This window comes from Tenacibaculum tangerinum (assembly GCF_029853675.1).
In the GTDB taxonomy this organism is placed as follows: Bacteria; Bacteroidota; Bacteroidia; order Flavobacteriales; family Flavobacteriaceae; genus Polaribacter; species Polaribacter tangerinum_A.
The window spans coordinates 2,101,030-2,216,372 of the sequence record NZ_CP122539.1 but is presented as its reverse complement, the minus strand read 5'-3'; the positions used below and the strand labels follow the sequence as shown (position 1 = coordinate 2,216,372).

Here is a 115,343-nt window from a genome sequence, read left to right as displayed (position 1 = left end):
TTATGGTGAATTTATCTGATATATATGCAATGAATGCCACTGCAACGCAAATTACCGTGTCAATAGCTGTTTCTAATCGTTTTCCGCTAGAAGCTATTGAAGAATTGTATGCAGGCATACAACTGGCGTGCGACACGTATCAAGTAGATTTAATCGGTGGAGATACTACGTCTTCAACCAAAGGAATGCTAATTTCTATCACAGCAATTGGTACTGCTAAAAAGGAAGATATTGTATATAGAAATGGAGCAAAACCAACCGATTTAATCGTCGTTTCTGGAGATTTAGGCGGAGCGTATTTAGGCTTGCAGGTATTAGAGCGTGAAAAGCAAGTTTTTCAAGTAAATCCTCAAAATCAACCAGATTTAGAGAAGTATACCTATATTATAGAACGTCAATTAAAACCAGAAGCGCGTAAAGATATTCCCGCTTTATTAAAAGAGTTAGAAGTTCAACCGACTTCTATGATTGATATTTCTGACGGGTTGTCTTCTGAAATCATGCACATTTGTACACAAAGTAAAGTAGGGTGTAAAATTTATGAAGATAAGTTGCCCTTAGACCCTCAGGTAATTTCTACTTCGGAAGAATTTAGTATGGATAGTACCATGATTGCTCTAAGTGGAGGAGAAGATTACGAGTTGTTATTTACCGTTTCTATAGGAGATTACGATAAAATTAAAGGGAATCCTAATTTAACAGTCATTGGTCATATTACCGAAAAAAATGAAGGAATGAATTTGGTAACTCGCGCAAATCAAGAAATTGAATTGAAGGCACAAGGTTGGAACTCTTTTACGAAAGAGTAGAGATACCAAAAAGTAAAAACCTTAAAAGCTCTTCCTAGTACTAACAAGCTTTTTTAAAAAAAACAATATTTTAAATCTTTTTAGAATAGAAATTCTAGTATAAAAATTGTATCTTAGTCAAATAGTAAAAACAGTATTAACAAAAAATCAAAAAGAAGAATGGGAATTTTTTCATTTATTAAAAACGCCGGAGCTAAAATTTTCGGTATCGGAAAAACAACAGAAGAAGAAGCTGCAGAAAAAGCATCAAAATTAGTAGATGCAGTACGTAAATTAGAATTACCTGTAGAAAATTTAGAAATTAGTGTCGATGACGACAAAGCCACGGTAACAGGAGAGGCTGCAGATTTAGCTACCAAAGAAAAGGTAGTTTTAGTAGTAGGTAATACCGATGGAATTGCTTCTGTAGAAGATAACATGACAGTTGCTGAGGTTGAAGAAATTGATGAATCAGCCATGGCACAATTCCACACGGTAGTTAAAGGAGATTCATTGAGTAAGATTGCTAAAGAATTTTATGGCGATCCGATGAAGTACCCTGTAATTTTCGAAGCAAACAAACCTATGTTAACGCATCCTGATAAAATTTATCCAGGGCAAGTATTAAGAATACCACCTTTAGTGGACTAATCAAAAGTTAATCAACCAACTAAAAGGCACTGCATTTGCAGTGCCTTTTTTAGTTATTGAAATCGCTGTTAAAAGATGAAATTTATCATCATCTTTGTCCTTGTTTTTAAAATTAGTAATATGAATCAAAGAGCGCTAGCACTTACTGCGGCATCTATTGCAACCCTTATTTACGGAGTTACGTTTACCATTGCAAAAGAAGTAATGCGACAGCATGTACAACCGTTTGGTTTTATATTGCTTCGAGTAGTTGGGGCTGCACTGGTTTTTTGGGTATTAGGCTTTTTTGTCAAAGCGCCTTCTATAGAAAAAGCAGATTATAAACGAGTAGCAATGGCAGCCTTTTTTGGAATTGCCTTTAACATGCTTACCTTTTTTAAAGGGTTAAGTTATACCACTCCGATCAATGCGTCAGTGATGATGGTAACAACGCCTATTTTAGTACTAATTTTTGCAAGTATTTTACTGAAAGAAAAACTCGTCTTACGAAAAATTGTAGGTGTGATTATAGGCTTAATAGGAGCCATAATCTTAATAGCCTACGGAAACACACTTCAAGGAGATGCAACCAATATCGTACTAGGAAACTTTTTAGTATTTGTCAATGCAGCGTCGTATGCAATGTATTTAGTGGTAGCAAAAAAACTAATAGCAAAATACAATCCAATTGTTTTTATAAAGTGGTTGTATCTTTTTGGTTTCTTAATGGTTTTACCTTTTGGATTTTCTGAATTAATGCAAGTACAATGGAAAACAATGCCAACATCAATATACTTAAAAGTAGGTTTTGTGGTGTTATTTACTACTTGCATTACCTACTTATTTAATTTGTTTGCATTGTCAAAACTAAAACCAACTACAGTAAGCGTTTTTATATACTTACAACCAGTCGTAGCAGCCATTTATGCATTAATTGTAGGAAGCGATCATTTAGATGTTGTAAAAGTAGGCGCAGCACTTTTAATATTTTTAGGAGTGTTTTTAGTAACAAAACGCCCAGCACAAACTCCCAATAAATAAACGTATCTTTGCAAATTATTAAATTGAAGTTATGATACAGTCTATGACGGGATACGGGAAATCTGTATTGCATTTGCCCTCTAAAAAAATAACCATCGAGGTTAAATCTTTAAATAGCAAAAATTTAGATTTGAACACAAGAATTCCTTCTTACTATAGAGAAAAGGAGTTAGATGTTCGAAAAAAACTAGCAAGTAGCTTAGTAAGAGGGAAAGTAGATTTTTCTATTTATGTAGAAATGACTGCCGACGAAACTTCAACTACGGTAAATACGGGTGTGGTACGAGAGTACATGCAACAATTAAGAAACGTAACACAAGTAGGAGCTTCTGACGATGTTGAGTTACTAAAAATGGCAGTTAGAATGCCCGATGCATTAAAAACTGAACGTGAAGAGTTAGATGAAGAAGAATGGAAGCATATCGATATTCATATAAACGAAGCACTGAAAGAAATTATTCAATACAGAATAGACGAAGCAAAATCGTTAGAAGAAGACTTTAAAACTAGAATACGAAATATTCAATCAGCTTTAGAAGAAATCAAAGAATTAGATGGCGATAGAATTGAGCATGTGAAAGAACGTTTACAAAAAGCTTTAACTGATTTAAAAGTTGAAGTTGATGAAAACCGTTTCGAACAAGAATTGATTTACTATTTAGAAAAATTAGATATTAACGAAGAAAAGGTACGTTTGGCAAATCACTTAGAATATTTCTTAGAGCAGCTAGCAAGCGAAGACTCGAATGGAAAAAAACTAGGGTTTATCGTACAAGAAATAGGAAGAGAGATTAACACCACAGGTTCGAAAGCTAATTTTGCTCCCATGCAAAAATTAGTCATTCAAATGAAAGACGAGTTAGAGAAAATAAAAGAGCAAATTTTAAACGTTTTATAAAATGGCTAAAGAAGAATTTAAAGGAAGGTTATTTGTGTTTTCAGCACCATCAGGTTCAGGAAAAACTACAATTGTACGCCATTTGTTGGCACAAAAACGTTTCAATTTGGCGTTTTCTATTTCTGCAACTAATAGAGATCCTAGAGGAGAAGAAAAAGACGGAATAGATTATTATTTTATCTCATTAAAAGACTTCAAACAAAAAATAAAAAACCAAGAGTTTTTAGAGTGGGAAGAAGTGTATCGCGATAACTTTTATGGAACATTAAAAACAGAAGTTGAACGTATTTGGGCACAGGGAAAACACGTGATTTTTGATATCGATGTTTCAGGAGGCTTACGTATCAAAAGAAAATTTCCTGAAGAAACCTTAGCTGTTTTTGTGAAGCCACCAAGTATCGATGAACTCAAGATTCGTTTAAAGAAAAGAAGTACCGAAAGCGAAGATAAAATAAACATGCGTATCGCAAAAGCCTCAGCCGAACTTGCCAATGCACCACAATTTGATAAAATTATTAAAAACTACGATTTAGAAATTGCACTGCAAGAAGCAGAAGATTTGGTAGATGATTTTTTAGGGTTAGTAAAAGTAACTTCAGAAGAAGAATAGTATTTTTAAAATCGTATGAAAAATATCGGATTATACTTCGGAACATTTAATCCAATTCATATTGGGCATTTAATTATTGCCAACCATTTGGTTGAAAACTCAGATTTAGATGAAATCTGGATGGTGGTAACCCCACACAACCCCTTTAAAAAGAAAAGCTCGTTATTAGATAATCACCATCGCTTAGAAATGGTGTATTTGGCGACCCAAGAATATGAAAAAATTAGGCCTTCAGATATCGAATTTAAACTACCACAACCTAATTATACCATCAATACTTTAGCTCATATTTCAGAAAAATATCCAGACTATAACTTTAGTCTAATCATGGGAGAAGATAATTTGAAGAGTTTGCACAAGTGGAAAAATTACGAGGCTATTTTAGAAGATTACAATATTTACGTATACCCCAGAATTTCAGAAGGAACTGCAGAAAATCAGTTTAAAAACCATCAAAAAATTCATAAAGTGGTGGCGCCTATCATACAAATATCTTCAACAATGATTCGCAAAGCAATTAAAGAAGAAAAAAACTGCAAACCATTATTGTCTTATCAAGTTTGGAAATATATTGATGAGATGAATTTTTACAAAAAATAAAAAAGCAATTAAACTTTTTTAAAATTTTAAGGTCAAAGTAATTGATTAACTTTAAAATTTATTGAATATCTGTGATACATAATATTTTATAAAAAAGTATTATAATGTAGTAAAAATTAACAGATGATTATTTTGTGTTTCACAGCGAATTTTGAAGATGAACAAGCTTTTATAGCTGATTTTAAATCAGAAAGAGATAAGCAAGGAGTTGTATGTAAATGTGGTCATACAGAGCATTATTTGATTAAAAGCAGGTTAAGATACGAGAGTAAGAAATGTCGAAAGCGTATAAACTTAAAGAGAGGTGCAATTATGCAAGACTCTAACCTTCCTTTTTTTTGTTTGGTATAAGACCATATTTTTACTCACAGCTACCAAAAAAAAGGGTTTTCTTCTAAAGAGATTCAAAAGCAATTAGTTTTAAAATGATATGAGCCTGTATGGGAAATGGTTGATAAGTTACAGAGATGTCCATGTTGCCAGTTTTCGGACATAAAAAATAAAAGCAAGTTTTAAAATGAAAACCTGCTTTTAAACTATTCAAAATAATATTCTTATTCAAAAACTGGAGTTAAAACATTACCTCCTCCACCTGTGCCGCCTCCTTCATAGACTACGTTAAACTGTCTAGTATACCAATTAGAGCATCCACATATGTTTTTTAATCGTAACCCAATATTAATATTTCCAGTATAGTATGGCTTTATATTAGCTATTCGTTTATTTTCAGCGTATCTTATTTCACTATTAGGTATACTCCAATCATAATCAAATGTATATAAATCTTTTTCATATTCAGGAATTAAAAACTGCCCAGAAGCTTCTAATCTAGACCATTGTTGCGAAAAAATTTGGGTATTTCCCACTAATCTAAAAGAGGCGAATTGCTCTAAAGGTTTTCCTACCCATATTCCTTTATCATCAATAACAGTATTTCCACCTTCTCTTTTAGCTGATATCCAGCCTAAGCCATTTGTAGAACTATCTATAGGAGTGACCGTTATACTCTTGTTAGTTTGAGAAGAAATAATTAAATTATTACTTACCGACCATTGGGTTGTACTTTGACATGAAGATATAGCGTCTATGGTAAATGTTTTATATTCAGAATAGCATATCGTATTTTCTCCTTGAATTGTAAAAGGTCTTATGTAAACTGGTGGATTTTGAGGGTTGCCCATAATTTCTTCAGTTAACCAGTTTACGTTTTCATTAGTAAGAAAAATATGCTCTTCATTATTTTGAGGAGCGAAATAGCCATCAAAAGGAGTTTCACCAGTACAAACTCTATTTTTATCTGCAAGATATTCATCTAATGTAGAACTACCTGTATAAGCTAATGCACTTTTAGTCGGAATGAAACTATGTGTTGGGTCAAATATAGTTGACCTTGTGGTTAACGTATGTACCCACCTGATACCCCAAGCAGACCAATAGGAATCACTATTTGATTCTTTTGCTAAAATTTTATGGGCTCCAAAGTGTCCACCAGGTGCAATATCATAACTGCCTTTTGAAGAAGGAGATGAGTATGTGTGTCTTCCCTTTATTATTGTAATTTTCCAAAAAAGAAAACTTATATAGAAACCATCATTACTAAAAGTAAGAAACTTTTGGCTTCCACTTTTAATATTTGTACTATGGTAGAAATCTGAGTGTAATAAATTAAAGTGAAATAGTCCAAATAGTATCGGTATTTTAGTGTCGATATCCAGATAATTGCCTGATGAAACTCCATTTAGTTGCCCATATATACTTCCATTAAGTAAGGCTACTTTCCTTAAATTTTGTGGCATTCCTATGTTATCTAAAGCATTTTGAAAGCGGTTTCTAAAATTTGGAGCTCCAACAGGTAAACTAGTATTATTCGTATAGTGGTTTACAAGCATTTGTTTAGGAGCAGGTTTGTTTAGCTCTTCATTTATAAACTCTTTAGCTCCTTCGTTGTCTAGTACTTCTGCAAAATATTGTATGCCTTTTTGTACACCAATAGGTATATTAGCCCCTTGGTGTGGACTGTCAAAACTTACCCATAAGCGAGTGTTATGATTCCATTTTGTATTATCTCCAGTTTCAGCTAATTTCTTTTCCATAAAAGCTAATGCATAGCGAGAAATTAATCCGCCCATACTTGGACCAATAACTACAGCCTTCTCATTACCTTGTTGAATACTTTTTATATGACGTATTAAACTTATAAAAGTATAAGCATTACGCTCAATATAATCACTACCTCCATCAATAGTTTTATTACCTCTATTGTATACTGGGTGATTTACAATTATTACATCAAAACCTTTATGATTTAAAGAATCTATCAAATTGATATTGTTTCCATACTTCATTAAATCTATAATGCTTTTATCTTCATTAGGATTAAAGTTAATATAATCTTGTGCATCGATTTTTCTAGAATCATTAGGGTCATAACCATCAATAATATATAAAGGTTTATTAACTACTTCATCATTATTTTGTGTATCATAATAAATTCGATACTCATTTAGACCTCTGTATACTTGATTTTCATCATATCCTTGGAACAGTAAATCGTCATCTGAATCAATAGTTAATAAATTAGAAGAACTGTCTCTCTGAGCGTAAGTAACAGGTTTTATTATATTTACAGTGCCATAAGTCGTTTTTGATGTATTATCACTATATGTAACCACAAAACGAAGTGTCTGTAAACCAGTGTTTTGATACGTTGTTGAAAAATTTGTAGTTCTTAAATTATAGTTGCTTATCAATGAAAACGAAGAGTTATTTGTGTATAAAATTAAATTTTTTATAGGTTTTCCCTGTTTGTATAATTTAAACAAATTATCAGTAGTAAATGTAATAGAGTGCCCTGATGCTTTAGTCACCAGTGGAGCTATAATAGTGGTCTGTTTTTTTATAAAAGGAATTTTACCTGCAATATTACTAAACAACCCAGTACTAGAATTATAACTTACTGTAGCGTTTTGTTCTGTTGTGCCAAAATTACATTCATGAAACGCTGTATTTATTATTCCGATTGGTACAACATTAGAAGTATATTTCTTAGCCTTCAGTTGATTTTTAAATATGTCAACTGATGGGAAATTTTTAGTATAAGACGCTCTATATAATTCACTCCAAGCTTGTTTAAAATGAGATACATTAGAAGTGTCTTTTCTTAAATTTTGGTTAAAGGTTTGGATTTCAGCCATTGAAAAAACTCTATCTATTAATATATTTGATGTAATAGTAGTTTTGTTAAGATTTTTAAACCTTTCGTCTATTTCTGTTGTGAAATTTCCATTGGTTAATTGCGCTTGTGCTATCAACGAAATTAAAAATATAAATAAAAAAAGTATGTTTTTTTTCATAACTTTGTATGTGTTAAATTTTAATAAAGTGTTTTAGAGTTTAATATTATAGACGGTTGTTAGAGGCAACTGTCTTTTTTTATAATTCAATCCAATTTACATCGAAACGTCCTTCTGTTATTTCGATAACGTCATTAGTATCATTTTCATTAGCAACAGTTAATTGAAATGTTCCCGCTACTATATGGTTATTAGCATCAAAATATGTAACAGTAATAGATCCAGAATTTAAATTGGAAAAATATCTTTTACTACCATTTGCATTATCAAAAGTTCTTACCCAGCAATGAGGGAAGTCAGGTTCGAAAGTAGAAGTGCCTTGACCATTACTCACTCCAAAAGAATAAGTCCCTGTAGATGTTAAGTTGTTTACATATAAGTAAATACGATCTCTATTACTATCTTTTAAATTAGCTGCATCTATTACAAAATTATTATTCTGAAAATAGTAAACATTAATTCCTTTTGGTTGAGGTACACCTATACCATCTTTTGGAATAATTACTTTACCGTTAACAACACACCCAAAAGTATTAGCTCCAGTTTGTGTTATCGGAGGTAATTGGTCTTGTTCAATGGAATCATCATTATTTGAGCAATTAAAAAATATAATTACTGCAAATAATAAAACTGTTTTTAAAATGTTTGTTTTCATATGGTTTCGGTTTTTAATTATTTACTGTATTTAAATTAAAATCGAATCTACCATTAGTTAAAGTAATTGATTCATTAGTATTGTCTTTGTTTACTATGTTTAGGTTATCAAAATTACCAGACACTATGTTATTTACTGAATCAAATCGACTGATATTAATACTTCCAGTTGTAGTTTTTGATAAGTATATTTTATCTATATCATTATTATTTTCACGAACCCATAAATAAGAATAGTTTGGAGTGAAGTTATTTGCTGTATATTCAGCATTGTTAAGTTCAAAGCTTCCAGTACTATTAATACCATTTATATATATGTATACACGATTACCATTATCATCTGCTAAATTTCCAGCATCTATAGTCAAGATGTTATTTTGATAGTATACTTTTAAACCTCTTGGTATAGGACCTGGGGGGTAATTTATAGCATCTTTAGGTACTAAAACCTCTCCATTTATAACACACCCAAAAGTGTTAGCTCCAGTTTGTGTTATCGGAGGTAATTGGTCTTGTTCAATAGAATCATCATTATTTGAGCAATTAAAAAATATAATTACTGCAAATAATAAAACTGTTTTTAAAATTTTTATTTTCATATGGTTTCGGTTTTTAATTATTTACTGTATTTAAATTAAAATCGAATCTACCATTAGTTACTTCTATAGTTTCTCTGGGGTTATTTTCATCAAAAGCAGTTAATTGAAATGTACCTGAAATTATGTTATTTACAGAGTCAAATTTAGTAATAGTCACTATCCCAGAATTTGTATTGCTTAGGTATTTTTGTCCATTTACTGCTATGCTAAAAGGTTTAATCCAACAGTGAGGATAGGTAGGTTCAAAAGTTGAAATACTTTCACCATTACTTAATCCAAATGAATATGTTCCTGTGGAAGTTAGATTATTTATATATATATAAATATTTGGTTTATTTTCTCCTCTAAAATTACCAGCATAAATGACAAAATTATTATTTGAGTGATAATTAACACTCAATCCTCTTCTTGCAGAACTTTGTGGTCCGCCTAAACTTGGTAATGCATCTTTTGGAATAAGTACTTTACCGTTAACAACACACCCAAAAGTGTTAGCTCCAGTTTGTGTTATCGGAGGTAATTGGTCTTGTTCAATGGAATCATCATTATTTGAGCAATTAAAAAATAGAATTACTGCAAATAATAAAACTGTTTTCAAAATTTTTATTTTCATGTTTTTGGGTTTTTAAGTTATTTTATTTTTTAGATAAAATTAATCATTAAACAATTGTAATAATTTATCTCTTTCTTTTTTCCTTTTTTTAGAAGAAGTCCAAAAAGGTATAGAAATTCCACCATAAACAGCTCCACCAACCATAAATGTAGCTCCAAAAACTTCTGATAATCCATCATCTTGGCTGTATAAAGCACCACCTAGCAATATTCCGCTAACAGCAATTGAACTTAATACTATTGCTACTGTTTTGTTTGTTTTTCGTTTTTTTTCAAGAATTAATATTTCATTTAAATCTTTTTGAATATTGAGATTATTTAAATTAAGTTCATTAGTTTTTACATTTAAAGCATTTAGTTTATAAATTTGCCTTTTAGATAAACTTTGAGAGTTAATAGAATAACTAAATAAGAGTAAAATACATGTTATTACCGTTTTCATTGTAATGAGAATAAATTATTTATTGCTAAATAACTAAAGAAAAAGGTGCTGTACAATTACTGTATTTTGCTATTTATAAATTACTGCTTGATATTTATAAATATCAAGTGTATATTAAAAACTTATTAGATTAAATAAAGCGCTGACATTTATAATGTTGTTGCTTTTATTCATATTAGTAATATAAAATAGCTACTTTTACTTTTTTTAGTATTAAAAATGACCTTTAAAAATTGAGTGTAGAAGATTTTTTTAATTTATTCTTGCTAATTAGTGCAATACATGGCTTTGTTTTTTGTTTTGCCTTGTACTTTTCAAGAGGAGGTAGGAATAAAGTATTAATTTTTATTAATTTGTTAGCTTTAGCTATATCATTAAATAATTTCCAATCTTGGGTGGTGGTTAAAGATTTTTTTAGAGGTAATGTTTTTATACAGTATTTTCAAGTTCCTTGGCATTTTTGGATTGCTCCTTTTTTTTACTTGTTTCTTAATCAATATTTAAATGTAGCAAAAAAGAGTTTTAATATTTTGAAAATCATTTTATTTACTTTTTGTGCTTTTTTAGTAATACGATTTGGATTTTATATTTATAGCGAAAAAATTAATAGTGATGTTATATATTTTTTTAGAAAGTATGTCGTTATTGAGGAAATTATTAGTAGTGTATTTTCACTAACTATTTTTATTTATTCTTATAAGATATATAAAGAATCAAATACATTATCAAATATTACCACGTATGATAATTTGAATTGGATTCGTATATTTTTCAGATTAGGTCTATTGTCTTATGTGTTTTGGTTTGTACCTTTACTTATAACTCTTTATTTAGGATTTGAGGTATTTATGCCTTCTTATTACCCTTTAAGAGTTTTTACAACTATTCTCATATATTGGTTAGGTTATCAATCAATTCTACAACTAAAAATATTAAAAGAAAGAGAATATTTACGAAAATATAATGCTTTATATGTTAATCAAAAAACCACATCTTATAATCAAAATAATATTGATAAAAAAGTAATCAATATTCCTAATGATGTTGTGGACAATATTTTACGAAGCCTAGAAAAATTTGAAAAAGAGAAACAGTACTCTTCTCAAAATGTTACTTTAAATAACTTAGCTAATCAATTAAATACCAATACAGCTTATTTGTCAAAAGTAATTAATCACTATAAAGAATTGTCTTTTAATAATTACATTAATAATTTGAGAATAAATAATATAACAGAACAATTAGAAACAAATTCAATTATTAGAAAGTTTACAATTAAAGCTATTGCTTTAGAGGCTGGTTACAAAAGTGCTGATTCTTTTTCTAAAGCGTTCTTCAAATTAAAAGGTGTTAATCCTTCTGATTTCATAAAGAAAATGGAAAAGTTAAAAACTGATTAAAATTTATTGAATCCCCATAATACGTCATACTTTACAAGAAAGTAGTATCATCTAGTAAGAATCAACAGATGACTATTTTCAGTTTCATAGCGAATTTTAGAAGATTACAATATTTACGTATATCCCAGGATTTCAGAAGGAACTGTAGAAAATCAGTTTAAAAACCATCAAAAAATTCACAAAGTGGCGGCGCCTATCATACAAATATCTTCAACGATGATTCGCAAGGCAATTAAAGAAGAAAAAAACTGCAAACCATTATTGTCTTATCAAGTTTGGAAGTATATTGATGAGATGAATTTTTACAAAAAATAAAAAAGCAATTAAACTTTTTTAAAATTTTAAGGTCAAAGTAATTGATTAACTTTAAAATTAAAAATCATGACTTTAAAATTTGTAAAAGAAAGCATCTATATTCTTTCACTTCTAAGTTTTTTGGTAGTAACATCTTGTCAATCTGATGAAACAGAAAAAGTATCTAACTCTGAATTGACAACTGAAGAAGCATTAGAAGCTGTATTAGAAAATGATATTTCATCAGGCATTGAAAGTGTTATTGAAGACGATGTTGTACTAGAGGAGCTTTCTGTAAAAGGAACTGTCGCAAAAAACAACCACCCTGAATGTTTAACTAGAACTATTGAAGAAACAGCAGGAAGTAAAAAAGTGACGTTAGATTTTGGTACTGCTTGTACTGGAAAGAAAGGACATGTTTTTGCTGGTAAAATTAGTATTGAATATACCAGAGTAGAAGGAGGATTTTTAAAAACAGTTACCTTTGAAAATTTTTCAGTAGATGGAAACGCTGTAGTAGGTACCATCGTAGTATCTAAGGTGAGAGAGAATATAGACGGACACCCAGAAAGAACCTATTCAATAGATCTTTCAATAACGTTAAAAACAGGAGAAACGATTACTAAAAAAGGAGAGAAAATTAAAGAAATGATTGAAGGTTATGATACACACGATAGAGGAGATGATGTGTTTTTAATCTCAGGTTTTTGGAAATCAGTAAACAAAGCAGGCAAAGAAGTGAACGTAACGATAACTACCGATTTAAGAAGAGAATATGCCTGCAAATACATAGTAAGCGGAGTAGTTGAAGTAACTAGAGGAGAGCGTAGTTATACGATTGATTTTGGAGATGGTTCTTGTGATAGCAACGCAACAATAACCGATGCTGCTGGCAACACTAAAGAAATAATACTAAAAGATAGATACTAAATATACAGAAGAATTCATAACAATAAAAAAGCCAGTAATTAGCTGGTTTTTTTTATTGTTATGTTTTGTAAGTGAACTTTTAAGCTTTTCTTAAGAAAAGAATTGAAACTTTTTCGTTGTATATTTGAAACCCAAACAAGTATAAAACGTGGCAAACAATAACAAAAGGCGAAAGCTCAAACAAAAACTTACCGATAAATATCGCTTGGTAATTATAAATGAAGATACCTTTCAAGAGCGGTTTTCTTTAAAGTTATCACGACTCAATGTTTTTGTATTTGGTGGAGTGTTTTCGATACTTCTCATTGTGCTTACTACATTGCTCATAGCATTTACAGGAATTCGAGAATACATACCAGGATATTCTTCAACAGCATTAAAAAAGAAAGCAACACGACTTACCTACGAATCAGACTCTTTAAAAAATCGTTTAGCTATTATCGAAAACTATACAAAAGCGTTAAAACCCGTTTTAACAGGAGAGATAGAACCAGAAAAAATCGACTCTATTACCAGTGAAATGAAAACCATTGCTTTTGATGAACAAAAGTTACAAGCATCAAAAGAAGATTCATTATTCAGAGAAAAAATTGAGAGCAAAGACCTTTTCCCCTTATATGAAGGAGGAAAAAATAACATTAAAAACGTGTTTTTTTCACCATTAACAGGAACCATTTCTCAACCATTTGATGCAGACGATAAACATTATGCGATTGATATTGTGGCAAAAACAGGAACACCAGTAAAAACAGTCGCAGACGGAACCGTAATTTTAGCCGAATGGACAGCAGAAACAGGATATGTAATAATGATACAACACCCTAACAAATTCTTATCAGTTTATAAGCACAATGGTACGCTACTAAAACAACAAGGAGATGTTGTAAAATCAGGAGAAGCAATAGCAAGTGTAGGCTCTACAGGAGAATTAACTACCGGGCCACATTTACACTTTGAGCTGTGGAATAACGGATTTCCAGTAAACCCAACAAACTATATAGATTTTCAGTAAACAGGTAAAAAGAACATGAGTGTAAAATCAATACTAGCCATTCCATTTGCGAAAATTGTTCGTAAACAAGTATACAAATGGGCAAACAACCCACACAAAACTCAAGAAAAAGTATTTCAATATTTGGTTGCTGAAGGATGTAAAACAGTGTTTGGAAAAGAACACGATTTTATATCGATTAATAATTACGAAGACTTTAAAAATCGAGTTCCAATAAACGATTACGAAGGGTTGCGCCCGTATATTGATAGAGTGGTAGCAGGAGAAGAAAATGTGTTGTGGAAAGGAAAACCCTTGTATTTTGCCAAAACCTCAGGAACCACCTCAGGAGCAAAATACATCCCTATCAGTAAAGAATCGATGCCAACACATATCAAAGCAGCCCGCAATGCATTGTTGTTTTATATTACCGAAACCAACGATGCCAGCTTTGTTGATGGAAAGATGATTTTTTTACAAGGAAGTCCTGTTTTAGAAGATAAAAACGGCATGAAATTAGGACGTTTAAGCGGTATTGCCGCCCACTATGTTCCAAATTACCTATTAAAAAATCGTTTGCCTAGCTGGGAAACCAATTGTATTGAAGATTGGGATACGAAAGTAGATAAGATAGTTGAAGAAACCTTACCAGAAAATATGACGGTAATTAGTGGAATACCGTCTTGGGTACAAATGTATTTTGAACGACTCATAGAAAAAACAGGAAAAACCGTTTCTGAACTCTTTCCTAACTTCAACTTTTTTGTTTACGGAGGCGTAAACTTCGAGCCCTACAAAAACAAGTTTGAAGCATTGATAGGAAAAAAAATAGACTACGTAGAGTTGTATCCAGCATCTGAAGGATTCATAGCCTATCAAGACTCACAAACCGAAAAAGGAATGTTGCTGCAATTAAACTCAGGAATGTTTTATGAATTCATTCCAGCCAACGAGTTTTTTGAAGATAATCCTACACGAATCTCCTTAAAAGATGTTCAGTTAGGTGTAAACTATGTAATTATTTTAAATACTTCCGCAGGTTTATGGGGCTATAATATAGGCGATACGGTAGAGTTTACCTCTTTACAACCTTATAGAATAAAAGTAACAGGACGCATCAAGCACTTTATTTCTGCTTTTGGAGAGCATGTAATCGGGAAAGAAGTTGAAAAAGCATTGAATGATGCTATTAAAGGAACAGATATTCGTGTGAGTGAGTTTACTGTAGCGCCACAAGTAAATCCAGAAAGCGGATTGCCGTATCACGAGTGGTTTATTGAGTTTGAAAACGAACCTGAAAATACAGAAGAACTTGCGACTAAAATTGATGCCTCTATGCAAACGCAAAACATATATTACTTCGATTTAATTGAAGGAAAAATTTTGCGCCCACTCATCATCAGAAAAGTAAAAAAAGGAGGCTTCCATGAGTATATGAAATCCATCGGTAAGTTTGGAGGACAAAATAAAATTCCGCAACTATCAGACAATCGAAAAATAGCGGAGGTATTGCAAGGTTTTTTGATTAAGTAATAATTAAATGAAAATTGTTTAGGTTTCCAAAAAAATATAAAACAATTATTAGTAAGTTATTTATTGTTGATAATTATAGAAGTTTTACCTACTCTTATTTCCATAATTGAAGCCATTTTAATATAGTATATAACAGGAGAAACATATCATGAAGGTAATTGTGGAACGGCTGCATTTTTTTGATGTTTATTTTTTTCAATACCATTTTCTCATTGCTCTATGTTACTAATTAACGTGAGTTATGTTTATAAAAAAATAGTTTGAATTAGTTTTAAAGAATTCAAAGTAGCTAATAATTATTAAAATATTCATTTAGAAGAAATTGTTTTATAAAATAATTATCTTTGCGAGAAAAACAACTAATGAAAAACTACTTATATCTTTTAGCTTTTTTAGTATTTCTTGTATCATGTTCAAATCACGATTCTCCAGTTCCTACGAATCCATCACCACCTAATGTTTCTATTAAACTAAATAAAAGCTTAATTCAAAAAGGGCCATATATTCAAGGGTCAACAATTTCATTGCAAGAGTTGAATGATGATTTAACACTTAGTGGTTACGTTTATAATACAGAAACAATAGATGATTTCGGGTCTTTTGACGTAAACGCTGAGGTACAAAGCGATAAAATAGATATTTCAGCAACTGGATTTTATTTTAATGAAGTTACAGGAAAGTTATCAGAAGCCCAATTAACCCTTCGAACTTTTGTTGTTTTAGACAATGATGAAAAAATAAATATAAATATACTTTCTACTTTGGCTCGTCAACGTATAAAATACTTAATGATTAATGAAGATAAATCATTTTCAGAAGCTAAGGAACAAGGAGAAAAAGAAGTTTTGTTAGCTTTAAATATACCAGAGCCTTTTCACAAAGATATAGATTTTAATAAGTTAGATATTAGCCAAGCAGGAGATGGAAATGCGATACTTTTAGCTATTTCAGTAATTATTCAAGGAGATAACTCAGTTGCAAAATTAGGAGAATTTGTGTCGAAATTAGCTCAAGATTTAGAAACTGATGGCACGTTAGATAATGAATCTTTAATTGATGAAATAAAAACGAATAGTGTAAATTTAAACTTAGAGGAGGTAGCAAAGAATATTACAAAAAGATTTGATGAGTTAAAAATAGATTATTCACTACCTCCTTTCGAAAGGTTTATAGATTCTGATGGAGATGGTTCATTAAATGCTTATGATGTGATGGTAATCAGTCCTAAAGAAGAGATTATAGAGACTAAACCTGAGTTTATATGGACTGCTAGTGAAGTTGATGGCACAAAATATCATTTTCAGTTATCTAACAAAGAAGATTTTTCAAATTTGTTAATGGATGTAAATGACTTAACTACTACAAAGATTGTTTCCTCTGTAGTATTGTTAGACGATACAAAGTATTATTGGCGAGTTAGGTATTTAGATGAAAACAATCAACAAAGTGAATGGAATATAGCAACTTTTAACATTAATTTAGAAAATATAAATGTAGTTGCTCCTATTGTCGGAGAAGTAGTAATTAAATCTCCTCAATTAGAGTGGACGACTCCTTCGACCTCAAATCATGTTGAGTATGAAGTGCAAGTGTCAGATAATTCAGGCTTTAATAATATACTTTTTGAAAAAAGTGGTCATACTCATGCAACAATTACACCTTCAATAAACTACTTAAATAATACCACTTATTATTGGAGAGTTCGTCCTGTAGATGTTAATAATGTAGTTGGTAATTGGGTTGAGGGTTCATATCTTTTTAAATTAGAAGATGTAAGCTTAGCTTTTCCATCTAACGGAGAAGAGGTAGTAAAGATTCCTACGTTGGAATGGGAAGCTCCTAAGGTTATGAAAAATGTGAAATATTATATTGAGGTGGCAATTGATTCATCTTTTAATACAATTTTATTTACCCAAGAAAATTATACTGATTTTTCAATTACTCCAATATTTAATGTAACTAATAATACTATATATTATTGGAGAGTAAAAATTTTTAATGAAGAAGGAGTTGAAGGAGAATGGTTTAGTGCTTCATTTCAATATAAATTAAATGTTCCAGTGTTCTTAGAAACAAAATATAATGACTCTGTATTATACGGATTTGTATTAGATTATGATAAATCACATAACTCTAACTATGAAGCAGATGGAGTAAAGCTTCAAATTCAAATTTCAGATAACACGAGCTTTAATACTATAATTAAAGACCTAGATAATTTAGATTTACAAGAAGAATATAATGTTTGGAATGCTGTAAATGATGGTTATGGTTCCTATCATGTTAGAGTAAGGCATATTTCTCAAGAAGGAATAACATCTGAATGGAGTAATTATTTCCATTTGTTTAGTGTTACTGAAGTTAAAATTATTTTAACTGAAAATAATACCTCTTTAAAACCAACAGTAAAATGGTCACATGAAGGAAATGCCCCAGCTAGTTTTAAATATAAAATTCAATTTTTTAGTGATGTAGGGTTAACGAATTTAGTAGAAGAGGCTGAGCAAGATGTTGCTGTAGATACTGCAACTTCTTTTCCAGAGTATAGGACAACCAATATATTAGACTATACCATAACAAATTATTATAAAATATCTTTAGTAGACACATCGGACAATATTATTACTTCTGAAAGTTCAAGTATTAATGTTGAACCTCCTCATGTTTTAACATGGTCGTATTCTAGTAATACTTTTACTGTTGAATATACTAATTTATATAATAGCCCATATAAATATGATTTACAGTTAGCTTCGGACAATACATTTACAGATATTTTGTTTGAAAGCTCTGGAGAATTAGATAGTAGTAATAATGCCTTTTTTAATGTAACACATACTAATAATTTAACCCCAGGAAGAACTTACTATTGGAGAGTAAGACTCTATGAATTTGATATTTCTGGTGGTTGGGGATATAAAGGTACTTCAGAGTATTTCGAATTTATTTATTAAAACATGAAAATAGTAGCGACGAATATCGGAGAAAGAAAGAAAATCGATTGGAAAGGTAAAACGATTACCACGGGTATTTTTAAATTTCCTGTCGAAAATCCTATTTTTTTAGATTTAGAAAAAGTAAAAGAAGATACTATTTGCGATAGAAAACACCATGGAGGAACAGACCAAGCGGTATATGGTTATTCGGCAAAACACTATGCGTATTGGAAAGAATTATATCCAGATTTAGATTGGCAGTTCGGAATGTTTGGCGAAAATTTAACTGTTGACGATTTAGATGAACGTCAATTGCATGTAGGGGATACCTTTAAAATAGGCGAAGTTATTATTGAGGTAACCAAACCACGCGAACCCTGCAGAACATTGGGCGTGCGCTTTAACGATATGAAAATCGTAAAACAATTTTGGCAACAAAATTATCCGGGAGTGTATTTTAAAGTACTACAAACAGGGTTGGTAAAAGCAGGAGATGCATTAGAACAACTAAAAAGCTGTCCGCAAAATCCAACCATTGTTAAGGTATATCAAGAAAAAAGAGTTCAACAAGAGAAGTAGCTTTTACTTAGCTTCTAACTCAAACACTTTTTGTAGCATTTTATCGTCTTTTTGATCTACTTTATACAAGCCTTCATCACTAAAAAGTTCACGAGCAATAAGTATCTTTAAATTGTTTCGAAGTTGATTTTTTGTTTTTTCAGCAAGTCTATACTCTTTTAACTCAGCTAAAAATTGATTAGAAACCTCCTTATTTTTATCAAAGTTATTCATGAAATCTTCAATAGTTAAAGCAGCTAGCTTTTTACGATTGTCATCTACATACGAAAAAGCAAAATCATTTAAAGGGCGGAAGAAAATTGTAGGAATGTATGCTGTGGTATCTACGGCGACAAAATAATCAGGAATAATTCCACCACCACCATATACTATTTTGCCTTTTGGGGTTGTATATTTAAGGCTGTCAACAATTTTAATACTATCTTTTGTAAATAATTCACCATTTTCTAATCGAGTCTCAAAATCGTGATTGTATTCTTCGGCATCAGCTTCTTTTTTGTAAGGTTTTTGAATAGAACGCCCTGTAGGGGTATAATATCTGGCAGTGGTTAATCGTACTGCCGAGCCATCTCCTAAATCCATTTCTTGCTGTACCAACCCTTTACCAAAAGAACGGCGACCGATGATAATTCCTTTATCGTTGTCTTGCAAAGCACCCGCTACAATTTCAGAAGCAGAAGCAGAGTTTTCATCAATTAAAACATACAAACCACCGTGTTCAAAATCTCCTTTTTCGGTAGCGAAAGACTCTACGATTTCTCCTTTGTTATTTTTAGTAAAAACGATGAGCTTGTCATCTTCTAAAAATTCATCTACAATACTATTGGCAATATCAATATAGCCACCACCATTTCCACGAAGATCCAACACCAAATCGGTCATTCCTTTGGTAAGTAGCTTCTGTAAAGAAGATTTGAATTCAACGTAGGTATTGCGTGCAAAACGATCTAATTTTATATAGCCGATGCTATCATTCAGCATATAGGCAACATCTACACTTTTAATATTTACCTTGCCTCGGTTAATGGTAATATCAAAAATACTATCGTTAGTTTTTCTGTAAACTTGTAAATCAACTTTCGTGTTGGGTCTTCCTTTTAAAGCTTTCATTATTTGAGAAGTTTGCAACTTCTTTCCGTACAGAGTATCTTTATCTGCAAGTAAAATTCTGTCACCTGCTTTAATACCCGCTTCAATACTTGGTCCACCTTTAATAGGTTGTATGACGGTAATGGTGTCGCCAATCATACGAAACTGAACCCCAATACCTACAAAATTACCCTGCATATTTTCGGTAACCAATTGTAGGTTTTCTTTCGGAATGTATACAGAGTGCGGATCTAACTTATCGAGCATCTCGGCAATAGCACCATCTAATAATTCATCGGTATTTACATCATCAACATAATCACTTTGAATATAGTCGATTAAGCGTTTTATTTTTCGTTCACTTGCCGAATTTTTTCCAATAAGATTGTTTGAGTTTCCATTGCTAAAAAAGGTTCCGATAAGAATACCGAAAATTACGGCAATCGCTAAATATATAGGTAAATTATTCTTGTTCATAAGGTAAATACGTCAATTCAACACCTGCTTTTTCTAAAAAATCTAACCCAGAACGGTCTTTGTATGCGTTGGCGTATACCACCCGTTTAATACCTGCTTGGTGTATGAGTTTACTACATTGTTGGCAAGGAGAAAGGGTTATGTATAAGGTAGCACCTTTACACGCTTGTGTTGAAGAAGCTACTTTTAAAATGGCATTCGCTTCGGCATGCAATACATACCATTTGGTATATCCCTCTTCATCTTCACAATAATTTTCAAAGCCAGAGGGTGTGCCGTTATAACCATCAGAAATAATCATGCGATCTTTAACAATTAAAGCACCTACTTTTTTACGAATACAGTGTGAAAGTTGCGCCCATTCATTTGCCATTTTTAAATAAGCAACGTCATATTTTAATTGTTTTTTTTTCAAAATTTTTAATGTGGTTTTTTCTAGACAGGCTAAGGTAATTAGATTTCGTTTAGTTAGTTGTTAATTTTTACCAAAAAACACGGTCAATCATCATTTGTAAAGAAAAACCTATTACGATAGACGACATGATTAAAATCCAATCACGACGATTTACGTTAAAAATTGATTGTACCAAGGCACCGAGTAACAAAATACCTAGCACAATAATAATTTGTGCTGCTTCTACACCCAACGCAAACTCAACCAAAGGTAAAAACTTATCAGAAGTTTTTCCAATCATCATTTTAAAGTAGTTCGAAAAACCCAATCCGTGAATTAATCCGAAGAAAAGCGCAAAAAATAAATTCTGATTTTCTTTTCCTACCGATGCTTTTTTAGCGGTTAACACATTCATTAATCCCGTAATAAAAATGGTTAGCGGGATTAAAAACTCGATTAAATCTGCCCGTACATTTAAAATCCCGTAGGCAGAAAGCGCTAGGGTTATCGAATGTCCAATAGTAAATAAGGTAATGAGCCATAAAACTTTTGTCCACTGTTTAAATTGGTATACAACGGTTAGTACAATTAAGAATAAAATATGGTCGTAGGCTTTAAAATCTAGCACATGAAACAAGCCCATTTTAAAGTAGAAGATAAAATCGTTCATTCGGGGTTTTAAATTTTAATTTGTCGATCTATTTGCTGGTCTAAAGATATAAAAGTTTCGGTTCTTGAAACTCCTTTTATGGTTTGAATATCTCTATTTAACAAATGCATTAAGTCTTCGTTGTTTTTACATAAAATTTTAATAAAAATAGCATAGTTACCTGTGGTGTAATGACTTTCTACAATCTCAGGAATTTCTTTTAACCGTTTAATTGCAGAAGAATATAGGCTTGAAGAATCTAAAAAGACCCCAACAAAAGCGGTGGTAGTATATCCTAAAGCTTTCGGGTTTAAAATCATTTTATACCCATCAATTAAATCCGATTCATCCAATTTTCGCAATCGTTGATGAATGGCAGCTCCAGATATTCCCACTTCTCTAGCAATACTTAAAATGGGTGTACGAGCATCTTTTACAAGGCGTTTGATAATAATTTTATCAATTCCGTCAATTTTTAACTTTCTAACCATAACACAAAAATAAGCAAAGTTCGCTAGAGTTCATTTTTCAATATTCTGTACCTTTACCGTATGTATGCGTTGGTAGATTGTAATAACTTTTATGTTTCTTGCGAGCGGGTTTTTAATCCGAATTTGCAAGGAAAACCTGTGGCTATTTTAAGCAATAACGATGGGTGTGTTATTTCAATGAGCGATGAGGCAAAAGCATTACAGCTTCCGTTTGCCGCCCCTATTTTTAAATGGAATCAGTTTTGTAAAAACAATAACATTTCAGTGCTATCCTCTAATTATCCGCTGTATGGAGACATGAGTGCACGCGTAATGAAAATTTTAGAACAATTTTCTCCAGATGTTGAGGTGTATTCTATTGATGAAGCTTTTCTGCAATTCAAAGGTTTTGATGAGTATGATTTTAATTCCTACGGAACAGCAATTAGGAGTAGAATTTTACAGTGGACGGGGATTCCTACCTGTGTAGGAATTGCGCCCACCAAAGCGTTGAGTAAAGTGGCTAATAAAATAGCTCGAAAATTTTTAAAGGAAACAGGAGGTGTGTATGTAATTGATTCTGAAGAAAAAAGAAGTAAGGCGTTAAAATGGATTCCTATAGAAAGCGTTTGGGGAATTGGTAGAGGAATGCAAAAAAGATTGTTAGCGAAAGGCTGTAAAAAGGCATACGATTTTACGCAATTAAACGACGATTGGGTATTGAAAAATCTTTCGATAACCGGGTGGAAATTGAAAAAAGATTTAGAAGGAGAATCTAAAATACTATTGGATGAGCCTACGAACAAAAAAGCCATCGCAACAACCCGAAGTTTTGAATATACATTTTCTGACTTAGACAATATTAAAGAAAGAATTTCAACGTTTGCTGTGAGTTGTGCAGAAAAACTACGGAAGCAAAACTCATGTTGTCACATGGTAATCGTTATACTACGTAGCGACTATCATAAAAAGGACACAGAACAACATCGGGCAAGTAAAACAGTAGTGTTTCCGTATCCAACAAATTCTACATTAACCATTAGTAAAAGTGCAGTACAGGCAGTAACCACTATTTTTAAAGAAGGAATACAGTACAAAAGAGCAGGGGTAATTGTAACAGGGTTAGTACCTTCAGACAACTATCAGTTAGATATGTTTGCAAGCGAAAATCCGAAACACACTTCTTTAATGAGTGCGATTGATAAGATAAATCAAACCTATAAGGCTGATAAAATTAAATTAGCCAATCAAGATTTGCAACGTACTTGGAAGATGCGTCAAGAACGATTATCGCCAAAATACACCACGAATATTAACGATATTATTAAGGCAAAGTAAGTTTAGTTAAATAAAAAAACACAAGATGTTACGAAAATTAAAGCAAGTAAAAGCATCAGAAACATTGACTTTTTTCTTACCAAAAGAGTTCAGTGAAAGCGAAGGAGCCATTTTTATAGATACAGGTATTTCTGCCGGATTCCCTTCACCTGCCGATGATTTTAGAGAAACACGTATTTCGTTAGACGAAGAGCTTATTAAAAATAAAGAAGCTACTTTTTTTGCACGAGTAAGTGGGCAATCGATGATTGGTGCAGGATTAGATGATAACGATTTGTTGGTTATCGATAGAAGTATTCCGCCAACCAATAACAAAATAGCGGTATGTTTTTTAGACGGAGAGTTTACAGTAAAGCGCTTACGAGTTGAAGGAGATGAGGTTTGGTTGCAACCCGAAAATCCAAACTATCCAATTATAAAAATTACCGAAGAAAATAATTTTATCATTTGGGGAGTTGTCACCAATGTGATTAAAAAAGTGTAAAGGAGAATCAAGACAGCTTCGCTGCTAGACAGAAGAATCAAGACTTCTAGGTCAAAGATTCATTTCGGGCTTTGTAAGAGGAACCTTAAACTCAAAAATCCAGCAAATTGCTGGATTTTTAGGTCTTTGTTTTTTAATCTAAAAGTCTTGTGTCTAAAAAAGATTAACAAAACTCATCGTAAGCAGCCACTAAATTTTGTGCAATTGCTTGTGCAGAACGTCCTTCGATATGATGACGCTCTAACATGTGTACTAAATTTCCATCTTTAAATAACGCAATTGCAGGAGATGATGGAGGAAAAGGAATCATATATTCTCTTGCCTTCGCTGTAGATTCTTTTTCAACACCTGCAAAAACAGTGGTTAAATGGGTAGGAGTTTTATCTGCCCCTAAAGAAGCAATAGCTCCTGGTCTTGCAGTACCTGCAGCACATCCACAAACAGAGTTTACCATTACTAACGTAGTTCCTTCTTTGGCTAAAGCATTATCAACATCTTCAGCAGTATATAAAGCTTCAAAACCAGCGTCGATTAATTGATCGCGCATTGGTTTTACTAATTCTTCTGGATACATATTCTTGAATTAAAATTTCATGCAAAGATACTTCTTTTCATAGCAACAATCAACCCAAAATAGCTAATGCATATAGTTCGGTAATGTTTTATCTTTGTAGCTTATAAAAAAATACAATGGGAAAATTTGCAAAATGGCTTGGAGCAGGAGCAGGCTTTACTTTAGGAGGACCAATAGGAGCCATCATAGGGTTTGTTGTGGGAAGTTTTATAGATGGAGTTTCAATTGAAGATTTTGTACAAGAGCAACGAGAGTATCAAAAAAGAACAGAAGGACAACCCAGAAGAGGAAGAGCTACTTCGGGCGATTTTGAGATAAGTCTATTAATATTGGCATCGGTAGTAATAAAATCTGACGGAAAAATAGATCGACGAGAGTTAGACTACGTTCGTATGTATTTTGTAAAAATGTATGGAAAAGAACGAGCAAATCATGCCTTTAAATTATTTAATGGTATTATAAAAAAGAAAATATCGACAAGGCAAGTTTGCTTACAAATACGTCAGTATATGTCGCATGCTACACGCTTGCAGTTACTGCATTTTTTATTTGGAATAGCACAAGCAGACGGTCAAGTAACCAGTGTTGAAGAGGAAGAAATTAGAAAAATAGCAAGCTATTTGTATATCAACGAATACGATTATTCGTCGATAAAAGCGATGTTTTATGACGATTCTGATACAGCGTATACAATTCTCGAAATAACAAAGCAAGCGAGCAATGAAGAAGTAAAAAAGGCCTATCGCAGAATGGCTAAAAAATACCATCCAGATAAATTGCAAAATTTAGGAGATGAACATAAAAAAGGAGCTAAAGAAAAATTTCAAAAAATTCAATTAGCATACGAACAAATAAAAAAAGAAAGAGGGCTGAGTTAATTTACCTGCAATAAATCAACAGCTAGCTGCTTTATGGCAGCTTTTTCAGGCGTTTTTTTATATCTCAAATTCAACAATTACAAGAAAATACGTAATTTCGCAGCTTCAATTAATATACCGACAAAATGAGTAAGCAATTTACGGAATACAAAGGATTGGATTTACCAAAAGTAGCCGAAGAAATATTAAACTATTGGTCAGCAAACAACATCTTTGAAAAAAGTATTACTACACGTGAAGGAAACGAACCATTTGTGTTTTTTGAAGGACCACCTTCAGCAAACGGGTTGCCAGGAATTCACCATGTAATGGCACGCGCCATAAAAGATATTTTTTGTCGTTATAAAACTCAAAAAGGATACCAAGTTAAACGAAAAGCAGGTTGGGATACTCACGGACTACCTGTAGAATTGGGCGTTGAAAAAGAACTAGGAATCACCAAAGAAGATATCGGAACTAAAATTACGGTTGAAGAATATAACGAAGCCTGTAAAAAAGCAGTAATGCGTTACACCGATATTTGGAACGATCTTACCCAAAAAATGGGCTATTGGGTAGATATGGAAGACCCATACATTACCTACAAACCAAAGTATATGGAATCGGTTTGGTGGTTGCTAAAGCAAATTTATGATAAAGAGTTGCTGTATAAAGGATATACCATTCAACCCTATTCGCCAAAAGCAGGAACAGGATTAAGCTCGCACGAGTTGAACCAACCAGGAACCTATCAAGACGTTACCGATACTACCGTAGTAGCTCAGTTTAAAACCATCAAAGAAACCTTACCAGACTTTTTACAGGTTGAAGGAGAGGTGCACTTTTTAGCATGGACTACCACTCCTTGGACGCTTCCATCGAACACCGCATTAACAGTGGGTCCTAAGATTGACTATGTTTTAGTAAAAACATTCAATCAATATACCTTTGAACCCATTCAAGTAGTATTGGCAAAAAATTTAGTATCTAAACAATTTGCAGGAAAGAAGTTTACCCAAGTTGAAGATACAGCCGAACTAGCAAACTATACCAAAGGCGATAAGCAAATTCCATATACGATTGTAAAGGAGTTTATAGGAAAAGACTTAGTAGGTATTAAATACGAACAATTATTACCATTTGCGGTACCATACCAAAACTCAGAAAATGCCTTTAGAGTCATTTCAGGAGATTTTGTTACTACCGAAGATGGTACAGGTATCGTACATACCGCACCTACTTTTGGTGCCGACGATGCGTTGGTAGCCAAACAAGCAACACCAGAAGTACCGCCTATGTTGGTGTTAGATGAAAACGAGAATCCTGTCTCCGTTAGTAGACCTACAAGGGAAGTTTCGTCCAGAAATGGGAGAATTTGCAGGAAAGTATGTAAAAAACGAGTACTATACTGATGGCGAAGCACCAGAAAAATCGGTAGACGTAGAACTAGCGATTCGATTAAAAGAAGAAAATAAAGCCTTCAAAGTTGAAAAATACGTACACAGTTATCCGAACTGCTGGCGTACCGACAAACCTATTTTATACTACCCATTAGACTCTTGGTTTATCAAAGTAACCGATGTAAAAGATAAAATGTTCGATTTGAACGAAACCATTAACTGGAAACCAAAATCGACAGGAGAAGGACGCTTTGGAAACTGGTTAAAAAATGCCAATGACTGGAACTTATCGCGTTCTCGTTTTTGGGGAATTCCATTACCCATCTGGCGTACCGAAGACGGAACAGAACAAATCTGTATTGGTTCTGTAGCAGAATTGAAATCAGAAATGGCAAAAGCTGTAGAAGCAGGTGTGATGTCTGAAGATATTTTTGCTGATTTTGAAGTAGGAAACATGTCTGAAGAAAACTATGATACAATTGACTTACACAAAAATGTAGTCGATAAAATTATCTTAGTTTCAGCTTCAGGAAAACCCATGAAACGTGAAAGCGACTTGATTGATGTTTGGTTCGATTCTGGTTCGATGCCCTATGCACAATGGCACTACCCGTTTGAAAATAAAGAATTAATCGATAATAAAGAAAGCTATCCAGCCAATTTTATTGCTGAAGGAGTAGATCAAACTCGTGGATGGTTTTATACCTTACATGCCATCGGAACCATGGTATTCGATTCAGTAGCGTATAAAAACGTCGTATCTAACGGATTGGTACTTGATAAAAACGGACAAAAAATGTCGAAGCGTTTAGGCAACGCAGTAGACCCGTTTAAAACCTTGTCAGAATTCGGTCCTGATGCTACCCGTTGGTACATGATATCGAATGCGAATCCTTGGGACAATTTAAAATTCGACATTGCAGGAATAGAAGAAGTGAAACGTAAATTCTTCGGAACTTTATACAATACGTATTCATTCTTCTCATTATATGCGAATATTGATAATTTTACTTATAGCGAAGCTGAAATTCCGATTCATGAACGACCCGAAATTGACCGTTGGATTTTATCAGAATTAAACACATTAGCTCAAAAAGTAGATACTTTTTATGCTGAGTACGAACCAACCAAAGCCACCAGAGCGATTTCTGATTTTGTACAAGACCATTTAAGTAACTGGTATGTACGTTTATGTAGAAGACGCTTTTGGAAAGGAGAGTATGCAAAAGATAAAATCTCTGCATACCAAACCTTATATACCTGTATGCTAACAGTTGCCAAACTAGGAGCTCCGGTAGCACCTTTCTTTATGGATCGTTTGTATAAAGACTTAGTAAACGCTACAGGAGTAGAGAATTTTGAAAGTGTTCATATAGCAGCGTTTCCTAAATACAATGCTGATTTGGTAGACAAGTCGTTAGAGCGTAAAATGGAAAATGCACAAACAATTTCTTCCTTAGTACTATCACTAAGAGCCAAAGAAAAAATAAAAGTGCGTCAACCATTACAAAAAATTATGATTCCTGTATTAGATGCGACACAAAAAGAAGAAATTTTAGCAGTGGCAGACTTAATAAAATCAGAGGTTAATGTGAAGGAAATTGCGTTGTTAGATGATGCTTCAGGAATTTTAGTAAAACAAATCAAACCAAACTTTAAAGCATTAGGACCTAAGTTTGGTAAAGATATGAAGTTGATAGCTAATAAGATACAAGAATTTACACAAGAAGATATCGCCAAAATAGAAAAAGAAGGTAAAATTTCTGTTGAAATTAACGATAAAATCATTATTTTAGAAACCGCAGATGTAGAGATTTCATCGAAAGATATCGAAGGATGGTTAGTAGCCAATGCAGAAGGGTTAACTGTAGCTTTAGACGTTACCATAAACAGCGAATTACGCAAGGAAGGTGTGGCAAGAGAATTGGTAAATAGAATTCAAAACGCACGAAAAGACACAGGTTTAGAAGTAACCGATAAAATAAAATTAACCATTTTACAGGCTGATGATTTAAAAGAATCGGTATTGGCAAATGAAAACTACATCAAAGCAGAAACATTAACAAATGAATTGGTTTTTGTTGATGATTTAAAAAATGGTACAGAGATTGAATTCGACACCATTAAAAGTAGAATGTTAATTGAAAAAATATAGCGTTATGGATGATGTTAAGATAAGATATTCAGATAGTGATTTACAAGAGTTTAAAGGAATCATTTTAAAGAAGATAGAAAAGGCAGAAGAAGATTTAAAACTGTTACAAGCATCGTATAAAAACGGTTCAGATAACGGAACAGACGATACTTCTCCTCAATTCAAATCGTTCGAAGAAGGGTCTGATACAATGGCAAAAGAAGCAAATATGCAATTAGCCATCCGTCAAGAAAAGTTTATCAGAGATTTAAAGAATGCTTTGATTCGTATTGAAAATAAAACATACGGTATTTGCAGAGTTACGGGTAAATTAATACAAAAAGAACGTTTAAAGTTAGTGCCTCATGCTACGTTAAGTATCGAAGCAAAACGAAACCAGTAAATATCAAACAAAATAAACGAAGCCTCTTAAAGAGGCTTTTTTTGTATGAAAAAAGCAGTGCTTTTATTCTTTTTAATCAGTAGTTCGTTTCTTTTTTGTCAAGAAAAAATAGTACAAAAAAGAAACATAGAAGCAAATGAACTACAAATCGTTACCTACGGATTGGATGATATCGTCATTGAAAATTCTGAAGGTAATGAGCTAGAAGTTGCTTTACTTGATGAAAACCCGCATACGCACAATATATTTTTAACACAAGAAGGTAAGGTTCTAAAAGTAACATTCGAGCTAGAGACTTTGCCGTTTCAAAACAAGGTTTTTAGAAAATACATAACAAAAAGATTAGAAAGAGCGAGGGCGGTTATAAAAGTTCCAAAAAATAAACATGTAACCATTCACGGTAGAGCAATTGGGATAACTTCAAAAAGTTATCATGGAGATATAAGTATTTATATTGAAAGAGGAAATATAGAGTTAAATACTGTTGAAGGAAACTTACATGTGAGTCTTTTTCAAGGAAATGTTTTTGCACAAGCAACCTCCAAAAGCAAGTTACATTTAAAAACCAATAACGGAACTATTCTTATAAATGGAGAGAAAAAAATATCTCCGTTTTTAAAAGAAAAACCCTATGCATCTGAAACACTTACGATAAACTCAATACACGCAAACATTCACATTCAACTAAAATAATTAACAAAAATTTATAAAACTTAGGCGTAACAAAAAAAGAAGTATTTTGTCTAATGGTTACTTAAAAGCAAAAAATGAATAAAAGTATACTAACCACAGCAGCCATTGCAGCATTGTTATTATCAAGCTGTAATGCTACCAAAAAAACAACAAACGACTTAGCCGTTCAAACCCCAATTGTAACCACGTTAGACTTAACTAAAGTTGATAGCGATAAAGTACCGGTAACAATCAATCCAGGAAGGTTTACAGTCGAAAAAGTAACATACCGATTGCCGAGAGTAGTACAAGGAACCTATTCTGTAAGCGATTTTGGTAAATATGTCGATAGCTTTAAGGCTTTAGACTATGAAGGAAACGAATTAGAAGCGACAAAAGTTGATACCAATACTTGGGAAATCACCAATGCTCAAAAATTAGATAAGGTAACGTATTTAGTAAATGATACTTTTGATATAGAAGCCACTGGAGGAATTGGAGGAGAGACTCCATTTTCACCAGCAGGAACAAATATTGAGTCTACTAACTACGTGTTAAATCTTCATGGATTTGTAGGCTATTTTGATTCATTAAAAAAGAATCAATATAAGTTAGATGTAGTTGCGCCTACCAATTTTAAAAGAACTTCTGCACTGCAAGAAGTAGGAACAAAAACAAGCGACGACGGTTCAACACTAACTTCAAGCTATTTCGCACCACGTTATTTCGACATTACCGACAATCCTATGTTTTATGGAGAATTAGATGTTGAAGAATTTAAAGTAGGTGATATTAAAATTGTATTAAGTGTATACTCTCCAAACAAAAGACATTCAGCAGAAAAATTGAAAAAAGTTATGGAGAAAATGATGCAAGCACAAAAAGCATATTTAGGAAGTATTAATAGTACTGCTCGTTACGATATTTATTTATATTTATCTGAAGGAACTGAAAAATCACCTAAAGGATTTGGAGCGCTAGAGCACCATACATCAACTGTGGTAGTATTACCAGAAGCAATGCCAGATGAAGCATTGGCAAAAAGTATGATAGACGTAGTGTCTCACGAGTTTTTTCATATCGTAACGCCGTTAAGCGTACACTCAGAAGACGTACATTACTTCGATTACAACCAGCCAACATTTTCGAAACACTTATGGATGTATGAAGGAATTACAGAATACTTCGCTACCTTATTTCAAGTAAACCAAGGTTTGGTAACAGAAGATGAATTTTACAGCAAAATTATGGGTAAAATTAAAACAGCATCTTCTATGAACGACACGATGAGTTTTACTAAAATGAGTGAAAATGTGTTAGAAGAACCGTATGCTTCTCAGTACTATAATGTGTATCAAAAAGGGGCCTTAATAGGTATGTGTATTGATATTTTAATGCGTGAAGAAAGCAATGGAAATAGAGGGGTATTGTCATTAATGAAAGAACTTTCATTAGAGTACGGAAAAAATAAACCTTTTGAAGATGATAAACTAATTGAAGAAATTACACAAATGACCTACCCATCGGTTGGAGCGTTTTTAAACACACACGTAGTAGAAGGAACTCCCATTAATTACAATGATTTTTTTGCTAAAGCAGGATTAGCGCTAAATGAATCAAAAGTAAAAACAAATTATATTCAAAATAATGGAACACTCATTGTTCGACCCGACCTAGCTACACAAACGATTCGATTTACAGAAGCAGTAAACGACAATAGTTTTTGGGCTGAAAATGGAGCGCAGCCCAACGATATAATCAAAGAAGTAGATGGGACAATGGTAACAAAAGAAACTGCACAACAAATTTTCACGAAAATGTTTATGTGGCAGCCTGGAAACAAAGTTGAGGTAAAATTAGAGAGAGACGGTAAAGAGGTAGTTCTTAACACAACACTAACTCAATCATATACAAAAGGAAGTAGTTTAAAAAATAACCCGAACGCAACACAAAAACAAGAAGAACTAAGAAAGGCTTGGTTAAAAGGGTAATTTCTTATAAAAAAAAACACATGAAAGACCAATATGATAAAAAATCTATTGGTCTTTTCTTTCTATAAGCTAGAGAGAAAACATAAGAATAGTTTTCTTATTTTTGTTTCCATTAAATAAAAAAAATGTCTAAAAAAAACATCGCAATACTTACCGTAATTTTGGCAATACTAATTGATCAAATTAGCAAAATATATGTCAAGACACATTTTCAGTTAGGAGAAGAAGTTGTTGTTTTTCACGATTGGTTCAAAATTCATTTTACTGAAAACAACGGAATGGCGTGGGGATTTGAATTTGGGGGTAAAGCAGGTAAATTATTTTTAACTTTATTTAGAGTCGTTGCAGTTACAGGTATAGTGTATTGGTTGTGGCAATCGATCAAGCGAAAAGCACACACAGCTGTTATTATTGCGATATCATTAATTTTAGCAGGGGCAGTAGGTAATATTATCGATTCTGTTTTTTACGGGGTTATTTTCGATACTTCGTACCATAATGTAGCTACTCTTTTTTCTGATAATCCTTATGGAGAGCTGTTTTATGGAAAAGTAGTAGATATGTTGTATTTTCCTATTTATGAAGGAGAAAATTTTACGTTTTTCAATGCTATTTTTAACGGTGCAGATTCTTGGATTACCATAGGAGTTGCATTGTTGTTTATCTTTAACAAACAAGCATTTCCGAAGGAAGAAAAAGAACCTAAATAGGTTTTGCGGTATACTTTTACTATATTTAAACCAAAAGAAACTCATGCGTTTAGTAAAGTATATAGCTGTTTTTGTTCTTGGATTTTTAATAGCAAGATTTTGGTATGAAAAAAAGAAGAAAAACATGAACAAGAAGAAATTAAAGTTGTTTTAAACGGAATCAAAAATTTGAGTAAACTAGTAGTTTCTGAAGGGAATTTTTCTGAAATGTATAGCTTTACAGACGCTAGAAAATACTTTTACGGCTACTTTACTTTCGAAAAAAAAGCAATGCTTTCTGTAAATGCTAAGGTAGAAGTTGGGTATGACTTGTCTAAATTAGATGTTCAAGTAGATAGCATTAACAAGCAAATAATTATAAACAAAATTCCAGAAGAAGAAATCGTTATATCTCCAGATATTAAGTATTTCGACTTACAGCAGAGCCAGTTCAATACGTTCTCTAAACAAGAATTGAATAAACTCAATGCTAAAGCCATCGAAAAGATAAAATCTACCATAACCGTATCTCGCTTACAAAAAGACGCAAAAACACGTTTATTTGAAGAATTATCAAAGATATATCAGCTTTCTAAGATTTACAATTGGAAAGTGGTAGATAACACGGGTTCAGATATCATTGAACCGTTAGAGTTTAAAGATTAGCTGATACAATTACTGTAGATCGGGGGCATTTTATGATATTTTTTTTAGTGCTAGTTTAATACAGGTAGCTATGTTAGATATTGAAAAAATAAAAAAATACTCAATTGAAGAACTCATAGAGTATATTTATAATAATAATATAAATAAAGATGCATTTATCAAAGCTTATGGTAAAAACTCTTTAACCAGAAAATTACCTTTTAATGAAGGTTCTGTAGATACTTTGTTTTAATTACAAAGAAACCAACTCGTATTCTAAATTTTCAATCATTAAAGAAAATGAAAAAGGTTATATTGAAGGAGGAAGTACTTTTATTTTAAGAAACCCTTCAAAATATAAGGATTAGTTGAGGTATTCGACTGCGATTTATAATTGATACGATAGTTCTTAAATAGAGATAGTCAAATTATATGAAAAACCCTTAGTGATTCTGGGTGTTTTTTCCCTTTACTTCTACTTGTAAATCATTAAATTTACGTACTTAAAAAATAATATAACTCTAAAGAAAATGAAAAACAACAAATTCTTCCTGATTTTACTGGGTATCACTGCTTTCATGAGCGCATGTAGTACGCTTAGAACAGCACCCTACGATCAATACTCTTTTCAAAAAACGATTGAACTAAAAATAGATGCTGGTCAGCTTATGGAAAAAGCTGAAACTCCGTATCAAGAAAATAGCATTGAAATTAACAATTTAAAAAATGAAATTGCTAAAATTGTAGAGTATGAAAAATTCAAACCTAATAACGAGATAACTTATAAAATGTGGTTGTTATTAGCCAATGAAGATAAAAATTTACTTGCTGGTTTTTTAAAGCGATGGGAGGAAAAAGAAACCTTATCTCCTTTTTTTATTACGGAAACGAAAGGTCAAATCACCGAAGCTTTTGACCTACTACTTACCTACGAAGCTAAAAAAGAACCTGCTGCAAAAAACAGTTTGTTAGAACTTATTTCAAAAAATTAATGTGTTATGGATTTCGAAAAAATATTTAAAGAATTAAGAAGCTCGTTAACTGTACTTTTTAACGATAAATACAATGATTTTTCAAAAGAATCAAAAAAAGATATCGACCGTTTTCTTAACGCCTCTAAAGAAAAACTAGAAAGGTGGACCTTACTTTTAGCAGAAGGAAAGCTAACCCTGCAAGATTTTGAATGGTTGGTAGAAAGTCAGAAAGATTTATTTGAAATGAAAGCCTTACAAGCTGCTGGCATCTCTAAAATAAGCTTAGGTCATTTTAAAAATAATATTGTTAGTACCATTATCAATACCATTCAAGCAATCATTTTTAAAGTTTAAAAAACAAATACCTTGAAATTTATTCGTTCAAAGTCTTTAAGTTTTCTAAACGTTCTTCTATTAAAAAATGGGGATTTGTTTGAAATTTTTCCCAAAAAGACAATAGCGTATTAAAAAGAGGAATATCGGTAGCCTTTTCTCCGTATTGAGAAACAATATATGCTATCAAATTGTAGCATGTCGTATATTCGCCACAGGCAATAACGCTGTGTAACATATCGTCTGCTTTGTCCTTTTTAGTAAACCACAACGTAGTACCAAAGGACGCACTTTTATTAGAATTTTTAATAATGGAATTCCCTATATTACCTGTATATTTCACGATATCCTTCCAATGTTTCTCACGCTCTGGTCGATTGGTTGGTTTTCCAGAAGTATCTTTGCATCTCAATTGGTACACTGTTGAAGTAATTACCTTATTCGGAAAAGCACTGTAAATCGCATTTGCATGTTGTCTCCTATCATTTTTAAGAAAAACTACGCTTGCCATACGAATCAAAGATTTGGCTCTATTCAATATATAAAAACCAACTCTTCTTGGTGGTAAATAGAGTTTTTGATCTACTCCTGTTTCTTTTTGCATCAATCTAGAAAGCAGGAAAAATAAAAATTGTACAAACGTTAAAAACGTCAACACAACAACACTTATGGTGTACCATACCCACATTTTTTGAATTCCAAAAAACACTGTTATCATTAATACAAATAACAAGCTAAATGCACTAGAAATGTAAGAAGCGTAGTAGCTAAACAAGGTATCAGAAGCAAATTTGAATCCTTCTCCTGAGTGAGGTGAAGAAACATCACATAAAAAATACAAACTATGATTGTTACGTGTATCTCCGCTCTCATTGTTTGCTTCAGAAACAAAAACAGAAGCTCCTTGATTATCAACAATACCACCATCCATCAACCCAATTTAGTCTAAATGCTTGTATTTTGGGGTAAAGTCCTGCGAAAACCCGATAGGTTCAAATCCACCAGGAAAGGCTGTTGAAGCGGCTATGATATCTCCTAGCTTTATATCGTTAATCACTTCTTTATACTTGCTATGAGCTCTTCCGTTTCCAAATCTTTTTTGATTGCCTTTAATATTCTGAAATCTAAATTGATGTGTACTATCAAAATCAGTCGCATTAAAAATGACTCGCTCTAAGTGTGTTTTTCCTTCACTAATGGCATCTTGTACTTCTCCCAAAGTTTCGTGTTCTGTAAAGTTATTATATTCTATAGCAAAGGCATTTATTGGATTTTTTCGTTTGTGTTTGTTTTCTGGCTTATTCCAAATTAACGGCCACCTTAAATGGTTTAGAGCATTGCTTGTTAGCTCATCTTTAACCAACCACTCATAATATTCACTAAAAAATAGTTGAAAATCTTTTTGTTGAATTTGCGACTGTGCATACTTAACTCCTGTAATAGTTCCTCCAGACACAGTAGAAATCGTTTTAACATTTTCTAAAAGACCTACTTTCTCTAGTAAAGACAACGTTCCTAGAGAAAAACAAGCAGCTCTATATCCCCCTCCAGAAAAGCACAAAGCGATGGACTTCAACTCTTTCATGTTGTATACAACTTTTACTTTTTATTCTTTTAACCCATAAAGTCTGGCTATATATTTACCAATTACATCAAACTCTAGGTTTACTTTACAACCTGTATGCAAATTCTTAAAGTTCGTATGCATAAAAGTATAGGGAATAATCGCTACACTAAACGCATCTTTTTTAGAGTTGACTACGGTTAAACTCACTCCATTCACTGTTATCGAGCCTTTTTCAATCGTTACATTACTTCCGTCAAAATCGTACGAAAATGTAAATACCGTACTACCTTCAGCACCTTCAACGTTGGTACATACAGCCGTTCTATCTACATGCCCTTGTACAATATGTCCATCTAATCGAGCCCCTAACTTCATGGCTCTTTCTAAATTCACTTCGTCGCCTACTTGTAACTCCCCTATATTGGTTTTATCAAGAGTTTCTTTAATAGCCGTAACAGTATATTCATCTTTATCAAGTGCCACAACGGTTAAGCATACCCCATTGTGCGCTACGCTTTGATCTATCTTTAACTCATTTGTTATAGTGCTTTTAATTGTAAGGTGTACATTCTCCTTTTCTCGCTCAATTTTAACAACTACTCCAAGAGTTTCTATAATTCCAGTAAACATTCTATAAAATTTAGTTACTTTTGTTAGCATCAAAAATACAACTTTACTTACGAAAGTGAACTATGGACAAAGCAAACAAAATTATTGTTGGAATTTCTGTTGGAGATATTAACGGAATTGGTATTGAAATTATTTTAAAAACATTTCAAGACAAACGAATGCTGGAGTTTTGTACGCCTGTTTTATTTGCCTCTAACAAGTTAATTTCCTTTCATAAAAAAGCTTTGAAAGTTAATACAAGTATTCATGGAATTACTTCTATAGATAAACTCATACATGGTAAAGTTAATTTATTAAATAGCTGGACAGAGGAGGTAAAAATTGATTTAGGCAAAACTACTGAAGATGGCGGAAAATTTGCCTTGAAATCGTTACAAGAAGCAGTTAACGCTTTACAAAAAAAACAAATAGACCTCGTTCTTACTGCACCAATTAACAAAGAAAATATTCAATCAGAAGAATTCAAATTTCCTGGTCACACCGAATATTTAGAAGATAACTTCGATGGAAAAAGTTTGATGATTTTGATGACGGATGAATTACGTATCGGATTGATAACTGGTCATATTCCAATTTCTAAAGTCGCAGAAACCATTACTCCAGAACTTATAAAATCTAAAGTTGAAATAATGCACACTTCATTGCAACAAGATTTTAATATTAATAAGCCGAAAATAGCGGTGCTAGGTTTAAATCCACATTGTGGCGATAATGGTATAATAGGTACTGAAGATGACGAAATTATTCGCCCAACAATCGAAGAAATTAAAGAATCAGGTAAATTAGTTTTTGGTCCGTATGCTGCCGATGGTTTTTTTGGTTCTAAAACTTATAAACAATTTGACGGAGTTTTGGCGATGTATCACGACCAAGGGTTAGCCCCTTTTAAAGCTTTATCGTTTGGAAACGGTGTGAACTTCACCGCTGGTTTAAGCATCGTAAGAACTTCTCCAGACCACGGAACAGGTTTTGATATTGCTGGCAAAAATAAAGCCAACTTTACCTCATTTAAAGAAGCCTTATTTACCTCATTACAAATATTTAAGAACCGAAAAGAGTATCAAGAACTTACAAAAAACGCATTAAAGGCAAAATAGTTTATTTTTTTTAATCAAAACATAAAAGTAAAAACATTTTTTATATCTTTGCACGCTCAAATTGATAGTTGTAGATGAAAGACTTAAAAAAATTCAACATACCTTTTGTAGGTTTAAAAGAAGGAAGTCATTTGTTTGAATATCAAATTGACAAAACGTTCTTTGAAGCATTTCAGTTCGACGAATTTGATAACGCTAACGTAAAAGTTAACATTACATTGGTTAAAAAAAGCACTTTATTAGAGCTTGCTTTTAACATAAACGGAACAGTTACTGTTCCTTGTGACATTACCAATGAGTTATTCGACTTACCAATTAATGGTAAGTTAGATTTGGTTGTTAAGTTCGGACCTGAGTTTAATGATGAACACGATGAAATTTTGATACTTCCACACGAAGCCTATCAAGTAAATGTAGCTCAATATATATATGAGTTAATTGTGTTATCGGTACCAAGCAAGAGAATACATCCAAATGTTATTGATGGTACGATGCAATCGGATGCTTTAAAAAAATTAGAAGAATTAAAAATAAACGAAGAAAAAACTGTTGAAAAAACAGCAACAGACCCTAGATGGGATAAATTAAAGGATTTACTAACAGATAAATAAAACATAAAATGGCACATCCAAAGAGAAAAATATCTAAAACTAGAAGAGATAAAAGAAGAACTCATTATAAAGCTTCTGTACCTCAAATAGCCGTTGATCCTACAACTGGAGAAGCTCATTTATACCACAGAGCGCACTGGCATGAAGGAAAATTGTATTACAGAGGTCAGGTAGTATTAGAAAGTGCTGCAGCTGAGGCTTAAAAACTATTTAAAAAATTAAAAAACCCTCTATTTTGAGGGTTTTTTTATGTTTTTACATCAAAAAATGATTTTTTTGATGTTTTTTACTATAAAAAAGTAAAATAATTTTCATTACTTTGAAAACTCGTTTTTATTACAAAACAAACAACTATGACTAAAATAACTGCAGCTATAACAGCAGTAGGAAAATATGTTCCAGAATATGCTCTAACCAATAAAGAGCTAGAAACCATGGTAGACACCAACGATGAATGGATTACTACTAGAACGGGAATTAAAGAAAGGAGAATTTTAAAGGGAGAAGGCCTTGGAACTTCTTTCATGGCAATTAAAGCTGCAGAAGACTTACTTCAAAAATCAAACACAAACCCTGAAGATATCGACATGGTAATTGTAGCTACTGCTACACCAGATATGCCTGTTGCCTCAACAGCTGCCTACACCGCTTCTAAAATAGGAGCTGTAAACGCCTTTTCTTATGATTTACAGGCGGCTTGTTCTAGTTTTTTATACGGTATGTCAACTGCATCAAGTTACATTGAAAGCGGACGCTATAAAAAAGTTTTGTTAGTTGGTGCCGATAAAATGTCATCAATTATAGATTATACCGACAGAGCTACCTGTATTATTTTTGGTGACGGAGCAGGTGCTGTTTTATTTGAACCTAATAATGACGGCTTAGGCTTACAAGACGAGTATTTACGAAGCGACGGTGTTGGTCGTGAATTCTTAAAAATAGATGCAGGAGGTTCCATTTTACCTCCATCAGAAGAAACTGTTAAAAACAAGCAACACTTTGTGCATCAAGAAGGAAGAACGGTGTTTAAATTTGCTGTTTCTAACATGGCAGATGTTTCTGAAAAAATGTTAACTAGAAACAATTTAACAAAAAACGATATTCAGTGGTTAGTACCACATCAAGCCAATAAGAGAATTATTGAAGCTACAGCTAATAGAATAGGTTTAGAAGAAGATAAAGTGATGATGAATATTCACAAGTATGGAAATACAACTTCTGCTACCTTACCACTATTACTTAACGACTATGAAAAAGAGTTGAAAAAAGGAGATAATTTAATTTTTGCTGCATTTGGTGGTGGTTTCACATGGGGAGCCATTTACTTAAAATGGGCATATAACTCATAACTAAACAACTAAAATTTAGGAAAATGGACATCAAAGAAATTCAAAGTCTTATAAAGTTTGTAGCCAAGTCAGGTGCAAGTGAGGTAAAACTAGAAATGGAAGATATCAAAATCACCATTAAAACAGGAAGTGAAGCTCCTGAAACTACCATTATTCAAGCTCCTGCACCAGTAGCAGCAGCTCCGCAAATGGTAGCAGCTCCTGCTGCACAACCAGCTACTCCAGCCGCTACTCCATCACCCGCTGAAACTTCAGACGACTCAAAATATGTAACTATAAAGTCACCTATCATTGGTACGTTTTATAGAAGACCTTCACCAGACAAACCTAATTTTGCTGAAGTAGGAACTGAAGTAAAAGTGGGCGATACCGTTTGTATTATCGAAGCGATGAAATTATTTAACGAAATCGAATCAGAAGTATCTGGTAAAATTGTTAAAGTATTAGTGGACGACTCTTCTCCTGTAGAATTTGATCAACCATTATTTTTAGTAGACCCATCATAATTTTTGGTTTAGAAGTTTTAAGTTTAGAAGTTTGGCTAAGTGCCAAACTCTTAAACAACTAAACCCAATAAACTCATAAACTAAAAGACATGTTTAAAAAGATATTAATTGCCAATAGAGGCGAAATTGCGCTACGTGTAATTAGAACCTGTAAAGAGATGGGTATTAAAACAGTAGCTGTTTACTCTAAAGCAGATGCTGAAAGTTTACACGTGCGATTTGCTGACGAAGCGGTTTGTATAGGGCCTGCACCAAGTAGCGAATCGTATTTAAAAATGGATCGCATTATTGCTGCTGCTGAAATTACCAATGCTGATGGAATTCATCCAGGATATGGTTTCTTATCTGAAAATGCTAAGTTTTCAAAACTATGCGAAGAGCACGAAATTAAATTTATTGGCGCTTCTCCTGAGATGATTGACCGCATGGGGGATAAAGCAAATGCGAAAGCTACCATGAAAGCTGCTGGGGTTCCTTGTGTACCAGGTAGTGACGGTGTAATTACTACTTTTGAAGAGTGTGAAAAAGTCGCCTTAGAAACAGGATATCCTGTAATGTTAAAAGCTTCTGCTGGTGGTGGTGGTAAAGGAATGCGTGCTGTTTGGAAAGCTGAAGATTTAAAAGGTGCTTGGGATTCTGCAAGACAAGAATCGAAAGCTGCTTTTGGAAACGACGATATGTATATGGAGAAGTTAATTGAAGAACCTCGCCATATCGAAATTCAAATAGTAGGTGATGCTTATGGTAAAGCGTGTCACTTATCAGAAAGAGATTGTTCCGTGCAACGCCGTCACCAAAAATTAACCGAAGAAACGCCCTCTCCATTCATGACAGAAGAATTGCGTGATGCCATGGGAGCTGCTGCTGTAAAAGCTGCCGAGTACATTAAGTATGAAGGTGCTGGAACAGTTGAATTCTTAGTAGATAAGCACCGTAACTTCTACTTTATGGAAATGAATACGCGTATTCAGGTAGAGCACCCAATTACCGAAGAAGTAGTTGATTACGATTTAATTCGTGAGCAAATTTTAGTGGCAGCAGGTGTGCCAATTTCTGGTAAAAACTACAAACCTCAATTACACTCAATAGAATGTAGAATTAATGCGGAAGATCCGTATAACGGATTTAGACCTTCTCCAGGAAAAATAACCTCTTATCATGCGCCAGGTGGTCATGGTGTTCGTATCGACACGCATGTATATGCCGGATATATGATTCCGCCAAACTACGATTCAATGATTTCTAAGTTAATCGTTACTGCACAAACACGTGAAGAAGCTATTAACAAAATGAAACGTGCCTTAGACGAATATGTTATCGAAGGTATAAAAACAACCATTCCTTTTCACAGACAATTAATGGATCATCCAGATTACGTAGCGGGTAATTATACTACTAAGTTTATGGAAGATTTTGAAATGGAAGCCTAACATATTTCAATATAGAATAAAAAATCAGTGAGTAACTTCACTGATTTTTTTATTTCATAAATTCGCATCATGAACTTTTTATACAATTTACTGCTTTCTATAGTGGCTCTTCTGCTTCCAATGGTAGCTTTATTCAACAAAAAAATACAACTGTTTTATAAAGGAAGAAAAGAAACGTTTTCTAAACTTAACAGCGTCTCTAAAACCGATAAAGTAATTTGGTTTCATGCTGCTTCTTTAGGAGAATTTGAACAAGGAAGACCTATTATTGAAGAGTTAAAACAACGCTGTTCAGATTATAAAATAGTCGTTACCTTTTTTTCTCCTTCAGGATATGAAATACGAAAAAACTACCCGTTAGCCGACGTAATTTGTTATGTACCCTTAGACACCAAATCGAATGTGAAGAAATTCCTCAAACAAGTACATCCAACAATTGCTATTATGATTAAATATGAATTTTGGCCCAACCTATTGTCAGGATTAAAAAGACAACAAATCCCCACCGTTTTAATCTCAGGAATTTTTAGAGAAAACCAATCCTTTTTTAAATGGTACGGAAGTTTTATGCGTGAAAAACTAACGGCTTTCAATCATTTTTTTGTACAAAACGAAACTTCAAAAAACTTATTAAATTCTATTGAATTTCATAATGTAACTATAGCTGGCGATACGCGATTTGACCGTGTATATGACATTTTACAACAAGACAATTCGTTAGATTTTATTTCAGCATTTAAAAACAATCACTATACTGTTGTGGCAGGAAGTACTTGGAAAGACGATGAAGAACTCCTTGTAGACTACATCAATAATCATGCCTCTGAAAACGAAAAATTTATCATTGCTCCGCATAACATTCACCAAAAACAAATTAAAGAATTACAAGATTGTATTAACAAAAAAACTATTCTTTATTCTGAAAAAGAGGGAAAAGCACTTTATGATTATCAAGTTTTTATAATTGACACCATTGGATTGCTTACCAAAATTTACTCGTATGCAGATGTTGCTTGTGTGGGTGGGGGCTTAAAAACAAATCTTCATAATATTTTAGAACCCGCTGTTTACGGAATACCCATAGTATTTGGAAATAAGAAATACAAAAAATTTCAAGAAGCTGTTGATTTGTTAAAATTAGAAGGCGCTATTGCTATAGGCACTAAAAAAGATTTTTATACTACCTTTGCGAATTTACAATCTAACCCAAACCTAAGAGAAAAAATGGGAACAACTAACTTCCTATATATTGAAAACAATATTGGGGCTACTTCATTAATTTTAGATTATTTAAAAAACATAGTGGCTAATTGTTAGTTTTAGTGCAAAAAAAATATTTAGAATGGATTTTATACTACAACCTTGGCCTTGGTTTGTGTCAGGGCCACTTATAGCGATAATACTTTTTCTATTTTTTCATTTCGGAAAAAATTTTGGTGTTTCAGCCAATTTAGAAACTATATGTACCATGGCTGGTGCTGGTAAAGTATCTGATTATTTTAAAAAAGACTGGAAAGAGCGTGACTGGGCAATTGTCTTTTTAGTGGGTTTAACCATAGGTGGTTATATCGCTGTTAACTATTTATCGGTTACAACAGAAATTGATTTGAACCCAATAACGGTTAATGAGTTAGCCGATTTAGGTTTTGCTGACGCTGGAAAAACATACGTACCAAATGAAATTTTTAGTATTGAAAATATGCAAACCTTAAAAGGTTTCGCAATTTTACTAATTGCTGGAATTTTAATAGGTTTTGGAACACGTTATGCTGATGGCTGCACTTCTGGACATGCTATTACAGGGTTGAGTAGCTTTCAGTTACCCTCTTTAATTGCAGTAATCGGTTTTTTTATAGGAGGTTTGGTGATGACTTGGATATTGTTTCCTTTAATTTTTGGCTAATATGAAGAATTTAAGATTTTTAATTATTGGTATAGTTTTCGGAATTGTTTTATCAAAATCAGAAGCAGTTTCTTGGTATCGCATTTATGAGATGTTTAAATTTCAATCCTTTCACATGTATGGTATTATCGGTTCTGCTGTAGCTATTTCTGCTATATTTATGTATTTCTTTAAAATTGGAAAAATTAAAGATTACTCAGGCAATCAAATCAATATCAAAGAGAAGGAAAAAGGTTTCGTTAGGACTTTGGCAGGTGGCATCATCTTCGGTTTAGGTTGGGCATTGGCTGGCGCATGCCCTGCACCTATTTTTGTGTTGATTGGACAAGGTATACTGCCTATGATTGTGGTGCTTTTAGGAGCGCTATTGGGCACTTTTATTTACGGTTTGTTAAGTAAGAAGTTACCGAATTAAAATTAGGGATTTTCTGTTTTTAGTCAAAAAAAGGCGTGTTTGGTAGTGTCCTAAACTGGCACTTGCTATTTTTGCATAAATTTAAACTTTAAAAATCAATAAATTAACTTAAATATGCTGCTCTTTTCGAGCAGTATATTTAGTTCCTAAACATCATAAAAATTTTTTAGAAGTTATAAAATAAGGGTTTGATATTGCTTGGTGTATTAAATTAGCACCTAAAAAATGCTATGAAATATATTAAGTGTATTTCTTTTGATGTTATTAGAAAAGGGAGACAAAATAGTAAGCCGCGATTTTACTGTAAAGATTGCAAGAAATATTTTCAGCTAGAATATATTTATCAAGCCTAAAAATCTTCAACAAATGATTTAATTGTTAGTTTACTAAAAGAGAGTTGTAGTGTCAGGGGAATTTCGCCGTTGGGGCTATTATATATACTGTATTATCTGGAGAAACATCTGCTTCGGCAATACCTGTTGCTTTTGGATTGTACTCAATTAAATTCATAAATTATGAATAAAACTAAAATATTATTAATTTTTGTTATAACAGGAATTTTTTCCTATTATATTATTTCAATGTTTTCTGGGGTTAGAAAGTCTTTCTCAAAGAAATTCGTAAATGAACCAATAGATTATAGAGAAGTTTTAAAAAAAGATTACCCCAATTTATCATATAAATATACTCTATCAATGGATTCAAATTTTCCTATTTCTGTTTATACCTATGATAAATCAAAATATGCTTTAATTCTTTTTAAAAGAAAGGCAGAAGGTATAAAAAGTTTAACAGAATCTTCATTTTTTTATGATAAGGAATCAAAAAAGGATTTGGTTAAATTTTACACAAATTTTCTTTCTTTAAATGAGTTAAATTATCTATACGGAGAGAAAAACAATGTTCATAAATTGAACATTTATATAGAAGGGTTTAAAAGTGAGTATATAAAAAACAAAACAGAAGAAAGATTATATCTTTCATTTCCATTAGAAAACACTTTTGGTATGTCGTATAATGATTCTAGCACTATGCATTTGCAGTGTAACCCAAGCACTCCCAATGTGAAAGAGTTTAATGAATTAATGATTATAAAAAATAATAACTTTATATACTTTGTATATCTAAAACCTTTTAGTGAAAGCATGAATGAAAATATGATTCTAAAAAAATTAGTGAATTAGGGTAGTGTAGTAAAAAGGTGCTTTTATAAGGTGAATGAATTTTACACTGATAATCAATTAACTAAACACTATGTACTAAAGTGCCATAGGTTTTTTCCCGACTAAAGTCAGTTGTACGCAATCACTCTAATATGAAATTGTCATTATCATTTGTAGATTTTCGATGATGCTCCAAATATTCATTTACCATTTTATCGGTGATATTACCTATACTCCAACATCTAAAAACTATTGCCCAAAAATGCCTGCCCCAATAACGATTCCTTAATTCTGGAAATTTTTCCTGAAGCTTTCGTGAACTATGCCCCTTTAACTTTTTTACTATAGTGCTGATGTTTTGGGAAGGGCGATACTCTATGTGTATATGAACAGGGTCTTTGCTAACAACACCTTTCAATATATTAATTCCTTCTAAATCGCAAATCTGTATCAAAATTTTTCGACAATCCTTCTGAATATCTCCTCGTAAAACTGAATAACGGTATTTCGTGCTCCAAACTATGTGAACGGTTAAACGAGAAACCGCGTGTCCATTTACCATTTGTTCTGACATAAAAACAAAGGCATGTATTTATAGAAGCTAAAGCGAAATGCACTAAAGTACATAGTTTTAACTATTTTTGAGACCAATAAACGTGTTAAAACAGCTTTAAATAAAGGTCAGGGTCTGTTAAAAGATGAAATTCAAAAGGATGAAACAAAGTAGAATTAGTAATTTTATTAAGATTCTTTTTTTAGTCATATTTTTATTTTGGTCATTTTACAAAATATACGAAAAATATGAGATTAAGAATAATTCAAAAAATATTACAGTTACTATCAGTAAAAAGAAATGTAAAGCAAGTACTTTTGGACACAGTAGTTCGTTAGAATTTATATATAACAAAAAAAATATTTTGTTTTTGTGACGAACTCTAAGTGCAATGAAGTTAATGTGGGAGAAAAGTTGGAAATTTTATATTCAAGTGAAGAAGATATTTTCTTTGATAAGGATAAGAAAGTTTTCTTCTTTTTTTAAATTTTAAAGAATGATGAAAAATAGAAAAATAACTCTACTAATAAGGTAGTGTCCTAAACTGGCACTTACTATTTTTACATAAATTTAAACTTTAAAAACCCTGTTCCTAATAGTTATTTTGATAGGCTTAAAAAGAATGCTAGTAGAATAAACAGCACAAAATCTACAAGAAATAAGTCTAAAAAGAAGAAAACTAACTATAAATATCCAAATTGGAATAAACTATAAACTTTATGAAAAACAAGAAAATAACATACATCTTAGTTTTTATATTAATAGTACTATCATTATTACTTCTTTATTTATATTCTTTTGCTACTGGAGTTAAACTGGATGTAGAAAAAAATGAGATTTTTCAAGGCTCCAGAACAACAGCAATAGTAAAAAAAGCACAAAATTGTTTTGACAGTGGATTATTAAATGGTGTATGCGCAGAAAATGAAGAAGATAACGCTTTGTTTGAAATTAAGGACGATACTCTAAGATATGTGGAATATTATGATACTCCTTATCTAGTTTTTATCAAAAAAAATAAACTTACTATAAGATATTTAGATAATAAGATTTTATCAGAAAGTTTAGTTTTGAAGTTATCGAAAGACAGTTTAGTTTTAAAAACGAATGAAGAAAAACCATTAAGATTAATTAATCGAAAAGAGTAAAAAACAAAAAATGACTCCATTTAGGAATCATTTTTTATTCAATTATTTCAACAAAATCTTTTCAGCCTAACTAAATCCGATAGCGCGGATTTGCAATCCGTGTCGAGCAAGAGTAAGCAATTAGAACTTAAATTTTAAAATAGATAAAGAAGAAATCACAGCAGAGATGTTGGGTAGTGTCCTAAACTGGCACTTACTATTTTCATATAAATTTAAGCTTTAAAAATCAATAAGTTAAATAAAATATACTGCTCAAAAAGAGCAGTATATTATGTTCATTGACATTATAAAAATTTGTCAGGCTTGTAAAATCTAGGTTTTGTATTGGTTAATGTCCTAAATTGGCACCTGAAAAAAAATCAAGTGCTATGAAAATAAAGGCATTAGCAGTATTACGTACAATCATTTAAATTTTACCAGTAAGCGTAACGCTAGCGGGCGATACGATTAGTTACACCCAGGATACTGCGGATTTTCGCTCAATACAAACTTCTCCTCCGAATCATTTTTCCTCTTACAAACAAAAAAGAGGTCGTCTAGAAAGTAATTTTTAGGCGACCTCTTTAAAGGTGGTCCCACATGGGCTTACTTCGGCTTCGCTCAGTATAAACTTCTCGCCCAGTTCATATTGTTTTCTTTCTACAAAAAAAGCACCTACAAATAATATGTAAGTGCTTGAATTTAAAGGTGGTCCCACATGGGCTCGAACCATGGACCCCCTGATTATGAGTCAGGTGCTCTAACCAACTGAGCTATAGGACCCGTTAAATTTGGATTGCAAAAATAAAATTTTTTTTAAATAATACGCTATTTTTTTACACTTTTCTATTCATTAAATTTTCACCGAAAACACGTAAGCCGTGCTTATGAGCATCGTCAATAGTAAGGTGTTCGATACTTTCAAATGACTTATTGGTGTAGTACTCAATGAGTTTCTGTGTTTCTTCTGGGATGTTGTTTGCTTTAAAAATGGTAGAAACAGTCGTTACTTTATCTGTATTATTTTTTTGTTTTTCACTATAAAGATGTACTAATTTTTCTTTATCACTTTCATCTGCTACCTCTAAAGCTTTCAAATACAAATATGTTTTTTTGTTTTCAATAATATCACCACCCACTTGTTTGCCAAAAGATTCGGGATCGCCAAAGGTATCTAAGTAATCATCCTGTAACTGGAAGGCAATTCCTAAGTTCAATCCATAATTATACAAATGGTCTGCTTGTTCTTCATCAGCGTTCGCAACGATTGCCCCCATTTTTAAAGCAGCAGCCACCAAAACAGATGTTTTTAAGGTAATCATTTGAATATATTCTTCAATCGTTACATCATTTCTGGTTTCAAAATCTACATCTAATTGCTGACCATCACAAACTTCTAAAGCAGTTTTACTGAATAGCTGAGCCAGCTTTTGAAAAATAGCAGGTTCATAATTTTCAAAGTATTGATACGCTAAAATCAACATCGCATCACCCGACAATATCCCTGTATTGATGTCCCATTTCTCATGTACTGTTTTCTTACCTCTCCTTAAAGGAGCATCGTCCATAATGTCATCGTGCACCAGTGTAAAATTATGGAAAACCTCTACAGACAATGCGGCAGGGAGTGCTTTTTCATAATCGTTTGAAAAAATATCTGCAGCGATTAATGTTAGTATGGGTCGAATTCTTTTGCCTCCTAATTGTAGTATGTATTCAATAGGTTCGTATAAGTTTTTAGGCTCTCTAGAAATCTTTTGAGATTGTAAATACGTTAAAAAGTCTGATTGATATGATAATATGTCCAAATCTGAAAATTTTTGTAAAAATACGGTAAACATAAAATTAAATTATAATAGAACATTAAAAAAAGGTTAAAACTTAGGAAACTTTTTTTGTTTCTAAAGTTTCCTATTGTACATTTGTAAGCAATTATGAGAGATAAAATAATTCATAAAGCAGGAGAACTATTTTTAACCTTAGGGTTTAAGAGCACAACGATGGACGATATTGCAAAAGAACTAGGCATGTCTAAAAAAACAGTATACAAGTACTTTTCAAACAAATCGGCTTTGGTCGATGCCAGTACAGAAGCGGTTCATAACTCTATTAGTGAAGAAATTAATAAGGTTAAAAATAAAAATTACAATGCGGTAGAAGAAGAATTTGCAGTAAAAGCAATTTTTAAAGAAATGTTTAAAAATGCCAAAACCTCGCCGATGTATCAACTAAAAAAATACTATCCAGAAACCTATAAAAAATTAGTAGAAAGAGAAGTATGTATGTTCAGAGATTATAACATGGATAACTTGAATAAAGGGATAGTGGAAGGTTTGTACAGGTCAAATATTAAGAAAGAGCTTTTAGTAAGTTTTTACTTTACACTTGTTTTTGGAGTATTTGAAAGTGAGTTGTATAGTAACGATATGCAAGAAGTAATGCAAATAGAATATGAGATTTTAGAATATCATATTCGAGCAATAGCAACAGCAGCAGGATTGGAAGAGTTAGAAAAACAATTACAAAACATAAATCAAAATTAAAAAATAATGAGGAAGTACATGTACAGTGTATTTGTGCTCTTTTTTACGGGGTACATCATTGCTCAAGAAAAAGAAATGAGTTTATCAATGCAAGAAGCAATTGAATATGCAATAAAAAACAGTTACGACAACAAGGTATCTTTAAACGACATAGAAGCAGCAAAAAAGAAAAAATGGGAGACTACGACGATAGGATTACCGCAAATCAATGGAAAGGTTGATTATCAAAATTGGCTGAAACAGCAAGTTTCATTTTTACCTGCCGAATTTACAGGAGGAGAACCTGGAACATTTACTCCCGTAAGATTCGTTCCTGAACAAACGATGAATGCATCGGTAACCTTAACACAATTGCTTTTTGACGGTTCGTATTTGGTAGGATTACAGTCTGCAAAAACCTATTTGAAAATTTCTGAACAGGCGAAGGAAAAAACAGAATTAGCAACTCGTGAAGCAGTGGTAAATGCCTATGGAAATGTGCTCGTTACCGAAGAAGCTATTGAGATTTTAAAAAACAATAAGAAAGTACTAGAGAAAAATTTAAACGAAACTCAGAAAATTTATGATAACGGATTAACAGAGTTAGAAAACGTTGAACAGCTGCAAATTACGTTGGGGAATATTGAAAATACTTTGAGAAATACAGAACGATTAAAAGAAATAGCTTATCAAATGTTAAATGTTTCTTTAGGAAACCCAATTGAAACCCGATTAAATTTAACGTCTAACTTAGAAAATTTGGTAGTTGAAAATACCGATTTAAGTTTGTTAGCAGCCCCATTTACTATTGATAATCACATCGATTTTAAAATTGCGCAAAACGATAGAGAAAGCAAACGTTTGTTAATGAAATTAGAGCAAAGTAAATTTTTACCCAGTCTATCGGCATTTGTAAATTATGGTGCCAATACCAATTCAGATACGTTTAGCTTTTTTAATGCCAATCACAGATGGTTCGACTACTCACTACTAGGTGTAAGTTTAAATGTACCCATTTTTAGCAGCTTTGGTAGAAGTTCTAGAACGGCACAAGCAAAAATAGCATTAGAAAACGCTGATATACGATTAGAAGAAGCAAAGCAAAAACTAAACTTGCAAGTACAAAGAGCGAAGAGTGAATATCAGTTAGGAATCGAAAACTACGAAACAGCTAAGAAAAATTTAGCACTCGCCGAACGAATAGAAAAAAAGCAAGAAATAAAGTTTTTTGAAGGAATTTCTTCAAGCTTCGATTTACTACAAGCACAAAATCAGCTATACACACAGCAAAACAATTACGTACAATCTATGTTAAACGTAATTGCTAAAAAAGTGCAATTAGAAAACGCATTAAACATACCACTAAAATAAAATCAACTATCAATGAGAAAAATATATTCACTATTCGTAATTACATTTCTTTTAGCCTCATGCGGGGGTAATAAAGAACAATCGGTACAAGATGTAATTGCTTCGAACGATTTAACTAAAATCCGTGAGAAAAAAGCATCGTTAGATACCCAACTACAAAAGCTATCAGAAGAAATAAAAGCGTTAAACACTAAAATCTCTGAATTAGATACTGATGAAAAAGTTTCACTAATTACAACACTTACTGCTAAAGAAGAGCTTTTTATGCATTACCTAGAGTTGCAAGGAAGTGTACAAACCAAAAAGAATGTTTTGGTGTACCCAGAAGTACCAGGGCAACTTATAAATATTTATGTAAAAGAAGGACAAAAAGTAGTGAAAGGGCAAGCCTTGGCAAAATTGGACGATGGAGGAATGTCTAACCAATTAGCACAATTAGAAGCAAATGCAACGTTGGCAAAAACTACCTACGAACGACAAAAACGTTTATGGGAACAGAAAATAGGCTCGGAAATTCAATTTTTACAAACAAAAACAAACTACGAGGCGCAAAAAAATGCCGTAGATAATTTAAAGAAAAATATAGCTAAGTTTACTATAAGAGCCCCATTTACTGGAGTTATAGACGACGTAATAAAAGAGCAAGGAACAGTAATTGCTCCCGGTCCTGGATCTGAAATTTTCAGAATTATCAATTTAGGTAACATGTATATCGAGACCGAAGTTTCAGAAAGTTATATAACAACCGTAAAAAAAGGTAAAAAAGTAGAAGTTAATTTCCCAGTATTAAATAAGAAAATCAATTCTGCAGTACGTCAAGCAGGAAACTTCATCAATCCTTCCAACAGAACCTTTAAAGTAGAAGTAGAGGTGCCCAATCAAGATAGAGAAATCAAACCCAATTTAATAGCGAGGCTAAAAATTAACGACTATACGAATGAGAACGCAATTTTAATTCCACAAAGCATCATTTCAGAGAATGCAGAAGGTACGCAATACGTATATGTAGTAGACGACATAAAAGATGAAGAAGGAATCGCAAAACAGGTATTTATTAAAACAGGAAAAACACAAGGAGATATTATCGAAGTTTTAGAAGGAGTTTCTGTGGGAGACCAGCTAATTAAAGCAGGTGCAAGAAGTGTAAAAGAAGGACAAAAAGTAAAAATATTAGACGTTAGTCAATAGTTTTTTAGTCGGTAGCATACAAGAAATTATAGTTAATTTCTAAGATGAAGAATACGATTTGAGAAAAAATTGGAAGCACTATCAAAGTTGATAAATAGTCTTCAAAAACACCTTAAAAACACTAAAAATTAAAGTCTGATGACTGATAAAAAACAAAAGAAAACAGATAAAGAGTTTAAATTGTCTTCATGGGCAATTGCTAATAAAACGACGATGTATGTTTTAATAGTCTTAATTCTAGGATTGGGAATATCGGCTTATTTTACCATGCCAAGAGAAGATTTTCCTGAAATAAAAGAAACCAAAATATACATTAGCTCTTTGTATCCGGGGAATACAGCAGAAGATATTGAAAAACTCATTACCGACCCCCTAGAAGATAAACTAAAAGGATTGAGTGGTGTCATAGAGATTGTATCCACTTCTCAGGAAGATTATTCGATGATTATCGTAGAGTTTGACGATGATATGGAGGTTGAGGTTGCCAAACAACTCGTAAAGGATAAAATAGATACCGAAAAAGCGTCTGAAGATTGGCCTACGTTTAACGGTGCAAAAGTAGATCCGAATGTATTCGACTTGAGCATGTCGGAAGAAATTCCGTTTCTAAACATCAATATTTCTGGAGATTATCCCATTCAAAAACTCAAAGACTATGCAGAATATTTGCAAGATGATATTGAAGATCTAATCGAGGTAAAACAAGCCGATATCAGAGGGGTACAAGACAAAGAAGTAGAAGTTGCAGTTGATATTTACAAGATGATGGCAATGGAAGTAAGTTTCGACGATATTATTTCGGCCATTCAACGAGGAAATGTTACCTCTTCAGCAGGAAACTTAATTGCGAGCGGGCAGCGAAGAACCATTCGAATATTGGGAGAGATTGAAGAACCATCCGATTTACAAAACTTTGTTATTAAATCGGAACGTGGAAATCCTATTTATTTAAGAGATGTTGCTACCATCAGCTTTAAAGAAAAAGACAAAACAACCTTTGCCAGAAAAGACGGGAAAAGTGTGGTGATGCTAGATGTTAAAAAGCGAGCAGGTAAAAACATGATTGCGGCAGCCGATCAAATAAAAAAAATTGTTGATAAGGCAGTCAAAGAATACTTTCCAAAAAATTTAGAAGTCTCGATAACCAACGATTTATCTGACAAAACCATAGGTCAGGTAGACGATTTGGTAAACAACATTATTTTCGGAATCATTTTAGTAGTAACCGTATTGATGTTCTTTTTGGGCTTTAAAAACGCCTTATTCGTTGGTTTTGCCATTCCAATGTCGATGTTCATGTCGCTCATGATTTTAGAAGCCATGGGCTACACCATGAATACCATGATTTTATTCGGACTCATTATGGGGTTAGGAATGTTGGTAGACAACGGAATTGTAGTAGTAGAGAATGTGTATCGATTAATGGATGAAGAGGGACTTTCACGTTTGGAAGCAGCAAAAAAAGGAATTGGTGAAATTGCCTTTCCAATTATCATTTCTACCTTAACCACCGTCGCAGCTTTTGTTCCTTTAGGTTTATGGCCAGGACTGTTTGGGCAGTTTATGATTTATTTTCCAATCACCCTCTCAGTAGTACTAGGCTCTTCACTTTTTGTAGCAATTTTCTTTAACTCTGTATTGGTATCTCAATTCATGACTACCGAAGACAAAAACATGCCGTTAAAACGCATTATTTACATCTCATCAATTGTAGGAGTCATCGGTTTGCTAATCATTATTTTCGGAGGGGAATACCGAGGTTTAGGGAGCGTTATGGTATTTACTGCCATTATATTATGGGTGTATCGTTTGGTGTTAAGAAAAGCAGCCAATCACTTTCAAAAGCACACTTTGGTTGTCCTAGAAAATTTATATGAGAAAACATTAAGAGCAGCTTTAAAAGGATGGAATCCCGTTTTTATAACCATAGGAACTTTTGTATTGCTATTTCTTGCTTTTGCAGGCTTCGGATGGTCGGTAGGGGAACAACGAACAAAAATTGAGTTTTTTCCAGATAACAAACCAAACCAAGTAGTAGTCTATATCGAATATCCGCAAGGAACCGATATCGAAGAAACCAACAAAATTACCAAAATAATAGAGCAAAAAGTGTACAGTATTTTGAATGAAGACATGTACATGGATGGCGATAAAAATTTTATGGTAGAAAGCGCTGTTTCTCAGGTAGGAGAAGGAGCAGGAAATCCGCAAACAGACGGAGGGTCGGCTGCTGAAATGCCCCACAAAGGGAAAATTACGGCTTCTATGCGCCAGTATAAATACCGTAGAGGAAAAGACAGTGAAGAACTGCGTCAAAAAGTACAAGAAGCATTAACAGGAGTTTATCCAGGAGTTTTAATTTCGGTAGAGAAGGATGCAAACGGACCACCAGCTGGTGCTCCAATTAATATTGAATTGGAAGGAGATGATTATGAAGAATTAATCGTCGCAGCCGAAAAAATGCGTAGCTATATCAATACGAAAAATATAGGCGGAATTGACGAATTGAAAATAGATGTAAATAAAGACAAGCCCTCGATGCGTGTGGTTGTCGATAGAAAAAAGGCAGGAGAATTAGGCGTTTCTACAGGGCAAGTAGGGCAACAATTACGTAACGCACTTTTCGGTGCCAAAGCAGGAATATATAAAGAAGATGGTGACGATTACGATATCAATGTTCGTTTTAACGAAGCAACACGCTATAATAAGAGCGCTCTTTTTGATCAAACCATAACGTTTAGAGATATGGCATCGGGGCAAATAAAAGCGATTCCCGTTTCGGCAGTAGCTACATATACCAACAGTTCTGGTTTTAGTGCTATTAAACACAGAGATACCAAGCGAGTGGTAACCGTATATTCACAGTTGGCTCCAGGTTTTGTAGATGCTGCTGCCGTTGTAAATCAGATAAAAGAAGAAATGAAGGGCTTTGATGGAATAGCCAGTGATATTCATATCGATTATACAGGACAAATTGAAGAACAAAACAAACAACAAGCGTTTTTAGGAGGTGCCTTTTTGAAAGGGTTGGCATTGATATTTTTCATTTTGATTTTTCAGTTTAACTCCATCTCTAAACCTACCATTATTATGATTGCCATCTTTTTGAGTTTTATTGGTGTTTTTGGCGGAATCGTGATCACAGGAAGTTCGTTTGTAATTATGATGACCATGATGGGAATTATTTCACTGGCAGGAATCGTGGTAAACAATGGGGTGGTACTTTTAGATTATACACAGCTTTTGATTGATAGAAGAAAAGAAGAATTGCAGTTGCAAGAAGACGAATATGTGCCTACTAAAGATCTATTCAACAGCGTGGTAAAAGCAGGAAAAGCACGTTTACGTCCTGTTTTGTTAACTGCTATAACCACCATTTTAGGGTTAATTCCTTTAGCAATAGGCTTGAACATTAACTTTTTTACCTTATTTAGTGATTTTGATCCTAATATTTATTTTGGAGGAGACAATGTAATTTTCTGGGGTCCGTTAGCATGGACAGTAATTTACGGATTGCTCATTGCAACCTTCTTAACCTTAGTTGTAGTACCGATATTATTCTACCTAATCACTCGATTTAAAATGTGGTTGCGTAGCGTTTTATAATTAATTTTTGTTAACTGTAAAAAGGGTTCAAAGCTACTAGCTTTGAACCCTTTTTTATATTTTCGTAGTATGAACAAACCCGTTTTTACAGTTGAAGAAATAAAAAGGAAACTTGAGCAGTATTGTGTATATCAAGATCGATGTCATAAAGAAGTAGCACAAAAGTTACAAGACTATAATTTAATTCCAGAAGCAAAAGAATATATTTTACTACACCTGTTAGAACACAACTTTTTAAATGAAGAACGCTTTGCCAAAAGTTTTGCCAGGGGAAAATTCAGAATAAAAAAATGGGGAAAAGAACGAATTGTAAGAGAATTGAAGTTCAGAGATATTTCTGTTTATAACATCCAATCTGCTTTAAAAGAGATTGATGAAGAAGAATACATGAAAACCCTTTATGAGTTGGTAGCGAAAAAGAAGGCAACTGTTTCGGAAACAAACCCTTTCAAACGAAAAAAGAAAATTGCCGACTATTTGTTATACAGAGGTTTTGAAAGTAATTTGATATACGAAGCTTTAAAAACTACTGATTCTTAAACAAGCTATCAAGGTTTATTTCGCTGTCAAATTGTTTCTTCGTGTAAACGGTATTAATTTTATCGTTCACACTGCTAAAAAGCAACATAATTTTTTCAACCTGACTGTTTACTTGTTGTGCAGAGATAGACGGAATAAAAGTCATATCTGCCAAGCGTAAGGTTTCGTTCTCAAAAACACGAATACGAGCTTTAAAAGCAGGTGTTTTCAGCGTTTCTACATTTAAACTGTCCTTCAGTTGTTTGGTAAGTGTTTTGAGCTCTAACGCATTGTTTAAAGCTTCGGTAGGGGTGGTGTTTTGTAACTCTTGTAAAAAATCTTCCACAACAAAGTATTCTTTCCAAGATTTAATTTCATCAATATATTTTTCATCTATTTTAGCATAATCGGTATGCTTCACCGAAATATTCATTTCAGTTGCAGTAGGCAATTCCTGTTTCTGCTCGTCTTCCTTTTTACAAGAAATCACTAAAAAAAACAAAGCAGCAACAATACATAAAAAACGACTCATTCCACGAAAAAATTAAGGCATAAAAATACATATTTTACTTGGTATAATTTATGGAATTGAATTAGAAGTTTGAAATCAGTAGATTAGCATTCTATTTTATAGATAGTTAAAAAGAACAAATACTTTTTACGAAATCTTAAATTTGATAACTTTGCAAATAGGTATTTTTGAATTATTGAAAATGAGTGATACAATATTAGTTTTAGGTGCTTGCGGGCAAATAGGAACAGAATTAACCCAAAAATTACGTACTATTTACGGAGCAGATGGCGTGATTGCTTCTGATATTAGAGAAGGAAATGCAGCTATGATGAGTGCCGGACCTTTTGAAATTGTCGATGCTACCAATCAAGAGCAAATTTTAAAAGTCGTTCAAAAATACAATGTAACCCAAGTATACTTAATGGCTGCCATGTTGTCGGCAACTGCTGAAAAGTATCCGTTAAAAGGTTGGAATTTAAACATGACCTCGTTATTAGCGGTATTGGAGTTAGCCAAAGAAAAACACATTCAAAAAGTATACTGGCCTAGTTCAATGGCAGCTTTCGGACCCGCATCGCCAAAAATGAACACACCGCAACAAACTATTATGGAACCTTCTACGGTGTATGGCATTAGCAAAGTAGCAGGAGAACACTGGTGTAAGTATTACCATGATAGGTATGGAGTAGATGTGCGAAGTATTCGTTATCCTGGAATTATAAGCTGGAAAACCTTACCAGGCGGAGGAACTACCGATTATGCGGTAGATATTTATTTTGATGCCTTAAAAAAAGGAACTTTTGAGTGCTTTTTATCAGAAAACACACGTTTGCCAATGATGTATATGGACGATGCAATTAATGCAACAATCCAATTAATGCAAGCACCTGAAGAAAGTATTAAAATACGAACCTCATACAATTTAGCTGCCATTAGTTTTACGCCGAAAGAAATTGCTACTGAAATACAAAAATACATTCCAGAATTTACCATCACTTACAATCCAGATTTTAGACAGGCTATTGCCGATAGCTGGCCCCAAGTGATTGACGATGCTGCGGCAAGAAAAGATTGGGGCTGGAGGCATCAGTTCGATTTAGCTTCTATGACCAAAGACATTCTTACCAATTTACAAGCAAAGGCACGAGAGTCGGCAGAAGTGTAAGGCTACCTTTATTTTTTCGTCTACATTATTTCAATTTTACAGCAAACTGTAACTTAGGTTACCCAATATTTACTGTAAGTGAAATACTTTTGTAATAACAAGATAAGTACGATGAAAAATACGATTCAAAACAGTTTAGAAAAAGCACTTTCATATAACGAATATAAAAATTTGGTAAGTAGTTTATTGGCTGAAGGAAAATCTACCGGACCTAACCAATCAGACGATTTGTTGCATTATAGTAAGTTGAACGATAAACGGATGAAACGGTTGGATAAAACCTTGCAACTTACCGAAGAAACTCTTGCTAAAATTAAAGAGGTGAAAGAACCGCAAACTTGGTTGGTAATTACTGAAGGGTGGTGTGGTGATGCCGCACAAAACCTACCCGTATTGAATAAAATAGCAGCAGAAAACCCGAACATTCATTTAAAATTAGTGCTACGAGATGAAAACCTAGCGTTGATGGATGAATTTTTAACCAATGGAAGTAGGTCGATTCCGAAACTCATTACCTTAAACAAAGAGAACGAAGTTTTGAACACTTGGGGACCAAGACCTACCACAGCAACTCAAATGGTGGCTGATTATAAAGAAAAGCACGGAAGTTTAGACGCCGATTTTAAAACCGATTTACAGGTGTGGTACAACAAAAATAAAGGAGAAAATATGCAAGAAGATATCCTATCGATGCTTGAGTAGTAAAACACCTAAAATACAACGATTCCTCTTTTTGATTTTTTTCAAGAAGGGGAATTGTTTTCAGTATCTTTGCGCTCATAATACCTCAATATGTTTGTAGCATTTCCTAGTTTGTCAGAAGAAGCCAAAATTTGGATCTATCCATCAAGTCGAAAATTTTATCCGCAAGAAATAGATGGGCTCCAAAAAAAACTACACCTTTTTGTTGAAGAATGGAAGGCTGATGACGCCGATTTCAAAGCTTCTTTCGAGCTGAAATACGAGCGTTTTATTATTTTTTCTGCGGAAGAAGGTTCGGATTTAACGAATGCAGATATTGAAACACAAGTCGCTTTTATTTTACAACTACAACAAGAATACGAAGTCGAATTGTTAGACAAAATGAATGTGTGTTTTAAGCAAGGAGCATTCATTCAGTACAAAGACGTTAAAGAATTTAAAAAACTACTTAAAAACAAGTCCGTATCGGCAAAAACCATTGTTTTTGATAATTTAGTACAAACCAAAGGAGAATTAGAAAATTACTGGGAAGTACCCATTACCGAAAGTTGGTACAGTCGGTTTTTGTAACATTTTTATTTTTCTTCGTCCTATATAGTAAACGATAAACTATGGCAGGAGAAGGACACATGAATCACGTTAACTCAACGTTACAGAAAAACAAGAAGGACTTACTGGATAGAAAAAGACTGTTTAAAAACAAACAGGTTTATAAAGACACTACCACTGGCTTAAAGTTTGAAAAAATTTCTAAAGAAAAACTTGAAGAAGTAAAAGGAAAAATCAGAGTTAAGGCAAAGAGAGATAAAAAAAGATTCAACCTTATCATGCTTTTTTCTGCTATATTGGTTGTTTCCCTCTTGTATTATTTATTTAAAGACTTCTCAATAGATTTTACACTGTTTTCTAGGCAGAGGTAATTTTTTCTATAAACTCGTCAACACTCAACGCATCTTCTACTGAAAAATCACCAATTTTTGTTCTTCGTAATACTGATAAATGTGCTCCAGAGTTTAAAGCTTCTCCATAATCGTTGGCAATCGAGCGAATATAGGTGCCTTTGCTGCATACAATTCGAAACTCCACATTGGGCAACTCAATATTGGTAATTTCAAATTCGTTAATTGTTACTTCGCGAGCCTTAATTTCGGTAGTTTCACCCTTGCGAGCCAATTCGTATAAACGTTTTCCGTCTTTTTTAATGGCTGAAAAAATAGGTGGTTTTTGCTGAATTTTTCCTATAAATTGCTCGGTGGTTTTGTGTAGTAACGCTTCTGTGATATGTTCTGTAGGAAAGGTTTCGTTAATGTTTGTTTCTAAATCGTAACTAGGTGTTGTAGCACCAATTACAAACGTACCCGTATATTCTTTTACTTGCCCTTGGTACTCGTTAATGTTTTTAGTCTGTTTTCCTGTACAAATAATCAACAAACCCGTAGCTAAAGGGTCGAGTGTCCCTGCATGACCCACCTTAATTTTTTTGATATTGAAACGTTTACGAATATGCCAACGCAGCTTATTTACTACCTGAAAAGAAGTCCATTCCAAAGGTTTATCAATCAATAAAACCTGTCCGTTTTTGTAATCTTCCGCAGTCATCTAAAAAAATAAAGAATAGCCAATAGCAATAAGTCCTACGATAGCGCAGTATACAGAAAAGTACGATAGTTTACTCTTTTTAACTAGGGAAATCATCCAAGTACAAGCCAATAATCCTGAGATAAAAGCGGCAAAAAAGCCTGCCGATAAAGGAACAATTTCTGAGCTTTGAAAATTAATGTCTCCACTTAACATGTCTTTAGCTACTTTTCCTAAAATTAAAGGTACCACCATTAAAAATGAAAAACGTGCTGCTTTGGTACGATCTACTCCTAATAAAACTGAGGTTGAAATCGTAGCTCCTGAACGTGAAATTCCGGGTAACATGGCGATTGCTTGAGAGATTCCTATAATGAGCGCATTTTTAAAAGAAACACTTTTGTTAGTGTTCTTGGCTTTGTCTGCCAATAAAAGTAACGCAGCGGTGACCAAAAGCATACAACCGACTAATAATACTTTTCCTCCAAAAAAGTTTTCCAATTCTTTTTCAAAAGCCAAACCGATTACCACAGCAGGAATCATAGAAAGGATAATTTTTAATGAAAACTGCATTTCTTCATTCCATTGAAATTGCAACAGCCCTCTAAGAATTTCGGCAATCTCTTTTCTAAATACCACGATAGTACTCAACGCTGTTGCAGCATGTAATACTACCGTAAACATTAAGCTTTCTTGAGGTACAGAAGTATCTCCAAACAAGGCTTTTGCCAACTCTAAATGACCACTCGAAGAAACGGGTAAAAACTCGGTAAGTCCTTGAATAATTCCAAGGATAATTGCTTCTAATATATTCATGCTTACTTTTTTAGGATTGGCAAAAATAGCATAAATTTCTATACCCAAGCCAATAATTACCAAGGTAGGGGCTAAACGAATTCTGCGCCAACCATATATTTCGGGATTGAATACGTTAGGGTCGTCACTACCGCCTCCTGCCATTAAAATAAAACCTAATGCAATTACAGCAATGCCAATAAGCATAATGGCATAATTTCGTTTACCGAATAGAAACTCTTTTTTAGGTGAATTGTCTTTTTTCATAAGTTTAGTAATACAAATCGTTGGTTTGTAAGTTTAAGAATCGTTGTGTTGCAAAGAAAGTGCTAATCCATGTAATAAAGAAAGCAACGAGTATAACCCCTCCAGCAACATACCCTAATGCCGCATAATCGGTAAGTAGTTCTAAGGTTGGAATATATCTATCTACATAATACACCAAAATAAACAACCCAATTATTGCAATAAAGGCTCCCAGCAATCCTAGTTTGATGCTTTGCCAAATAAAAGGTTTACGAATAAAACTTTTAGTAGCACCTACCATTTGCATGGTTTTTATGTTGAATCGTTTTGAGTAAATAGACAATCGGATAGAACTGTTAATTAAAATAATGGCTACTAACCCAAAAAAACCACTCAGTACCAATAACCAAAAACTAATACGTTGAATGTTTTGGGTAAGTAATTTTACTAAAGGTTTGTCGTAATTAACTTCTGCTATGAATGCGTTTTTTGTAAATTTTTTTTCAAGTTTTTCCATTTTTTCAGGAGTTACATAATCGGCTTTTAGGTAAATATCTATGCCGTTTTTTAAAGGATTGTCTCCTAAAAATTGTAAAAAATCCTCCCCTAAGTCTTTTTTATATTCTTCAGCAGCATCTTCTTTAGAAATGTAAACTACTTTGTTTACAAACACTTCTTTTTGAATAGATTCTTTAAGCGATTCGATATTTTTTTCAGCAACTTCATCTTTTAAGAAAAGCGTCATTACTATTTTTTCCTTAAAATGATTTGCAACTTTGGTCGACTTTAATAACACCAATCCTAAAATACCAATCATAAAAAGTACGAGCGCAATGCTAACCACTACTGATACATACGAAGATTGTAAACGGCGTTTTTGAAAAGAATCAAAAGAGGTGGTCATCGTTCAATATTAATTTTTAGGTGCTGCAAGATACTAAAATCAATTATTATTCACTATTCACTATTCACTATTCACTATTCACTATTCACTATTCACTATTCACTATTCACTATTCACTGAAATATCTTGGCATAACTCAATCAAAACTCCATTCGTAGATTTAGGATGTAAAAAAACGACCAGTTTATTGTCGGCACCTTTTTTAGGAGTTTCGTTTAAAACTATAAAACCTTCATTTTTCAGACGCATTACTTCTTCTTTGATGTCGTTAACAGCGAAAGCAATATGATGAATACCTTCTCCCTTTTTTTCTATAAACTTTGCTATGGGGCTGTCGGGTTTTGTCGCTTCTAATAATTCAATTTTATTAGGACCCGATTTAAAAAACGAAGTTTTTACGCCCTCGCTAGCAACTTCTTCAATTTTATAATGTGATTTTCCAAAAAGCGCAGCAAATAATGCATTCGATTTTTCTAAATCTTTAACGGCGATACCGATGTGTTCAATTTTATTCATAAGGTAAAAGTAATGAATAATGAGACACTGTTTATAAACTTTCAATAGCTATTTTTTCGCCCATAATTATAAATACATCTGATTGGTTTACCATAGAGAGTATTTGTATACTAATTCCTTTGAGTTGTTCATGATTACAACAAAAACTCCAAATTTGTTCTAAAAATTTTGTAAAATCTTGATTCGCATCGTATTTAAACTGTTTGGTTTGATAAATAACTACTAAAAGTTGTTCAATTAATTTTGTTGAGTTTTCTAAAGCAGTGGCGTATGGAGTGTATATTTCCCATAAATCGTGTTGAGCCTCTGTTAATGTAGATGCAGCTAATTGTAAAACTTCTTTTTTCTTATTTCTACTACTAGGTATAAATGAACTTAGCGTAGCTCTTTTTACAGCAAACTTTGAAGATTCAGGTAAGTTAAGTGATTTTAAAACCTCTTCTGTGGTTAACAACCAATTACGAATGTTTTTAGTGCTTTGCGTATTCTTTTTCTCAATTTGATTTACCAATTCATGTATTTCATTCAATTGAGTTTTTAGTTGACTGGTTATTTTTGTAATTGATTTTCTCATGACTATTCTGGTAATAGTTTGGTTTCTTTTACGCCGTTTTCATTTTCTGAAGTATACCATTCCATGCCTTCTTCATTCAATGTCATTTTAATTTGAATAATATTTTCAGGCTTAATCTCATTAAGTTTGTGGGCTTCTACAATAACTTTTGTGTTTTTTTGTGTGATTTGTCTACTTTTAATAGAAGGTCTTAATTCTGAGTTAAGTTTATTAACCAACAAGTCATAGTTTACTTTTTCGTTCGAAATTGACATAAATTGTTCAGATAATTGTTGTGAAAACTTTACTAATACAGGGTCAATTTCTTCAGTTGCTTTTATGTTTTTTTCCAGCTCATCTGTTCTTTGAGCTATTATTGAACGAAGTGTAGTAGATGTTTTTCTATCAAAAGAAGTAATTTTCGAAGCATCTTTTAAAATTGAATAGGTTTGTGAATTGAAAGCAATATTATCGATAGGCTCGTAATCGGTTTCATAAGTCTCTTGTAACTCTCCAATAGCAACAGGTATTGTAAGTTCTATGTTTTGTGCCCTAAAACGAGGAATAGAAAAATGTTTTAAGAGATCATGTCTTGCAAATTTTTCGGCAATTTCTAAAGATTTCAAATCAGACATTAAACGGGCTTCAGCGATGCTGGTGGCAATGCCACCTAAATATTCATTTAAGTTTACCATAATAAAAGTTTTTAAAAGAGGTTGTATGGTTTGGTACGATACAACCTCGTTATAAGTGTTAAGCTACAGCAGCAATACTGTCTTCTAGCATATTTAAGATTCTACTTAATCCTTCAGGTAATTCATCATTTACAGCGCGAACTTTTACGCCCAGATTATATGTTTTTTCTATTTTTACCCCTTGAGATGAGTTTCTTTTGTATGAGGCAGATGCTTTAAAGTTTACAATTTTGTAATTGATACCCAGCTCTGCACTAGCTGCAAACTCAGAAGATACATTTCTGGTTTCAGTAGAAGTTAAACGTGCATTAAAATCGATATTCACTTCATCAATACGTATTGATGGAATGGTAAGCATTGTTAAAAAAGGAACTTTAATTTCGATTTCACTTTCAATAAAATTGCTACTTACATCTGTGCTTGGTGGTAGTCCTTCGTCACTTAATTGCTGTGATGTTTTTCCAAGATGAGGGTTAGGAACCGATTTTTTGTAATTAAAATCTACATAACGCAATTCATCTGGAGTAGCTGGATCATTGTCTTTTTCAAATCCTACTTCTTTAATAAAGTTTACAGTAGCCATTGAAGCTGCTGTTTGTGCTTGTATCGCGGCCTGTAAAGGTCCTCCAACATATACGTTGAAATCTAAACTGTTCAATTCTGGAACTAAATTTGGCATATTTTTTTATTTTGTGTACCTACTCTGTTTAGTATGAGGCTTTTCGGTTATCGCCTAGTATTTCGAAATAACTGGAAGCAAAATTGAATGAAATTTAGAGCAGAGTTTCGAGGAGGACAACTGTAAAAGTATTGTAATAGTCCTAGACTTTAAAGGAGATTTTTCTCCTGTAGATTTTAGGAAATAAAATTTTTATCTTATGTAATAATTATTATATTTGAAATGCTATGAAAAATTTAATAAAAGTCACTTTTCTATAGCCTTTAATTGTAGGTTATTTTTGTATTTCCGAAGGTACTCCGGTTTTTGTCAAAGTTCAAGTAGCACAAAAAAGTTTAATTTAAAAATTTATAAAAATGAAAAATTATGTTTTGCCATTGATGGCAGGTGCAATTTTATGCCTAGTATCTTGTAGCCAAGATAAAACAGAAGACGTATTGGTAGAAAAAACAGTAAAAACTGCGAAACCAAAAAATTTACTTATGTATAAAGAAATGGTGGCTATGTTAGAGCATTATGATGAAACTCGAAAACCTGTTTTAGAGAAAGCATTGGGGTATGAAGATACTCGTATTAACTTTTACACTATTGAAACTCTAGAAACATATTTAGAGTATATGAAAAAAGTATCTGAAGAAAAAGGAATAAAGTTAACAGGTATTAATATAGTATCAGCATCATATCCTAAAACAATGGAACGTGGTACACCAGATTACCAAACGGTTATGTTTATGCCAACGACTGAAATTGATGGCAGAAATATAGCCTTTTCACCTGAAGTTTCTACAGAAAACAAAATCGTAACAATGAAAGAAATGCTTGGAAGTTATGGGTACAATTGGATATATGATAGCAAAGAGGATTATGAGAATAGAAATAATTTTCCTAAAAGTTTAAAACAAAATCTTTTAAAAAGAGGAGAAAAAGTGGATGAAGAAAGTATGTCTGGAAATTTGGGGCAACTGACACCACCTCATTAACTAAATTAAAGATTTAGTTTCAGATAGGATAAGAAAAAGAAAACATCTACTATATAAAATATTATTATGTGGTAGGTGTTGAACTTTTTTTATAAGAAAAAAGCAAGAGTATATGCCATGAAAAAAGAAGAGTTAAAACATTGAAAAGCTTAGGTGTTTTTCCTGTATTTATAACATCAACCACCTGATTTCTAGGTATAGAAAGAAAAAAGCTTGTTTTTTTAAAAAAAATGTAGGTATTTTTGGGCTGTTATCAATGAAATAAAACTTACCAACCATGAAAAAACTACTACAAAGATTTTTTGCATTTGTATGTCCAAAACCTGAAGACCCTACGCAACCAAAAACACTGCTTACGTACACTAAAATAATAAATATGCTTAGAGAGTATGATAATAGAAGACGTAAACTTATAGTTGAAAGCTTAGGGTTTGAAGATACAAGAATGAATATTTTTGATTTTGAAGAGTTTAAAAATTACATGCTGTACACAGAAAAGGTGGCAAATGAAAAAGGTATTAAATTAAAAGGAATTAGCTTTATTAAAGGAGTATATAATGAAGAAACAGCGCATGATACCCGATTTGTTAATTATGAAAATTTATTATACACACCAACAGCTATAGTAAATGGAAAAGAGGTGCCTATTGATATTTTAAAATCTACTAGTAATCACATAGTAACTCTTCAGGAAATACTAGAGAAGCACGGTTATGAGTGGACTTATGATTCAAAAGAAGAGTTGCAAAAACAAGTACAAAAACAAGCGTTTAAAGCAATGGTACTTACAGAAAATACCGACGATTTAAGTGGTGTTGGAAATTTAAGTCATATTAAACCACCCAAAGCTTAATTATACTATAATTCTATATGTTTCAACACATTTCATTGTTTTTGCAAATCGTTACTGCTATTAGTTCCATTATTTTATATAAGAAATATAAACACGAAAAATTTTATAATTTCTTTGTAGTATTAGTAGTTGTAACAGCTTTAATAGAGAGTGTTGGTTCGCTTACGTTAAAAACAGACTTAGATAGTTATCATTTAACTTACTTTTTTATATTATTTCAAAATCTGGTTATAGTATTAATGTTTAGGGTGTTATTGAAAAATACAACCCCCACTTATATATTGTTTATTATTTTTTTTGTGGGATGGCTTTATTTTTTTAACTACCGATCACAAATGAAAAGCACAATAGTATTAAGTTATTTCAGTATTTCAATTTTATCTCTACTGTATCTGAGAGAATTTTTATTGTCTGATAAAATCCTTAATTACAAGCAGCTTTTACCATTCTGGATCACTGTAGGTTTTTTGTTGTTTTATTTACCATCAATTCCTTTCTTTCAAATGTTAAATACTATGCAAACAAGAGATTTGTTTTTTGTTTTAAATATTTTAATAATTTTAATGAATTTGATAATTATTTATGGGTTAATATGCAGCAAGAAGGAGGAGAAATACTAATTGTCGCCACGTTAATAATTGTTATTATTATAGCTTTTTTAGTGATTTTATTTACCGTTTTTCAACGTCGTAAAAACAAATTATTACAAGAGCGTGCGGAAAACAAAAAAAGATACGAACGTGAGATTGCAGAAACACAAATAGAAATACGAGAAGAAACATTACGAAATATTAGTTGGGAGTTGCACGATAATATAGGGCAACTCCTAACATTGGCTAAAATACAATTACAGCATGCTACGCCAGAAAGCATGGAAGAAGTCTCTGAAATTATAGCGAAAAGCCTATCAGAAGTGAGGGCCTTATCGAAAATAATTAACCCCGATTTTATTAATAATATAAAATTAAAAGAGGCATTAAACTTAGAAATAGAACGCTTTAACAGATTAAACTATATCGATGCCGAATTAACTATTACTGGAGAAGAAAAGGAAGTTAATCAAAAACATGGGATCGTTATTTTTAGAATTCTTCAAGAGTTTTTCTCGAACACGATAAAACATTCAAAAGGCTCGAAGTTAGAAGTATTTTTAACCTATAAAGAGAATTTAATACAAGTAAAAGCACAAGATAATGGAGTTGGATTTGATATGGAAAAGGCTCGATTAAAAGGGTTGGGATTGCATAATATAAAAGCCAGAGCTAAGTTGATTAATGCAGAAGCAAAATTTGTGTCTGAGCCTCAAAAAGGAACAAGTTTAATTATAAATTATTATATTTAGAGTAACTATTAGTGTATTTTTCCCAACAACTAGTACTAACCAAACCTTATTAAATTATGAAATATTCAGTTGTTGTTGTAGACGACCATACTTTATTGTCACAAGCGATAGAAGGCATGGTGAATACCTTCGATAAATTTAAAGTACTTTACACTTGTAAGAATGGTAAAGAAGTAGTAGAGAAGTTTTTAGCTTCTCCTAAAAATGTGCCAGATGTAGTGTTGGTAGACGTAAATATGCCAGTGATGAATGGTATAGAAACTACAGAATGGATTGTAAGTAATTACCCTAACGTTCATGTCATGGCGCTATCTGTTGAAGATGCCGATAGCACGATTTTAAAAATGTTAAAGGCAGGTGCTGTAGGGTATTTACTAAAAGATACTAAAAAAGAAATCTTAGAGAAGGCACTGTTAGAAATGATGGATAACGGATTTTACCATACTAGAAATGTAACTACGCTACTGCTAGATTCCGTTTCAGGTAAAAACGCAAGAAATAACCATTCGTTTAAAGAGAATGAAATTACCTTTATGAAATTGGCTTGTTCTGAGTTAACGTATAAAGAAATTGCCGATAAAATGTTTCTTAGTCCGAAAACCATTGATGGCTATCGAGATAATTTGTTTACAAAACTAAATGTAAGAAACAGAGTAGGATTGGTGATGTATGCGATAAAAAATAAAATTTATACTCCGTAATTTTATGCTTAAATTTGCACCATGGAAGAAACAAACAGACAGCGAAAAATTGCAGGAGTATTGCAACAAGATTTGGTAGACGTATTACAGCGTGCTGCTCAAGACGGAATGAAAGGGGTAATTATATCGGTTTCTAAAGTTACGGTTACAGCCGATTTAGGAGTGGCGAAAGTATATTTAAGTGTTTTTCCTTCTGAAAAAAGAGATGAAATTATTAAAGGAGTAATATCGAACACCTCTTCAATTCGTTATGAATTAGCAAAACGCACAAAAAATCAACTACGAAGAATGCCAGAGTTGTTATTCTTTGGAGATGATAGTTTAGATTATATTGAAGATATAGACAAATCTTTAAAAGGAGATGATGTCAACCCGATTAAAAATCCAGATATACTGCCACGTCGTCAAAAGCGTTAATAATTTTTGTTACTTTGGCTAGCTAAACTTATTAATGTTTGAACTTTTCTTTATACATAGCAAAACGATACCTGTTTTCAAAAACAAGCACCAATGCCATTAACATTATTACAGCAATTGCTGTTTTTGGTGTTGTCGTGGGTACCATGGCACTATTCGTTGTTTTATCGGGCTTTTCAGGATTGCAAACGTTTAGTGATACATTGTTAAATGCATCAGATCCCGATATAAAGATTACGGCAAGCAAAGGAAAAACCTTTCAATATTCACAAAAAATAGCCAGTGTTTTACAACAAAATAAAACGATAGAAGCTGCTTCAAAAGTAGTAGAAGAGCGTGTTTTTTTAAAGTATAAAAACAAAGAACACATCGCACAAATTAAAGGAGTCGATGCTAATTATGCTAAAATTATCTCTACAGATTCCCTGCTAACTGTAGGAACTTGGATTGATGAAACCTATCAGAATACCGCAGTAGTTGGGTACGGTTTGTCTTACAAACTATCATTAGGTATTTTTAATTTTGGAGAAGCGCTTCAAATTTTAGTACCGAAGCCAGGAAAAGGTTTTATCAATGCGAGCAATGCTTTTCGGTCAGTCTCTACACAAATAGTTGGCGTATATACAGGCTCAGAAGAATTTCAAAATAAATATGTATTTACCGAGATTTACCTTGCCCAAGAATTACTAGGGTATGAGAAGAACCAAATTACAGGAGTTGAACTTCGTTTAAAAAATGATGCAAACATTGATGAGTTTCAGGAGGATTTACAGAACATTTTAGGAGATGAGTTAAAGGTGCAAACAAGAGCACAGCTAAATGCCATGTATTATAAAGTTATAAATACCGAAAACTTTATTTCTTACTTAATTTTTACGCTCATTGTTGCTATTGCGTTGTTTAATGTCATCGGGTCCATCATCATGATGATTATTGATAAGCGTCAAAACTTAAAAACTCTTTTCAATTTAGGAAGTAGTATTCAAGATATCAAAAAGATATTTGTACTGCAAGGATTTTTACTCACCATAGTAGGAATGTGTATAGGATTGGTTTTAGGAATAGTACTTGTACTGGTGCAACAACGTTTTGAACTGTTGATGATTACGCAAAATTTAGCGTATCCAGTAGAGTTTAGGTGGATGAATTTATGGATAGTACTTTTAACAATTTCAATTTTAGGATATATAGCTTCTAAAATTGCAAGTAGTAGAATTTCTAAAAGTTTTATTGAACGATAAGGCTTTAGTTATCCTACTTCAGGAATAGTTGCATTTCCAAATTTGGCTTGTACCTCGTCAAAAGCAGCAAAAACATCTTTAGGGTCATCAGAAGTAACCATTTTCATTCGGTGTTCTTTAAAATGAGGAATACCCTTAAAATAATTAGTGTAGTGTCTTCTTGTTTCTACAACACCTAAATGTTCTCCTTTCCAGTCGATAGCCATTTCTAAATGGCGACGAGCCATCTCAACCCTTTCAGAAATTGTTGGTTTCGATAAATGCTTACCAGTGTTAAAATAATGCTTCACTTCATTAAAAAACCAAGGGTATCCAATAGAAGCACGACCAATCATACAGCCATCTAATCCGTATGTATCACGCATTTCCATGGCTTTTTCAGGAGAATCAACATCGCCATTTCCAAACACAGGAATATGCATTCTCGGGTTGTTTTTTACTTCAGCAATTGGAGCCCAATCGGCATTTCCTTTGTACATCTGAGCACGTGTACGGCCGTGAATAGAAATAGCTTTACAACCTACATCTTGCAAACGTTCGGCAACCTCTACGATACGAATAGAATCATGGTCCCAGCCCAGCCGCGTTTTTACGGTAATAGGTAAGTTGGTGTGTTTTACCATCGCTTCGGTAAGTTTTACCATTAGATCGATATCTTTTAAAATTCCTGCACCTGCCCCTTTTGAAACTACTTTTTTTACAGGGCAGCCAAAATTAATATCAATAATATCTGGATTTGTTTTTTCAACAATTTCAACCGAGCGTAACATAGAGTCTAGATTCGCGCCAAAAATTTGAATACCCACAGGGCGTTCTTTTTCGTATATATCTAGCTTCATTACGCTCTTTGCTGCGTCGCGAATCAATCCTTCCGAAGAAATAAATTCAGTATACACCACATCAGCACCATTTTCTTTACATAAAGCTCTAAACGGTGGGTCACTTACATCTTCCATAGGTGCTAACAATAGCGGAAAATCAGGAAGTTCTATGTTATCTATCTTTACCATAATTCTTAAACTCGGTGCAAAGTTAGTTTTATTTTCAATAGAAAAAAAGAGGTTCTTTTAGAGATAAAAGAACCTTGTATATGAGATTGAATGTTTGGGTAGAGTTAAAAAACTCTAACGATATTAAAACCAAAAGAAACATCATTAAACCATGCTCCTTCGGTTCTAGTTAAAAAACCTGAATCGTTACTACCAGAAGCATTTGTAAAAACTAGTTGAAATACATGTCCTCCAGTTTCAATGTCTAAGCCCAGCGTAAAAGGATCTTTATATATGGAATTACTATGTCTGCTAAAGTTTAGAGCATAATCTGCATTAATACTTATTCGTTTACTTATTTTTAACCTACTGCCAAACCCAAGTATAAATTGGTTAAGGTTATCATCGCCTGTTTGTTTAAACTGCTGAAGGTTATTTTGACGTACAAAAGTAGGCGCAATAAGTAGTGAGAGGTTTTTATTAATTCTTCTCGAGGCTAAAATCTGTGCAGTAACACTTACACGATCATTAAACTCTAAAGAAGGAAAAACAGCTGTTCTTGAAGCAGATTCAATATCTAATGCTCCGTAACCAACAATGTTTAAAGGAAAGTTATTGCTTTGTTTTTTAATGCTGATTTTTGTGGTACCTGAATAGGTTTTTTCAAATGAATCTCTACTTAAACCAAATTGAATTCCGTCCCAAAAACTATAAACCAATTGAATTTTTGTATTGGCTCCATCTAAACCAAAAAACTCATCAATTCCTAAAGATAATGGGGCAAATCGATGCGCAACAATTAAATAAAAATCTCCTTTACTTGCTATTTTGGTCGATTGTAAGTTTCCGACCTGCATCGCTTTAAAAGCGGGTAATTCATAGCTTAAATCATTCTTTACTTCTTTTTGTAGTTCTTCTAGTAAATCATCTTGCGAAAATGAATAACTGATAGTAAAAAGAAATAGTAGAGTTAGTAGTTTTTGTTTAGTCATTATGAGTATTTTTTATGATACAATTAGTGAGTTTTAATTCTTCTAACAAATCGTCATAGCCTATAATCTGTCCTTTTAGAGAAACAGCTTCTTCTATGTTTATTGTCTGATTGTCAGATTGTTTTTTTAATTGGCAGTATATGGCATTGTTAAGTACTATACCAAAGTCATCTTTAGAAGTGACTTTTCCTTTTAGAGTAACCGTTTTGTTTAACCAAAGCGTTGTACCATCGTTTTTTAAAGTAATTAAAAAATCAGGAGCACTACCAACGTATGCTGATGTTACTTCATCAATAGTTTCATGTGGCTTATAAACCACGTACTTAAAAATTAGGTAAAACCCTAACAAGAGCAAAACGAAACTGTAAAATACTGCTTTTTTATTTTTTTTGAGAAAGCTCATAGTGAATACTTATGTGTATACGTTCCGCTATTTTTTTTCGTACGATACTGGGAATTTTAATATTAAAATCTTGTGGGGTAACAGAAAAACTAGATTTTAAAATTATCATATTTCCAGATTTTTGTAGGGTAGCTTTCGTGCTTATGAGTTTTGATTTCCCTTTAATTGTAAGCGTTCCGCTAATTTTATATTCCTTAGTACTAGAAAGTTCTGTTACATTAAAATCATGAATTTTCCCTTTAAAAGTAGCTTTAGGATATTCATTTGAATCCATGTAGTTTTCATTAAAATGCTCTTGCATTAAAGCTACTCTAAACCGAAACCCTTTAACTAACAATAACGAGGCTATTGCACCATCATTAGTGTCTAAAACAACAGTAGTACTATTGTTTTTTGCTTCAACAGGTTCAAAAGTATCAACCGATGCCTTAAATTCTGTAGTACCCGTTCTGGTAAAATATTGTTGGCTAAAAATAGCTTGAGTAACGAATAGAAATAGTACAAAAACTCTCATAGGATGAAAACTTTTAATTTTCGAGATACCCGTCATTTTTCCAGTTGTTAATAAGGTTAATGATTGATTGATCCTTACCTGTTGGAGGCATGGGGTTGGTATTGCTATTTATACGAGTTATTAAATTACCATTTTGAGCCGCATTTTTAACCTGTGTGTAATTGGTTAATGGAAGTCCACCAGTGGGAGCAGTAGCATCGTGGCAATTACTAGTAGCACAACTGTTGTTGATTGCCGTTTTAACGTCTTTGTCGTAAGTCGTTTTGGTAACAGGAGTAGGGTCAGGGTCAACAGGGTCTGTTGGAGTAGCGTCGTCGTCAGAAGAACAGCTGGCTAAAGAAACAAAGATACTAATACTTAGTACAAACAATAAGTTAGTTTTCATAATAGGTTGAAGTTTTTAGGGATTAAAAATAACTTCAATAAATATAATTAAAATAATTAACTTGTTGGTGTTTAATTTTTTAAGGCGTATTTTTTTTAATATGAATATCAGAAATAGATAAAACAAAACTGTATTCATCGATGTTTCATGCACAATTTATAAAGAGATTTTAGTGCTAACAATAGCGAGAAATCAGAAAGTTCGATAGCATCTATTTTTATCATGCGTCAAAGTCACTTTTTATTTTTTATTGAGTAATTACGTATATTTCGCTTTTGAACTCACAAACTTTTTTATTGGAACTACCTTTTGAGCCTGTTTTATTTGGTTATACGGTTAATATTCATCTTGTTTTAGAATATTTAGCATTCTTTTTAGCCTTTCGTTATTATGTTTTCTTACGTAAGAAAAATAAAGATGCTATTTCTTCAAATCATAGGTTGTCAATTATTTTAGGGGCTGCAATCGGAGCTTTAATTGGTTCTCGATTAATAGGAGTTTTAGAAAATCCTTCGACAACTCTTTCCGCAGAAAACATAATTCAACTATTGAATACCAAGACCATTATGGGAGGTTTGTTTGGAGGTATGTTAGGAGTAGAAATAGCAAAAAAGATGATTGGAGAAACAAAATCGTCTGGCGATTTGTTCGTGTTTCCGATCATTCTGGGAATTTTTATAGGTAGGATAGGGTGTTTTCTTTCAGGAATCAATGAGTTTACCTACGGAGTAGAAACTACCTCTTTTTTAGGAATGGATTTAGGTGATGATGTTTTAAGACACCCAATAGCTTTGTATGAATTGGTGTTTTTAGTAATGTTATTCATCAGTCTAAAACACCTACAGAAAGAATATGTTTTACAATCAGGAGAACTATTTAAGCTTTTTATGTTAGCCTACTTTGGTTTTCGCTTTTGTATAGAATTTTTAAAACCCAATACCTTTTTTGTATTAGGGTTAAGTACTATTCAAATACTATGTATAGTTTGTTATGTATATTACACGAAATTTATAACTCAAAAAATAAAAAATGCCAGAAAGAAAATATAACTACTATGACTTTACATTGAGTTTATGCCCTGAGTGTTTGAAAAGAGTAGATGCTAAAATTGTTTTTGAAGATGATAAGGTCTACATGCTCAAACGTTGTAGAGAACATGGAAATTCAAGAGTGCTAATAGCAGACGATATTGAATTTTATAAAAGTATCAGAAACTACAACAAACCTAGCGAGATGCCTTATACGTTCAATACAAAAACAGATTATGGGTGTCCGTACGATTGTGGATTATGTCCAGATCATGAGCAACATTCATGTTTAACCGTTGTTGAGGTTACCGATAGATGTAACTTAACGTGTCCTACCTGTTATGCCGGTTCATCACCTACCTACGGACGTCATCGAACCTTAGACGAAGTAAAAGCGATGTTAGATGCCGTGGTAAAAAATGAAAAAGAACCTGATGTGGTACAAATCAGTGGAGGAGAGCCAACCATTCATCCACAGTTTTGGGAAATTTTAGACTATGCAAAATCACTTCCTATCCGACACTTAATGTTGAATACGAACGGAATTAAAATAGCAAAAGACATTGCTTTTACTGAAAGATTGAAAGGCTACACGCCAGATTTTGAGATTTATTTACAATTCGATTCTTTTGAAGACAACGTGTTGAGAGAGCTGAGAGGAGCAGATTTAAGTGAAATCCGCAAACAAGCACTAGATAACTTGAATAAGGTAAATCTGTCTACAACCTTGGTGGTTACGCTTCAAAAAGGATTAAACGACCATGAAATCGGTAAAGTAATCGATTATGCCTTGCGACAAAAATGTGTGAGAGGAGTTACTTTTCAGCCAACACAAATAGCAGGAAGATTAGAAAGTTTTAATCCTGAAACTGATAGAATGACGCTTACTGAAGTAAGAAGAAAAATAATGGAGCAAACTGACGTTTTTAATGCAAACGATTTAATTCCAGTACCTTGTAACCCTGATGCTTTGGTTATGGGATATGCTCTTAAGTTGAATGGAGAAGTGTTTCCGTTAACTAGGTATATCAACCCTAACGATTTGCTAGACACTAGCAAAAACACCATTATTTATGAGCAAGATGAAGCACTACATGGAAAAATGATAGCGTTGTTTAGTACAGGGAATTCTGTTGAGGTAGCAGAAGAAAATTTAAAATCAATAATGTGCTGTTTGCCAAATATTGATGCCCCAGAATTAGGGTATGATAATTTGTTTAGAGTAATTATTATGCAGTTTATAGATGCTTACAATTTTGATGTAAGAGCCATCAAAAAATCATGTGTACACATTGTAAATAAAGACAATAAAATTATTCCATTTGAAACCATGAATCTCTTTTATAGAGATGATAAAAAGGAATATTTAGAAAAGTTAAGGCAAGAAATATAAGAGTTAAAGAGATGATATTTTTAGAATTAGGTAATCTTACAGGGATATTTATCGCTGTTCTTTTAATTATGTTTGGTCCACCAGTAATATTGGCTATAATTGGTGCAGCTATCAAAAATAAAAACAAAAAAGCCTCAGAAATAATGTACATACTAGCTGTTGTGTATCTAGTCATCGGGCTAGGTGTATGTGGTAGTATGGTAGGTTAAACAAGTTAAAAAGTAAGATGAATTTTCACTATTTATTTTGTTTGCAGTAGCCTGCAAATAAAGTATCTTTGCAGATTACAAGTAGTTAGAATTACGATGAATGAAACCCATAACGAGTAGTTCGTAAAAACACAGTTTTATAAAAGCGGTTTTCTGTATGCTTGTTATGGTTTGAGAAACTTTATATTGATGAAGAATATTAGAAACTTTTGCATTATTGCACATATAGACCATGGTAAAAGTACCCTTGCCGATAGGCTGTTAGACTTCACGGGGTCGGTTACTGAGCGTGAAAAACAAAATCAGTTACTTGATAACATGGATTTAGAGCGTGAACGTGGAATTACCATCAAGTCACACGCCATTCAAATGGACTATGTTTACGAAGGAGAAAACTACATATTAAACCTAATCGATACTCCTGGTCACGTAGATTTTTCGTACGAAGTTTCTCGCTCAATTGCAGCTTGTGAAGGAGCGTTGTTAATTGTAGATGCAGCACAAAGTATACAAGCACAAACCATTTCGAATCTATACTTAGCTTTAGAAAATGATTTGGAAATTATTCCAGTATTGAATAAAGTAGACTTACCCTCGGCAAATCCAGAAGAAGTAACCGATGATATTGTTGACTTATTAGGGTGTGAGCCAGAAGATGTGATACATGCAAGTGGAAAAACTGGCTTTGGAGTAGGGGACGTTTTAAAAGCAATTATAGATAAAATACCTGCTCCTAGTGGAAATCCTGACGCACCCTTAAAAGCGTTGATTTTCGATTCGGTATACAATTCGTATCGTGGAATCGAAACCTATTTTAGAGTGATTGACGGTTCGATTAAAAAGAACCAACAAATAAAATTCATGGCAACAGGAAAGCAATACGGTGCCGATGAGGTAGGTACGTTGAAGCTAACCCAAGTTGTAAAAGACGAAATTAAAACAGGAGACGTAGGGTATTTAATCACAGGAATTAAAGCAGCGAAAGAAGTAAAAGTAGGAGATACAATTACCGATTTTGCAAATCCAACAACCGATAGAATTGAAGGGTTCGAAGATGTAAAACCCATGGTTTTTGCAGGAATCTACCCTGTAGACACCGAAGATTATGAAGAACTTCGCTCTTCAATGGAAAAATTACAGCTAAACGATGCGTCGTTAGTATTTCAACCAGAAAGCTCTGCGGCATTAGGGTTTGGCTTCCGTTGTGGGTTCTTGGGAATGTTGCACATGGAAATTATTCAAGAACGTCTAGAGCGTGAATTTGATATGACGGTAATTACTACGGTTCCTAACGTAAGCTACCACGCGTTTACCAAGAAAAATCCTGATGAAATTGTCATCGTAAATAATCCGTCAGATTTACCTGACCCGTCAAAATTAGATCGGGTAGAAGAACCTTTTATCAAAGCCTCGATTATTACAAAAGCTGACTTTGTAGGACAGGTAATGTCGCTTTGTATAGAAAAACGTGGGCAAATTGTAAATCAAACGTACTTAACTCCCGAGCGTGTAGAGTTAATTTTTAATATGCCTTTGGCAGAAATTGTCTTTGATTTCTATGACAGATTAAAAACGGTATCAAAAGGCTATGCTTCGTTCGATTACAATCCAATAGGAATGCAAAAATCGAAATTAGTTCGTGTAGATATGTTACTTAATGGACAAATCGTTGATGCACTTTCAGCTTTATTGCACGATAGTAATGCATATTCAATAGGAAAACGTATCTGTGAGAAGTTAAAAGAACTGATTCCGCGACAACAATTTGACATTCCTATCCAAGCAGCTATTGGAGCAAAAATTATTGCTCGTGAAACGGTGAAGGCATTGCGTAAAGATGTAACTGCCAAATGTTATGGAGGTGATATTTCTCGTAAACGTAAACTGTTAGAAAAACAGAAAAAAGGTAAAAAACGTATGCGTCAAGTTGGTAATGTAGAAATTCCGCAACAAGCATTTATGGCAGTATTGAAGTTGAATGACTAGTTTTATACACAAATAACAAAGAAAATAGTATATAAAATCCCGTTTTGATGTATTCAAAACGGGATTTTTATATTATTTACGAATAAAAATTTAGAATGAAACTTAGTTATTTACAGTAAACGAATAGTTTTACATTCATAATTCATAATTCATAATTCATAATTCATAATGTATTAATCTCTACTGCCCAAAACTTGTAAAGCCCAGTACAATAGCATAGCTAACGAACCTAAAGCAGCTACTAAATAGGTTCTTGCAGCCCACTTTAAGGCATCTTTAGAACCAGCTAATTCTTCACGAGTTACCATGTGCTTATTTTCTAACCAAGCTAAGGCTCTGTTACTTGCATCGTATTCAACGGGTAAGGTGATAAAACTAAAAATAGTTCCCAGTGCCATAAAAGCCAAACCAGCTAGTGCGATGTAAAATCCAATACCAGTACTGCCAGAAGCGGCACCAAAAGCAATACCACCAATTACCATCCACTGCGAAAAACGAGAGGTAATACTAACCATAGGTACTAGTTTAGAGCGCATCTGCAAATATTCATACGCTTTTGCATGTTGTACGGCATGACCAACCTCGTGTGCAGCAACAGCTGCAGCCGCAGCATTTCGTTGGTTGTATACCGCTTCACTTAAATTTACAGTTTTGTTTTGTGGGTTGTAATGGTCGGTTAGCCTACCAGGTGTAGAAATTACTTTTACATCGTAAATACCATGATCGGCTAGCATTTTTTCGGCAATTTCTGCACCACTCATTCCGTTTCTTAAGTGAACTTTAGAGTATTTTTTAAACTTGCGTTGCAAGGTATTGCTTACTATCCAGCTGAATAACGATATAATACCAATTAGAACATAAAATCCTATCATAATCTATATAGTTTTAAAATTTTGTATCATTTTTGTTGGATAAATTTACAACATAAATTATTCCAATATTAATAACGGTACAAAAAAATGTCAAAATGACAAATCAACCTAAAATTTTAATAGTCTATACAGGGGGAACTATAGGTATGATTAAAGACTATGACACGGGTGCATTAAAAGCATTTGACTTTAGTCAAATATCAAGCAAAATACCAGAATTGCAGCAGCTAAATTGTGAAATAGAGACTATTTCATTCGATATACCCATCGATTCCTCAAATATGAATGTTGAGTATTACATTAAAATAGCAGAAATAATTGCTGAAAATTATGATAAATTTGATGGATTTGTAGTATTAACAGGCTCAGATACGATGTCGTATACATCTTCAGCAATAAGTTTTATGTTTGAAAACTTACAAAAACCTGTAATTTTTACAGGGTCACAGTTACCCATCGGTGATTTACGAACAGATGCTAAAGAAAATTTAATTACCTCTATACAAGTTGCTTCAGCCTATGAAAATGGAAGACCAGTAATTCAAGAAGTAGGATTGTACTTTGAATATAAGCTGTACAGAGCAAATAGAACCACCAAAATAAATGCCGAACAGTTTGAAGCATTTGCTTCGATGAATTACCCTCCTCTCGCTGAAAGTGGGGTGCATTTGAATTTTAACTATCCATTATTGTTAAAATCAACAGAAAAGAAAAATAGTTTAGTTGTAAGAAAAAAGTTAGATAATAATGTAGCCATATTAAAACTATTTCCTGGAATTACAGAATCTGTAGTTAAAAGTTTTGTAAATATTCCTAATTTAAAAGGAATTATTTTAGAAACCTATGGTTCAGGAAATGCACCTACAGAAAAATGGTTTGTTAATTTACTAGAAGAATCGGTAAAGAAAGGAATTTATATTGTGAATGTAACGCAATGTAAAGGAGGAAGTGTTCTGTTAGGACATTACGAAACGAGCTCAGAATTAAAACGTATAGGTATTATTAATGGTAGTGATATTACCACCGAAACAGCAGTAGCAAAAATGATGTATTTGCTAGCAGAAAAGCTTTCGAAAGAAGAATTTATGCGTTATTTTGAAACTTCACTCAGAGGAGAAATGAATTAGTTTGTAAATAAATCGTTAAATTTACCGCCATAACTGCTTGAAATTCCAGCGTAAAGAGTTAAAAAAGTGTTGTTAATATAAATCCTAGAGATTTTTTTTAATGTACCAACATTTTTTTGTTACTTGCCAGTCTGTAAAATCAAAAAGCGTAGTAAGTGCAAATGAATAATTACTTAATTAATAAAAAATTAAGTTTTTAGTAGTAAAATTTGTATTTTTAACCCGTTAACTATTTAAAATTAATTATAATAAAATGAAAAAAGTAGTAAATATCCTAACGATTGCAGGATTTATGTTTTTAGGAGCTATTCAATCAACGTATGCTCAAGACGCAGCAGCGACAGGAGAATCAGAAACTTTCCATCAAATTTTAAAGAGATACTTTATTGAAGGAGGTCCTGGTTTTATGGGAATTGTATTGGTAGCTTTAATATTAGGTTTAGCCATAGCTATTGAAAGAATTATTTATTTAAACATGGCTACGACCAATACTAAAAAATTAGTAGCAAATGTAGATGAGGCGTTAAGTTCTGGTGGTGTAGAAGCTGCTAAAGAAGTTTGTAGAAATACAAAAGGTCCTGTTGCTTCTATTTTTTACCAAGGTTTAGAAAGAGCAGATGAAGGATTAGATGCTGCTGAAAAAGCTGTTATAGGTTATGGTGGTGTACAAATGGGATTATTAGAGAAAAACATTTCTTGGATTTCATTATTCATCGCTTTAGCACCGATGTTAGGGTTCATGGGAACGGTAATTGGTATGATTGGAGCATTTGATGCGATTGCAGTAGCAAACGATATCTCTCCAGCGGTAGTAGCAGGTGGTATTAAAGTAGCACTTTTAACAACTGTATTTGGTTTAGTAGTAGCAATTATCTTACAAATTTTTTATAACTACATTATTTCTAAAGTAGATAGTATCGTTAACAACATGGAAGATGCATCTATCTCTTTAATCGACTTATTAGCGAAGTATAAAAAATAATTAAGGTATGAAAAATAAATTTTTAACAATTATTGTAGCATTGCTGTCTCTTATCGGTATAGTTCTTTTTGTGAGAACTTTGGGTATAGAGAAAGAAGATGTTGCAGGAATGTCAGATGCGGTGTCACCTTTGGTAACTTATTCGTTAATTTTACTCGGATTAGCCGTAGCGGTAACCATATTAGCTTCGCTTTTTAGCTTGCTAAAAAACCCAGCGGCTTTAAAAAAGTCATTATTAGGATTACTAGGACTGGGAGTGCTATTTGTAATATCTTACATGCTTGCAGGAGATGGACAAGTAGTTGGTGCTAACAGTGAAATTGTAGCAACAGCAGGAAGTAGTGTATCAAAAAATACTGGTACAGGTATATGGTTAAGTATTATATTAATAGTGATCGCAGGAGGTTTCTTCGTGTGGGATTTATTAAAAGGATTAGTTAAATCGTAGTGTATTATGGCAAGAAGAGAAAACCCAGAAATTAATGCAGGTTCGATGGCAGATATTGCCTTCTTGCTACTTATCTTTTTCCTTGTAACAACAACAATGGATGTAGACTCAGGTATTCCTAAAAAATTAGCTGAAAAGCAACCAGAGAATCAGGAGAAACCATTAATAAAAGAGAAGAATATTTTTCAAGTAAGCATTAACCGTAACAATCAGCTTTTGGTAGAAGATCGGTTTATGGAGTTGAAAGACTTAAAAGATGCTGCTAAGAAATTTATAGATAATGGTGGAGGAACTGGTAACCCAATGCCAGGAAAGGAAGTAGGAACTACTTGCGATTACTGTAAGGGTGAAAGAGATCCTGCGTCTTCAGACCATCCAAATAAAGCAATCATATCTGTAGAGAGTGATCGAGGTACTGAATATGGTACGTATGTCGCTGTACAGAATGAATTGTTAAGAGCTTATACAGAGTTACGTAACAGACTATCTCAGGAAAAATACGGGATGAGTTACGATGAACTTGAAAAGGCTTTTATTGATAGCGCAAGAAAAGATGAGTCATTAAGAAAGAAAGTAGAAGATATAAAGGATAGCTATCCACAAATTATATCAGATACCGACCCAACAAACGTTCAATAATAAAAACAATAACTTATGTCTAAATTTAAAAAGAAGAAAACAGGATTGCCCGCTTTATCTACGGCTTCCTTACCAGATATTGTTTTTATGTTATTATTCTTTTTTATGGTAACTACTACGATGAGAGAGACAGATTTATTAATTGATTCTCCTCGTTTACCTAGTGCAAACGAAGTAAAAAAGTTAGAACGTAAAAGTTTGGTAAGTACGATTTATGTAGGTAAAGCAAAAGATGCTAAGTATGGTACTGGATATAACAGAATTCAGTTAAACGATAAGATTGCCACACCAGAGGACATTCCATCGTTTATATATCTTGAAAGAGACAATGTATCTGAAGCTGAAGTACCTTTTATGACCACTTCTATTAAAGCAGATAGAGAATCGAGTGTAGGTACCTTAGCCGATATTCGAGAAAAATTAAGAGACGTAAACGCTCTTAAGCTTAGTTTATCTGTTAACAAAGGAAGTTCTATAAGAAAGTAATTACTTTTAAATATAAACAAAAAGAGCAATCATTAGATTGCTCTTTTTTTATACAAAAAAGCTATCTTTACCGTTATACAATTATGAATTGTGAATTTCAAATTGTTAGTTTTTGTAACTAAATAAGCTGAGTTCGGGGTGACGTATTTAAACTTATGTTTAATGAATTGTATTTTCACATACGTAATTTGGTCGTAAAATAGTATTAAGTAACTATTATGAAATACGTTGTACTTTTTTTGTTCTTTTTTACATCATTGAGTATATACTCTCAAAAGGACTCATTACAGATAGGAGACTCTTATTGGGAAGATCAGTTATATATTGATATTACGTATAATTTATTACAAAATCAACCAGATGAGGTAGCGAAAACAGGTTTTTCCTATGGTATAGCGGCTGGTTATATGAAAGACATACCTTTTCATAAAAGCGGAAGAACAGCTTTTGCCATTGGTTTAGGATATAGCTACGATTCATTTAACCACAGATTAAAAGTAAGTGAGGGAGGTAGCGAGTATGAAATAGATCCAAATATTACCTCAAATACCATTAAGCTTCATAATATAGAAATGCCCATACAGTTTCGGTGGCGATCTTCCGATGCCAATACCTATTCCTTTTGGCGTTTTTATGCAGGATTTAAAATTACCTATAATTTAAGCAATAGCTTTAGTTACAAGTTACCTACTGGTAAGGTTAACCTATCGAATATCGAAAAATACAATGATTGGCAAACAGGTTTAAGCATATCTGCAGGTTATGGAACCTTTAATTTTTATGCGTATTACGCACTTTCACCTATGTTTAAAGATGCAACGCTAAACGGAGCTTCAATAGATAGTAACATCGTTAAACTTGGGTTAAGTTTTTACCTTCTATAAAATGTAATAGGTTATAAAAGGGCCAACAAAGCCAATAAAAAAACCAAGGTACACCTCTGTTACTGTATGCGCTTTTAGGTGTAATCTAGCACTTGCTAAAAGTCCGGATAAAAAAACAAATACTATAACCGCAGGAAGTACATAAACCCCCTGTATTTGCCCAAATAACAAAAAGTATCCAACTGCTACTCCCATTGATAATAGATGTAAGCTTGCTTTAATTTTAAAAGAAAACAATAGGTAAATAATGGCCAATCCAAACACAGTTCCATAAAATAAATAACTAAGATCTCTTATCAAACTCATACTTGTAAACAATCTTCCCAAAATCATAAACAAAGTTATCATAAAGAAAATAGGAAATTTTCGCTCGTTAATACTATGTACACGAAAGGATTTTACATAGCCAACAGATTTTAAAAACACGAGTAATAGTAATGGAATAAGATAAGTAGCAGTAAAAACAATCGCCAAAATAGAGTATTGTTGTCGTTGGTTTAAGTAAATAGGAGAAAATATTAGATACAAAATAACACCTATCGTTGGCATTACAATTGGATGTAAAATGGTAGATATAAATTGATGCCAGCGCATTAAATTTCTTTACGTAATCTAGCTACCGGAATGTCTAGCTGTTCACGATACTTAGCAACTGTTCTCCTTGCAATTGGATACCCTTTTTCTTTCAAAATTTTTGACAATTTTTCATCTGTAAGAGGTTTTTGTTTATTCTCCTCCAGAATCACAGTTTCTAAAATCTTTTTTATTTCTTTCGTAGAAACATCTTCCCCTTGGTCGTTTTTCATTGATTCAGAAAAGAATTCTTTGATTAGTTTTGTACCATAAGGTGTAGACACATATTTGCTGCTAGCTACTCTAGAAACTGTCGAGACGTCCATGTTTATCTCATCGGCAATATCTTTTAAAATCATCGGTTTTAACTTGCGCTCATCACCTGTTAAAAAATATTCTTCTTGTCGATGCATAATTGCATTCATGGTTACCAATAGTGTTTGTTGGCGTTGCTTTATCGCATCGATAAACCATTTGGCAGCGTCTAATTTCTGTTTGATAAATAGCACTGCATCTTTCTGCGATTTGGTTTTTTCTTTTGAATTTTGATATCCCTTTAACATGTTGTTATACTCTCTAGATACATGAAGCTCAGGGGCGTTGCGAGAGTTTAACGTCAAATCTAAGTTTCCATCAATAATTCTGATAGAAAAATCGGGTACTATTTGTTCTGCAATTTTATTGTTTCCTGCGTAAGAGCTACCGGGTTTAGGGTTTAATTTACTTATTTCAGCAATCGCATTTTTTAGCTGTTCTTCAGAAATATTAAATTTTTCAAGAAGCTTTTTGTAGTGTTTTTTCACAAAGTGGTCAAAAGCATCTTCAAGAATTTTAATAGCCAAGGCCCTTGTTTCATTTTCTGACTTCGCTTTTAACTGAATGATTAAGCATTCTTTTAGGTTTAAAGCACCAACACCTGTAGGGTCTAATTTTTGAACTACATTTACTAAAACATCTTGCACCTTTTCTTCAGTAGTAAAAACATTTTGAGTAAAAGCTAAATCGTCCACTAAATCAATAATATCTCTACGAATATACCCGCTATCATCAATACTACCTACTAAAAATTCGGCAATAGCACGCTCTTCTTCGTTAATTCTAAAGGTGTTTAATTGGTTTTTTAACGATTGATGAAAACTGGTACCAGCAGCATAAGGAATTTGCTTGTCTTCATCGTCAGATGAATAGTTGTTGGTTTGTGTTTTATAGCTAGGGTATTCATCATCGCTCAAGTATTCATCGATATTAATGTCTTCAGCTTCAATTTTTTCGTTTCCAGAATCATCATAATCTGTATCGTTCGCTAGCGTATCTTCAAAGTTTTCAGGCTCTTCTTTACCAGTATCTAACGCAGGATTTTCTTCAATTTCTTGTTTCAAGCGCTCTTCAAAAGCTTGCGTAGGTAATTGAATTAACTTCATCAACTGAATTTGTTGAGGAGATAACTTCTGCAATAATTTTTGATGTAAACTTTGTTTTAGCATAGTTACAAAGATATGAAATAGGACAAAAAAAATCGTCATTCCTTGAAGAATGACGATTGATATTTATGATTTTTTTTACTTTTTTAAAACTCGGCATTTTGCGGGGTTCTTGGAAAAGGAATTACATCACGAATATTACTCATTCCTGTAGTAAATAATACCAAGCGTTCAAAGCCTAAACCAAAACCTGAATGTACTGCAGTACCAAATTTACGAGTATCTAAATACCACCATAATTCTTCTTCTGGAATATTTAGTTCTGCCATTTTTTCTTTAAGTACTTCTAAACGTTCTTCTCTTTGCGAACCTCCGACCATTTCACCAATTCCTGGGAATAACACATCCATAGCGCGAACGGTTTTACCATCTTCATTTAAACGCATGTAAAATGCCTTGATGTTTGCAGGATAGTCAAACAATATTACAGGACATTTAAAGTGTTTTTCAACTAAGTAACGTTCGTGTTCAGACTGTAAATCAACCCCCCATTCGTTCACAGGGAATTGGAATTTTTTCTTTTTATTGGGTTTAGAGTTGCGTAAAATTTCAATTGCCTCGGTATAACTTACACGTTTGAAGTTGTTCTCTACAACGAATTTTAACCTTTCAAGCAAGCCCATTTCGCTACGTTGTGCTTGTGGCTTTGCTTTTTCTTCTTGCGCCAAACGGTTGTCTAGAAATTCTAAATCGTCATAACAATTATCTAAAACGTATTGTAATACGTATTTGATAAAATCTTCCGACAAGTCCATATTCGCATCTAAATCATTAAAGGCAACTTCGGGCTCAATCATCCAAAATTCTGCCAAATGGCGGGTTGTATTTGAGTTTTCTGCTCTAAAAGTAGGACCGAAAGTATATACTTTACCCAATGCCATAGCGTATGTTTCAGCTTCTAACTGACCAGAAACGGTGAGGTTGGTTTCTTTTCCGAAGAAATCTTGAGAATAATCAATTTCACCCTCTTCATTTACAGGAGCTTTATTGGCTTCGAAATTGGTAACTTTAAACATTTCTCCTGCTCCTTCAGCATCAGAACCCGTAATAATCGGAGTGTTTACATAATAAAATCCGTTTAGCTGAAAATACTGATGCACAGCAAACGACAATGCAGAGCGCAAACGCATAACCGCACTAAAGGTATTGGTACGAACACGCAAGTGTGCATTTTCGCGTAAAAACTCAAAACTATGTTTTTTAGGCTGTATAGGGTATTCTTCTGGGTTCGAGTCTCCTAAAATTTCTAACTGACTTACCTGAATTTCTACAGTTTGTCCTTTACCTTGACTTTCTACCAACGTACCTTGAATACTCACAGCAGCGCCCGTATTAATTCTCTTTAATAACGTTTCATCGGTATTCTCAAAATCTACAACACACTGAATATTATGAATGGTTGATCCGTCATTTAAAGCAATAAAACGATTGCTTCTAAAAGTTCTTACCCAACCTTTTACGTATACTTCTTGTAAAAATTTATCAGACTGTAATAATTCTTTAACGCTACTTCTTTCCATCTGCTTAAAATATGATCATTTGTAATTTGTAAAGTAAAACTTTAAAACTTAATTGTTCTACTATTTTTATATAGATATGTACTTCATTGAGGTTTATATCCTCAATAAAATCAAGCAAAGATACTTTTTTGGGTTTAATTGAGCAATTAGGAATACTATTATAATAGTAGACATCGTTTTTAATTCAAGGATGATGGCGAAGAGTTAAATTCTGTGAGGTTTACCTCGAAATTCTTACATAATTCTTTTAAATACTCGGTATGCTTGCATTGGGGTAGTTTATTTTTAGTTTTTTAATACGGTATTTTATTCTGAAATATGTTACAGAAATAGTAATTAACTTATTAGGTTATAAAAACATAGGTATGTTTTATCCAAAACACTACTACGTTTTACTAAAATCATTACTACGTTTTTGCAAAAACACTACTATGTTTTCTTACACATAAAATATTATAAGTTGTTAGCATGGTGCTGTTTTGTTTATTTCAATGATAATCAGTTGCTTATTTTGTGGTAAGCAAAGGGGAATCGAAACTCTCAACAAGGTAAATGCGAGCAACATAAAAAGTGTTCGCATAATTTTAGATTTGGTAAACTGATTAAAGATGCTTTAAAGCTAGCTACTTTTCAAAAGAAGTTGTAAAAGGTATCAAAAAAATCCTTATCCTTTTTTGTTTATAGAGGTTTTTGTTTATTGTAAAAAAATGTATTTTTGTATAGGACGCTTATTAAGCTTACTCTTTGTAATATCCTTATTAGGTATAAATATTAAAAATAAAGCATCTTCAAAAAAGTTATGACATCAAATGTATCTCATTTTAACTTAGCTTATCCAATTATATTTTTGTTATTAATAATTGGCATCATGTATTTTACAATCAATAAGTTAAATCTCAAAATTCATCGTTGGATTATTATTGTCCATATTTTATTAACTTCTCTAGGTATTATTTTGGTTGCTTTTCCAAACTTATTCACTCAATTGCTGTTTAGTGAAGTAAATCTTATTGTGGAAACAGGTGTGGTTATTACAATTTTTATTCAACTATTTTTTACAATAATTTTTTTTAAAACACATAAAAAATTAAATATAAAATTTTAGTTTTAGAGGATTGAATAAATTTAGAATAAAAGGACGGTTGTTGTAAGCTACAATTTAAAATAAATATTGTAAATGTCATATAAGTCTTCCTAAATAAATAGATTACTTTATTCATACATAAAAAAAACATCTCTTGTGATGATTAAATCAATCCTGATCCTAATTCATCCAAAAATGGTTTATTTAGCTTATGTTTAGAAGCCCCATCAAATAAACTCCTAATCAAAAATTTATTTTCTGTATTATTTTCAAAATATATACCAGATACTATTTCATCCAAAATTTTAATGTTTTTAAACAATTTACTTCCCAGGTATTTTTGATAAATTTCTTCTATTTCCTCTACAGTTATACCAACAACATGTGTAGGGTTATATTCCTCAAATGTTAGGTTGCTAAAATATTGCTTTCTGTCTACAGCTTCAGCAAAATAATCAAACCCTTGAGGAGAAATATTTTTATTTTTCCACCTAAAAATTAAAAAAAAAGGGATAATATGACTAGCCGTGATTGTATAATGATCTCCATTTACAAAATCATGAATCCATATGGAGAAATAAGGCCACATAACATCTGGAATATTTGCTTGTCTTGTAAATATAGGTTTGGGCCATTTTTTTAAAACAAACCATTTAGGAACATTTAAAAAATATTCATTATGATTATATTTTTTATTCATTAAAACTTTTAACTCTTTTATCTCAGGTGTATTATAATAGTCCAATAAAGATAAACTGCTTACTTTATCATACTCTGGATAATACTTTTTAATTTCAGAAATAATGTTTTCTTTATTCATCTTAAAAACCAAATAAACAATGACTATACAATTTACCAGCAGAATTATTTCCAATTGAAGGTTGTCTTTTTGCTAAACCACCATAAGACGCTAACCTAGTATTTAAAAAACCTAAGAAAGCATTTTCCATCTCTACATTGGTTGGTTCATGAAAATTTGTTTGCATATATATTTCAAAAAATCTGTCCAAATCATCTTCAGCGTTATTAAAAATTTCAACAGAATTAGTTACCATACTTCCAGAAAAACTTGTAAAAAACACGTAAATTTTTGGTATAATCATCTCACCAACGGAATAAACTGTTTGACCCGGTCCTTGTGTCCAAAATGCATTTACATCTACATTTACATTATTTAAAGTAGCTTCATAAGAGCCAGTAGTACCAAGTTGGTTAAAACTAAATGAACTTCTGCATGGTTTAAAAATATCAATATCTTCAAAAGTTACAGTATTTCCGTCAGCAATGGAGTGTAGTATTTCCATCTTTGAAGGATCTAGAAACAAATCCCAACCATATTCGTTATCTCCGTGTTCTATTTCTAAGATTAGCGACATGGCATAATTTGAAAACTTTAATCCAAAATTATTGATACCTCTGTCATCAAAGTCAAAAATCTTGCCGAGATCAGCATTTGTAAATGAAGACAAGTCAACATTACTAGGTGAATTTACTTTTATAAAGTGCTTTATTTGCTCTCCTTTTAGAGGATTTAATTCAGGGTAATTTTCTAAGGCTTCCAGTACGCTGCCAAAATCTTTAAATCCTGCTTCTAATGCGGTAGTAGATAGCTGTACATTCATTAACTGTTCGGGTCGATCACTATTTTGCCCCCAAGCTTGTACACCATCCCAATAACTGTTTGGCACAAATGGTTCGTCATTTACAAAATAATCGGCTAATTTTTTTAGCATATTCCTTCTTGTATAACTGTAGTCGCCTCGTTCTTGGTATATGCCCCCTTCTTTAACAAGTGCTGGTTTATCTTTAAAAAAGTTGGCCGATAAGTTTCCTAAATGTTGCTTTGTCATAGAATAGTCTCTCATAATCTGCTCTGGAGACTTGTTAGGATAGTTAAAAGAATCGCTAATACCAGGTGCGTTTTTAATATAGGTGTTCATTACCGTGGCTATTTGAGAGGCATTGTTATAAGGGTAATAAAAATTGTAGCCAACCCCCGTTAACAATTGGTTTGGTTGAAGGTATAAGCTCTGTAATTGCCATTCGTAAATCATATACCCCGTCATAAGCGATACATGATTGGACAGTGTTTGTGCATTGACGTGATTTGCAAATTGGTCTCCTATATAGTCTGTAAAATTTACATACTGAGAACTTGGACTTATAAAAGGCTGATGATTGAGCATGCCCGTAATTTTGTTGATTCTTGCAGAATGCGCTTGCCAATCTAATAGGTGACTTACATTTTCAGCTCCATATTGATTATTCCATAAGTCGTATGCCTCATTATAACTCATGTCAGCTAGACGCTTACTATAATGAGTTAAATCTCCAAAATCGCTTACAGTACCCCCTATGTATGAATTTTTTACCATCTCAAACATTTTACTAGTAACATAGGTGGTATTATACCCTTCTAAACTTTGATTTCTTTGGCTTATTTCAGCACTTTTTGCACTGTTCAAGTAATAATTAGCAACAGGTACCCCAAAACGATCGTTAAAAAATGCCGATTGTACATCATTGTACTGGTGGTAATAATTGGGGTCAAATCCAACCCTAGTAATTAAATCTTGCTTTAAGGTTTCTTTTTGTTCATTAAACCATTGGTTTTGTATACTCAGTGCTTCTGCCAGCACAAAAAAGTTAATATAGTAGTAATAGTCATCAAAATCATTATAAAAATAACAATAACAGTCTTCATTTGATAAATCACTGGTGCTGTTGATAGATGTTATGTAATAATATTCGGGTTCTTTTAATAGGTTGTTTTTATCTAAATGTTGTGCACTCACAGTAAAAGAAATGATGCAGAAAATCACTATATTACACAGTGTCGCAATTTTTTTGGTCATTTTCATAAAATTTATATTAGTTGAAGTTTTTAGTTTACTTTTATTACATGTCTTGCAAACCTGAGGTTGTTCACATGAAGTACTGCAATGTAATTTCTCATAGGAACATCGTTAGTAAGAAATTCAAAAGTGAGTTTTCCTGATTTACACTCACCATAATTCTTAGTTTTTACCATATTTCCACTCACATCAAACAACGATAAGCGTATGTTGCTTTGATGTTCGGTAGTTACTGAAAAATTTAGTTTTTCTCTAAAAATGGTAGGGTATACTGTAAATGTTTTATCTATTTTTTTTGCTAAAGCTTCATCACTATAAACTCTTATTGTAATAGGCGGACCATCTTCTTTGTATTCTTCTATCCAAGTTACACATTCGATATCATAAATGCCTTCTCTGGTATCTTTTGTCATGTCAATACACGTAATGCGATACGTATTTAGTTCAGGTTTATTTGGGAGTGAAAAAGGAGAGGGAAGCGATATTAATACGTCTTTAGAAACTAACTTTCCTTTGTCATCCACCACTATTGAATAGGTTTGTTCTTCAATTTTTATATTGAATTTTGTATCATTATTACTACCTGTTTCAATAATAATAGGAAGTTTTCTAATTGTTTTTTTATTCTTCCAGTCTTTTTCTAACCACAAGCCATATAAATTTTCACTTTCATTGGTATGCAATAGGTTCGTTGAAATAGCTTGTTCTGGAGATGTAAACATTTCAAAGTCTACCGTGTCATGTTGTAAATTATTTAGATATGCCAATAAGGCTTTACTATTCGGAGTATCGATAGTTTCTAGTGAGTTTTCTGCATTTACTTCGTCTTTAGCAATTCCAAAACCAAAATACTGGCAGAATGCCAACCAGTGTTTAGCCATTTTGTGATTACTTTGTTCAAAATAAGAAACTGCTTTATCATAATCAGGTTCTAAATTAGCCAACCCTTTCAAATAGTAATACCCCAATGTGTACAGCGCATTATTATCTTCCTCATTAGCAGCTTGCTGTATCCAATACAAAGATTGGTTATAATCTATTGGTCTGCTCCAGCCATTTTTATAAAAGTATCCTAAATAAGTTTTTGCTCGTGTGAAACCGTATTCAGCAGAAGTTTTGAAATGTTCAAAGGCGCTATCATAATTTGGAGTTGATTTTTTTCTTAATTCGATAAGACCTTTTACATAAAAATATTTACCATTATTTGCTGGGCAACTATCTAAAGAAGTTTTAATTTCTTCCAATAACGCCTCTCTAATATTGTGTCTTTTTTCTAAATATTTTTTGGCGATAGTAAGGTTTTTTTCACAGGTGCTTTGTGCTGAAAGTGGGTTTACTACAATATAAAAAGCAAAAAAAAGTAGGCAGAGGTTTTTCATAGTTTTAATTTTTTATTATTGCAAAAATAAAAACCGAATTTAAATTATTTGTAAATAAAAAGTTAAGCTTCTTAAATTCAGTTATATTTTAAGAGCTTCTAAAAACTAGTTTATTACGTGATTATTTTTGGGGTAGGAGTATTCGTTTTTATTTTTCCTCTTCTTTGGGAGGTAAAATTTTGAATTTTGTTTCTTTTAAAACCTTTTTGTTGGCTATTTTTTTCTCAAATGAAATTAATAGCGAGGGTAGCAATAGCAAGTTAGATACCATTGCCAATAGTAAGGTTACCGAAACCAAGCCTCCTAAAGCGATGGTGCCTCCAAAACTAGAAACGGTAAATACTAAGAACCCGAAGAAAAGCACGATAGAAGTATAAAACATACTTACACCCGTTTCTCTTAATGCTGCGTACACGGCGGGTTTTACTTTCCAGTTAGTGGCTAACAATTCTTGCCTGTATTTGGCTAAGAAATGTATCGTGTCATCTACCGAAATACCAAAAGCAATACTAAAAACTAAGATGGTAGAGGGCTTGATTGGAATGTCAAAGAATCCCATTAATCCAGCTGTAATTAACAGAGGAAGCATGTTGGGAATTAAGGAAATTAATATCATTTGTGGAGAACGGAACATCCACGCCATAAATATAGAAATTAGCAAAATTGCCAGTGATAATGAAATCACTAAATTTTTAATTAAGTAGTTGGTGCCTTTTAAGAAAACCAAGGCTTTACCAGTTAGAGATACCTCAAACTTTTCGTCAGGAAATTGTTTGTTAATTACTGCCTGAAGTCGTTCTTGGATAATGTCCATTTTATCAGTACCGATATCCTTCATAAAAGTAGTAATACGTGCATAACGACCTGTACTGTCTACAAAGTTTTTTAACATACCAGCGTTACTGTTTGAGTTTTTGGTGTATGAAAAAATATAACTTTTTTCTTGACTCGTTGGGAGCTGATAGTATTTTGGATTTCCGTTGTAATAAGCTTGCTTCGAGTATTTTACTAAATTCGTAACAGAAATAGGTTTCGATAATTCTGGAAAAGTTTCAATGGCCTCATTCATTTTTTCCATTTTCTTAAGAGTAGAAAGTTTCATGACTCCCTTCTCTCTTTTGGTGTCTATTAAAATTTCCAAAGGCATAATGCCACCAAATTCATGTTCAAAAAACTTAATGTCTTTGTAAAACTGTTTTCCTTTGGGCATGTCTTCAATTAAACTACCAGATACACGAATCATATACAATCCAATCATGCTCAGTATAATAACACAAACAGTAGTAATATATATGGTTATTCGTTGTTTTCTCACTACGTGTTCCATCCATGAAACGACATCACTCATCCATCTTTTCTCTAAGTGGTTTAAGTGTTTTTTTTCTGGAAGGGGCATGATACTGTATATAATCGGAATGATTAATAATGCCAACACAAAAATGCTAATAATATTTATAGATGCTAATACACCAAATTCGCGCATTAACTGACTTTTAACAAATATAAAGGTGGCAAAACCAGAAGCAGTAGTAACATTGGTCATTAAAGTAGCGTTTCCAACTTTTGAAATTACACGTTGTAACGACTTTGCCTGATTTCCGTGTTTTTTTACTTCTTGTTGATATTTATTTATCAGAAAAACTGCATTGGGTACTCCAATTACGATAATCAATGGAGGAATTAAAGCTGATAACACTGTGATTTCATAACGGAATAATCCCATAAAGCCAAAAGCCCAAGTAACACCAATGGTTACTACTAATAAGGTGATAAAAGTGGCTCTAAATGAACGGAAGAAAAAGAAAAAGATAATAGCAGTTATAAGCAATGCACCGATGACAAAAATTCCCATTTCGTCGGTAATGTTCTGAGAGTTTAAGGTTCGTATATAGGGCATACCAGAAACACGTACATCTATTTGATACTCTTTTTCAAAAGAAGCAATGGTAGGAATTAAAACTTCGAAAACAAAATCTTTACGAATAGGAGTGTTTACGATGTCTTTGTTAAGATATATTGCTGTTTGTAAGGTGCCCTCATCGTTGTATAACAAATTATTGTAAAATGGCAGCTTTTCAAAAAGTTGTTTTTTTATGTGTTTTACCTCTTCATTTGTTGAAGGAGCTTTTTCAAATAAAGGTTCAACTATAAATTTTCTTTTTTTCTATCTGCTTTTAATTGTTGAACATCTGCAACAGAAACCGTGAAATCTACTTGTGGTAGGCTATCTAAATCTTTAACAAGCTTATTCCATGCATTAAATTTTGCAGGGGTAAATATGGTAGAGTCTTTTACGCCTAAAATAATGAGGTTGCCTTCTTCTCCAAAAATTTCTAAAAACTTGTTGTATTTAATATTTACTTCATGGTCTGTTGGAAGCAAATTAGCCTCTGTATAAGAGAAGCGCATGTATTTTATTTGAGTGACTAAAAGTCCTGTAATTATTGCAATAGTAATTAAAACTAAGTAACGGTTTCGCAATATAAAGCCTGCGATTTTAGTCCAAAAAGTCATTCAAAAAAATTTTAGGCAAAGTTATGCCAAATGAATGAATTAAACGAAAAAAAGAGCGTTATATAACGCTCTTTACATAAAACTATTTAGAAAAGAAAATTACACGGTCATAATTTCTTTCTCTTTAACGGCATACTTTTCGTCGACTTTTTTTACATAGTCATCAGTTAACTTCTGAACATCAGCTTCTGCATTCTTCTTCATATCGTCAGAAATATCTACTTTCTTAATTTCGTTATTCGCATCTTTTCGGGCATTACGCACACCAACTTTGGCATGTTCTGCTTCTGCTTTAGCTTGTTTGGCAAGGCTAATACGACGTTCTTCGGTTAATGGAGGTACATTAATGATGATATTGTCTCCATTATTCATCGGATTGAAACCGATATTGGCAAGCATGATGGCTTTTTCGATTTCTTGTAACATATTTTTTTCCCAAGGCTGAATTGATATGGTTCTAGCATCGGGTGTATTTACGTTCGCTACCTGTGATAATGGTGTTTGAGAACCGTAGTAGTTTACCATAATGGTGCTTAACATAGCAGGAGTAGCTCTTCCAGCTCGAATACCTGCTAATTCTTTTTCTAAGTGGCTAATAGCTTTGTCCATCGCCTCTTTTGTCGAATCTAAAATAAAATCAATCTCTTCGTTCATTTTGTTCGTATTTAAAACCTCAAATAGACTGAGGGGTAATTTTTCGATTTATTCATTATCAACTATTGTTCCAATATTTTCTCCAGAAACTAATTTTAAAAGGTTTCCTTTTTTATTCATATCGAAAACTATAATTGGTAATTTGTTTTCTTCACTTAACGTAAAGGCTGTCATATCCATTACTTTTAAGCCTTTTTCAATAACGTCTTTAAAAGTAATATTTTCATACTTAACAGCATTTTTGTCTTTTTCAGGGTCTGCTGTGTAAATACCATCTACACGAGTACCTTTTAAAATAGCATCTGCATTAATTTCAATGGCTCTTAATACGGCTGCTGTATCGGTTGTAAAATACGGATTCCCCGTTCCTCCACCAAAAATTACAACACGTCCTTTTTCTAAATGACGATTTGCACGTCGTTTGATATAAGGTTCTGCAATTTCTTTAATTTCAATAGCTGTCTGTAAACGGGTATAAATTCCTTCGTCTTCTAAGGCACTTTGTAGTGCTAATCCGTTAATACAAGTGGCTAACATTCCCATGTGGTCACCTTGTACACGATCCATACCTTGACTAGCTCCTGCAACCCCTCTAAAAATGTTTCCACCACCAATTACAATGGCTACTTCTATGCCTTTATCTACTACTTGTTTTATTTCTTGGGCATACTCTTTAAGTCTGTTTGGGTCGATTCCGTATTGGCGTTCACCCATAAGTGCCTCACCACTTAGTTTTAAAAGAATTCTTTTGTATTGCATTTGTTTTGTTGAAAGTTGTGCAAAGCTACATATTTTTTTTGATAGTTTTATGAGGAAACATAGTGTAATGATCTTCTTAGCAACTTTCTACTTTATTTTAATTACTCTTGTTTTTGATAAAGAATCATGCCAACCAACAGCATCTGAACCTAAAAAAGAAAAAGCATTAAAAGGGATGTATCTGCATAACGACCTAACTAAAATCATTTCAAATGTAGGTTTGTTTCCATTCTCATCAACAACTTTTGTATTGGTGATTAATTTAGCTAAAGACCTGCCAGTTAAAGCTTCAAAAAAGGAATAGTAAAAAAATCCTATAACAAACCCCCAGAAAAATTCCTCTAGTCGCCCCATACTTTCAAGAGAATTTAAAGAATTAGGAGAAACTACTACGAGAATCATACCCCAAAGATACCCAGTTATGACGCTGATTATAAGAAGAAAAATTCTGTCTAGTAAATAATTGGCAAAACGTATGCCTTGTCCTGCAAGTTGATTTTCTAACTCATTTTCAGCCTTTTTTGCCAAAACGGCTTCTTTAATCGTATGATTTTCATCAAATGAGTCGCAGGTTACCTCAAAGTTTGCAATAGAATTAGTTAATCCGCATACAATACCTTGTTGATTGTCAAATTTTTGGTGATTGCAAATCTTACAAAACTGTAAATGTTCTTGTCTTGTCATAGCTTTTTGTTTTTTTGGGTTGAACGGTATACTTCATAGTTACTCAATATAACATACGAATTTATTTAAAATTGAATTGATAATCAATCTAAATAAAGGGTATAAAAAAACCATCCAAATTTGGATGGTTTTTTATCGTATTGTTGTTGAGAATTACCCCAAAGTAACTCTTACGAAGTTCTTTACTTCAACGTCACCGTAAGTAGCAACATACTCAGCAACAGTCATTTTTTCATCTTTAATAAACTTTTGATCTAACAAACATTGTTCTTGATCTAAAGTTGTATTGTCAGAAATAAATCTCTCCATTTTACCAGGTAAGATTTTGTCCCAGATTTGTTCTGGTTTTCCTTCTGCTTTTAATTGCTCTTTTGCTTCTTCTTCAGCTTTTGCTAAAGCTTCATCGGTTAATTGCAAACGAGAAACGAATTCAGGAACGTTCTTTAACGTTTTACCTAAACGTGCTAACTCTTCGTTGTCTTTTTTAATTGCAGCAATTCTTGCTTCAGTTTCAGAAGCTACATAAGCAGCGTCGAAATCTTTGTAAGATAACGTAGTAGCTCCCATTGATGCAGCTTGCATCGCTAAGTCTTTTGTTAACTCAGCAGCATTATCTACCACAGCAGTTAAACCTACCATAGCAGCAATTTTACCAACGTGAGTATACGCTCCTACGTAAGGTGCTTCAATTCTTTCGAAAGCAGTGATATCGATTTTTTCACCGATTACTCCTGTTTGCTCAATTAATTTTTCTGCAACCGTTACTCCACCAAAATCAGCAGCTAAGAATTCTTCTTTTGTTTTGTGGTTAAAAGCGATGTCAACAAATTCTTGCGCTAAAGCTTTAAATGAATCGTTTTTAGCTACGAAATCTGTTTCACATGCTAATACAATAGCAACACCATAGGTATTGTCATCGCTAATTTTAGTAATTGCTACACCTTCAGTAGACTCACGATCTGCTCTTTTAGCAGCAATCTTTTGTCCTTTTTTACGTAAAATTTCAATAGCTTTATCAAAATCACCTTCAGCCTCTACTAATGCTTTTTTACAATCCATCATACCAGCTCCGGTAGTTTCTCTTAATTTTTTTACGTCTGCAGCGCTAATTTTTACTGACATTTCTATCGTTATTTTTTAGTTGTAAATATATTGTTGTACAAAGTTGTAAAAATTTAAAGGCTTCAATGTTATGAAGCCTTTAAATTAAAAATTATTTTGCTTCTTCTTTAGCAGGTACTTCTGCTTTTTTTTCTTTGTCAGCTTTCGCTTTTTCTTTGTCAGCTTTTCTTTCAGTTAAGCCTTCAGCGATAGCATCAGTTACATGCGATAATACTTTATCGATAGATTTAGAAGCGTCATCATTTGCTGGGATAACAAAGTCAATCGGTCTTGGATCAGAGTTTGTATCAACCATTGCAAAGATTGGAATGTTTAATTTTTGTGCTTCAGCAACAGCAATGTGTTCTTTCTTTACGTCAATTACAAATAAAGCTCCTGGTAAACGAGTCATATCAGAAATTGAACCTAAGTTCTTTTCTAATTTTTCACGTTGACGGTTTATTTGTAATTTTTCTCTTTTTGATAAAGCGTCGAAAGAACCATCTGTCTTCATTCTATCAATAGAAGTCATTTTTTTAACGGCTTTACGGATAGTTACAAAGTTTGTTAACATACCTCCTGGCCAACGCTCAGTAATATAAGGCATGTTTACAGCTTTTGCTTTTTCAGCAACGATATCTTTTGCTTGCTTTTTAGTTGCAACGAATAAGATTTTACGTCCTGAGTTTGCTATTTTTTGTAACGCAGCAGAAGCTTCGTCAATTTTAGCTGAAGTTTTATACAAATCGATGATGTGTACACCATTACGCTCTGTATAGATGTATGGAGCCATGTTTGGGTTCCATTTTCTAGTTAAGTGACCAAAGTGTACGCCACTTTCTAATAATTCTTGAATGTTTGCCATTTTAATAAATGTGTTTACGTTCTGTTTTCGCAATACTTCAGTAGTTATGAAGTCTGAAGTATTTAGATACTAAACTGTTAAAAATTAATATATATAACAGTCTCGAAACGTTTTTAGTTGAAAGATAAAAGAGAGCAGGCAAAAGAAGAGTCTTTCGTCTTGGTTCTCGTATCTTATATCTAAAATATTAACGTTTAGAGAACTGGAATTTCTTACGTGCTTTCTTCTGACCGTATTTTTTACGTTCAACCATTCTTGGATCACGAGTTAACAATCCTTCTGGTTTTAACACAGTTTTGTTTTCTTCGTTGATAGATACTAATGCTCTAGTAATTGCTAAACGAATAGCTTCTGCCTGACCAGTAACACCACCACCAAATACGTTTACTGTAATGTCATACGTCTCTAAATTTTCAGTGAGCATTAAAGGTTGTTGCACTTTGTATTGTAAAGTTGGTGTGGTAAAATAGTTTTTAAACTCTCTTTTGTTGATAGTGATGTTTCCACTTCCTTGAGAAACATAAACACGAGCAACAGCTGTTTTTCTTCTCCCTATTTTGTGTACAGTTTCCATAATTATTTAAGATCGTTAAGGTTAATAGTTTTAGGTTTTTGAGCTTCTTGACCATGCTCTGTACCTGCGTAAACATATAAGTTTTTAAATAACGCGCTACCTAAACGGTTTTTAGGTAACATACCTTTTACTGCTTTTTCAACAAGTCTTGTAGGATCTTTTTGAAACATTTCTGTAGCAGTTAATGATCTTTGACCTCCTGGATATCCCGTGTGGCGGATGTACGATTTATCGGCCCACTTGTTACCCGTTAGGTTAATTTTTTCAGCGTTGATAATCACAACGTTGTCTCCACAGTCTACGTGAGGAGTGAAATTTGGCTTGTACTTACCTCTAATAAGTTTTGCAACTTTAGAAGCTAGACGACCTAATGTTTGCCCGTCCGCATCAACTAAAACCCACTCTTTGTTTACGGTAGCCTTATTAGCCGATACTGTTTTGTAACTTAATGTGTTCATATTTACACGATTAGTTTTTGTTTGTTAATAATAATTTTTAATCCTTGAAAAAGGTCTGCAAATGTACGGTTAATTATTTAATTGACAAATAGCCTGTTAGTTTAATTTGCATGCTGCTTGTTTTAGGCAAGTAAAAAACAAGAAAAACGTGCCTTAGGCACGTTTTTCTACTACAATATTTTTAAAAAAAACTATTCTACTTTTTGGTCTAACAAATCAAAGAATTGATTTAACCTTGGTAAAATGATAATTTTTGTACGTCTGTTTTTGGCTTTGTTTGCAGGACTGTTATTTTCTACCAAAGGAACATAGCTACTTCTACCTGCTGCAATTAATCGTGCAGGAGCTACCTCGTATTTGTTTTGCAATTCACGAACAATAGCAGTTGAACGCAATACACTCAATCCCCAGTTATCTTTTAAAGAAGAACCTTCGGCTACTGGTGTATTGTCGGTATGACCTTCAACCATTACATCCATTTGAGGCTGACCGTTTACTACGGTAGCTACTTTTTCTAACACTTTAGAAGCTTCTTCGTTAATGGTATAGCTTCCACTTTTGAATAATAATTTATCAGAAATCGAAATAAAAACTACGGTCTTTTCAACATTTACTTCAATGTCTTGATCGTCAATACCATCTTGTAATTCTCTCTTTAAATGAAACGCAACCACTAAATTTAACGAGTCCTTCTTAGAAGCAGCCTCTCTAATTTTATTAATGTATTTATCTTTCTTGCTCAATTGAGCTAATGTTTCTTTAATGTTATCATTAGCACCTTTCGTTAATACCGTTAAATTTTCAACTTGTTGTAAGGTGTTTTCTTTATCTTCTTTTAATTCTGTTACTCTAGATTCTAAAGAAGTTGTTTCCTCTTCACACTTCTCTTTTTCAATTAAACATTTTGTTAAGTTAGCTTTTACAGCCAACAATTCTTCTTTTGTTTGTTCGTGTTTCGCTTTGATAGCTTCTAACTCTTTTGAAGAGGCACATGATGCTAAAAGAATTGAAACAGTAAGGAATGCAACTATTTTCTTCATTTTATTCTGATTTATTGTTAGATGTATTATTAATAGTGAAGCAAATTTAAAAAAATGAAGATACAAAAAATAGAATTAACAATCTTTTATGAACATCGAATATGCTATTTTTGTGATTAAATTTTCAAAATGATGAGAAAAATATCCTTTTTTGTAGCTTTATTATGGTTGTTCATAGCTTGTAAAGAAGAGGGGAAATCGACAGAGATTAAGTTAGAAGGACCTGTTTTTGGTACAGCATACCATATTACTTACCAAAGTGATATTAATTATCAAGAGTCAATAGATAGTTTGTTCTATTTGGTAAACACATCGCTATCTACGTATATACCAACTTCCGATATTTCTAAAATTAATCAAGGAGATACTACTGTAGTAGTGGACGATATGTTTGTAGAGGTGTTTGAGAAGGCAAAGAAAATTTACAAAGAAACCGATGGGTATTTTGACCCTACGATTGGTAGATTGATTGATGCTTACGGATTTGGTTCTGGTGAAGAGAAAAAGGATTTGACTTCAGAAGAGATTTCAGCGTTGATGGAAAATGTAGGCTTTGATAAAGTGACATTAAAGGACAGAAAAGTGTATAGAGAAAGTGAAGATATTGAGTTTAATGTCAACGCCTTTGCCAAAGGTTATGGAGTCGATGTAATTGGGCGATTTTTCGAATCGAAAAATATTCACGATTATATTGTAGAAATAGGAGGAGAGGTTAGAGCGAGAGGTACCAAGCATGGGAAACTGTGGAAAGTGGCCATTGAAAAACCGAATACTGACGGAACCCGTTCTATTCAGAAAATTATAGAATTGGATAATGAATCGATGGCAACTTCTGGTAATTACAGGAAGTATAAAGTAAATAGCGAAGGAAAGAAAATAGTGCATACCATCAATGCAAAAACAGGATTGGCCAAAGAGAGTAATTTACTAAGTGTTTCGGTTCGTTTAAAAGGCGATTGTGCCGATGTAGATGCCTATGCCACCGCTTTTCTAGCTATGGGATTGGAACAAACGAAAGTCTTTTTAGAAGAGCATCCAGCATTAAAAGTAATACTCTTGTACCAGAATGATGCTGGTGAGTTAATAGAGTTTACCAATTAATGTTTATAACACACAGGCAAAATTTCACCTTTCATCAATGCAAATCGTTTTAGTTTTTCTGCGGAAATTTTTTGTGTGTAATCTATTTCATCAACTTTAAATCCGATGGAGCGTAGTTTGTCAAAATAATCTAGCCCATATACACGTACATGGTCGTACTGACCGAAGATTTTTGCACGTTCTTTAGGGTCGGTAATAGTATCGTCTTCAAAAGTAGTTGCTCTCGATAGATCTTGCGGAATTTGAAAAATACCAAAACCGCCAACTTTCATAACGCGGTATAGCTCTTGCATGGCTTTCGTGTCATTAGGAATATGTTCTAATACATGGTTGCAAAACACTACATCGAAAGCGTTGTCTTCAAACGGTAAATCGCAAATATCGGCTTTTACATCGGCTATGGGTGATTCTAAATCGGAAGTAGTATAGTCTAAATTTTGTTGTTTTCTGAAAATAGTTAAAAAACATTGTTCAGGAGCGATGTGCAATACTTTTAGCTTTTTGTTTGAAGTAAAAAAGTTCGTTTCATCCTGTAAAAACAGCCATAGTAAGCGATGTCTTTCTAGTGATAGAGTAGAAGGTGAAAGGGCATTTTCTCGCTGTTTTCCATATCCGTAAGGTAAAAATTTACGAAACGATTTCCCGTCTATTGGGTCCGTAAAGTTATCACCTTTTAACCACCAAGCAATTACAGGGCGCACCCAATAACTGACTTTGATTAAAATAGGTCGAGGTAAGGTATTTAGTATCGTTTTGAAAATTTTCATTTGGTCATTCCTGCGAAGGCAAGAATCGTATTTTTTGAGATTCTGCAACAAGTGCACAATACTATGGACACATATTGTTTAAAAGACTATAGAGTTAGTGGTTGTTGTCTGAATTCCTCCTCTTCATTACTCTCAATACCTAAAGCATCATATATATATTGAAAGGTCGATAGTAACTCTGGTTTGCCATCTACAATCGCTACATCGTGTTCAAAGTGTGCCGATGGTTTTCCGTCTAACGTAGTAATCGTCCACCCGTCGCTGTGCTGACGAATTTTGTGAGTTCCCATATTGGTCATCGGTTCTATAGCAACAACCATTCCTTCAACAAACTTTTTACCACGACCTCTTTTTCCGTAGTTTGGCATTTCTGGGGCTTCGTGCATTTTGCGTCCTAAACCGTGTCCTACCAATTCACGAACTACGCCGTATCCGTGATTTTCGGTAAAATTTTGAATTGCAAAACCTACATCACCTACACGATTACCTACTTTAAACTCGCGAATACCCACATACAAACTTTCTTTAGTAATGTCTAAAAGTTTTTGTGTTTCAGGAGCAATTTCACCCACAGGAAAGGTATAAGCGTGATCTCCATAAAAATCATTTTTTATCGCACCGCAATCAATAGAAATTATATCGCCTTCTTGTAAAGGTGTTTTATCAGGAATTCCATGAACTACTTGTGAGTTTGGACTCATACAAAGGGTGTTCGGAAAATCATACAAACCTAAAAAACCAGGAATAGCACCTTGCTCACGAATAAATTCTTCGGCAAGTTTGTCAAGATATAAAGTCGTAACTCCAGGTTTTACTTCTTTGGCAAGCATCCCTAACGTTTTCGATACTACTAAGGCGCTTTCGCGCATCAATTCTATTTCTTCTCTAGTCTTTGAAATAATCATATTAAAAATATTGAGGCGCAAATTTACAGTTATTTTTGATATGGATGTTTGTATTCTTGGCCCGAGAGGATTTGCAAAAAATCTTTTTCAATGGTACTACCTTCAATAGCGTGTTCTACAAAACGACCGAGTTCTTTTCCGTCTTTATAAAAAATAAAGGTCGGTACTCGAATTACGTTAAAGCCTTCTTCTAATCCGTTGGCTTTTTTTTGACGGTTTACCGTAACTAATTCAAGGTTTTTATAGTCAAATTCAACTTCGTCTAAAATTTTGTAAAAATTAGGAACTTCACGCTTGCTGTCTCCACACCAAGTTCCCATAAACCCTTTTATTTTAACGTCGTTTAAATAAGGTTTTAGTTTTTCTACGGTGCCTTTGTCGGTTTCGTAATATGAATAAAAATCGTTGAACCACTCGCTTCCATAAGGCTCTTGTTGAAAGTCTTTTTTGGTAGCAATACCGACTAAATTGCCATTTTCGTTTTTAGTTGCCATATTTTTTGGAGTCGAAGCACATGAGATTACAAAAACTGTAAAAAGAGTATATGCGATTTTTTTCATCGATTAAATTTTAAATGAGTGAATGTTGTGTCATTTCTTTAGGCTGCTCAACACCCATTAATTTTAAAATGGTGGGTGCAATATCGCCTAAAATACCACTTTTTATTGATTTTAATTCTTTGTCGATTAAAATCATAGGAACTGGGTTGGTAGTGTGCGCAGTATGAGGTGTTCCATCAGGATTAATCATGGTCTCACAGTTTCCGTGGTCTGCAATTAAAATGGTGGTGTAATCGTTATCTAATGCAGTATTTACTACATCTTTTACACAATTATCAACCGCCTCGCAGGCTTTTACGGCAGCTTCAAAAACACCTGTATGCCCTACCATATCGCCATTGGCAAAATTTAAACACACAAAATCAACCTCGCCGCTTTGTAGTTCAGGAACTATGGCATCACGAATTTCATAGGCACTCATCTCAGGTTGTAAATCGTAAGTAGCCACTTTGGGTGAGGGGCATAACAAACGTTTTTCTCCTGTAAACTCTTCTTCTCTTCCGCCAGAAAAGAAGAAAGTTACGTGTGGGTATTTTTCTGTTTCTGCGATTCTTATTTGTGTTTTTCCAGCAGATTCTAGTACTTCCCCTAAGGTGTTTTCAATATTTTTTCCATTGTAGATAACATGAATGTTGTTAAAAGTATCGTCGTAGCTTGTCATGGTAACAAAGTACAACGGTAGCTTTTTCATATCGAAATCTGGAAAGTCTTTTTGACTCAAAGCTTCTGTTAATTGACGCCCTCTGTCGGTTCTAAAGTTGAAGAAAATCACCACATCGTCTTCTTTAATAGTTGCTTTTGGTTGGTTGTTTTCATCAACCATTACAATAGGTTTGATGAACTCATCGGTAACATCTGCATCGTAACTTTGCTGAATGTTGGTAGAAGCATCTGAAGAAAAAGTTCCCTTTCCGTTTATCAAGGCGTCGTAAGCAAGTTGCACTCGTTCCCAACGATTATCGCGGTCCATAGCATAATAACGACCTGTAATTGTTGCCAATTCACCAGTTGTTTTTTGCATGTGTTGTTGAATGTCGTTAATGAAGTACTTCCCCGATTTCGGGTCGCAATCACGTCCGTCGGTAAATGCATGCAAGTAAACATTTTTCAAACCATAACTATCTGCTGCGGTCAGCAGTCCTTTTAAATGGTCGATATGTGAGTGGATTCCTCCATTAGAAACCAACCCTAAAAAATGTATGTTTTTGTCGTTAGCTTTGGCATATTCAAAGGCATTAAGAAGCTCTTTTTCTTTTGCTAAAGTTTCTTCTTTTACCGCTTTGTTAATCTTTGCTAAGTTTTGATATACAATTCTACCCGCACCTAAATTCATGTGTCCAACCTCTGAGTTTCCCATTTGTCCTTCGGGTAAACCAACATGCTCACCGTCGGTTCGCAGCTGTGCGTTCGGAAATTTGTCGTATAAAGAGTTTATATACGGAGTTTTCGCATTATAAATCGCCGATACTTTTGGGTCTTGGGTCACTCCCCATCCATCCAAAATCATAAGTATTACTTTCTTGCTCATGCCACAAAGTTACTTTTTTGAATTAAAAACTCAGTATGAAATGCGATTAAAAAAACTATTTGAGTTAAAATTTATATTGAAAGAGACAAGTACAATATTATTTTCAATATATTTTTGTACTTTAAATTTTAAAAAACAAAACATGAAAAAAATTATCTTATTATTAGTTGCTGTACTAAGTTTTTCATTTGCTAATGCTCAGCGAGGTGAGGGTACAGATTGGTTAAAGGCGGGAGTTCACTTCGGGTTACCGATTGCTGATGCCTCTGATACTTCATCTTTTGTACTTGGTGTAGATTTAAAATACCAGTTTTTAAATGTAAATAGTTTTGGAATTGGATTCTCTACGGGGTATTCACATTATTTTGGTAAAGAAGTAGCAGGGGTGTCAGTAGATCAGGGAATTGTACCTTTAGCGGCATTATTCAGATTTTACCCAACAGAAAACTTTTTTATAGGAACCGATTTAGGATATGGTTTCCTTACAGAAGGTAGCGAGTCAGGAGGTTTTTATTACAGACCAGAAGTAGGATACCACAGTGATAAGTGGAATATTTATGGATTCTACCAAGGTTTGTCTGTAGATGGTTCTACTCCAAGTTCTGTAGGAATTGGTATCAACTATAACATTATTCAAGGTAAGTAATATTTTAAAACAGTTAATTAAAATATTTTAAACCTTACTATTGTTTTAATAGTACAAAAAGCTGAACTCTATATGATGTTCAGCTTTTTTATAGTTGATTAATAAGGAAAAATAATATTGAAAACAATATCAATAAAACCAAAACATTTTTCAGTAATGCAATTCTTCTCTGTTTTTTGATATTTTCGCGTATTTTTTTGAGTTGCTCTTTACTGGCAGACTTTTCAAAAAAAGCTCGTCACTGTTTTCTTTTTGAAATCGCTCTAGCTTTTCAAAAGCACTTACCCTTTTTCTTTTGTTGTTCTTTAAACTCGTAATCATAGCCGATACGGCTCCTCCAAAACTCATAGCAAATAAATTTAGTTATAGTATAATGTGAGTTCGAATTGTTTTAATATAGAATAAGCATTCCGGCCAAAAAAAGTAATTTCATTTAACGAGTTACTTTTATTTTTGAAATGCCTTGTCACTCATACTTAACTCTATTAATATAAAGACCATTTATGTTGAGGAAAATATGCTTAATATTTTACATCCAACCTACGTATATAGGTAGCTTTGAAGGGTGAAATGTTACAAGTAGGTGTGTATTTTCTATTTTTGGTATTTACGAATGGCCTCTTTTATTTTTTCAATTCTATTTTCTGGGTCAGGGTGTGTACTTTGAAATTCAGGAACCCTGTTAGGACCCGCAGCAGCTTTTAAAATTTCCATAACTCCAATGAGGCTTTCAGGATTATAGCCTGCATCTATCATTAGCTTTACGCCCAATTCATCACTTTCCAACTCATCTCCTCTACCATTTTTCAGCAACGTTTGTTGCCCTATACTGTTGGCAAGTTGCCCTAAATCAGCACCTACAGAAGCTCCCATGGTAAGTAATTTCCAAAAATTAGCGTTAGTAATTCTTTCATTAGAATGTTTTCCTAAAACATGTCCTATTTCATGTCCTAATACACCAGCGAGCTGGTCTTCATTTTTTAATTTAGAAAACAAAGCATGGGTAATAAATATTTGTCCACCCGGTAAGGCAAACGCATTGATAGATCTTTGGTCTCTTAGTAGGTGAAAATCAAATTGATAGCCAGATTGTTTAGCAATGGTGTTATTTACTAGCTTTGCCCCAACCTTATCAACCAATATTTGTGCATTTTTATCAGGGTACAGACCTCCATGCTGCTCGGCCATTACTGGCGCTTGTTGTAATCCAATAGCAATCTCTTGCTCAGGTGATAAGCTAACAGCTTGTGTTTTTCCAGTATAAGGGTTTACTTCTTGTTGACTGCATTTGCGTAAATATGCAAAAGCTACGATAGCAATACCAATTAATATACGAGTTTTAAAACCTCTTGACCTCATTTTAACTACGATTTTTAGTGACAAAAGTAAATGTACGAAATATATTAATTTAACGAATATGAATTTTTTATAAAGTATAAAAAACTTAAATTTACAGGGCAAAACAAACAACACTATGGATTCTCATTTTGAGTTAAACGAAGTCACAAAAAAGTTACCTAAACACTTACATAAATTTGTAGTAAGGCAACCTTACGAAGAATACACAGCACAAAATCAAGCAGTATGGCGCTACGTAATGCGTATGAATGTTGATTATTTAGGTAAGGTAGCTCATGGCTCTTATGTAGAGGGGCTAAAAAAGACAGGTATTTCTGTTGAAAACATTCCTCATATGGAAGGGATGAATCGTATTTTGAAAGAAATAGGTTGGGCAGCAGTTTCTGTTGACGGATTTATTCCGCCCAATGCCTTTATGGAATTTCAAGCGTATAATGTGTTAGTTATAGCATCAGATATGCGAACTATAGATCATATTGAGTATACGCCAGCACCCGATATTATACATGAGGCGGCAGGACACGCTCCCATTATAGCAAATCCGGAATATGCTGAATATTTACGTCGCTTTGGAGAAATTGGAGCCAAAGCAATTTCATCAGCAAAAGATTATGAAATGTACGAAGCTATTCGGTTGTTATCTATTTTAAAAGAAGATCCTAATTCTACTCAAAAAGAAATAGAAGAAGCGCAAGAAAAAGTAGAGTGGCTACAAGAAAATATGGGAGCACTTTCTGAAATGTCTCAAATAAGAAATTTACACTGGTGGACAGTAGAGTATGGGTTAATAGGAACCGTAGAAGATCCTAAAATTTATGGAGCAGGCTTGTTGTCTTCAATCGGAGAAAGCAAGTGGTGTATGAAAGATGAGGTAAAGAAAGTTCCATACTCTATAGAAGCGGCTAATGTGAATTTTGATATCACAAAACCACAGCCTCAATTGTTTGTTACGCCAGATTTTGCTCATTTAAGTATGGTGTTAGAACAGTTTGCTAATAAAATGGCAATACGAACCGGAGGTTTGAAAGGAGTTGAGAAATTAATAGATTCTACAAGTTTAGGTACTATTGAGTTGAGTACAGGTGTTCAAATATCAGGAATTTTTACAAATGTAATAGCAGATGACAACAACAAACCTGTATATGTGCAAACCACAGGTCCAACGGCATTAGCTAATAGAGATAAGGAGTTGATAGGGCATGGAGTTACTTATCATGCTGAAGGATTTGGAAGCCCAATAGGAAAACTAAAAGGAATTAACATTCCGATAGAAAATATGAGTCCGCGCGACTTAAAAGCTTACGGAATTTATGAAGGAGAAAAAGTAGCACTAGAGTTTGAGGGGGGAATAAAAGTTGAAGGAGAAGTCATTACAGGAACAAGAGATTTACGCGGTAGAATTTTATTAATATCGTTTAAAAATTGTACAGTAACTCATGGAGATACCTTATTGTTTCATCCAGATTGGGGAGTGTATGATATGGCAGTAGGGGTAGAAGTAATATCTGCTTTTGCAGGTCCTGCCGATGTGTCTTCTTTCGGAGATGTTGGTAAAGTGTCGGAAACGAAAACACATAAAATCAACTATTCAGCATCAGATAAAGAGTTGTATAACCTGTATAGTAAAGTGAGAGAAATGAGAGAAAATGGAGAAGTTTCGGAAGAAAACATTCAAGAAATTTTTGACAAAGTAAACACGCAGTTTAAAAATGATTGGTTGTTGCCTTTAGAATTATTGGAACTGTCAATAGCAAACAATTTCCCTATAAAAGACACGTTACATACCTATCTTGAAAACATGAAAAGTAACAAGAGTTACTCAATGTTAATTGAAAACGGATTACTTTTGCTGGAAAATTATCAAGAAGCATAAAATGTCGTTATTTAATTTATTTAGAAAAAAACATATGAGCAACCAAATACAAGAATACTTAGCTAAAGGTGCAGTTGTATTAGATGTTAGAACCATAGCGGAATGGAACGAAGGGCATAGTAAAGGGGCTAAACACATTGTGTTAAACACCATTCCTTCTAATGTAGAAGAGGTAAAGTCGTGGAATAAGCCTGTAATAGCTGTTTGTAGAAGTGGGGCTAGAAGCGGTCAAGCAACGCAGTTTTTGCAAAACCATGGAATAGATATTATAAATGGTGGACCTTGGCAAAATGTAGATCAATATTTAACAAAATAAATATTTAAAGGTTAAAAACTCATAAAAGGAAATGCTTGTAAAAGTGTTTCCTTTTTTTGTTGCAGATTATTTAAAAAACGTTGGTGTGCCTCTGAGTTAGGGTTAAAGGGTTTGTGCAACAACCCTTTTTGAATGGTTTCTACTTCTTGCATGGTTTGATATGAGTCTTCAGTAACCCAAACATCTTTAAATTTTTCCCAAATATAATTAATAGCAACATTGTTTGGATGAACCATGTCTTCATTATAAAAACGATAGTTGCGTAATTCGTCCATCATAATTTCATACGAAGGAAAATAATAACAACGATTTCTAGGTGACACCAATTGATGAATTGCTGAGATTAAGTGCGCTTTGCTACGTTGATTTTCTATAAAACCATCTTTTAAATGTCTTACAGGAGAGATGGTATAGATAATTGATATGTTTTTGTTTATTGACTTTGCTAATGAGTTAATGGCTTGTATGCTCTCAGAAACTTCATCAACAGTTAATAATTCTTTCAAGAATTTTTTTTGTGAAACTTTATGGCAGTTGGCAACCAACACGTCCGATTCAATTTCTCTATATACCCAAGCTGTACCTAAGGTAATGATCAAATGAGTGGCTTCTTTAAGCTGTTTAAAACTTTTTTGTATCGATGAATTCAGATTCTGCAATAAGATGCTTTTATCATTTGAACTTAAAGACGAATGTGCTTCAAAGCTATGCCATCGCTCCTGATGGAAAAAAATATCTTCTTCTATGTATTTTTCTTTGTTAATAGTTTTTGCAATAAAGTTTTCAATAGCCTTGGGGTGGAATAGTATGCCAAAAGGATTCTGTTTTAATTGAAATTTATAGTAGTTCAGTTTAGAGCCAATATGCTCAGAAAAACAGGAACCTATCAAGAATAATTTTGATGAATAATTAATTTGATGATGTGCTTGTTTTGCAAGAGGTATTTGTGTGTGTAAATTCATGTACAGATTAAATAGGCTATCAAAAATAGGAATTTTAACTTCAGAAAAAACCTTAACAGTTTAAGTTTTAATAAATTTTGTATATTTGTTTAATATTAAATCGTATATCTTGAACAATATAAAATCTACATTCACGATTAAAGACTTGGAGAATATTTCAGGAATAAAGGCGCATACCATTCGTATTTGGGAGAAGCGTTATAACCTTTTATCACCTGAAAGAACAGATACCAACATTAGATATTATTCTACAGCAAATTTACAAAAGCTGTTAAATGTTGTTTTGTTGAATAAAAACAATGTAAAAATATCTAAAATAGCTGAAATGTCTGATGATACCATTGTTTTAAAAGCAAGAGAGCTAGCACTTAAAAAAGCTGTAGACGATGAAGCTATAAATTCTTTTAAACTGGCAATGTTTAAATTTGATAAAGTGCTGTTTAATACTTCTTATAACCGATTGTTAAAGAGAAAATCCTTTAGAGAAATTTTTAAAGATGTATTTGTTCCGTTTTTAAATAGAATAGGTCTCTTATGGCAAACAGATACATTGCTCCCTGCACACGAGCATTTTATCTCGAACTTAATCATACAGAAAATTCAGGTTAATATTGAAAAGCTAGAATATGCAAACAATAATTCTAATGTGACTTACGTGTTGTTTTTGCCTGAAAATGAAATTCATGAGTTAGGACTGATGTATTTGAATTATGAACTTTCTTTAAGAGGGTATGACACTATATACTTGGGGCAGAGTTTGCCTTTAGATAATCTTAACCATTTTTTTAAGAGCAAAGAAAAGGTTTGCTTTATAACTTCAATGATTGTGCAACCTTACGACGATAAAGTGGAAGAATATTTTTTAGAAGTAGAAGATATTTTGAAAGATACGACTCACGAATTAATTGCAATAGGTAGCAAAGCAATGAAGTTTGAAGACTACGATTTTAAATCTCAAATTACTGTTTTTCCTTCTTCAGAGAAGTTTTTAGATAGTTTTAAATAAAAAAAATATTTTTGTTTATTATTTTTTTGTTTTTGTTAAACAAAGTTTATATATTTGAGGAGTGTTTTGTTAAAGGGCACTTTTTTTTGATAAACAATTTTTTTGTTTAATATTTTTTAAAAAAAAATAAACAAAGTCTATCGAAGCCGAAAAATAGACTATAAAAAGTAAAAGAGTAAGCATCAATTTAAAAATTACAAAATCATGAAAATCAAAAACCTAACTTCATTGTTATTTTTAGGCTTGTTCGCGAGTCTAGTGCTGTTTACGTCATGTGATAGTGACGATGATCCAATTATAGTAGAAAATGATAGTATTGTAGAAATAGCCGTAGGCACGCAGAACTTGAGTATTCTGGTAGAGGCTTTGCAAAAAGCAGATTTAGTTTCTGCTTTAGAAGCAACTGGGCCTTTTACCGTTTTTGCACCAACCAACGATGCATTTCAAGCATTATTAGATTCAAAAGCGGCTTGGAACTCGTTGGACGATATTCCTGTTGAAACTTTACAATCAGTATTATTGTATCACGTAGTTGCTGGGGCGGCTTTGTCGAGTGATTTGTCGAACGGACAAGAGTTAACTACGTTAAACGGATCAACTATAACAGTAGATTTAACTGGTGGGGTTGATCTAGTTACAGGTGCAGATCAAGCTGTATCGGTAACCACGGCAAATGTTGGTGCTTCAAACGGAGTTATTCATATCGTAAATGAGGTAATGCTTGCCGAAAGTTTACCAAAAGATATTACAGATTTAGCAATTGAAACCCCCGAATTAAGTACGTTGGTAGCAGCATTGCAGAGAGCTGAATTAGTTTCTGCTTTACAAGCAGAAGGGCCTTATACAGTTTTTGCGCCAACCAACACTGCTTTTCAAGCATTGTTAGATAGTAACGATTCTTGGAATTCTTTAGACGATATACCTGTAGAAACGTTAACTTCAGTATTGTTGTTTCACGTAGTGAGCGGAGAAGTAAAAGCAGCTGATTTAGAAAATAGTTATGTAAAAACATTGTCGACAGGGCCGAATGAAGAAGCATTGTCACTTCAAGTAGAAGTAGGTGGAACAGTGGAGTTTAACGGAGATGCTATGCCACTTGCTACAGATATAATGGCATCAAACGGAGTTGTTCACTTAATCGATAAAGTAATGTTGCCACCCAATGTGGTTACCTTAGCGTTAAACAATAGTGGTTTTACAACTTTAGTTGCAGCTTTAACAGATAGTCGTCATACAACAGATTTTGTTACGTTATTAAAAGCAGATGGACCATATACAATATTTGCGCCAACCAATGCAGCGTTTCAAGCGTTATTAGATAGCAACGCTTCTTGGAACTCATTAGCAGATATTCCAATTGGAACCTTAGAAGCTGTATTGAAATATCATGTATTTGCTGGTGGAAATGTGCAGTCAGACGAATTAACAGACAATCAAGAAATTACCATGTTTGATGGAAATATGGTTACTGTAGATTTATCAAATGGTGCTAAGTTAGATACAGGTTCAGGGCAGTCGGTGGTAATATCGGCAACAGATGTGCAAGGTACTAATGGAGTAATTCACGTGGTAGATAGCGTTCTTTTACCTTAAGAATATAAAATTACAAGCAAAATTAATTTTTTGCTTGTAATTTATTTAATATATTTAGAAGAAATAAATTGAAAAAAAAGTATACATAATAGGATCGGGCTTCTCTTCTTTAGCTGCCTCATGTTATCTGGCAAAGGCTGGGTATGAAGTAACAGTATTAGAAAAAAATGCTACTATAGGAGGCAGAGCAAGACAATTACTAAGAGATGGTTTTACTTTTGATATAGGTCCCACTTGGTATTGGATGCCAGACGTTTTTGAAAAATTCTTTGCAGATTTTGGTGAAAAACCATCAGATTATTACGAGTTAGATAGGTTAGATCCTGCTTATGAGGTATACTTCGGAGAGCAAGATTCAATCGTAATTCCAGGAACTTTAGATGAGATTTATGAAGTTTTTGAAAAAGAAGAAAAAGGAAGTTCTAAACACTTAAAATCCTTTTTAAAATCAGCAAAGTACAATTACGATGTTTCGATCAACGATTTGGTATACAAACCAGGAGTTTCTCCACTAGAGCTAGTTACTCCTGTTACCATAGGCAACATATTTCAGTTTTTTTCAACCATTAGACATGAGGTTCGAAAGAAAATAAAAAGCAACAAGCTGATTCAGATTTTAGAGTTTCCTGTATTGTTTTTAGGGGCAAAACCTAGTAATACACCTGCTTTTTATAACTTTATGAATTATGCCGATTTTGGCTTAGGAACATGGCATCCGAAAGGAGGAATGTATAAGGTTATCGAGGCGATGACAAAACTAGCCAGTGATATGGGGGTAGTGTTTCAAACCAATGCAAGCGTGGAGGAAATTACAGTAAACGACAAAGGAGAAGCTGTAGGAGTTGTTGTAAATGGAAAAGTAATGCAGTCTGATGTTGTGTTGAGTGGAGCAGACTACCATCATACAGAAACCCTACTTCCTAAAAATCTAAGACAGTATTCTGAAGGATATTGGGATAAGAAGGTTTTTGCACCATCATCGTTGCTATTTTATGTAGGATTTGATAAAAAATTAGAAAAAGTATGCCATCATACGTTGTTTTTCGATACAGATTTTGATGTACATGCGAAAACGATTTATGACGCACCTAGCTGGCCAAAAGAGCCCTTGTTTTATGCAAGTTTTCCTTCAATTACCGATCATTCTTTTGCGCCAAAAGGAAAAGAAGCAGCCACTTTTTTAATACCCTTAGCTCCAGGAATAGAAGATACTCCAGAGCTACGAGAACAGTACTTCAATATTATTATTGAAAGATTAGAAAAGTTAACACAGCAATCAGTTAAAAAGCACGTTCTTTTTAAAGAGAGTTTTTGTGTAAATGATTTCATACAAGAATACAATTCCTATAAAGGAAATGCTTACGGGTTGGCAAATATATTAACACAAACCGCCTTTTTAAGACCCAATATAAAAAGCAAGAAAGTAAAAAATTTATTTTTTACAGGACAATTAACAGTGCCAGGACCAGGTGTTCCCCCGTCTTTAATATCTGGAAAAATAGCTTCAGATTTAATCTTAAAAACGTACAAAAATGAAACAGTTATTTGATGAAGCCTCTTACGCATGCAGTAAGTTAGTAACTAAAAAATACAGCACTTCGTTTTCTCTAGCAACGAAGATGTTATCGCCAAAAATACGTGCCGATATTTATAATATTTATGGTTTTGTACGTTTCGCTGACGAAATTGTAGATTCTTTTCATGAGTACGACAAAGAAGAGTTGTTGTTAAAGTTTGAAAAAGATTATTATGAATCAAAGCGTAAAGGAATCAGTTTAAACCCTATTTTAAACTCTTTTGTAAGTACGGTAAACAAATACAATATACCCGATGAGCTAGTGCAAGCTTTTTTGAAGAGTATGAAAGCAGATTTGTATAAAACAGTATACACTACTACAGAAGAATACAATGATTATATCTATGGTTCGGCAGATGTGGTTGGTTTAAT

At 33.0% G+C, this 115,343-nt stretch carries 118 protein-coding genes, 1 tRNA gene and 5 pseudogenes (2 of these 124 only partly in view); 71 read left to right on the top strand and 53 right to left on the bottom strand.

Annotated elements, in window-relative coordinates; genetic code table 11:
- From thiL to P8625_RS09740, 7 genes and pseudogenes are all read left to right on the top strand, one after another.
- Positions 1-809, top strand: the 3' portion of a protein-coding gene (gene thiL, locus P8625_RS09770; protein WP_279650278.1) for a thiamine-phosphate kinase. 241 nt of this gene lie to the left of the window's left edge; 809 of the gene's 1,050 nt are visible here — the last part of the coding sequence; its start codon lies off the left edge, out of view; the stop codon is at positions 807-809.
- A gap of 159 nt (positions 810-968) precedes the next feature.
- Positions 969-1,439, top strand: coding sequence for a peptidoglycan-binding protein LysM (lysM, locus tag P8625_RS09765; RefSeq protein ID WP_279650277.1), 471 nt, complete (start codon positions 969-971; stop codon positions 1,437-1,439).
- Positions 1,440-1,559: 120 nt separating this feature from the next.
- A complete protein-coding gene (locus P8625_RS09760) occupies positions 1,560-2,459 on the top strand; it encodes a DMT family transporter (protein WP_279650276.1) in 900 nt (299 codons plus the stop codon).
- A gap of 31 nt (positions 2,460-2,490) precedes the next feature.
- Positions 2,491-3,357, top strand: a complete 867-nt coding sequence (locus P8625_RS09755; protein ID WP_279650275.1) for a YicC/YloC family endoribonuclease — start codon at positions 2,491-2,493, stop codon at positions 3,355-3,357.
- Between the two features lies 1 nt (position 3,358).
- Complete coding sequence (gene gmk / locus P8625_RS09750) at positions 3,359-3,967, top strand: guanylate kinase (RefSeq protein ID WP_279650274.1); 609 nt, start codon at positions 3,359-3,361, stop codon at positions 3,965-3,967.
- A 15-nt stretch (positions 3,968-3,982) separates the two neighbouring features.
- The gene (nadD, locus tag P8625_RS09745; RefSeq protein ID WP_279650273.1) at positions 3,983-4,567 is read left to right on the top strand and encodes a nicotinate (nicotinamide) nucleotide adenylyltransferase; all 585 of its coding nucleotides are present in this window, start codon (positions 3,983-3,985) and stop codon (positions 4,565-4,567) included.
- 123 nt (positions 4,568-4,690) lie between these two features.
- A pseudogene (locus P8625_RS09740) lies at positions 4,691-4,993 on the top strand (IS1595 family transposase); the annotation flags it as partial.
- A 128-nt stretch (positions 4,994-5,121) separates the two neighbouring features.
- On the opposite strand, the gene P8625_RS09735 reads toward P8625_RS09740, so the two are convergent.
- From P8625_RS09735 to P8625_RS09715, 5 genes are all read right to left on the bottom strand, one after another.
- The gene (locus P8625_RS09735) at positions 5,122-7,920 is read right to left on the bottom strand and encodes an alpha/beta fold hydrolase (protein WP_279650272.1); all 2,799 of its coding nucleotides are present in this window, start codon (positions 7,918-7,920) and stop codon (positions 5,122-5,124) included.
- A gap of 79 nt (positions 7,921-7,999) precedes the next feature.
- Positions 8,000-8,575: a DUF6252 family protein gene (locus P8625_RS09730; RefSeq protein WP_279650271.1), complete on the bottom strand. Its 576-nt coding sequence runs from the start codon at positions 8,573-8,575 to the stop codon at positions 8,000-8,002.
- A 13-nt stretch (positions 8,576-8,588) separates the two neighbouring features.
- Positions 8,589-9,173 (bottom strand): hypothetical protein, encoded by a 585-nt coding sequence (locus tag P8625_RS09725; protein WP_279650270.1) that lies wholly within the window; start codon positions 9,171-9,173, stop codon positions 8,589-8,591.
- A 13-nt stretch (positions 9,174-9,186) separates the two neighbouring features.
- Entirely contained in the window at positions 9,187-9,786 is a 600-nt protein-coding gene (locus tag P8625_RS09720; protein ID WP_279650269.1) for a DUF6252 family protein, read from the bottom strand.
- 39 nt (positions 9,787-9,825) lie between these two features.
- On the bottom strand, positions 9,826-10,227 hold the full coding sequence (locus P8625_RS09715; protein WP_279650268.1) for a hypothetical protein: 402 nt from the start codon (positions 10,225-10,227) through the stop codon (positions 9,826-9,828).
- Between the two features lie 233 nt (positions 10,228-10,460).
- Here P8625_RS09715 and P8625_RS09710 point away from each other — a divergent pair, with 233 nt between their 5' ends.
- The 7 genes and pseudogenes from P8625_RS09710 (at position 10,461) to P8625_RS09680 (ending at position 18,890) form a co-directional block, all read left to right on the top strand.
- Positions 10,461-11,627, top strand: a complete 1,167-nt coding sequence (locus P8625_RS09710; RefSeq protein ID WP_279650267.1) for a helix-turn-helix domain-containing protein — start codon at positions 10,461-10,463, stop codon at positions 11,625-11,627.
- A 93-nt stretch (positions 11,628-11,720) separates the two neighbouring features.
- A pseudogene (locus P8625_RS09705) lies at positions 11,721-11,942 on the top strand (nicotinate-nicotinamide nucleotide adenylyltransferase); the annotation flags it as partial.
- 66 nt (positions 11,943-12,008) lie between these two features.
- Positions 12,009-12,851 carry a hypothetical protein gene (locus P8625_RS09700; RefSeq protein WP_279650266.1) on the top strand — a complete coding sequence of 281 codons (843 nt, stop codon included), beginning with the start codon at positions 12,009-12,011 and terminating at the stop codon, positions 12,849-12,851.
- Between the two features lie 148 nt (positions 12,852-12,999).
- Entirely contained in the window at positions 13,000-13,863 is an 864-nt protein-coding gene (locus P8625_RS09695) for a M23 family metallopeptidase (protein ID WP_279650265.1), read from the top strand.
- Between the two features lie 15 nt (positions 13,864-13,878).
- Positions 13,879-15,375 carry a GH3 auxin-responsive promoter family protein gene (locus P8625_RS09690; RefSeq protein ID WP_279650264.1) on the top strand — a complete coding sequence of 499 codons (1,497 nt, stop codon included), beginning with the start codon at positions 13,879-13,881 and terminating at the stop codon, positions 15,373-15,375.
- Between the two features lie 362 nt (positions 15,376-15,737).
- Positions 15,738-18,329 carry a fibronectin type III domain-containing protein gene (locus P8625_RS09685; protein ID WP_279650263.1) on the top strand — a complete coding sequence of 864 codons (2,592 nt, stop codon included), beginning with the start codon at positions 15,738-15,740 and terminating at the stop codon, positions 18,327-18,329.
- A gap of 3 nt (positions 18,330-18,332) precedes the next feature.
- Entirely contained in the window at positions 18,333-18,890 is a 558-nt protein-coding gene (locus P8625_RS09680) for an MOSC domain-containing protein (protein WP_279650262.1), read from the top strand.
- Positions 18,891-18,893: 3 nt separating this feature from the next.
- Here the strand turns inward: P8625_RS09680 and P8625_RS09675 are convergent, their stop codons facing one another.
- From P8625_RS09675 to P8625_RS09660, 4 genes are all read right to left on the bottom strand, one after another.
- Complete coding sequence (locus P8625_RS09675; RefSeq protein ID WP_279650261.1) at positions 18,894-20,456, bottom strand: S41 family peptidase; 1,563 nt, start codon at positions 20,454-20,456, stop codon at positions 18,894-18,896.
- The gene (locus tag P8625_RS09670) at positions 20,443-20,874 is read right to left on the bottom strand and encodes a deoxycytidylate deaminase (RefSeq protein WP_279652940.1); all 432 of its coding nucleotides are present in this window, start codon (positions 20,872-20,874) and stop codon (positions 20,443-20,445) included. Before P8625_RS09670 ends, P8625_RS09675 begins: the two co-directional genes overlap by 14 nt.
- A gap of 64 nt (positions 20,875-20,938) precedes the next feature.
- Complete coding sequence (locus tag P8625_RS09665; RefSeq protein WP_279650260.1) at positions 20,939-21,520, bottom strand: HupE/UreJ family protein; 582 nt, start codon at positions 21,518-21,520, stop codon at positions 20,939-20,941.
- Between the two features lie 8 nt (positions 21,521-21,528).
- Complete coding sequence (locus tag P8625_RS09660; RefSeq protein ID WP_279650259.1) at positions 21,529-21,990, bottom strand: Lrp/AsnC ligand binding domain-containing protein; 462 nt, start codon at positions 21,988-21,990, stop codon at positions 21,529-21,531.
- Between the two features lie 60 nt (positions 21,991-22,050).
- Here P8625_RS09660 and P8625_RS09655 point away from each other — a divergent pair, with 60 nt between their 5' ends.
- Both P8625_RS09655 and P8625_RS09650 read left to right on the top strand, forming a co-directional pair.
- The gene (locus tag P8625_RS09655) at positions 22,051-23,307 is read left to right on the top strand and encodes a Y-family DNA polymerase (RefSeq protein ID WP_279650258.1); all 1,257 of its coding nucleotides are present in this window, start codon (positions 22,051-22,053) and stop codon (positions 23,305-23,307) included.
- 25 nt (positions 23,308-23,332) lie between these two features.
- Complete coding sequence (locus P8625_RS09650; protein WP_279650257.1) at positions 23,333-23,791, top strand: LexA family protein; 459 nt, start codon at positions 23,333-23,335, stop codon at positions 23,789-23,791.
- A gap of 163 nt (positions 23,792-23,954) precedes the next feature.
- Here P8625_RS09650 and P8625_RS09645 read toward each other — a convergent pair whose 3' ends face one another.
- The gene (locus tag P8625_RS09645; RefSeq protein ID WP_279650256.1) at positions 23,955-24,365 is read right to left on the bottom strand and encodes a BrxA/BrxB family bacilliredoxin; all 411 of its coding nucleotides are present in this window, start codon (positions 24,363-24,365) and stop codon (positions 23,955-23,957) included.
- A 116-nt stretch (positions 24,366-24,481) separates the two neighbouring features.
- Here P8625_RS09645 and P8625_RS09640 point away from each other — a divergent pair, with 116 nt between their 5' ends.
- The 10 genes and pseudogenes from P8625_RS09640 to P8625_RS09595 all read left to right on the top strand — a co-directional run bounded on the left by P8625_RS09640 (position 24,482) and on the right by P8625_RS09595 (position 34,484).
- The gene (locus P8625_RS09640) at positions 24,482-25,243 is read left to right on the top strand and encodes a TerB family tellurite resistance protein (protein ID WP_279650255.1); all 762 of its coding nucleotides are present in this window, start codon (positions 24,482-24,484) and stop codon (positions 25,241-25,243) included.
- A gap of 125 nt (positions 25,244-25,368) precedes the next feature.
- Positions 25,369-28,777 (top strand): annotated as a pseudogene (gene ileS, locus P8625_RS09635) (isoleucine--tRNA ligase).
- A gap of 4 nt (positions 28,778-28,781) precedes the next feature.
- The gene (locus P8625_RS09630) at positions 28,782-29,159 is read left to right on the top strand and encodes a TraR/DksA family transcriptional regulator (RefSeq protein ID WP_279650254.1); all 378 of its coding nucleotides are present in this window, start codon (positions 28,782-28,784) and stop codon (positions 29,157-29,159) included.
- 45 nt (positions 29,160-29,204) lie between these two features.
- A complete protein-coding gene (locus P8625_RS09625; protein ID WP_279650253.1) occupies positions 29,205-29,852 on the top strand; it encodes a DUF4097 family beta strand repeat-containing protein in 648 nt (215 codons plus the stop codon).
- A 74-nt stretch (positions 29,853-29,926) separates the two neighbouring features.
- Positions 29,927-31,822, top strand: a complete 1,896-nt coding sequence (locus P8625_RS09620) for a M61 family metallopeptidase (RefSeq protein WP_279650252.1) — start codon at positions 29,927-29,929, stop codon at positions 31,820-31,822.
- Between the two features lie 125 nt (positions 31,823-31,947).
- Positions 31,948-32,532, top strand: a complete 585-nt coding sequence (locus P8625_RS09615) for a lipoprotein signal peptidase (protein WP_279650251.1) — start codon at positions 31,948-31,950, stop codon at positions 32,530-32,532.
- A gap of 168 nt (positions 32,533-32,700) precedes the next feature.
- On the top strand, positions 32,701-33,177 hold the full coding sequence (locus P8625_RS09610; RefSeq protein WP_279650250.1) for a DUF4230 domain-containing protein: 477 nt from the start codon (positions 32,701-32,703) through the stop codon (positions 33,175-33,177).
- A gap of 70 nt (positions 33,178-33,247) precedes the next feature.
- Complete coding sequence (locus P8625_RS09605) at positions 33,248-33,409, top strand: BTB/POZ domain-containing protein (RefSeq protein ID WP_279650249.1); 162 nt, start codon at positions 33,248-33,250, stop codon at positions 33,407-33,409.
- Between the two features lie 277 nt (positions 33,410-33,686).
- A complete protein-coding gene (locus P8625_RS09600) occupies positions 33,687-34,148 on the top strand; it encodes a hypothetical protein (protein WP_279650248.1) in 462 nt (153 codons plus the stop codon).
- Between the two features lie 6 nt (positions 34,149-34,154).
- Entirely contained in the window at positions 34,155-34,484 is a 330-nt protein-coding gene (locus P8625_RS09595) for a hypothetical protein (RefSeq protein ID WP_279650247.1), read from the top strand.
- A gap of 19 nt (positions 34,485-34,503) precedes the next feature.
- On the opposite strand, the gene P8625_RS09590 is transcribed toward P8625_RS09595, so the two are convergent.
- Genes P8625_RS09590 through P8625_RS09580 form a run of 3 tightly spaced genes read right to left on the bottom strand, consistent with a single transcriptional unit; the run spans position 34,504 to position 36,660 of the window.
- The gene (locus P8625_RS09590) at positions 34,504-35,394 is read right to left on the bottom strand and encodes a hypothetical protein (protein ID WP_279650246.1); all 891 of its coding nucleotides are present in this window, start codon (positions 35,392-35,394) and stop codon (positions 34,504-34,506) included.
- A gap of 9 nt (positions 35,395-35,403) precedes the next feature.
- Positions 35,404-36,048 (bottom strand): patatin-like phospholipase family protein, encoded by a 645-nt coding sequence (locus P8625_RS09585; RefSeq protein WP_279650245.1) that lies wholly within the window; start codon positions 36,046-36,048, stop codon positions 35,404-35,406.
- A gap of 21 nt (positions 36,049-36,069) precedes the next feature.
- Positions 36,070-36,660 (bottom strand): riboflavin synthase, encoded by a 591-nt coding sequence (locus tag P8625_RS09580; RefSeq protein ID WP_279650244.1) that lies wholly within the window; start codon positions 36,658-36,660, stop codon positions 36,070-36,072.
- Positions 36,661-36,722: 62 nt separating this feature from the next.
- Between P8625_RS09580 and pdxA the strand changes: the two genes are divergently transcribed.
- From pdxA to P8625_RS09530, 11 genes are all read left to right on the top strand, one after another.
- Positions 36,723-37,757: a 4-hydroxythreonine-4-phosphate dehydrogenase PdxA gene (gene pdxA / locus P8625_RS09575; RefSeq protein ID WP_279650243.1), complete on the top strand. Its 1,035-nt coding sequence runs from the start codon at positions 36,723-36,725 to the stop codon at positions 37,755-37,757.
- Between the two features lie 74 nt (positions 37,758-37,831).
- Entirely contained in the window at positions 37,832-38,368 is a 537-nt protein-coding gene (locus P8625_RS09570) for a YceD family protein (protein WP_279650242.1), read from the top strand.
- Between the two features lie 8 nt (positions 38,369-38,376).
- The gene (gene rpmF / locus P8625_RS09565) at positions 38,377-38,571 is read left to right on the top strand and encodes a 50S ribosomal protein L32 (RefSeq protein ID WP_047789948.1); all 195 of its coding nucleotides are present in this window, start codon (positions 38,377-38,379) and stop codon (positions 38,569-38,571) included.
- A 150-nt stretch (positions 38,572-38,721) separates the two neighbouring features.
- A complete protein-coding gene (locus P8625_RS09560; RefSeq protein ID WP_279650241.1) occupies positions 38,722-39,717 on the top strand; it encodes a beta-ketoacyl-ACP synthase III in 996 nt (331 codons plus the stop codon).
- Between the two features lie 23 nt (positions 39,718-39,740).
- Positions 39,741-40,223 carry an acetyl-CoA carboxylase biotin carboxyl carrier protein gene (gene accB / locus P8625_RS09555; protein WP_279650240.1) on the top strand — a complete coding sequence of 161 codons (483 nt, stop codon included), beginning with the start codon at positions 39,741-39,743 and terminating at the stop codon, positions 40,221-40,223.
- 89 nt (positions 40,224-40,312) lie between these two features.
- Positions 40,313-41,653, top strand: a complete 1,341-nt coding sequence (accC, locus tag P8625_RS09550) for an acetyl-CoA carboxylase biotin carboxylase subunit (protein WP_279650239.1) — start codon at positions 40,313-40,315, stop codon at positions 41,651-41,653.
- Positions 41,654-41,722: 69 nt separating this feature from the next.
- Complete coding sequence (locus P8625_RS09545; RefSeq protein WP_279650238.1) at positions 41,723-42,970, top strand: 3-deoxy-D-manno-octulosonic acid transferase; 1,248 nt, start codon at positions 41,723-41,725, stop codon at positions 42,968-42,970.
- A gap of 25 nt (positions 42,971-42,995) precedes the next feature.
- Complete coding sequence (locus P8625_RS09540) at positions 42,996-43,556, top strand: YeeE/YedE family protein (RefSeq protein WP_279650237.1); 561 nt, start codon at positions 42,996-42,998, stop codon at positions 43,554-43,556.
- Position 43,557: 1 nt separating this feature from the next.
- The gene (locus P8625_RS09535) at positions 43,558-43,971 is read left to right on the top strand and encodes a DUF6691 family protein (RefSeq protein ID WP_279650236.1); all 414 of its coding nucleotides are present in this window, start codon (positions 43,558-43,560) and stop codon (positions 43,969-43,971) included.
- 230 nt (positions 43,972-44,201) lie between these two features.
- Positions 44,202-44,324, top strand: a complete 123-nt coding sequence (locus tag P8625_RS16450; RefSeq protein WP_456129193.1) for an IS1/IS1595 family N-terminal zinc-binding domain-containing protein — start codon at positions 44,202-44,204, stop codon at positions 44,322-44,324.
- A gap of 162 nt (positions 44,325-44,486) precedes the next feature.
- The gene (locus tag P8625_RS09530) at positions 44,487-45,155 is read left to right on the top strand and encodes a hypothetical protein (RefSeq protein ID WP_279650235.1); all 669 of its coding nucleotides are present in this window, start codon (positions 44,487-44,489) and stop codon (positions 45,153-45,155) included.
- Positions 45,156-45,276: 121 nt separating this feature from the next.
- Here the strand turns inward: P8625_RS09530 and tnpA are convergent, their stop codons facing one another.
- The gene (gene tnpA, locus P8625_RS09525; RefSeq protein ID WP_279650234.1) at positions 45,277-45,708 is read right to left on the bottom strand and encodes an IS200/IS605 family transposase; all 432 of its coding nucleotides are present in this window, start codon (positions 45,706-45,708) and stop codon (positions 45,277-45,279) included.
- A 698-nt stretch (positions 45,709-46,406) separates the two neighbouring features.
- On the opposite strand from tnpA, the gene P8625_RS09520 reads away from it, so the two are divergent.
- Positions 46,407-46,835 carry a hypothetical protein gene (locus tag P8625_RS09520; protein ID WP_279650233.1) on the top strand — a complete coding sequence of 143 codons (429 nt, stop codon included), beginning with the start codon at positions 46,407-46,409 and terminating at the stop codon, positions 46,833-46,835.
- A gap of 688 nt (positions 46,836-47,523) precedes the next feature.
- On the opposite strand, the gene P8625_RS09515 is transcribed toward P8625_RS09520, so the two are convergent.
- Positions 47,524-47,597 (bottom strand) — tRNA-Ile (locus tag P8625_RS09515).
- Between the two features lie 53 nt (positions 47,598-47,650).
- Positions 47,651-48,622 carry a polyprenyl synthetase family protein gene (locus P8625_RS09510; RefSeq protein WP_279650232.1) on the bottom strand — a complete coding sequence of 324 codons (972 nt, stop codon included), beginning with the start codon at positions 48,620-48,622 and terminating at the stop codon, positions 47,651-47,653.
- 126 nt (positions 48,623-48,748) lie between these two features.
- Here P8625_RS09510 and P8625_RS09505 point away from each other — a divergent pair, with 126 nt between their 5' ends.
- From P8625_RS09505 to P8625_RS09485, 5 genes are all read left to right on the top strand, one after another.
- Positions 48,749-49,357, top strand: a complete 609-nt coding sequence (locus tag P8625_RS09505) for a TetR/AcrR family transcriptional regulator (protein ID WP_279650231.1) — start codon at positions 48,749-48,751, stop codon at positions 49,355-49,357.
- A 6-nt stretch (positions 49,358-49,363) separates the two neighbouring features.
- A complete protein-coding gene (locus tag P8625_RS09500) occupies positions 49,364-50,707 on the top strand; it encodes a TolC family protein (protein WP_279650230.1) in 1,344 nt (447 codons plus the stop codon).
- 12 nt (positions 50,708-50,719) lie between these two features.
- Entirely contained in the window at positions 50,720-51,895 is a 1,176-nt protein-coding gene (locus P8625_RS09495; protein ID WP_279650229.1) for an efflux RND transporter periplasmic adaptor subunit, read from the top strand.
- Positions 51,896-52,033: 138 nt separating this feature from the next.
- A complete protein-coding gene (locus P8625_RS09490; RefSeq protein ID WP_279650228.1) occupies positions 52,034-55,501 on the top strand; it encodes an efflux RND transporter permease subunit in 3,468 nt (1,155 codons plus the stop codon).
- Positions 55,502-55,570: 69 nt separating this feature from the next.
- Positions 55,571-56,041, top strand: coding sequence for a regulatory protein RecX (locus P8625_RS09485; protein WP_279650227.1), 471 nt, complete (start codon positions 55,571-55,573; stop codon positions 56,039-56,041).
- Here the strand turns inward: P8625_RS09485 and P8625_RS09480 are convergent.
- Positions 56,028-56,552 (bottom strand): hypothetical protein, encoded by a 525-nt coding sequence (locus P8625_RS09480; RefSeq protein ID WP_279650226.1) that lies wholly within the window; start codon positions 56,550-56,552, stop codon positions 56,028-56,030. The genes P8625_RS09485 and P8625_RS09480 overlap by 14 nt on opposite strands.
- A 181-nt stretch (positions 56,553-56,733) precedes the next feature.
- Here P8625_RS09480 and P8625_RS09475 point away from each other — a divergent pair, with 181 nt between their 5' ends.
- The 4 genes from P8625_RS09475 to P8625_RS09460 all read left to right on the top strand — a co-directional run bounded on the left by P8625_RS09475 (position 56,734) and on the right by P8625_RS09460 (position 59,321).
- On the top strand, positions 56,734-57,699 hold the full coding sequence (locus P8625_RS09475) for an NAD-dependent epimerase/dehydratase family protein (protein WP_279650225.1): 966 nt from the start codon (positions 56,734-56,736) through the stop codon (positions 57,697-57,699).
- A 111-nt stretch (positions 57,700-57,810) separates the two neighbouring features.
- Positions 57,811-58,401: a thioredoxin family protein gene (locus tag P8625_RS09470; RefSeq protein ID WP_279650224.1), complete on the top strand. Its 591-nt coding sequence runs from the start codon at positions 57,811-57,813 to the stop codon at positions 58,399-58,401.
- A gap of 90 nt (positions 58,402-58,491) precedes the next feature.
- Positions 58,492-58,971, top strand: a complete 480-nt coding sequence (locus tag P8625_RS09465) for an ABC transporter ATPase (RefSeq protein ID WP_279650223.1) — start codon at positions 58,492-58,494, stop codon at positions 58,969-58,971.
- A gap of 41 nt (positions 58,972-59,012) precedes the next feature.
- Positions 59,013-59,321: a hypothetical protein gene (locus P8625_RS09460; RefSeq protein WP_279650222.1), complete on the top strand. Its 309-nt coding sequence runs from the start codon at positions 59,013-59,015 to the stop codon at positions 59,319-59,321.
- Here the strand turns inward: P8625_RS09460 and truB are convergent.
- From truB to P8625_RS09420, 8 genes and pseudogenes are all read right to left on the bottom strand, one after another.
- Complete coding sequence (truB, locus tag P8625_RS09455; protein WP_279650221.1) at positions 59,308-60,000, bottom strand: tRNA pseudouridine(55) synthase TruB; 693 nt, start codon at positions 59,998-60,000, stop codon at positions 59,308-59,310. The genes P8625_RS09460 and truB overlap by 14 nt on opposite strands.
- A complete protein-coding gene (locus P8625_RS09450) occupies positions 60,001-60,795 on the bottom strand; it encodes an undecaprenyl-diphosphate phosphatase (protein WP_279652939.1) in 795 nt (264 codons plus the stop codon).
- Positions 60,796-60,819: 24 nt separating this feature from the next.
- Positions 60,820-61,041 (bottom strand): annotated as a pseudogene (locus P8625_RS09445) (DUF3098 domain-containing protein); the annotation flags it as partial.
- A 4-nt stretch (positions 61,042-61,045) separates the two neighbouring features.
- The gene (locus tag P8625_RS09440; protein WP_279650220.1) at positions 61,046-61,924 is read right to left on the bottom strand and encodes a cell division protein FtsX; all 879 of its coding nucleotides are present in this window, start codon (positions 61,922-61,924) and stop codon (positions 61,046-61,048) included.
- Between the two features lie 102 nt (positions 61,925-62,026).
- A complete protein-coding gene (mce, locus tag P8625_RS09435) occupies positions 62,027-62,440 on the bottom strand; it encodes a methylmalonyl-CoA epimerase (RefSeq protein WP_279650219.1) in 414 nt (137 codons plus the stop codon).
- Positions 62,441-62,471: 31 nt separating this feature from the next.
- Complete coding sequence (locus P8625_RS09430) at positions 62,472-63,014, bottom strand: hypothetical protein (RefSeq protein ID WP_279650218.1); 543 nt, start codon at positions 63,012-63,014, stop codon at positions 62,472-62,474.
- 2 nt (positions 63,015-63,016) lie between these two features.
- The gene (locus tag P8625_RS09425) at positions 63,017-63,688 is read right to left on the bottom strand and encodes a hypothetical protein (protein WP_279650217.1); all 672 of its coding nucleotides are present in this window, start codon (positions 63,686-63,688) and stop codon (positions 63,017-63,019) included.
- A gap of 58 nt (positions 63,689-63,746) precedes the next feature.
- On the bottom strand, positions 63,747-64,367 hold the full coding sequence (locus P8625_RS09420; protein WP_279650216.1) for a DUF2589 domain-containing protein: 621 nt from the start codon (positions 64,365-64,367) through the stop codon (positions 63,747-63,749).
- Between the two features lie 356 nt (positions 64,368-64,723).
- On the opposite strand from P8625_RS09420, the gene P8625_RS09415 reads away from it, so the two are divergent.
- From P8625_RS09415 to P8625_RS09390, 6 genes are all read left to right on the top strand, one after another.
- On the top strand, positions 64,724-65,347 hold the full coding sequence (locus P8625_RS09415) for a hypothetical protein (RefSeq protein WP_279650215.1): 624 nt from the start codon (positions 64,724-64,726) through the stop codon (positions 65,345-65,347).
- A 277-nt stretch (positions 65,348-65,624) separates the two neighbouring features.
- A complete protein-coding gene (locus P8625_RS09410; RefSeq protein ID WP_279650214.1) occupies positions 65,625-66,200 on the top strand; it encodes a hypothetical protein in 576 nt (191 codons plus the stop codon).
- Between the two features lie 592 nt (positions 66,201-66,792).
- Positions 66,793-67,542, top strand: a complete 750-nt coding sequence (locus P8625_RS09405; protein ID WP_279650213.1) for a sensor histidine kinase — start codon at positions 66,793-66,795, stop codon at positions 67,540-67,542.
- A 56-nt stretch (positions 67,543-67,598) separates the two neighbouring features.
- The gene (locus tag P8625_RS09400) at positions 67,599-68,243 is read left to right on the top strand and encodes a response regulator transcription factor (RefSeq protein WP_407704734.1); all 645 of its coding nucleotides are present in this window, start codon (positions 67,599-67,601) and stop codon (positions 68,241-68,243) included.
- A 21-nt stretch (positions 68,244-68,264) separates the two neighbouring features.
- Positions 68,265-68,660, top strand: a complete 396-nt coding sequence (gene rbfA, locus P8625_RS09395) for a 30S ribosome-binding factor RbfA (RefSeq protein ID WP_279650212.1) — start codon at positions 68,265-68,267, stop codon at positions 68,658-68,660.
- 38 nt (positions 68,661-68,698) lie between these two features.
- Positions 68,699-69,901: an ABC transporter permease gene (locus P8625_RS09390; protein WP_279650211.1), complete on the top strand. Its 1,203-nt coding sequence runs from the start codon at positions 68,699-68,701 to the stop codon at positions 69,899-69,901.
- Between the two features lie 8 nt (positions 69,902-69,909).
- Here the strand turns inward: P8625_RS09390 and dusB are convergent, their stop codons facing one another.
- From dusB to P8625_RS09365, 5 genes are all read right to left on the bottom strand, one after another.
- Complete coding sequence (gene dusB / locus P8625_RS09385) at positions 69,910-70,911, bottom strand: tRNA dihydrouridine synthase DusB (protein WP_279650210.1); 1,002 nt, start codon at positions 70,909-70,911, stop codon at positions 69,910-69,912.
- A 104-nt stretch (positions 70,912-71,015) separates the two neighbouring features.
- A complete protein-coding gene (locus P8625_RS09380; protein WP_279650209.1) occupies positions 71,016-71,882 on the bottom strand; it encodes a DUF5777 family beta-barrel protein in 867 nt (288 codons plus the stop codon).
- Entirely contained in the window at positions 71,875-72,201 is a 327-nt protein-coding gene (locus P8625_RS09375; RefSeq protein WP_279650208.1) for a hypothetical protein, read from the bottom strand. Before P8625_RS09375 ends, P8625_RS09380 begins: the two co-directional genes overlap by 8 nt.
- Positions 72,202-72,262: 61 nt before the next feature.
- Positions 72,263-72,799, bottom strand: a complete 537-nt coding sequence (locus P8625_RS09370; protein WP_279650207.1) for a YceI family protein — start codon at positions 72,797-72,799, stop codon at positions 72,263-72,265.
- 13 nt (positions 72,800-72,812) lie between these two features.
- Entirely contained in the window at positions 72,813-73,184 is a 372-nt protein-coding gene (locus P8625_RS09365; RefSeq protein WP_279650206.1) for a hypothetical protein, read from the bottom strand.
- Between the two features lie 296 nt (positions 73,185-73,480).
- On the opposite strand from P8625_RS09365, the gene P8625_RS09360 reads away from it, so the two are divergent.
- The 4 genes from P8625_RS09360 (at position 73,481) to lepA (ending at position 77,800) form a co-directional block, all read left to right on the top strand.
- The gene (locus P8625_RS09360) at positions 73,481-74,233 is read left to right on the top strand and encodes a prolipoprotein diacylglyceryl transferase (protein WP_279650205.1); all 753 of its coding nucleotides are present in this window, start codon (positions 73,481-73,483) and stop codon (positions 74,231-74,233) included.
- Positions 74,214-75,605 (top strand): radical SAM protein, encoded by a 1,392-nt coding sequence (locus tag P8625_RS09355; protein WP_279650204.1) that lies wholly within the window; start codon positions 74,214-74,216, stop codon positions 75,603-75,605. The genes P8625_RS09360 and P8625_RS09355 overlap by 20 nt, the downstream gene beginning before the upstream one ends.
- Positions 75,606-75,616: 11 nt before the next feature.
- The gene (locus P8625_RS09350) at positions 75,617-75,814 is read left to right on the top strand and encodes a hypothetical protein (protein WP_279650203.1); all 198 of its coding nucleotides are present in this window, start codon (positions 75,617-75,619) and stop codon (positions 75,812-75,814) included.
- A gap of 189 nt (positions 75,815-76,003) precedes the next feature.
- Positions 76,004-77,800, top strand: a complete 1,797-nt coding sequence (gene lepA / locus P8625_RS09345; RefSeq protein ID WP_279650202.1) for a translation elongation factor 4 — start codon at positions 76,004-76,006, stop codon at positions 77,798-77,800.
- Between the two features lie 173 nt (positions 77,801-77,973).
- Here lepA and P8625_RS09340 read toward each other — a convergent pair whose 3' ends face one another.
- Entirely contained in the window at positions 77,974-78,672 is a 699-nt protein-coding gene (locus P8625_RS09340) for a zinc metallopeptidase (protein ID WP_279650201.1), read from the bottom strand.
- 95 nt (positions 78,673-78,767) lie between these two features.
- On the opposite strand from P8625_RS09340, the gene P8625_RS09335 reads away from it, so the two are divergent.
- From P8625_RS09335 to P8625_RS09310, 6 genes are all read left to right on the top strand, one after another.
- Positions 78,768-79,799 carry an asparaginase gene (locus P8625_RS09335; protein WP_279650200.1) on the top strand — a complete coding sequence of 344 codons (1,032 nt, stop codon included), beginning with the start codon at positions 78,768-78,770 and terminating at the stop codon, positions 79,797-79,799.
- A 253-nt stretch (positions 79,800-80,052) separates the two neighbouring features.
- The gene (locus P8625_RS09330) at positions 80,053-80,781 is read left to right on the top strand and encodes a MotA/TolQ/ExbB proton channel family protein (RefSeq protein WP_279650199.1); all 729 of its coding nucleotides are present in this window, start codon (positions 80,053-80,055) and stop codon (positions 80,779-80,781) included.
- A 7-nt stretch (positions 80,782-80,788) separates the two neighbouring features.
- Complete coding sequence (locus tag P8625_RS09325; RefSeq protein WP_279650198.1) at positions 80,789-81,229, top strand: hypothetical protein; 441 nt, start codon at positions 80,789-80,791, stop codon at positions 81,227-81,229.
- A 6-nt stretch (positions 81,230-81,235) separates the two neighbouring features.
- On the top strand, positions 81,236-81,868 hold the full coding sequence (locus tag P8625_RS09320) for an ExbD/TolR family protein (protein ID WP_279650197.1): 633 nt from the start codon (positions 81,236-81,238) through the stop codon (positions 81,866-81,868).
- 15 nt (positions 81,869-81,883) lie between these two features.
- The gene (locus P8625_RS09315; protein ID WP_279650196.1) at positions 81,884-82,354 is read left to right on the top strand and encodes an ExbD/TolR family protein; all 471 of its coding nucleotides are present in this window, start codon (positions 81,884-81,886) and stop codon (positions 82,352-82,354) included.
- 218 nt (positions 82,355-82,572) lie between these two features.
- Complete coding sequence (locus tag P8625_RS09310) at positions 82,573-83,238, top strand: porin family protein (protein ID WP_279650195.1); 666 nt, start codon at positions 82,573-82,575, stop codon at positions 83,236-83,238.
- On the opposite strand, the gene P8625_RS09305 is transcribed toward P8625_RS09310, so the two are convergent.
- The 15 genes and pseudogenes from P8625_RS09305 to P8625_RS09235 form a co-directional block, all read right to left on the bottom strand.
- A complete protein-coding gene (locus P8625_RS09305) occupies positions 83,233-83,832 on the bottom strand; it encodes a hypothetical protein (RefSeq protein ID WP_279650194.1) in 600 nt (199 codons plus the stop codon). The genes P8625_RS09310 and P8625_RS09305 overlap by 6 nt on opposite strands.
- Positions 83,832-85,295 carry an RNA polymerase factor sigma-54 gene (gene rpoN / locus P8625_RS09300; protein ID WP_279650193.1) on the bottom strand — a complete coding sequence of 488 codons (1,464 nt, stop codon included), beginning with the start codon at positions 85,293-85,295 and terminating at the stop codon, positions 83,832-83,834. The genes P8625_RS09305 and rpoN overlap by 1 nt, the downstream gene beginning before the upstream one ends.
- Before the next feature lie 83 nt (positions 85,296-85,378).
- Positions 85,379-86,812, bottom strand: a complete 1,434-nt coding sequence (gene asnS, locus P8625_RS09295) for an asparagine--tRNA ligase (RefSeq protein ID WP_279650192.1) — start codon at positions 86,810-86,812, stop codon at positions 85,379-85,381.
- 1,247 nt (positions 86,813-88,059) lie between these two features.
- The gene (locus tag P8625_RS09290) at positions 88,060-88,716 is read right to left on the bottom strand and encodes a hypothetical protein (RefSeq protein WP_279650191.1); all 657 of its coding nucleotides are present in this window, start codon (positions 88,714-88,716) and stop codon (positions 88,060-88,062) included.
- A gap of 1 nt (position 88,717) precedes the next feature.
- Positions 88,718-90,751: a hypothetical protein gene (locus tag P8625_RS09285; RefSeq protein WP_279650190.1), complete on the bottom strand. Its 2,034-nt coding sequence runs from the start codon at positions 90,749-90,751 to the stop codon at positions 88,718-88,720.
- Positions 90,752-90,780: 29 nt separating this feature from the next.
- Positions 90,781-92,130 (bottom strand): tetratricopeptide repeat protein, encoded by a 1,350-nt coding sequence (locus tag P8625_RS09280; protein ID WP_279650189.1) that lies wholly within the window; start codon positions 92,128-92,130, stop codon positions 90,781-90,783.
- A 148-nt stretch (positions 92,131-92,278) separates the two neighbouring features.
- Positions 92,279-94,644: pseudogene (locus P8625_RS09275) on the bottom strand (efflux RND transporter permease subunit).
- Between the two features lie 99 nt (positions 94,645-94,743).
- Positions 94,744-95,298 (bottom strand): ribosome recycling factor, encoded by a 555-nt coding sequence (gene frr / locus P8625_RS09270; RefSeq protein WP_279650188.1) that lies wholly within the window; start codon positions 95,296-95,298, stop codon positions 94,744-94,746.
- A 48-nt stretch (positions 95,299-95,346) separates the two neighbouring features.
- A complete protein-coding gene (gene pyrH / locus P8625_RS09265; protein WP_279650187.1) occupies positions 95,347-96,057 on the bottom strand; it encodes a UMP kinase in 711 nt (236 codons plus the stop codon).
- An 87-nt stretch (positions 96,058-96,144) separates the two neighbouring features.
- Entirely contained in the window at positions 96,145-96,741 is a 597-nt protein-coding gene (locus tag P8625_RS09260) for an RDD family protein (protein WP_279650186.1), read from the bottom strand.
- Between the two features lie 153 nt (positions 96,742-96,894).
- Positions 96,895-97,863 (bottom strand): translation elongation factor Ts, encoded by a 969-nt coding sequence (gene tsf, locus P8625_RS09255; protein WP_279650185.1) that lies wholly within the window; start codon positions 97,861-97,863, stop codon positions 96,895-96,897.
- 91 nt (positions 97,864-97,954) lie between these two features.
- On the bottom strand, positions 97,955-98,707 hold the full coding sequence (gene rpsB, locus P8625_RS09250; protein ID WP_279650184.1) for a 30S ribosomal protein S2: 753 nt from the start codon (positions 98,705-98,707) through the stop codon (positions 97,955-97,957).
- 187 nt (positions 98,708-98,894) lie between these two features.
- Entirely contained in the window at positions 98,895-99,281 is a 387-nt protein-coding gene (gene rpsI / locus P8625_RS09245; protein ID WP_279650183.1) for a 30S ribosomal protein S9, read from the bottom strand.
- A gap of 2 nt (positions 99,282-99,283) precedes the next feature.
- Positions 99,284-99,739: a 50S ribosomal protein L13 gene (gene rplM / locus P8625_RS09240; protein ID WP_279650182.1), complete on the bottom strand. Its 456-nt coding sequence runs from the start codon at positions 99,737-99,739 to the stop codon at positions 99,284-99,286.
- 191 nt (positions 99,740-99,930) lie between these two features.
- Positions 99,931-100,779 (bottom strand): OmpA/MotB family protein, encoded by an 849-nt coding sequence (locus tag P8625_RS09235; RefSeq protein ID WP_279650181.1) that lies wholly within the window; start codon positions 100,777-100,779, stop codon positions 99,931-99,933.
- Positions 100,780-100,908: 129 nt separating this feature from the next.
- Between P8625_RS09235 and P8625_RS09230 the strand changes: the two genes are divergently transcribed.
- Complete coding sequence (locus tag P8625_RS09230) at positions 100,909-101,880, top strand: FAD:protein FMN transferase (RefSeq protein ID WP_279650180.1); 972 nt, start codon at positions 100,909-100,911, stop codon at positions 101,878-101,880.
- Here P8625_RS09230 and P8625_RS09225 read toward each other — a convergent pair.
- The 4 genes from P8625_RS09225 to gpmI form a co-directional block, all read right to left on the bottom strand.
- Entirely contained in the window at positions 101,877-102,647 is a 771-nt protein-coding gene (locus P8625_RS09225) for a class I SAM-dependent methyltransferase (RefSeq protein ID WP_279650179.1), read from the bottom strand. The genes P8625_RS09230 and P8625_RS09225 overlap by 4 nt on opposite strands.
- Before the next feature lie 86 nt (positions 102,648-102,733).
- Positions 102,734-103,552, bottom strand: coding sequence for a type I methionyl aminopeptidase (gene map, locus P8625_RS09220; protein WP_279650178.1), 819 nt, complete (start codon positions 103,550-103,552; stop codon positions 102,734-102,736).
- A 29-nt stretch (positions 103,553-103,581) separates the two neighbouring features.
- A complete protein-coding gene (locus P8625_RS09215; RefSeq protein WP_279650176.1) occupies positions 103,582-104,112 on the bottom strand; it encodes a thioredoxin family protein in 531 nt (176 codons plus the stop codon).
- A gap of 10 nt (positions 104,113-104,122) precedes the next feature.
- Positions 104,123-105,640, bottom strand: coding sequence for a 2,3-bisphosphoglycerate-independent phosphoglycerate mutase (gpmI, locus tag P8625_RS09210; RefSeq protein WP_279650175.1), 1,518 nt, complete (start codon positions 105,638-105,640; stop codon positions 104,123-104,125).
- A 142-nt stretch (positions 105,641-105,782) separates the two neighbouring features.
- Here gpmI and P8625_RS09205 point away from each other — a divergent pair, with 142 nt between their 5' ends.
- On the top strand, positions 105,783-106,286 hold the full coding sequence (locus P8625_RS09205) for an outer membrane beta-barrel protein (protein ID WP_279650174.1): 504 nt from the start codon (positions 105,783-105,785) through the stop codon (positions 106,284-106,286).
- A gap of 150 nt (positions 106,287-106,436) precedes the next feature.
- On the opposite strand, the gene P8625_RS09200 is transcribed toward P8625_RS09205, so the two are convergent.
- The gene (locus tag P8625_RS09200; RefSeq protein WP_279650173.1) at positions 106,437-106,634 is read right to left on the bottom strand and encodes a hypothetical protein; all 198 of its coding nucleotides are present in this window, start codon (positions 106,632-106,634) and stop codon (positions 106,437-106,439) included.
- Positions 106,635-106,880: 246 nt separating this feature from the next.
- Complete coding sequence (locus tag P8625_RS09195) at positions 106,881-107,645, bottom strand: M48 family metalloprotease (RefSeq protein ID WP_279650172.1); 765 nt, start codon at positions 107,643-107,645, stop codon at positions 106,881-106,883.
- Positions 107,646-107,760: 115 nt separating this feature from the next.
- On the opposite strand from P8625_RS09195, the gene P8625_RS09190 reads away from it, so the two are divergent.
- On the top strand, positions 107,761-109,518 hold the full coding sequence (locus P8625_RS09190) for an aromatic amino acid hydroxylase (RefSeq protein ID WP_279650171.1): 1,758 nt from the start codon (positions 107,761-107,763) through the stop codon (positions 109,516-109,518).
- Between the two features lie 34 nt (positions 109,519-109,552).
- Entirely contained in the window at positions 109,553-109,834 is a 282-nt protein-coding gene (locus P8625_RS09185) for a rhodanese-like domain-containing protein (protein ID WP_279650170.1), read from the top strand.
- An 11-nt stretch (positions 109,835-109,845) separates the two neighbouring features.
- On the opposite strand, the gene P8625_RS09180 is transcribed toward P8625_RS09185, so the two are convergent.
- Positions 109,846-110,796 carry a GSCFA domain-containing protein gene (locus tag P8625_RS09180; RefSeq protein ID WP_279650169.1) on the bottom strand — a complete coding sequence of 317 codons (951 nt, stop codon included), beginning with the start codon at positions 110,794-110,796 and terminating at the stop codon, positions 109,846-109,848.
- A 109-nt stretch (positions 110,797-110,905) separates the two neighbouring features.
- Between P8625_RS09180 and P8625_RS09175 the strand changes: the two genes are divergently transcribed.
- The 4 genes from P8625_RS09175 to P8625_RS09160 all read left to right on the top strand — a co-directional run.
- Positions 110,906-111,802 carry a MerR family transcriptional regulator gene (locus tag P8625_RS09175; protein ID WP_279650168.1) on the top strand — a complete coding sequence of 299 codons (897 nt, stop codon included), beginning with the start codon at positions 110,906-110,908 and terminating at the stop codon, positions 111,800-111,802.
- 204 nt (positions 111,803-112,006) lie between these two features.
- Entirely contained in the window at positions 112,007-113,395 is a 1,389-nt protein-coding gene (locus P8625_RS09170) for a fasciclin domain-containing protein (protein WP_279650167.1), read from the top strand.
- A 67-nt stretch (positions 113,396-113,462) separates the two neighbouring features.
- Positions 113,463-114,944, top strand: coding sequence for a phytoene desaturase family protein (locus tag P8625_RS09165; protein WP_279652937.1), 1,482 nt, complete (start codon positions 113,463-113,465; stop codon positions 114,942-114,944).
- A protein-coding gene (locus P8625_RS09160) for a phytoene/squalene synthase family protein (RefSeq protein WP_279650166.1) crosses the window boundary here: on the top strand, positions 114,928-115,343 show its 5' portion. 427 nt of this gene lie beyond the right edge of the window; only the first 416 of its 843 coding nucleotides appear in the window; the start codon lies at positions 114,928-114,930; the stop codon falls past the right edge of the window. Before P8625_RS09165 ends, P8625_RS09160 begins: the two co-directional genes overlap by 17 nt.

Excerpts from the sequence above, each read along its gene's own strand:
- lysM (WP_279650277.1), top strand. The coding sequence starts at position 969 with ATGGGAATTTTTTCATTTATTAAAAACGCCGGAGCTAAAATTTTCGGT.
- P8625_RS09760 (WP_279650276.1), top strand. The coding sequence starts at position 1,560 with ATGAATCAAAGAGCGCTAGCACTTACTGCGGCATCTATTGCAACCCTT.
- P8625_RS09755 (WP_279650275.1), top strand. The coding sequence starts at position 2,491 with ATGATACAGTCTATGACGGGATACGGGAAATCTGTATTGCATTTGCCC.
- gmk (WP_279650274.1), top strand. The coding sequence starts at position 3,359 with ATGGCTAAAGAAGAATTTAAAGGAAGGTTATTTGTGTTTTCAGCACCA.
- nadD (WP_279650273.1), top strand. The coding sequence starts at position 3,983 with ATGAAAAATATCGGATTATACTTCGGAACATTTAATCCAATTCATATT.
- P8625_RS09735 (WP_279650272.1), bottom strand. The coding sequence starts at position 7,920 with ATGAAAAAAAACATACTTTTTTTATTTATATTTTTAATTTCGTTGATA.
- P8625_RS09730 (WP_279650271.1), bottom strand. The coding sequence starts at position 8,575 with ATGAAAACAAACATTTTAAAAACAGTTTTATTATTTGCAGTAATTATA.
- P8625_RS09725 (WP_279650270.1), bottom strand. The coding sequence starts at position 9,173 with ATGAAAATAAAAATTTTAAAAACAGTTTTATTATTTGCAGTAATTATA.
- P8625_RS09720 (WP_279650269.1), bottom strand. The coding sequence starts at position 9,786 with ATGAAAATAAAAATTTTGAAAACAGTTTTATTATTTGCAGTAATTCTA.
- P8625_RS09715 (WP_279650268.1), bottom strand. The coding sequence starts at position 10,227 with ATGAAAACGGTAATAACATGTATTTTACTCTTATTTAGTTATTCTATT.
- P8625_RS09700 (WP_279650266.1), top strand. The coding sequence starts at position 12,009 with ATGACTTTAAAATTTGTAAAAGAAAGCATCTATATTCTTTCACTTCTA.
- P8625_RS09690 (WP_279650264.1), top strand. The coding sequence starts at position 13,879 with ATGAGTGTAAAATCAATACTAGCCATTCCATTTGCGAAAATTGTTCGT.
- P8625_RS09685 (WP_279650263.1), top strand. The coding sequence starts at position 15,738 with ATGAAAAACTACTTATATCTTTTAGCTTTTTTAGTATTTCTTGTATCA.
- P8625_RS09680 (WP_279650262.1), top strand. The coding sequence starts at position 18,333 with ATGAAAATAGTAGCGACGAATATCGGAGAAAGAAAGAAAATCGATTGG.
- P8625_RS09675 (WP_279650261.1), bottom strand. The coding sequence starts at position 20,456 with ATGAACAAGAATAATTTACCTATATATTTAGCGATTGCCGTAATTTTC.
- P8625_RS09665 (WP_279650260.1), bottom strand. The coding sequence starts at position 21,520 with ATGAACGATTTTATCTTCTACTTTAAAATGGGCTTGTTTCATGTGCTA.
- P8625_RS09660 (WP_279650259.1), bottom strand. The coding sequence starts at position 21,990 with ATGGTTAGAAAGTTAAAAATTGACGGAATTGATAAAATTATTATCAAA.
- P8625_RS09655 (WP_279650258.1), top strand. The coding sequence starts at position 22,051 with ATGTATGCGTTGGTAGATTGTAATAACTTTTATGTTTCTTGCGAGCGG.
- P8625_RS09650 (WP_279650257.1), top strand. The coding sequence starts at position 23,333 with ATGTTACGAAAATTAAAGCAAGTAAAAGCATCAGAAACATTGACTTTT.
- P8625_RS09645 (WP_279650256.1), bottom strand. The coding sequence starts at position 24,365 with ATGTATCCAGAAGAATTAGTAAAACCAATGCGCGATCAATTAATCGAC.
- P8625_RS09640 (WP_279650255.1), top strand. The coding sequence starts at position 24,482 with ATGGGAAAATTTGCAAAATGGCTTGGAGCAGGAGCAGGCTTTACTTTA.
- P8625_RS09630 (WP_279650254.1), top strand. The coding sequence starts at position 28,782 with ATGGATGATGTTAAGATAAGATATTCAGATAGTGATTTACAAGAGTTT.
- P8625_RS09625 (WP_279650253.1), top strand. The coding sequence starts at position 29,205 with ATGAAAAAAGCAGTGCTTTTATTCTTTTTAATCAGTAGTTCGTTTCTT.
- P8625_RS09620 (WP_279650252.1), top strand. The coding sequence starts at position 29,927 with ATGAATAAAAGTATACTAACCACAGCAGCCATTGCAGCATTGTTATTA.
- P8625_RS09615 (WP_279650251.1), top strand. The coding sequence starts at position 31,948 with ATGTCTAAAAAAAACATCGCAATACTTACCGTAATTTTGGCAATACTA.
- P8625_RS09605 (WP_279650249.1), top strand. The coding sequence starts at position 33,248 with ATGTTAGATATTGAAAAAATAAAAAAATACTCAATTGAAGAACTCATA.
- P8625_RS09600 (WP_279650248.1), top strand. The coding sequence starts at position 33,687 with ATGAAAAACAACAAATTCTTCCTGATTTTACTGGGTATCACTGCTTTC.
- P8625_RS09595 (WP_279650247.1), top strand. The coding sequence starts at position 34,155 with ATGGATTTCGAAAAAATATTTAAAGAATTAAGAAGCTCGTTAACTGTA.
- P8625_RS09590 (WP_279650246.1), bottom strand. The coding sequence starts at position 35,394 with ATGGATGGTGGTATTGTTGATAATCAAGGAGCTTCTGTTTTTGTTTCT.
- P8625_RS09585 (WP_279650245.1), bottom strand. The coding sequence starts at position 36,048 with ATGAAAGAGTTGAAGTCCATCGCTTTGTGCTTTTCTGGAGGGGGATAT.
- P8625_RS09580 (WP_279650244.1), bottom strand. The coding sequence starts at position 36,660 with ATGTTTACTGGAATTATAGAAACTCTTGGAGTAGTTGTTAAAATTGAG.
- pdxA (WP_279650243.1), top strand. The coding sequence starts at position 36,723 with ATGGACAAAGCAAACAAAATTATTGTTGGAATTTCTGTTGGAGATATT.
- P8625_RS09570 (WP_279650242.1), top strand. The coding sequence starts at position 37,832 with ATGAAAGACTTAAAAAAATTCAACATACCTTTTGTAGGTTTAAAAGAA.
- rpmF (WP_047789948.1), top strand. The coding sequence starts at position 38,377 with ATGGCACATCCAAAGAGAAAAATATCTAAAACTAGAAGAGATAAAAGA.
- P8625_RS09560 (WP_279650241.1), top strand. The coding sequence starts at position 38,722 with ATGACTAAAATAACTGCAGCTATAACAGCAGTAGGAAAATATGTTCCA.
- accB (WP_279650240.1), top strand. The coding sequence starts at position 39,741 with ATGGACATCAAAGAAATTCAAAGTCTTATAAAGTTTGTAGCCAAGTCA.
- accC (WP_279650239.1), top strand. The coding sequence starts at position 40,313 with ATGTTTAAAAAGATATTAATTGCCAATAGAGGCGAAATTGCGCTACGT.
- P8625_RS09545 (WP_279650238.1), top strand. The coding sequence starts at position 41,723 with ATGAACTTTTTATACAATTTACTGCTTTCTATAGTGGCTCTTCTGCTT.
- P8625_RS09540 (WP_279650237.1), top strand. The coding sequence starts at position 42,996 with ATGGATTTTATACTACAACCTTGGCCTTGGTTTGTGTCAGGGCCACTT.
- P8625_RS09535 (WP_279650236.1), top strand. The coding sequence starts at position 43,558 with ATGAAGAATTTAAGATTTTTAATTATTGGTATAGTTTTCGGAATTGTT.
- P8625_RS16450 (WP_456129193.1), top strand. The coding sequence starts at position 44,202 with ATGAAATATATTAAGTGTATTTCTTTTGATGTTATTAGAAAAGGGAGA.
- P8625_RS09530 (WP_279650235.1), top strand. The coding sequence starts at position 44,487 with ATGAATAAAACTAAAATATTATTAATTTTTGTTATAACAGGAATTTTT.
- tnpA (WP_279650234.1), bottom strand. The coding sequence starts at position 45,708 with ATGTCAGAACAAATGGTAAATGGACACGCGGTTTCTCGTTTAACCGTT.
- P8625_RS09520 (WP_279650233.1), top strand. The coding sequence starts at position 46,407 with ATGAAAAACAAGAAAATAACATACATCTTAGTTTTTATATTAATAGTA.
- P8625_RS09505 (WP_279650231.1), top strand. The coding sequence starts at position 48,749 with ATGAGAGATAAAATAATTCATAAAGCAGGAGAACTATTTTTAACCTTA.
- P8625_RS09500 (WP_279650230.1), top strand. The coding sequence starts at position 49,364 with ATGAGGAAGTACATGTACAGTGTATTTGTGCTCTTTTTTACGGGGTAC.
- P8625_RS09495 (WP_279650229.1), top strand. The coding sequence starts at position 50,720 with ATGAGAAAAATATATTCACTATTCGTAATTACATTTCTTTTAGCCTCA.
- P8625_RS09490 (WP_279650228.1), top strand. The coding sequence starts at position 52,034 with ATGACTGATAAAAAACAAAAGAAAACAGATAAAGAGTTTAAATTGTCT.
- P8625_RS09485 (WP_279650227.1), top strand. The coding sequence starts at position 55,571 with ATGAACAAACCCGTTTTTACAGTTGAAGAAATAAAAAGGAAACTTGAG.
- P8625_RS09480 (WP_279650226.1), bottom strand. The coding sequence starts at position 56,552 with ATGAGTCGTTTTTTATGTATTGTTGCTGCTTTGTTTTTTTTAGTGATT.
- P8625_RS09475 (WP_279650225.1), top strand. The coding sequence starts at position 56,734 with ATGAGTGATACAATATTAGTTTTAGGTGCTTGCGGGCAAATAGGAACA.
- P8625_RS09470 (WP_279650224.1), top strand. The coding sequence starts at position 57,811 with ATGAAAAATACGATTCAAAACAGTTTAGAAAAAGCACTTTCATATAAC.
- P8625_RS09465 (WP_279650223.1), top strand. The coding sequence starts at position 58,492 with ATGTTTGTAGCATTTCCTAGTTTGTCAGAAGAAGCCAAAATTTGGATC.
- P8625_RS09460 (WP_279650222.1), top strand. The coding sequence starts at position 59,013 with ATGGCAGGAGAAGGACACATGAATCACGTTAACTCAACGTTACAGAAA.
- truB (WP_279650221.1), bottom strand. The coding sequence starts at position 60,000 with ATGACTGCGGAAGATTACAAAAACGGACAGGTTTTATTGATTGATAAA.
- P8625_RS09450 (WP_279652939.1), bottom strand. The coding sequence starts at position 60,795 with ATGAATATATTAGAAGCAATTATCCTTGGAATTATTCAAGGACTTACC.
- P8625_RS09440 (WP_279650220.1), bottom strand. The coding sequence starts at position 61,924 with ATGACCACCTCTTTTGATTCTTTTCAAAAACGCCGTTTACAATCTTCG.
- mce (WP_279650219.1), bottom strand. The coding sequence starts at position 62,440 with ATGAATAAAATTGAACACATCGGTATCGCCGTTAAAGATTTAGAAAAA.
- P8625_RS09430 (WP_279650218.1), bottom strand. The coding sequence starts at position 63,014 with ATGAGAAAATCAATTACAAAAATAACCAGTCAACTAAAAACTCAATTG.
- P8625_RS09425 (WP_279650217.1), bottom strand. The coding sequence starts at position 63,688 with ATGGTAAACTTAAATGAATATTTAGGTGGCATTGCCACCAGCATCGCT.
- P8625_RS09420 (WP_279650216.1), bottom strand. The coding sequence starts at position 64,367 with ATGCCAAATTTAGTTCCAGAATTGAACAGTTTAGATTTCAACGTATAT.
- P8625_RS09415 (WP_279650215.1), top strand. The coding sequence starts at position 64,724 with ATGAAAAATTATGTTTTGCCATTGATGGCAGGTGCAATTTTATGCCTA.
- P8625_RS09410 (WP_279650214.1), top strand. The coding sequence starts at position 65,625 with ATGAAAAAACTACTACAAAGATTTTTTGCATTTGTATGTCCAAAACCT.
- P8625_RS09405 (WP_279650213.1), top strand. The coding sequence starts at position 66,793 with ATGCAGCAAGAAGGAGGAGAAATACTAATTGTCGCCACGTTAATAATT.
- P8625_RS09400 (WP_407704734.1), top strand. The coding sequence starts at position 67,599 with ATGAAATATTCAGTTGTTGTTGTAGACGACCATACTTTATTGTCACAA.
- rbfA (WP_279650212.1), top strand. The coding sequence starts at position 68,265 with ATGGAAGAAACAAACAGACAGCGAAAAATTGCAGGAGTATTGCAACAA.
- dusB (WP_279650210.1), bottom strand. The coding sequence starts at position 70,911 with ATGGTAAAGATAGATAACATAGAACTTCCTGATTTTCCGCTATTGTTA.
- P8625_RS09380 (WP_279650209.1), bottom strand. The coding sequence starts at position 71,882 with ATGACTAAACAAAAACTACTAACTCTACTATTTCTTTTTACTATCAGT.
- P8625_RS09370 (WP_279650207.1), bottom strand. The coding sequence starts at position 72,799 with ATGAGAGTTTTTGTACTATTTCTATTCGTTACTCAAGCTATTTTTAGC.
- P8625_RS09365 (WP_279650206.1), bottom strand. The coding sequence starts at position 73,184 with ATGAAAACTAACTTATTGTTTGTACTAAGTATTAGTATCTTTGTTTCT.
- P8625_RS09355 (WP_279650204.1), top strand. The coding sequence starts at position 74,214 with ATGCCAGAAAGAAAATATAACTACTATGACTTTACATTGAGTTTATGC.
- P8625_RS09350 (WP_279650203.1), top strand. The coding sequence starts at position 75,617 with ATGATATTTTTAGAATTAGGTAATCTTACAGGGATATTTATCGCTGTT.
- lepA (WP_279650202.1), top strand. The coding sequence starts at position 76,004 with ATGAAGAATATTAGAAACTTTTGCATTATTGCACATATAGACCATGGT.
- P8625_RS09340 (WP_279650201.1), bottom strand. The coding sequence starts at position 78,672 with ATGATAGGATTTTATGTTCTAATTGGTATTATATCGTTATTCAGCTGG.
- P8625_RS09335 (WP_279650200.1), top strand. The coding sequence starts at position 78,768 with ATGACAAATCAACCTAAAATTTTAATAGTCTATACAGGGGGAACTATA.
- P8625_RS09330 (WP_279650199.1), top strand. The coding sequence starts at position 80,053 with ATGAAAAAAGTAGTAAATATCCTAACGATTGCAGGATTTATGTTTTTA.
- P8625_RS09325 (WP_279650198.1), top strand. The coding sequence starts at position 80,789 with ATGAAAAATAAATTTTTAACAATTATTGTAGCATTGCTGTCTCTTATC.
- P8625_RS09320 (WP_279650197.1), top strand. The coding sequence starts at position 81,236 with ATGGCAAGAAGAGAAAACCCAGAAATTAATGCAGGTTCGATGGCAGAT.
- P8625_RS09315 (WP_279650196.1), top strand. The coding sequence starts at position 81,884 with ATGTCTAAATTTAAAAAGAAGAAAACAGGATTGCCCGCTTTATCTACG.
- P8625_RS09310 (WP_279650195.1), top strand. The coding sequence starts at position 82,573 with ATGAAATACGTTGTACTTTTTTTGTTCTTTTTTACATCATTGAGTATA.
- P8625_RS09305 (WP_279650194.1), bottom strand. The coding sequence starts at position 83,832 with ATGCGCTGGCATCAATTTATATCTACCATTTTACATCCAATTGTAATG.
- rpoN (WP_279650193.1), bottom strand. The coding sequence starts at position 85,295 with ATGCTAAAACAAAGTTTACATCAAAAATTATTGCAGAAGTTATCTCCT.
- asnS (WP_279650192.1), bottom strand. The coding sequence starts at position 86,812 with ATGGAAAGAAGTAGCGTTAAAGAATTATTACAGTCTGATAAATTTTTA.
- P8625_RS09290 (WP_279650191.1), bottom strand. The coding sequence starts at position 88,716 with ATGAATAAAGAAAACATTATTTCTGAAATTAAAAAGTATTATCCAGAG.
- P8625_RS09285 (WP_279650190.1), bottom strand. The coding sequence starts at position 90,751 with ATGACCAAAAAAATTGCGACACTGTGTAATATAGTGATTTTCTGCATC.
- P8625_RS09280 (WP_279650189.1), bottom strand. The coding sequence starts at position 92,130 with ATGAAAAACCTCTGCCTACTTTTTTTTGCTTTTTATATTGTAGTAAAC.
- frr (WP_279650188.1), bottom strand. The coding sequence starts at position 95,298 with ATGAACGAAGAGATTGATTTTATTTTAGATTCGACAAAAGAGGCGATG.
- pyrH (WP_279650187.1), bottom strand. The coding sequence starts at position 96,057 with ATGCAATACAAAAGAATTCTTTTAAAACTAAGTGGTGAGGCACTTATG.
- P8625_RS09260 (WP_279650186.1), bottom strand. The coding sequence starts at position 96,741 with ATGACAAGACAAGAACATTTACAGTTTTGTAAGATTTGCAATCACCAA.
- tsf (WP_279650185.1), bottom strand. The coding sequence starts at position 97,863 with ATGTCAGTAAAAATTAGCGCTGCAGACGTAAAAAAATTAAGAGAAACT.
- rpsB (WP_279650184.1), bottom strand. The coding sequence starts at position 98,707 with ATGGCAAACATTCAAGAATTATTAGAAAGTGGCGTACACTTTGGTCAC.
- rpsI (WP_279650183.1), bottom strand. The coding sequence starts at position 99,281 with ATGGAAACTGTACACAAAATAGGGAGAAGAAAAACAGCTGTTGCTCGT.
- rplM (WP_279650182.1), bottom strand. The coding sequence starts at position 99,739 with ATGAACACATTAAGTTACAAAACAGTATCGGCTAATAAGGCTACCGTA.
- P8625_RS09235 (WP_279650181.1), bottom strand. The coding sequence starts at position 100,779 with ATGAAGAAAATAGTTGCATTCCTTACTGTTTCAATTCTTTTAGCATCA.
- P8625_RS09230 (WP_279650180.1), top strand. The coding sequence starts at position 100,909 with ATGATGAGAAAAATATCCTTTTTTGTAGCTTTATTATGGTTGTTCATA.
- P8625_RS09225 (WP_279650179.1), bottom strand. The coding sequence starts at position 102,647 with ATGAAAATTTTCAAAACGATACTAAATACCTTACCTCGACCTATTTTA.
- map (WP_279650178.1), bottom strand. The coding sequence starts at position 103,552 with ATGATTATTTCAAAGACTAGAGAAGAAATAGAATTGATGCGCGAAAGC.
- P8625_RS09215 (WP_279650176.1), bottom strand. The coding sequence starts at position 104,112 with ATGAAAAAAATCGCATATACTCTTTTTACAGTTTTTGTAATCTCATGT.
- gpmI (WP_279650175.1), bottom strand. The coding sequence starts at position 105,640 with ATGAGCAAGAAAGTAATACTTATGATTTTGGATGGATGGGGAGTGACC.
- P8625_RS09205 (WP_279650174.1), top strand. The coding sequence starts at position 105,783 with ATGAAAAAAATTATCTTATTATTAGTTGCTGTACTAAGTTTTTCATTT.
- P8625_RS09200 (WP_279650173.1), bottom strand. The coding sequence starts at position 106,634 with ATGAGTTTTGGAGGAGCCGTATCGGCTATGATTACGAGTTTAAAGAAC.
- P8625_RS09195 (WP_279650172.1), bottom strand. The coding sequence starts at position 107,645 with ATGAGGTCAAGAGGTTTTAAAACTCGTATATTAATTGGTATTGCTATC.
- P8625_RS09190 (WP_279650171.1), top strand. The coding sequence starts at position 107,761 with ATGGATTCTCATTTTGAGTTAAACGAAGTCACAAAAAAGTTACCTAAA.
- P8625_RS09185 (WP_279650170.1), top strand. The coding sequence starts at position 109,553 with ATGAGCAACCAAATACAAGAATACTTAGCTAAAGGTGCAGTTGTATTA.
- P8625_RS09180 (WP_279650169.1), bottom strand. The coding sequence starts at position 110,796 with ATGAATTTACACACACAAATACCTCTTGCAAAACAAGCACATCATCAA.
- P8625_RS09170 (WP_279650167.1), top strand. The coding sequence starts at position 112,007 with ATGAAAATCAAAAACCTAACTTCATTGTTATTTTTAGGCTTGTTCGCG.